Origin of the sequence: Massilia aurea, from assembly GCF_024753205.1 — a bacterium.
Taxonomy (GTDB): Bacteria; Pseudomonadota; Gammaproteobacteria; order Burkholderiales; family Burkholderiaceae_D; genus Telluria; species Telluria aurea.
This window is the reverse complement of sequence record NZ_JANUGZ010000006.1, coordinates 1-115,343: the sequence shown is the minus strand read 5'-3', so window position 1 is coordinate 115,343 and position 115,343 is coordinate 1. Positions and strand designations below refer to the sequence as shown.

At 64.9% G+C, this 115,343-nt stretch carries 93 protein-coding genes and 5 tRNA genes (1 of these 98 running past the window's edge); 50 read left to right on the top strand and 48 right to left on the bottom strand.

Going from position 1 to position 115,343, the window contains the following annotated elements:
- The 6 genes from NX775_RS22155 to NX775_RS22130 all read right to left on the bottom strand — a co-directional run.
- Positions 1 to 15, bottom strand: partial view of a glycosyltransferase family 32 protein gene (locus tag NX775_RS22155; protein WP_258837946.1) — the 5' end (the start) only. Its footprint begins 852 nt before the window's first position; the window shows 15 of its 867 coding nt (coding positions 1-15); its start codon is at positions 13 to 15; its stop codon lies beyond the left edge, outside the window.
- A 48-nt stretch (positions 16 to 63) separates the two neighbouring features.
- On the bottom strand, positions 64 to 945 hold the full coding sequence (locus NX775_RS22150; protein ID WP_258837945.1) for a beta-1,6-N-acetylglucosaminyltransferase: 882 nt from the start codon (positions 943 to 945) through the stop codon (positions 64 to 66).
- Between the two features lie 78 nt (positions 946 to 1,023).
- Entirely contained in the window at positions 1,024 to 2,055 is a 1,032-nt protein-coding gene (locus NX775_RS22145; RefSeq protein WP_258837944.1) for a glycosyltransferase family 4 protein, read from the bottom strand.
- A 41-nt stretch (positions 2,056 to 2,096) separates the two neighbouring features.
- The gene (locus NX775_RS22140) at positions 2,097 to 3,248 is read right to left on the bottom strand and encodes a WecB/TagA/CpsF family glycosyltransferase (RefSeq protein ID WP_258837943.1); all 1,152 of its coding nucleotides are present in this window, start codon (positions 3,246 to 3,248) and stop codon (positions 2,097 to 2,099) included.
- On the bottom strand, positions 3,235 to 4,371 hold the full coding sequence (locus NX775_RS22135; RefSeq protein ID WP_258837942.1) for a glycosyltransferase family 2 protein: 1,137 nt from the start codon (positions 4,369 to 4,371) through the stop codon (positions 3,235 to 3,237). The genes NX775_RS22140 and NX775_RS22135 overlap by 14 nt, the downstream gene beginning before the upstream one ends.
- A gap of 361 nt (positions 4,372 to 4,732) precedes the next feature.
- Entirely contained in the window at positions 4,733 to 6,130 is a 1,398-nt protein-coding gene (locus NX775_RS22130; RefSeq protein WP_258837941.1) for an Atrophin-1 multi-domain protein, read from the bottom strand.
- Positions 6,131 to 6,143: 13 nt separating this feature from the next.
- Here NX775_RS22130 and NX775_RS22125 point away from each other — a divergent pair, with 13 nt between their 5' ends.
- Complete coding sequence (locus NX775_RS22125; RefSeq protein WP_258837940.1) at positions 6,144 to 6,620, top strand: hypothetical protein; 477 nt, start codon at positions 6,144 to 6,146, stop codon at positions 6,618 to 6,620.
- 318 nt (positions 6,621 to 6,938) lie between these two features.
- Positions 6,939 to 7,703, top strand: coding sequence for a hypothetical protein (locus NX775_RS22120; RefSeq protein WP_258837939.1), 765 nt, complete (start codon positions 6,939 to 6,941; stop codon positions 7,701 to 7,703).
- A gap of 12 nt (positions 7,704 to 7,715) precedes the next feature.
- Here the strand turns inward: NX775_RS22120 and NX775_RS22115 are convergent, their stop codons facing one another.
- The 11 genes from NX775_RS22115 to wrbA all read right to left on the bottom strand — a co-directional run bounded on the left by NX775_RS22115 (position 7,716) and on the right by wrbA (position 21,973).
- Positions 7,716 to 9,299 carry an Atrophin-1 multi-domain protein gene (locus tag NX775_RS22115; protein WP_258837938.1) on the bottom strand — a complete coding sequence of 528 codons (1,584 nt, stop codon included), beginning with the start codon at positions 9,297 to 9,299 and terminating at the stop codon, positions 7,716 to 7,718.
- Between the two features lie 61 nt (positions 9,300 to 9,360).
- Complete coding sequence (locus tag NX775_RS22110) at positions 9,361 to 10,155, bottom strand: thymidylate synthase (RefSeq protein ID WP_258837937.1); 795 nt, start codon at positions 10,153 to 10,155, stop codon at positions 9,361 to 9,363.
- Positions 10,156 to 10,196: 41 nt separating this feature from the next.
- On the bottom strand, positions 10,197 to 11,330 hold the full coding sequence (locus NX775_RS22105; RefSeq protein ID WP_258837936.1) for a threonine aldolase family protein: 1,134 nt from the start codon (positions 11,328 to 11,330) through the stop codon (positions 10,197 to 10,199).
- Between the two features lie 92 nt (positions 11,331 to 11,422).
- On the bottom strand, positions 11,423 to 13,459 hold the full coding sequence (locus NX775_RS22100; RefSeq protein ID WP_258837935.1) for a methyl-accepting chemotaxis protein: 2,037 nt from the start codon (positions 13,457 to 13,459) through the stop codon (positions 11,423 to 11,425).
- A 175-nt stretch (positions 13,460 to 13,634) separates the two neighbouring features.
- Positions 13,635 to 15,464 (bottom strand): ABC transporter transmembrane domain-containing protein, encoded by a 1,830-nt coding sequence (locus NX775_RS22095; protein WP_258837934.1) that lies wholly within the window; start codon positions 15,462 to 15,464, stop codon positions 13,635 to 13,637.
- Positions 15,465 to 15,482: 18 nt separating this feature from the next.
- Positions 15,483 to 16,562, bottom strand: coding sequence for a lipocalin-like domain-containing protein (locus NX775_RS22090; RefSeq protein WP_258837933.1), 1,080 nt, complete (start codon positions 16,560 to 16,562; stop codon positions 15,483 to 15,485).
- A complete protein-coding gene (locus tag NX775_RS22085; protein WP_258837932.1) occupies positions 16,562 to 19,111 on the bottom strand; it encodes an FtsX-like permease family protein in 2,550 nt (849 codons plus the stop codon). Before NX775_RS22085 ends, NX775_RS22090 begins: the two co-directional genes overlap by 1 nt.
- On the bottom strand, positions 19,099 to 19,437 hold the full coding sequence (locus NX775_RS22080; protein WP_258837931.1) for a DUF4124 domain-containing protein: 339 nt from the start codon (positions 19,435 to 19,437) through the stop codon (positions 19,099 to 19,101). Before NX775_RS22080 ends, NX775_RS22085 begins: the two co-directional genes overlap by 13 nt.
- Positions 19,438 to 19,549: 112 nt before the next feature.
- Complete coding sequence (locus NX775_RS22075; RefSeq protein WP_258837930.1) at positions 19,550 to 20,971, bottom strand: FAD-binding oxidoreductase; 1,422 nt, start codon at positions 20,969 to 20,971, stop codon at positions 19,550 to 19,552.
- Positions 20,964 to 21,362 (bottom strand): DUF2069 domain-containing protein, encoded by a 399-nt coding sequence (locus NX775_RS22070; protein ID WP_183552018.1) that lies wholly within the window; start codon positions 21,360 to 21,362, stop codon positions 20,964 to 20,966. The genes NX775_RS22075 and NX775_RS22070 overlap by 8 nt, the downstream gene beginning before the upstream one ends.
- Entirely contained in the window at positions 21,362 to 21,973 is a 612-nt protein-coding gene (wrbA, locus tag NX775_RS22065; protein ID WP_183552021.1) for an NAD(P)H:quinone oxidoreductase, read from the bottom strand. The genes NX775_RS22070 and wrbA overlap by 1 nt, the downstream gene beginning before the upstream one ends.
- 78 nt (positions 21,974 to 22,051) lie before the next feature.
- On the opposite strand from wrbA, the gene NX775_RS22060 reads away from it, so the two are divergent.
- Complete coding sequence (locus NX775_RS22060) at positions 22,052 to 23,470, top strand: YihY family inner membrane protein (RefSeq protein ID WP_307732383.1); 1,419 nt, start codon at positions 22,052 to 22,054, stop codon at positions 23,468 to 23,470.
- Here the strand turns inward: NX775_RS22060 and NX775_RS22055 are convergent.
- Entirely contained in the window at positions 23,463 to 24,251 is a 789-nt protein-coding gene (locus NX775_RS22055; protein WP_258837929.1) for an alpha/beta fold hydrolase, read from the bottom strand. The two genes, NX775_RS22060 and NX775_RS22055, sit on opposite strands and share 8 nt — an antisense overlap.
- A gap of 201 nt (positions 24,252 to 24,452) precedes the next feature.
- Here NX775_RS22055 and NX775_RS22050 point away from each other — a divergent pair, with 201 nt between their 5' ends.
- Complete coding sequence (locus NX775_RS22050; RefSeq protein ID WP_258837928.1) at positions 24,453 to 24,905, top strand: CBS domain-containing protein; 453 nt, start codon at positions 24,453 to 24,455, stop codon at positions 24,903 to 24,905.
- Positions 24,906 to 24,917: 12 nt separating this feature from the next.
- On the opposite strand, the gene NX775_RS22045 is transcribed toward NX775_RS22050, so the two are convergent.
- On the bottom strand, positions 24,918 to 27,218 hold the full coding sequence (locus tag NX775_RS22045) for an EAL domain-containing protein (protein ID WP_370660612.1): 2,301 nt from the start codon (positions 27,216 to 27,218) through the stop codon (positions 24,918 to 24,920).
- Between the two features lie 216 nt (positions 27,219 to 27,434).
- On the opposite strand from NX775_RS22045, the gene aroC reads away from it, so the two are divergent.
- Complete coding sequence (gene aroC / locus NX775_RS22040) at positions 27,435 to 28,529, top strand: chorismate synthase (protein ID WP_183552025.1); 1,095 nt, start codon at positions 27,435 to 27,437, stop codon at positions 28,527 to 28,529.
- Positions 28,530 to 28,571: 42 nt separating this feature from the next.
- Here aroC and NX775_RS22035 read toward each other — a convergent pair whose 3' ends face one another.
- Together NX775_RS22035 and NX775_RS22030 are read right to left on the bottom strand one after the other, a co-directional pair.
- Positions 28,572 to 30,065 carry an HDOD domain-containing protein gene (locus NX775_RS22035; RefSeq protein WP_258837926.1) on the bottom strand — a complete coding sequence of 498 codons (1,494 nt, stop codon included), beginning with the start codon at positions 30,063 to 30,065 and terminating at the stop codon, positions 28,572 to 28,574.
- A complete protein-coding gene (locus NX775_RS22030; protein ID WP_258837925.1) occupies positions 30,062 to 31,798 on the bottom strand; it encodes a putative bifunctional diguanylate cyclase/phosphodiesterase in 1,737 nt (578 codons plus the stop codon). Before NX775_RS22030 ends, NX775_RS22035 begins: the two co-directional genes overlap by 4 nt.
- 509 nt (positions 31,799 to 32,307) lie before the next feature.
- Here NX775_RS22030 and upp point away from each other — a divergent pair.
- The 3 genes from upp to NX775_RS22015 all read left to right on the top strand — a co-directional run bounded on the left by upp (position 32,308) and on the right by NX775_RS22015 (position 33,860).
- Complete coding sequence (gene upp / locus NX775_RS22025; RefSeq protein ID WP_258837924.1) at positions 32,308 to 32,958, top strand: uracil phosphoribosyltransferase; 651 nt, start codon at positions 32,308 to 32,310, stop codon at positions 32,956 to 32,958.
- Between the two features lie 7 nt (positions 32,959 to 32,965).
- Positions 32,966 to 33,337, top strand: coding sequence for an Hpt domain-containing protein (locus tag NX775_RS22020; RefSeq protein WP_183552033.1), 372 nt, complete (start codon positions 32,966 to 32,968; stop codon positions 33,335 to 33,337).
- Positions 33,338 to 33,656: 319 nt separating this feature from the next.
- Complete coding sequence (locus NX775_RS22015) at positions 33,657 to 33,860, top strand: cold-shock protein (protein WP_137176112.1); 204 nt, start codon at positions 33,657 to 33,659, stop codon at positions 33,858 to 33,860.
- Positions 33,861 to 33,952: 92 nt separating this feature from the next.
- Here the strand turns inward: NX775_RS22015 and NX775_RS22010 are convergent, their stop codons facing one another.
- Positions 33,953 to 34,858, bottom strand: coding sequence for a LysR family transcriptional regulator (locus NX775_RS22010; protein ID WP_258837923.1), 906 nt, complete (start codon positions 34,856 to 34,858; stop codon positions 33,953 to 33,955).
- A 172-nt stretch (positions 34,859 to 35,030) separates the two neighbouring features.
- Here NX775_RS22010 and aceB point away from each other — a divergent pair, with 172 nt between their 5' ends.
- Positions 35,031 to 36,620 (top strand): malate synthase A, encoded by a 1,590-nt coding sequence (aceB, locus tag NX775_RS22005; protein ID WP_258837922.1) that lies wholly within the window; start codon positions 35,031 to 35,033, stop codon positions 36,618 to 36,620.
- 7 nt (positions 36,621 to 36,627) lie between these two features.
- On the opposite strand, the gene gloB is transcribed toward aceB, so the two are convergent.
- A complete protein-coding gene (gene gloB, locus NX775_RS22000) occupies positions 36,628 to 37,428 on the bottom strand; it encodes a hydroxyacylglutathione hydrolase (RefSeq protein ID WP_370660613.1) in 801 nt (266 codons plus the stop codon).
- Positions 37,429 to 37,454: 26 nt separating this feature from the next.
- On the opposite strand from gloB, the gene NX775_RS21995 reads away from it, so the two are divergent.
- The 6 genes from NX775_RS21995 (at position 37,455) to NX775_RS21970 (ending at position 42,118) form a co-directional block, all read left to right on the top strand.
- Positions 37,455 to 38,243 carry a class I SAM-dependent methyltransferase gene (locus NX775_RS21995; RefSeq protein WP_258837920.1) on the top strand — a complete coding sequence of 263 codons (789 nt, stop codon included), beginning with the start codon at positions 37,455 to 37,457 and terminating at the stop codon, positions 38,241 to 38,243.
- Between the two features lie 18 nt (positions 38,244 to 38,261).
- A complete protein-coding gene (gene rnhA / locus NX775_RS21990) occupies positions 38,262 to 38,738 on the top strand; it encodes a ribonuclease HI (RefSeq protein WP_258837919.1) in 477 nt (158 codons plus the stop codon).
- A gap of 79 nt (positions 38,739 to 38,817) precedes the next feature.
- Complete coding sequence (dnaQ, locus tag NX775_RS21985) at positions 38,818 to 39,519, top strand: DNA polymerase III subunit epsilon (RefSeq protein WP_258837918.1); 702 nt, start codon at positions 38,818 to 38,820, stop codon at positions 39,517 to 39,519.
- A 69-nt stretch (positions 39,520 to 39,588) separates the two neighbouring features.
- A tRNA-Val gene (locus NX775_RS21980) sits at positions 39,589 to 39,663 on the top strand.
- Between the two features lie 132 nt (positions 39,664 to 39,795).
- Positions 39,796 to 39,870, top strand: a tRNA-Val gene (locus tag NX775_RS21975).
- Positions 39,871 to 40,150: 280 nt separating this feature from the next.
- Positions 40,151 to 42,118: an MHYT domain-containing protein gene (locus tag NX775_RS21970; RefSeq protein WP_258837917.1), complete on the top strand. Its 1,968-nt coding sequence runs from the start codon at positions 40,151 to 40,153 to the stop codon at positions 42,116 to 42,118.
- A 37-nt stretch (positions 42,119 to 42,155) separates the two neighbouring features.
- On the opposite strand, the gene NX775_RS21965 is transcribed toward NX775_RS21970, so the two are convergent.
- Complete coding sequence (locus NX775_RS21965; RefSeq protein WP_258837916.1) at positions 42,156 to 44,129, bottom strand: GGDEF domain-containing protein; 1,974 nt, start codon at positions 44,127 to 44,129, stop codon at positions 42,156 to 42,158.
- A gap of 454 nt (positions 44,130 to 44,583) precedes the next feature.
- Here NX775_RS21965 and bcaP point away from each other — a divergent pair, with 454 nt between their 5' ends.
- The 4 genes from bcaP (at position 44,584) to cphA (NX775_RS21945) (ending at position 51,011) form a co-directional block, all read left to right on the top strand.
- Entirely contained in the window at positions 44,584 to 45,984 is a 1,401-nt protein-coding gene (bcaP, locus tag NX775_RS21960; RefSeq protein WP_343829570.1) for a branched-chain amino acid transporter BcaP, read from the top strand.
- Between the two features lie 101 nt (positions 45,985 to 46,085).
- Positions 46,086 to 46,700 (top strand): isochorismatase family protein, encoded by a 615-nt coding sequence (locus NX775_RS21955; RefSeq protein ID WP_258837915.1) that lies wholly within the window; start codon positions 46,086 to 46,088, stop codon positions 46,698 to 46,700.
- Positions 46,701 to 46,832: 132 nt separating this feature from the next.
- On the top strand, positions 46,833 to 48,287 hold the full coding sequence (locus NX775_RS21950) for an iron-containing redox enzyme family protein (RefSeq protein ID WP_258837914.1): 1,455 nt from the start codon (positions 46,833 to 46,835) through the stop codon (positions 48,285 to 48,287).
- Between the two features lie 90 nt (positions 48,288 to 48,377).
- Complete coding sequence (gene cphA, locus NX775_RS21945; protein WP_258837913.1) at positions 48,378 to 51,011, top strand: cyanophycin synthetase; 2,634 nt, start codon at positions 48,378 to 48,380, stop codon at positions 51,009 to 51,011.
- Between the two features lie 409 nt (positions 51,012 to 51,420).
- On the opposite strand, the gene cphA (NX775_RS21940) is transcribed toward cphA (NX775_RS21945), so the two are convergent.
- Genes cphA (NX775_RS21940) through NX775_RS21930 form a run of 3 tightly spaced genes read right to left on the bottom strand, consistent with a single transcriptional unit; the run spans position 51,421 to position 55,795 of the window.
- Complete coding sequence (cphA, locus tag NX775_RS21940) at positions 51,421 to 54,009, bottom strand: cyanophycin synthetase (protein ID WP_258837912.1); 2,589 nt, start codon at positions 54,007 to 54,009, stop codon at positions 51,421 to 51,423.
- Complete coding sequence (locus tag NX775_RS21935; protein WP_258837911.1) at positions 54,006 to 54,875, bottom strand: cyanophycinase; 870 nt, start codon at positions 54,873 to 54,875, stop codon at positions 54,006 to 54,008. Before NX775_RS21935 ends, cphA (NX775_RS21940) begins: the two co-directional genes overlap by 4 nt.
- A gap of 8 nt (positions 54,876 to 54,883) precedes the next feature.
- Positions 54,884 to 55,795 carry an isoaspartyl peptidase/L-asparaginase gene (locus tag NX775_RS21930; RefSeq protein WP_258837910.1) on the bottom strand — a complete coding sequence of 304 codons (912 nt, stop codon included), beginning with the start codon at positions 55,793 to 55,795 and terminating at the stop codon, positions 54,884 to 54,886.
- A gap of 203 nt (positions 55,796 to 55,998) precedes the next feature.
- Here NX775_RS21930 and NX775_RS21925 point away from each other — a divergent pair, with 203 nt between their 5' ends.
- The 4 genes from NX775_RS21925 (at position 55,999) to NX775_RS21910 (ending at position 61,002) form a co-directional block, all read left to right on the top strand.
- Positions 55,999 to 57,264, top strand: a complete 1,266-nt coding sequence (locus NX775_RS21925) for an Hsp70 family protein (RefSeq protein ID WP_258837909.1) — start codon at positions 55,999 to 56,001, stop codon at positions 57,262 to 57,264.
- Positions 57,265 to 57,303: 39 nt separating this feature from the next.
- Positions 57,304 to 57,963 carry a 3'-5' exonuclease gene (locus NX775_RS21920; protein WP_183553660.1) on the top strand — a complete coding sequence of 220 codons (660 nt, stop codon included), beginning with the start codon at positions 57,304 to 57,306 and terminating at the stop codon, positions 57,961 to 57,963.
- Positions 57,964 to 58,090: 127 nt separating this feature from the next.
- Positions 58,091 to 58,738, top strand: a complete 648-nt coding sequence (locus NX775_RS21915; protein WP_258837908.1) for a tetratricopeptide repeat protein — start codon at positions 58,091 to 58,093, stop codon at positions 58,736 to 58,738.
- Between the two features lie 92 nt (positions 58,739 to 58,830).
- Complete coding sequence (locus NX775_RS21910; RefSeq protein WP_258837907.1) at positions 58,831 to 61,002, top strand: prolyl oligopeptidase family serine peptidase; 2,172 nt, start codon at positions 58,831 to 58,833, stop codon at positions 61,000 to 61,002.
- 79 nt (positions 61,003 to 61,081) lie between these two features.
- Here NX775_RS21910 and NX775_RS21905 read toward each other — a convergent pair whose 3' ends face one another.
- The gene (locus tag NX775_RS21905; RefSeq protein ID WP_258837906.1) at positions 61,082 to 61,657 is read right to left on the bottom strand and encodes a helix-turn-helix domain-containing protein; all 576 of its coding nucleotides are present in this window, start codon (positions 61,655 to 61,657) and stop codon (positions 61,082 to 61,084) included.
- Between the two features lie 174 nt (positions 61,658 to 61,831).
- Between NX775_RS21905 and kbl the strand changes: the two genes are divergently transcribed.
- The 3 genes from kbl to NX775_RS21890 are packed head-to-tail and all read left to right on the top strand — an operon-like array spanning position 61,832 to position 65,445.
- Positions 61,832 to 63,037, top strand: a complete 1,206-nt coding sequence (kbl, locus tag NX775_RS21900; RefSeq protein WP_258837905.1) for a glycine C-acetyltransferase — start codon at positions 61,832 to 61,834, stop codon at positions 63,035 to 63,037.
- Positions 63,038 to 63,063: 26 nt separating this feature from the next.
- Entirely contained in the window at positions 63,064 to 64,026 is a 963-nt protein-coding gene (locus NX775_RS21895) for an NAD-dependent epimerase/dehydratase family protein (RefSeq protein WP_258837904.1), read from the top strand.
- Positions 64,027 to 64,062: 36 nt separating this feature from the next.
- Entirely contained in the window at positions 64,063 to 65,445 is a 1,383-nt protein-coding gene (locus tag NX775_RS21890) for an L-serine ammonia-lyase (RefSeq protein ID WP_258837903.1), read from the top strand.
- A 44-nt stretch (positions 65,446 to 65,489) separates the two neighbouring features.
- On the opposite strand, the gene NX775_RS21885 is transcribed toward NX775_RS21890, so the two are convergent.
- Positions 65,490 to 66,458 carry an IS1595 family transposase gene (locus tag NX775_RS21885; RefSeq protein WP_258837902.1) on the bottom strand — a complete coding sequence of 323 codons (969 nt, stop codon included), beginning with the start codon at positions 66,456 to 66,458 and terminating at the stop codon, positions 65,490 to 65,492.
- 224 nt (positions 66,459 to 66,682) lie between these two features.
- Between NX775_RS21885 and thrC the strand changes: the two genes are divergently transcribed.
- The 3 genes from thrC to moaD are packed head-to-tail and all read left to right on the top strand — an operon-like array spanning position 66,683 to position 69,684.
- Positions 66,683 to 68,158, top strand: coding sequence for a threonine synthase (gene thrC / locus NX775_RS21880; protein ID WP_258837901.1), 1,476 nt, complete (start codon positions 66,683 to 66,685; stop codon positions 68,156 to 68,158).
- 1 nt (position 68,159) lies between these two features.
- Positions 68,160 to 69,419: a molybdopterin molybdotransferase MoeA gene (locus tag NX775_RS21875; RefSeq protein ID WP_258837900.1), complete on the top strand. Its 1,260-nt coding sequence runs from the start codon at positions 68,160 to 68,162 to the stop codon at positions 69,417 to 69,419.
- A gap of 7 nt (positions 69,420 to 69,426) precedes the next feature.
- A complete protein-coding gene (moaD, locus tag NX775_RS21870; protein ID WP_258837899.1) occupies positions 69,427 to 69,684 on the top strand; it encodes a molybdopterin converting factor subunit 1 in 258 nt (85 codons plus the stop codon).
- Positions 69,685 to 69,730: 46 nt separating this feature from the next.
- On the opposite strand, the gene dctP is transcribed toward moaD, so the two are convergent.
- From dctP to NX775_RS21845, 5 genes are all read right to left on the bottom strand, one after another.
- Positions 69,731 to 70,771: a TRAP transporter substrate-binding protein DctP gene (gene dctP / locus NX775_RS21865; RefSeq protein ID WP_258837898.1), complete on the bottom strand. Its 1,041-nt coding sequence runs from the start codon at positions 70,769 to 70,771 to the stop codon at positions 69,731 to 69,733.
- 179 nt (positions 70,772 to 70,950) lie between these two features.
- Positions 70,951 to 71,175, bottom strand: a complete 225-nt coding sequence (locus tag NX775_RS21860; RefSeq protein ID WP_258837897.1) for a hypothetical protein — start codon at positions 71,173 to 71,175, stop codon at positions 70,951 to 70,953.
- Positions 71,176 to 71,188: 13 nt separating this feature from the next.
- Entirely contained in the window at positions 71,189 to 72,130 is a 942-nt protein-coding gene (locus tag NX775_RS21855) for an alpha/beta fold hydrolase (RefSeq protein WP_258837896.1), read from the bottom strand.
- Positions 72,127 to 72,330, bottom strand: a complete 204-nt coding sequence (locus tag NX775_RS21850; RefSeq protein WP_183552114.1) for a helix-turn-helix transcriptional regulator — start codon at positions 72,328 to 72,330, stop codon at positions 72,127 to 72,129. Before NX775_RS21850 ends, NX775_RS21855 begins: the two co-directional genes overlap by 4 nt.
- Positions 72,327 to 72,737: a hypothetical protein gene (locus NX775_RS21845; RefSeq protein WP_258837895.1), complete on the bottom strand. Its 411-nt coding sequence runs from the start codon at positions 72,735 to 72,737 to the stop codon at positions 72,327 to 72,329. Before NX775_RS21845 ends, NX775_RS21850 begins: the two co-directional genes overlap by 4 nt.
- Positions 72,738 to 72,873: 136 nt before the next feature.
- Here NX775_RS21845 and NX775_RS21840 point away from each other — a divergent pair, with 136 nt between their 5' ends.
- From NX775_RS21840 to NX775_RS21830, 3 genes are all read left to right on the top strand, one after another.
- Positions 72,874 to 74,130: a TIGR03862 family flavoprotein gene (locus tag NX775_RS21840; RefSeq protein WP_258837894.1), complete on the top strand. Its 1,257-nt coding sequence runs from the start codon at positions 72,874 to 72,876 to the stop codon at positions 74,128 to 74,130.
- Positions 74,131 to 74,204: 74 nt separating this feature from the next.
- A complete protein-coding gene (locus NX775_RS21835) occupies positions 74,205 to 75,395 on the top strand; it encodes a tetratricopeptide repeat protein (RefSeq protein WP_258837893.1) in 1,191 nt (396 codons plus the stop codon).
- Between the two features lie 52 nt (positions 75,396 to 75,447).
- Complete coding sequence (locus NX775_RS21830; protein WP_258837892.1) at positions 75,448 to 75,807, top strand: hypothetical protein; 360 nt, start codon at positions 75,448 to 75,450, stop codon at positions 75,805 to 75,807.
- A 3-nt stretch (positions 75,808 to 75,810) separates the two neighbouring features.
- Here the strand turns inward: NX775_RS21830 and arfB are convergent, their stop codons facing one another.
- A complete protein-coding gene (arfB, locus tag NX775_RS21825; protein ID WP_183552130.1) occupies positions 75,811 to 76,218 on the bottom strand; it encodes an alternative ribosome rescue aminoacyl-tRNA hydrolase ArfB in 408 nt (135 codons plus the stop codon).
- Positions 76,219 to 76,404: 186 nt separating this feature from the next.
- Here arfB and NX775_RS21820 point away from each other — a divergent pair, with 186 nt between their 5' ends.
- The gene (locus tag NX775_RS21820) at positions 76,405 to 77,622 is read left to right on the top strand and encodes a YeeE/YedE family protein (RefSeq protein ID WP_258837891.1); all 1,218 of its coding nucleotides are present in this window, start codon (positions 76,405 to 76,407) and stop codon (positions 77,620 to 77,622) included.
- Between the two features lie 185 nt (positions 77,623 to 77,807).
- Here the strand turns inward: NX775_RS21820 and NX775_RS21815 are convergent, their stop codons facing one another.
- The 6 genes from NX775_RS21815 to hpnC all read right to left on the bottom strand — a co-directional run bounded on the left by NX775_RS21815 (position 77,808) and on the right by hpnC (position 82,782).
- Positions 77,808 to 78,614 (bottom strand): GIN domain-containing protein, encoded by an 807-nt coding sequence (locus NX775_RS21815; RefSeq protein ID WP_258837890.1) that lies wholly within the window; start codon positions 78,612 to 78,614, stop codon positions 77,808 to 77,810.
- Positions 78,615 to 78,619: 5 nt separating this feature from the next.
- Positions 78,620 to 79,441: a DUF1700 domain-containing protein gene (locus NX775_RS21810; RefSeq protein WP_258837889.1), complete on the bottom strand. Its 822-nt coding sequence runs from the start codon at positions 79,439 to 79,441 to the stop codon at positions 78,620 to 78,622.
- 15 nt (positions 79,442 to 79,456) lie between these two features.
- Positions 79,457 to 79,606 carry a hypothetical protein gene (locus tag NX775_RS21805; protein ID WP_258837888.1) on the bottom strand — a complete coding sequence of 50 codons (150 nt, stop codon included), beginning with the start codon at positions 79,604 to 79,606 and terminating at the stop codon, positions 79,457 to 79,459.
- A 31-nt stretch (positions 79,607 to 79,637) separates the two neighbouring features.
- The gene (hpnE, locus tag NX775_RS21800; protein WP_258837887.1) at positions 79,638 to 81,047 is read right to left on the bottom strand and encodes a hydroxysqualene dehydroxylase HpnE; all 1,410 of its coding nucleotides are present in this window, start codon (positions 81,045 to 81,047) and stop codon (positions 79,638 to 79,640) included.
- Complete coding sequence (hpnD, locus tag NX775_RS21795) at positions 81,034 to 81,867, bottom strand: presqualene diphosphate synthase HpnD (RefSeq protein ID WP_258837886.1); 834 nt, start codon at positions 81,865 to 81,867, stop codon at positions 81,034 to 81,036. Before hpnD ends, hpnE begins: the two co-directional genes overlap by 14 nt.
- 105 nt (positions 81,868 to 81,972) lie before the next feature.
- On the bottom strand, positions 81,973 to 82,782 hold the full coding sequence (gene hpnC, locus NX775_RS21790) for a squalene synthase HpnC (RefSeq protein ID WP_258837885.1): 810 nt from the start codon (positions 82,780 to 82,782) through the stop codon (positions 81,973 to 81,975).
- A gap of 119 nt (positions 82,783 to 82,901) precedes the next feature.
- Between hpnC and NX775_RS21785 the strand changes: the two genes are divergently transcribed.
- From NX775_RS21785 to NX775_RS21725, 13 genes are all read left to right on the top strand, one after another.
- Entirely contained in the window at positions 82,902 to 84,071 is a 1,170-nt protein-coding gene (locus NX775_RS21785) for an efflux RND transporter periplasmic adaptor subunit (protein WP_258837884.1), read from the top strand.
- Positions 84,068 to 87,166 (top strand): efflux RND transporter permease subunit, encoded by a 3,099-nt coding sequence (locus NX775_RS21780; RefSeq protein WP_258837883.1) that lies wholly within the window; start codon positions 84,068 to 84,070, stop codon positions 87,164 to 87,166. Before NX775_RS21785 ends, NX775_RS21780 begins: the two co-directional genes overlap by 4 nt.
- A 158-nt stretch (positions 87,167 to 87,324) precedes the next feature.
- Positions 87,325 to 87,411, top strand: a tRNA-Leu gene (locus NX775_RS21775).
- Between the two features lie 31 nt (positions 87,412 to 87,442).
- Positions 87,443 to 88,783 (top strand): trigger factor, encoded by a 1,341-nt coding sequence (gene tig, locus NX775_RS21770; protein ID WP_258837882.1) that lies wholly within the window; start codon positions 87,443 to 87,445, stop codon positions 88,781 to 88,783.
- Positions 88,784 to 88,861: 78 nt separating this feature from the next.
- Entirely contained in the window at positions 88,862 to 89,479 is a 618-nt protein-coding gene (clpP, locus tag NX775_RS21765; protein ID WP_307732379.1) for an ATP-dependent Clp endopeptidase proteolytic subunit ClpP, read from the top strand.
- Positions 89,480 to 89,661: 182 nt separating this feature from the next.
- Positions 89,662 to 90,930 (top strand): ATP-dependent Clp protease ATP-binding subunit ClpX, encoded by a 1,269-nt coding sequence (gene clpX / locus NX775_RS21760; protein ID WP_183552143.1) that lies wholly within the window; start codon positions 89,662 to 89,664, stop codon positions 90,928 to 90,930.
- 268 nt (positions 90,931 to 91,198) lie between these two features.
- Positions 91,199 to 93,613, top strand: coding sequence for an endopeptidase La (gene lon, locus NX775_RS21755; RefSeq protein WP_258837881.1), 2,415 nt, complete (start codon positions 91,199 to 91,201; stop codon positions 93,611 to 93,613).
- Positions 93,614 to 93,819: 206 nt separating this feature from the next.
- On the top strand, positions 93,820 to 94,092 hold the full coding sequence (locus NX775_RS21750) for an HU family DNA-binding protein (RefSeq protein ID WP_183553666.1): 273 nt from the start codon (positions 93,820 to 93,822) through the stop codon (positions 94,090 to 94,092).
- A gap of 81 nt (positions 94,093 to 94,173) precedes the next feature.
- Positions 94,174 to 94,250, top strand: a tRNA-Asp gene (locus tag NX775_RS21745).
- 25 nt (positions 94,251 to 94,275) lie between these two features.
- A tRNA-Asp gene (locus NX775_RS21740) sits at positions 94,276 to 94,352 on the top strand.
- Between the two features lie 119 nt (positions 94,353 to 94,471).
- The gene (locus tag NX775_RS21735; RefSeq protein WP_258837880.1) at positions 94,472 to 96,391 is read left to right on the top strand and encodes a SurA N-terminal domain-containing protein; all 1,920 of its coding nucleotides are present in this window, start codon (positions 94,472 to 94,474) and stop codon (positions 96,389 to 96,391) included.
- Between the two features lie 141 nt (positions 96,392 to 96,532).
- Complete coding sequence (locus NX775_RS21730; protein WP_258837879.1) at positions 96,533 to 96,958, top strand: hypothetical protein; 426 nt, start codon at positions 96,533 to 96,535, stop codon at positions 96,956 to 96,958.
- Positions 96,841 to 98,199, top strand: coding sequence for a glycoside hydrolase family 3 C-terminal domain-containing protein (locus tag NX775_RS21725; RefSeq protein ID WP_258837878.1), 1,359 nt, complete (start codon positions 96,841 to 96,843; stop codon positions 98,197 to 98,199). The genes NX775_RS21730 and NX775_RS21725 overlap by 118 nt, the downstream gene beginning before the upstream one ends.
- A 2-nt stretch (positions 98,200 to 98,201) precedes the next feature.
- Here NX775_RS21725 and mnmH read toward each other — a convergent pair whose 3' ends face one another.
- Together mnmH and NX775_RS21715 are read right to left on the bottom strand one after the other, a co-directional pair.
- Positions 98,202 to 99,263, bottom strand: coding sequence for a tRNA 2-selenouridine(34) synthase MnmH (mnmH, locus tag NX775_RS21720; protein ID WP_258837877.1), 1,062 nt, complete (start codon positions 99,261 to 99,263; stop codon positions 98,202 to 98,204).
- Positions 99,260 to 99,916 (bottom strand): arylesterase, encoded by a 657-nt coding sequence (locus NX775_RS21715; RefSeq protein ID WP_183552154.1) that lies wholly within the window; start codon positions 99,914 to 99,916, stop codon positions 99,260 to 99,262. Before NX775_RS21715 ends, mnmH begins: the two co-directional genes overlap by 4 nt.
- 49 nt (positions 99,917 to 99,965) lie before the next feature.
- On the opposite strand from NX775_RS21715, the gene NX775_RS21710 reads away from it, so the two are divergent.
- Positions 99,966 to 100,643 carry an ABC transporter ATP-binding protein gene (locus tag NX775_RS21710; RefSeq protein WP_258837989.1) on the top strand — a complete coding sequence of 226 codons (678 nt, stop codon included), beginning with the start codon at positions 99,966 to 99,968 and terminating at the stop codon, positions 100,641 to 100,643.
- On the opposite strand, the gene NX775_RS21705 is transcribed toward NX775_RS21710, so the two are convergent.
- Positions 100,644 to 102,176 (bottom strand): NAD(P)H-hydrate dehydratase, encoded by a 1,533-nt coding sequence (locus NX775_RS21705; RefSeq protein WP_258837876.1) that lies wholly within the window; start codon positions 102,174 to 102,176, stop codon positions 100,644 to 100,646.
- 109 nt (positions 102,177 to 102,285) lie between these two features.
- Between NX775_RS21705 and NX775_RS21700 the strand changes: the two genes are divergently transcribed.
- Entirely contained in the window at positions 102,286 to 105,885 is a 3,600-nt protein-coding gene (locus tag NX775_RS21700) for a hydantoinase B/oxoprolinase family protein (protein ID WP_258837875.1), read from the top strand.
- 85 nt (positions 105,886 to 105,970) lie between these two features.
- Entirely contained in the window at positions 105,971 to 106,438 is a 468-nt protein-coding gene (locus tag NX775_RS21695; protein ID WP_258837874.1) for an FKBP-type peptidyl-prolyl cis-trans isomerase, read from the top strand.
- Here NX775_RS21695 and NX775_RS21690 read toward each other — a convergent pair.
- The 4 genes from NX775_RS21690 to NX775_RS21675 all read right to left on the bottom strand — a co-directional run bounded on the left by NX775_RS21690 (position 106,435) and on the right by NX775_RS21675 (position 110,703).
- Positions 106,435 to 107,403, bottom strand: coding sequence for a YdcF family protein (locus NX775_RS21690; protein ID WP_258837873.1), 969 nt, complete (start codon positions 107,401 to 107,403; stop codon positions 106,435 to 106,437). The genes NX775_RS21695 and NX775_RS21690 overlap by 4 nt on opposite strands.
- 81 nt (positions 107,404 to 107,484) lie before the next feature.
- Complete coding sequence (locus NX775_RS21685; RefSeq protein ID WP_258837872.1) at positions 107,485 to 107,724, bottom strand: hypothetical protein; 240 nt, start codon at positions 107,722 to 107,724, stop codon at positions 107,485 to 107,487.
- Positions 107,725 to 107,752: 28 nt separating this feature from the next.
- On the bottom strand, positions 107,753 to 109,060 hold the full coding sequence (locus NX775_RS21680) for a TonB family protein (RefSeq protein ID WP_258837871.1): 1,308 nt from the start codon (positions 109,058 to 109,060) through the stop codon (positions 107,753 to 107,755).
- 11 nt (positions 109,061 to 109,071) lie between these two features.
- A complete protein-coding gene (locus NX775_RS21675; RefSeq protein WP_258837870.1) occupies positions 109,072 to 110,703 on the bottom strand; it encodes a tetratricopeptide repeat-containing response regulator in 1,632 nt (543 codons plus the stop codon).
- A 225-nt stretch (positions 110,704 to 110,928) separates the two neighbouring features.
- On the opposite strand from NX775_RS21675, the gene purL reads away from it, so the two are divergent.
- Positions 110,929 to 114,960: a phosphoribosylformylglycinamidine synthase gene (gene purL, locus NX775_RS21670; protein ID WP_258837869.1), complete on the top strand. Its 4,032-nt coding sequence runs from the start codon at positions 110,929 to 110,931 to the stop codon at positions 114,958 to 114,960.
- Positions 114,961 to 115,343 lie beyond the last annotated feature (383 nt).

The following is a 115,343-nucleotide window of genomic DNA, read 5'->3' as shown; positions in this document are numbered from 1 at the left end:
GGTGCGGTTAGCCATAGCGTGCTTCGTGTTCAATAAATCTTCTCCTGATGCGGTCTGCTGCCTTCAGGCGCAGCCATCCATTGCCTGCAACAGCGCGGCGTCACTGTCGCTGAATTTGCGCGCGAACATCATCGGCCCACTGCCGTAGACATCGTCGGCGCCAAATTGCGGTTTGGTGCGGAAGTAGTCCACGTGTCGTGCAGACATATTGGCCGGGCTGGCGCCGCCTGCGCTCCAGTCGGTGTAGGTCAGATTGCGCCTGACGTTGGCCATCAGCGGTGAATTGCCCAGGATCGTATGCAGGAATGTTTCGTCCGCATATTGGGTCCCCTTGAAAAACCGCACCAGTGCCGGATGCCCGTCCGCGTAGTCGACGAGGTATTCGCACGCCGCCCGCGTGAGCGCCCACCAGGTCGACCCGCCATACGGTTTCAACGCTCCCAGCGCAGGCTGATAATCGCGTACGCGCGGGATGATGCGGGCTTTGAGCAAGACGCGCAGGGTCAGGCGGTGCAGGGGCGACAAGGTCGGGCGCAGCGTGTAGGTGGTCAGGCGCGCCAGTGGTTTGCCGGCTGCTGCAGAGGGCATTGGCACGAGATTGATGTATTCGGCGGCCGGCTGGTCGGCGAAGAACGCGTTGATGGATGCTGTTGGCCACAACGGATAATCCACGCCACTGAGCAGGACGAAACGTGTGAAGGGGCCCGCCGCCAGTGCGTTTTTCATCAACAGCAGAATCGCTTCCACCTGAGAGAAGTCGCCCCAGTGCACGGCAACTGGCGCCGGCAATAGCGTGACGTCATCCGCCTTCAGGTGTGCAAATGCACGCTGGTCGGCTTTTTTGTCGACGTGGATGAAGAACGCCGTTCCATCCGAGCGCAGGCGCGCGATCAACCGCTGCAAGTGTGCGGGGTTACCATGCGCCAGCAATAAATAAGCAATCAATTCGGTCTCCGTGTACACCACGATGAAATAGTCGTCCAGACGCGGACGCCGGCACGTTGTTCAACTTCCAGGGTCAAGTCAATCGCGGCGTGGCTGCCGACTGGCCAGTTGCGTCATCAACTCAGTCAGGCGCGCGGCGGCCGCCGGGAAGGTGAATTTGTCGAGCGACGCCTGGCGCGCATTGCGCGACAGCGCGCCCCGCAGTGCGGCGTCTTCCCAGACCGTGCGCAGTGCGTTCACCATGGCCGGTACATCGTTCGGTGGCACCAGCAAACCATCGACGCCGTCGACGACATAATCATTGGTGCCGGCGCAGTCAGTGGCCACCATGGGCACGCCGCGCATCATCGATTCGATCACCGTCACCTGGCCGGAGGGCGCATTCACGTCCGCGATCGGAATGACGTTGACGCGCGAGTGCAGCGCCAGCTGGTGGCATTGCGCCAGCGTCAGGTTGGAGCGAAAGCTCACGCAGGGCGGCGCCTGGATATGGGCGGTAGCGTGCGTCCCGGCGACGATGATCGTCTTGTAGCCCAGCTGCCCGGCGGCGTCGGCAAGCAGCGCGTAATCGCGGTTGGCCGTGCCCAGCGCAACGATATACGGGTCGTCAAGCTCGTCCGTCCAGATGGCGGTATCCGGCAATTCTGCGCTGAGCGGCACGAACACGAAGCGCTCGCGCGGCAGCTGCAGCCAATTGCTGTAGATGTCGATTTCGGCGCGCGAATGCACGACGAACAGGTCCACAGCCGGCAGGCAGAAGCGAGCCAGCTTGCCCTTGATCCCGCCATAAGGCTGGGCCAGGTTGAAGCACCACGCGATCAGCGGCACGTTCTTGCGGCCACTGAGCGTTTTGAGCAACGCGACAATGACGGCCAGCTGCGGAAATGCCGTGACGATGCCGGTCGGGTGCTTGCCGAACGTTTGCCTGAAACCCCGCCAGCCGTGGCGCAGGTAATCGAACCACTCGCGGCGCGACGACACGGCGCGCGAACGGTCGTGATCGTAATCGGCCGGCACCTGCCGGGTGCGGTGCAGGCGCGCGTCGATGAACGGCATCAACCAGCCAGGCCAGGTAGTCTTAACGAACGGCGACAATACGAGCCAATCCATGCTGCACGATCCAATCAAATGAAAACCAAGGGTTGCCGGTATCAGGCCACGGAACCAGGAAGGCCACGGAGCAGGAAGTCGACATTCTGCAGGCGCATCGTGCGGCGCAGCGAAGCGCTGCCAGCGTCCACGTTCAGGGCCATGCCTGTTCTGCTCTGATGCCCGTACAACAGCAGCAGCAGGCCAAGCGCAGCGCTGTCGAGGCTGCAATCTTCGCGCAACACGATATGCATCCGGCGTGGCTGCGCTGTAGCGCGCGCGAGGGTAGTGCGCAGTATGCCGAGCGCGGCGTCGCGCCAGGCGCCGCCCAGAGTCAGCGTGTACAACTGACCATCGTCGCTTTCCTGCAGGACAGGCGCAACGGTGGCCGCGCGCAGACGCCGCGCATCCAGTGCCGCTGGCAATGCGCGCGTGGTGAGCAGGCGCACGAGCGCCATGCCGTCGCTCCAGTAGCGCCGCCAGAGTGCGGGTTCTTCCTTGATGCGCCACAACCACTCCAGGCCCAGCCGGCCCACGAGCGAAGGAGCGCGGCTGACGGTGCCTGCGACAAAGTTGACCACCGCACCCAGATGACTGACGAGCGGCGTGTCCAGCGCGGCCAGATTGTGTTCGATCCACGCCTGACCGCGCTTGGCGCCCAGCGACACGACGAGCAGGTCGGCATGGCTGGCGTTGATGCGTTCGATGATGGCCGGCGTGCTCATGTCTTCGATCGTCCCGAAGCCTGGCGAATACGCGCCCACGCAGCGCATGCGGCCCTCACCGGCGTTGAGTACATCGGCTGCCTGCTGCGCGACGCCGTCCGGCCCACCGAAGAAAAACACACCCAGCGGCATGGCGCGCTGATCGCGCAGGCGTTCGAAGACGGTCGCCCCCGCAACGCGGTCCGTAAACGGCAATCCCAGCAACTTTGCCAGCCACACGACCGGCATGCCGTCCGCGAGCGACAGCGACGAGCGCAGCACCGAGTCGCGGAACACCGGATCTTGCTGGCTGGTGATCAAAAAGTTCAGATTGGGCGTCGAGAAAAAGCAGCGCTCGCCACTGCCAGCGCGCGCCAGCAGCAGATCCACGGTTTGCTGCATATCCAGCGCGTCGAACGGCAGGCCCAGCACGCAATACACGGGGCGCGTGAAGTCGGTGACGACAGGCGCACGGTCGTGCGGGGTCAGCACAAAATTATTCACTGTCACGTTTTGACCTCACCCATGAAACTTGACGACGGAACAGAAAGCGGAAATACAGCGGTATTTTCGCCAGAACATACACGACAGCCAGTGCCAGTTCTTTGCCGCTCAGCACCGTGCGGCCATGGCGCCACCACGACAGCAGGATCGCCACGCCAAGCGCGGCGCCTGCCAGCACGCCCAGCAGCAGCGGCGCTATCGATCCCCCGGCCAGGGCGAGCAGCAGGCTCAATCCCGTGATCGCGCAAACCAGCAGCACCAGCAGCGCCAGCGGCGGCACACACAGGTCGAGGCCGAACGCAAACAGGCTGGCACTGCGGCGGCGGATGGCGCCAAGCAGCGCAGCCGGGGCGGCGCTGGCAATGACGCTCAGATGACCGTGCTCCCAGCGCGTACGCTGGCTCTGTACGCCTTCGGCGCTGCTCGGGAAATGGCTGTATACCAGCGCGTGCGGACAGAACATCGGCGGGGTGCCGGCCAGCGCCAGGTCCAGTCCGAGCTTCATGTCTTCCACGATATGGCCGGTCGCGAGATTGGCACTGCGGATCGTTTGCCATGGAAACGCCATGCCGGTGCCCATCAACTGGCATGGCCAGCCGAGCCGGAACCAGCCCAGCGGTCGCACCTTGTTCTTCACCAGCCAGGCAAATTCGGCGATTTTTTTCAGCGGTCCGCTACCGGCCGGCGCGTGCATCAGGTACAGCGCCTGTACGGGCCGGCCATGGTGGGCGGCCAGCGTTGCCAGGCGCGCAATCGCGCCTTCGCCAACGATGCAGTCGGCGTCGACAATCACGACAACGTCCGGCGGCGCGTCGGCCAGGGCAGTCACGCCGAAGTCCAGGGCATAGCCCTTGCCGCGCAGTTGCGCGTGGCTGCGCTCGATGACCTGGGCGCCGGCCTGACGGGCCACCTCGGCAGTACCGTCGGAACAATTGTCGGCAACGACCAGGATGCGGTCTTTGGGGCTGAGCTGGTGTTGCAGGCTCGACAGGGTAGCGAGCAAGCCCGCTTCTTCATTGTGGGCGGGTATCAGGACTGCAACGCTGGGACGCGAGCCGGGCACGGATGCTGCGCTGCGCACGGGCCGCCAGGCCAGTACTGCCTGAGCCAGCAGGACTGTCACTGGCACCAATATGATGCACAGCAACATCAGCAAGGCGATCGAAAACGCATGAATCAAGGGAATGTTTTCCTAAAATGGATGGCCGTGGCCCACGAGGCTGGAAACGGTGGCTGCGACATCAACGCCGCCAGGCGGCCACACCCGCAACCGTGGGGCTGGACGCGCTATTTGCCGTTATTATGATCAACAGCAATATCATAAGCGAAATTTCAGATGCATGAATAGTAACGAACACACATTCCGCGTTATATCGGGGGCGTCAGCGCAGCCACGCGGCCCCGGCCTGCGGTGGGCATGTTGATCGATGACGGACATTGACGAAAAAAAGCCGCGCTATCAGCGCGGCTTGTGGGAGATAAATTTAGGGTCAGGTTGACGGAACCAGTTCAGCCTTGACAGTCGACGGACCATTGGTGCCGCTGGTCGCGATCAACACCATCGAGGCATTGGCCGGCCACAGGATGCGCACCGATTTTCCATCGACGAGGTCCCAGGTGTCGTGCGTGAACGTGTTGCCCGATTTGACCTGCAGTCGCAACCTCGCGCCGCCAGTAGCACGCACCGTGAAGTTGACATACGTGCCCGCTTCCGGCCTCGCCCATTTCACCGGGGTCAGACCAGTGTTATTGGCGTTCACGTAGACGGTTGACGTCGTCGTTGCGGCGAACGAGAAATTCTGCGCGATCGGATCATAGTCGCCCGTGCCCGTACCGGACTGCCTGTACCACCCGCCGCGCATCGAGAGGATGTTCATGCTCTGCTGCGTCGCGCTCCTTGCGGCCCTGATGTCGCCGTTGCCGTCGACCCAGGCTTGCGCCGAGGTCACCTGACGCAGGCTGGCGCGGATTTTGTCGAGCTGATCCGCAATCGAATTGTCCCAGCCTTTCGGCATCAGGTTGAAACCGGCATCGTTTTCGACATAGATCACGAATGGCGTGCCTGTATTCCGGTCGACGACGTAGGCGCCGTACAACTTGAGTGTTTCGACAATCTTCTTCAGGTCCGGGTTGACAATCGCACTGCTGTCGAAATTCGGTGGCAGCATCAGCAGGGAGCCCTGTGGAATCGTGCCGGTGTTGGCAGACGCCGAATTGTCCGCTGCCGTCGCAGGAAACACATAGGCGGGATTGCTGACGCCGTCGGCCAGGGCGTTGAACGTCAACGACATGGCGAGCGCATGAGGATAGGCGGCCAGGCCGTCCTTGATTTCATGCTTGCGGATCAGCCCTGCGGAAGCGGGGATACCGACTGCGCGTGCACCCTGGTAGTAGTGCGAAGGATCGCCCCAGCCAGTCCCGCCCAGTTTGCTCCAGGAGTACATCGCCGCAGTCCAGCGGCCATTCTGCTGCTTCAACTGCCAGAAGGAATGGACGATATTCGTGACCGGATCGACGATATCGGCGTGGCCATCGCTGCCGGATGCCGGCAACACGGTCGCCGGCCAGCGAGGCAATGTGATGACGCGCTTGGTGCCACTGTCAGGGTCAGCAACACCGACCGTATTGGTCTCGGTCGAGCCCGTCCCGACGACAGTCATCGGCGAGTCCGTCGCCGCGGCGAGGAAGACGCCCGTGGAGTAGGCGCCGGAGGCCACCGTCGGGAAATAGCTGGATTTCGGAATTTCCCACGTACCGAATACCGGATTGAGCGGGCGCGAATTCCACAGTGAATTTGCTGCATATGGACGCAGATATGTGCCAAAAACGCCATCCCGCGCACTCGACGAGGGCGCTTGTGCGGAGGAAGGCTCGGTCGCAGGCGCCACGGATGGACTCACCGTGGACGATGCGGGAGCGGTGACCGGCGATACCACCGGTTCGCTCACGGGCAGGCTGGCGCTGGCTGCTGGCGCGCTCCCGGCAGGCGCGGCTGTCGAGGAGCCACCAGTGTCGGTGACTGGCTTCGTCGCCGCAGCGACCGGCGTTGGGATGTTCGATACGCTTTGTGCTGCGGTGGCAGAGCCGCTGCCCGTACCGCCGCCGCCACAAGCCACCAGCGACGTGCAAATGAGTGTGGAGACGACCTTGACGGTCACCGTACGTGAAAAGAGTGTCATATGGGTATCTTCAATATCAGGGAGTATCGGATGCGGTATCAGGCTCTTCGCTCTCAGCCTGTTAGATGACACCAATATTACTGTAGGGAAAACAATTCCACACGGCAAAAAAGATTTTTATGAGAAATTATTGGGGATTTGCAACAGAAGATTGACCATATTGCTATGGGCATTAAGAAAGTATTACGGATCGATGTGATCGAATTGAAACGAGATGCCGCCGGGGCTTGTGTTTCTCATAAACGACTTTGCAAAGACGTCAGCACTGGCGATAACGAATGCAAGCGCGTTAATACGCAGCGTGGAATTGTAATGACAGACAATTTTATTTCAGCGCCTGGCGCGGGGGTGCCGGCAATACCGCCAAGATGCCAGAACGGCCATCATCAGACGCGGCAGGCCAATCATTGGTATTGCAATCCGCCAAAAACGTGCTGGCTGCGGCAAGCGTAACGCGCTAAGATGTAGAATTGACAACAAACTGGCAGGGCCGGATTGGCCTGAGCGTGAGGAAACCATGTCGCACCCGAAAAAACCCAATGTAATCCTGATGTCTGCAACGATCACGCCATCGAAAGACATGCCTGGTTCGACCCGGATGGATCCTGCCATCCGCATGAACGACTATATTGAAGCCCTTCGGTATTACGAAACGGTGGCGCCGCACGTCGCGGACCGGATCGTGTTTCTGGAAAACTCCGATACTGATTTGACCCCGCTGAAAAACGCATTACAGCGCAAGTCGCACAAGAACGTGGAGTTCATCAGTGTCAGTTCTGACTATCCGCCATCCAGAGGCAAGGGATATGGAGAATTCCGGATGTTTGATGAAGGCTTGCTCGCCAGTAACCTGATCAAGGCGGACGATCACGTATGGAAGGTCACCGGGCGATTGAAAATTTTGAATATCGAGCGATTGATCTGCTCGGCGCCAGCCGACTACGAAGTGTATTGCGACCTCAGGGATGTACCGCTGATTGGCGAGTCGTTGGGTGGTAATCTCTGGATGGAATTGCGGACCTTTGCATTCCGTCGCGATGCCTACGACCGGTATTTCCGCGGAGAGTTTGATAAATCATTTGTACTGGAAAAGAAATTCTTCCAAACCATGAAAGAAGAATTGCAAAAGCCCAATAAGCAGATCATTCCGCGTTTTCGGGTGCAGCCGGTGATCGATGGTTATTCCGGGTATTCCAACGCGAATTATCGCAGTGCCAGTTACAGGGCAAAAGAGAAACTGCGCATGGTCGCCCGCACCATCGCGCCGGGCTTATGGTTGTGATGGCGGCCGCTCTCAAGGCAGCCTGGTCAGCGACGCCTTGACGGACGACGCGCCGCTGGCGCCGCTGGTCGTGGTCAGGGTCAGCTTGGCGTCCGCAGGCCATACGAACCGCCGGGACTGCCCGTTCCCCAGGTCTTTGGTCTCCTCGGTCACGGCGCCATTGCTGCTGACCTTCAGGCGCAACGTGGCGCCGCCCGTCGCACTGACCGACAGCTCGACCTGAGCGCCTTCTGGCGGCTTCGCCCACGTGACGCGGGTGAGGCCCGCATTACTCCCATTGACATACACGGTCTTGCCGCTCGCCGGTTCGAACACGAGACGCTGTCCGGCAGTGTCGTAGGTGGCCGTGCCGGTGCCCGACTGGCGCGACCATGGGCCCCGCATCGACAGGATATTCATGTTCTGCTGCGCCTTGATCGCCGCATTGGCCGGGTTGCCGTTGCCATCGGTCCAACCCTGGACCGCCGTTACCTGGCGCAGGCTGGCGCGAATCTCGTCGAGCTGGCTGGCGATCCTGCCATCCCAGCCCGTGGGCATCAGGTTGAAGCCGGCATCGTTTTCAACATAGATCACGAACGGCGTGCCGGTGTTGTAATCGACGACATAGGCCCCGTACATTTTGAGCGTCTCGACGATCTTCTTCAGGTCGGGATTGGTGATCTCGCTGCTGTCGAAATTGCGTGGCAGCATGATCAGCGCGCCCTGAGGAATGGCGCCGGTATTCGCCGCTGCCGTGTTGTCGGCCGAGGTCGCGGGAAAGATGTACGCAGGGCTGGTGACCCCATTGGCCAGGCCATTCTTCGTCAGTGACATCGCCAGCGCATGCGGGTAGGCGGCCAGACCATCCTTGATTTCATGCTTGCGGATCAGGCCAGCCGACGCCGGAATGCCCACCGCCCGCGCGCCCTGGTAATAGTGCGCGGGATCGCCCCAGCCATTGCCGGACAGCTTGCTCCATGAATACAGCGCTGCCGTCCAGCGGCCATCCTTCTGCTTCAACTGCCAGAACGAGTGGATGGTCTGCGTCACCGGGTCAACGATGTCGGCATGGCCATCCGTGCCCGAGGCCGGCAACACGCCTGCAGGCCAGCGGGGCAGGGTGATGACGCGGTTGCCGCCATTGTCCGGGTCGGCAACCCCCACCGTGTGCGCATCGGTGGAGCCAGGCCCGACGATGGTCATGGGCTTGTCCGTCGTCGATGCAAGGAACACGCCGGTCGAATAGGCGCCCGACGCGACGGTAGGGAAGTAACTGGACCTGGGAATCACGAACGTGCCGAACGTCGGATTGACAGGCCGCGCATTCCACAAGGACGTGGCTGCGTAAGGGCGCAGATAACTGCCAAACGGCGCAGCGCTTGCACTCGTACCTGTGGATGCTTTTGCCGCGCTCGCGTGCGCCACGGTGGCGCCATGCACGGACGCCCCGATGGGGCCGGCTTTCCCCTGCACGGGCAGGTTGCCGCTTGCCGGCGCTGCATCGGACAGGCCGCCGTGCCCGCTGGTCGCGGGACCGGATACATCACAGGCGGTCAGCGCAGTACAGACCAGGGGAGCAAGCAAGCGCAGCATCAGCGCGTTCGGTGGAAATGTCATGGGGATCCCGTCAGGTTGTGGTGGCGGGCGCCATGGCGCCCGCCTGTCAGGCCGGTCGTCGTCAGACAGCGACCGGCGCCTTGATGCCAGGATGCGGGTCGTACCCGGTGATCTCGAAATCGTCGAAGCGGTAGTCGAACAGCGAGTCAGGTGTGCGCTTGATGACCAGTTGCGGCAACGAGCGCGTCTCGCGCGACAGTTGCAGGTCGACCTGCTCCATGTGGTTGGCGTACAGGTGGCAATCGCCGCCGGTCCAGATGAAGTCGCCGACTTCCAAGCCGGCCTGCTGCGCCATCATGTGGGTCAGGATCGCGTACGAGGCGATATTGAATGGCACGCCCAGGAAGATGTCGGCGCTGCGCTGATACAGCTGGCACGACAGCTTGCCGTCGGCCACGTAGAACTGGAACAGTGCATGGCAGGGCGGCAGCTTCATCGACGGCACGTCCGCCACGTTCCAGGCCGAGACGATCATGCGGCGCGAATCGGGCGTGGTGCGGATCTGCTCGAGCACCTGCGCGATCTGGTCGATGTGCTCGCCGGTGGGCGTGGGCCAGTTGCGCCACTGGTAACCGTACACAGGCCCCAGATTGCCGTCGGCGTCGGCCCATTCGTCCCAGATCGATACACCGTTTTCCTTCAGGTAGGCGATATTGGTCGAGCCCTGCAGAAACCAGATCAGTTCATGGATGATCGACTTCAGGTGCACTTTCTTGGTCGTCAGGAGCGGGAAGCCTTCCTGCAGATTGAAGCGCATCTGGTAGCCGAATACCGAGCGGGTGCCGGTGCCGGTGCGGTCGGTTTTGGTGGCGCCATGCTGCTGGACATGGCGCATGAAGTCGAGATATTGGCGCATTGCGGATTGTGTGATGAAGGAACTAACAACCCGTCATTCTATCATCCGGTGCAAACGGGGTCGCTCGGGGCGCCGTGGCCGGTAGCCGGTGGCGCGGCCAAGCGGTCGACAAAGCGCTGCAACGCCAGGCGCAGCGCGTCATCAGGCATCGCCAGCAGGTTGTCTCCCACGTAGATTTCGACGACGCTGGTGTCGGGCAGCGCGCCATGGGCGGCGCGGTTGTACATCCAGATACCATGCTCGGCCGCCAGCGCGTCGCGGATCGCCAGTGCGGCGTCGCGGGATACGGGCAGGTGCAGGTGCAGCATATTCGCCTGGGGCGCGGCCGGGTTCACGCGGATCGCCGGGTGCGCCCGCAGCGCGGCATACAAGTGCTGCGTGCGCCTGAAATAATCGGGCATGGCCGCCAGGCGCGCGTCGAAGTCCATCGCGGCCGCCACCACGTACGGCGAGCGGTGAATCACATTGCCGCCCTGGCGCCGGAACCATTCGGCGCAGCGCGCCACGAACTCGCTGCTGCCGGCCAGCATCGCGCCGCCCAGGCCACCCAGGCCCTTGTACAGCGACACATACACCGAATCGAAGCCGGCCGCGATCTGCGCCGGGCTGCGCCCGTAGCCGGCTGCCGCTTCCCACAGGCGCGCACCGTCCATGTGCAGGTGGATGCCCCGCTCACGGCAGCCGCGCTTGATCGCCTCGAGTTCGTCCCAGGGCGAGAGCTGCCCTCCAATCTCCCGCATCGGAATCTCGAGGCCCACGGCGCCCAGGCGGTCCGGCACGTCCAGCAGATCGGCGGCCGTCCATGGCCGGTGCCGGTCGCCCACGGGCAGCGCCTGGAAGTGGTCGAGTAACTGGTAGTTGGCGCGTTCGTGGACGAAGATATGCGAGGTCGGGTGCAGCGCCACCAGGCGGCTGGCGCGCTCGAGGCAGGCCAGGCGCAGCGCCGTCACCTGCGCCATCGTGCCGCTGACGCAGAACACGGCGGCCTCGAAGCCGAGCGTGGCCGCAACCTTGGCCTCAAACGATTGAATCAGGTCGCCATTGCCATACACGTCGTGGTCGATGTCGTGCTGCTCGCACCAGGCGGCCATCGCTGCGAAATGTTCGGCAGGAAGGCGCTGGCGATGGCCGGGGAAGATCGTGTGGCAGCGGCGCTGCAGGGCGGTTTCTGACAAGGGGCACTCCGAAGGAACAGGAACGCTACTCTACACCGCGCCGGGCCGGCACAGGAAGCGCCCGGCCGGATGGCCGGGCGCAGAATGGTCAATCAGCTGTGGGCCAGCGCCGGGCGGCGTGGCGTCGATGCAAGCGCATCGTGGCCGAGATTTGGGCCGTCTTCGGCCAGGCGGAAGCTGCGCACCGAGCGGGCGAGGGCGTCGGCCTGCTCGTGCATCGCCTGCGCCGCAGCGCTGGCTTCTTCGACCAGCGCGGCATTCTGCTGCGTGGTCGTGTCCATCTCGACGACGGCGCGGTTGATTTCCTCGATGCCCTGGGTCTGCTCCTGGCTGGCGTTGCTGATCTCGGCCATGATGGCGGTGACGCGCTGCACGCTCGTGAGCACTTCCTGCATCGTGGTGCCGGCTTGCGCCACCAGCGCGCTGCCGGCGCCCACTTCCTGGTTCGATGCGTCGATCAGGCCCTTGATTTCCTTGGCCGCTGCGGCCGAACGCTGGGCCAGGTTGCGCACTTCGGATGCCACGACCGCAAAACCGCGACCCTGTTCACCGGCGCGCGCTGCTTCGACGGCCGCATTCAGCGCCAGGATATTGGTCTGGAACGCGATGCCATCGATGACGCTCGTGATGTCCGAAATCTTGCGCGACGCAACCGTGATCGAATCCATGCGGGCGACCACTTGCGACACGGTGTCGCCGCCTTTCTGGGCCACGTTCGATGCGGTTTGGGCGAATTCATTGGCCTGGCGCGCATTGTCCGCGTTCTGGCGCACGGTCGTGGTCAGCTCGTCCATCGACGACGCGGTGGTGGCCAGGCTGGCCGCTTGCTCTTCGGTGCGGCTGCACAGGTCCAGGTTGCCGGTCGAAATTTGCTGCGAGGCGGCGGCAATGTGCTCGGCGCCGTCGCGTACCTCGCCGACCACGCCCGACAGGTTCTCGCCGATCTCGTTGATCGCGACCGTCAAACGACCGATTTCATCGTTGTTGCGCGGCGCGATCCGGGCGGTCAGGTCGCCGCCGGCAATGCGGCGTGCGATGTCTTCGACGGCGGCCAGGGGACGCGTCACGGTCGAACGCACCAGCAGGTAGAGCAGAGTGGCCAGCACGCCCAGCGCGCCCAGGCCCAGCAGGATGAAGCGGTTGCGCAGCTCCGTGGCGGCGGCCGTGATCTCGTCGATATAGGTGCCGCCGGCGATGACCCAGTTCCAGTCCTTCATATAGCTGTAGGCCGCGAATTTTTCGCGCGAGCCGCTTTCGCCCGGGTTTTGCCAGTCGTAGCGGACGGTGCCTTCCTTCTTCTCCAGCATTTCCTTGACGAACTCGTGACCGTTGGCCGACTTGCTGTCGAGGATATTCTTGCCTTCGCTCTTCGGATGCACGAGCAGGTCGCCGTAGGTCTTGCCAGGCGCTGCCGACAGCACGTAGAAGTAGCCGCTGTCGCCGACCTTGATCGCCTTGATGCGCTCCTTGAGGAACGCGATGTCCTGGCTGATGTTCACGCCCACGTACAGTGCGCCGACGACCTTGCCGGCAGCGTCGCGCACCGGCTCGTACTGCGTGATGAACTGCTTGCCGAACAGGGACGCCAGGCCGACATAGGTGCGGCCTGCGCGCAGCGCGGCGTAGGCCGGCGCGCTCTTGTCCAGGGCCGTACCGACGGCGCGATCGCCGTTTTCCTTCTTGACCGACGTGGTCACGCGCACGAAGTCGTCACCGGCGACGGCGAACACCGTGGCGTTGGCGCCGGTGCGTTCGGTGAAACCGTCGGGGACGGCGAAGTCCAGGTTCAGCGCCTTGCCATCCAGGCTCAGGGTGGGTACCTGGCGGCCGCCGATGTCCACAGTGGTTGCCTCGTCGAGCGCATACGCACCCGGCAGACCGGCACTGAAGATGCGGCCAAAGCTGACGGCCTGGCTCGAGACCGTCTTGTTGAACAGTTCGACCGTGTTGGCCACGCCTTTGAGCTCGCTCGTCACGCTCTCCATGGCGCGCTTTTCCAGCATGCTCGATGTGGACAGCGTGATTGTGCCAATCAGCACGGCGATGATGACCCCTGCCAGGGCGAAGGTGACGGCGCTGATCCGGGTGCCGACATTCCAGCTGGCTAAACTATATTTGTGGTTGCTCATGAAAGTCGAGTAATGATGGAGGGTATAACCCCGGATCATACGCGCCAACCTTTTCACAAGGCAACATTTAGTGAGTTTCGACAGTCTTTACGCTGTATCGATACAACGCCGCAACGCAATGTGACGAGAAGTCACGATTCGATCGCCAACACCCTTGCTATTTCTAACGCTGTGGTCACGCCGCCACGGGCGCATGCGCCTGAAACTGCAGCGCGGCCAGGTTGGCGTACACGCCGCGCAGCGCGACCAGTTCGTGGTGCGTGCCCATCTCGACGATTTTGCCGCCGTCGAGCACGACGATGCGGTCGGCGCGCTGCACGGTGGCCAGGCGATGGGCAATGATGATCGTGGTGCGCCCGATCATCGCGGCTTCGAGCGCCCGCTGCACGAGGCGCTCGGATTCGGCGTCGAGCGCACTGGTGGCCTCATCGAGCAGCAGCAGCGGTGGGTTCTTCAGCAGCGCGCGCGCGATGGCGATACGCTGGCGCTGGCCGCCCGACAGGCGCACGCCGCGCTCGCCCAGGAACGAGCGGTAGCCTTCCGGCAGGCGCTCGATGAATTCGTGCGCGGCGGCCATGCGCGCCGCGGCGATCACTTCGTCGTCGGTGGCGTCGGGGCGGCCGTAGCGGATGTTTTCCATCGCGTCGAGCGAGAACACGACCGTGTCCTGCGGCACGATGCCCACCGCACCCCGCAGCGTTTGCAGCGTCAGGTCGCGCACGTCGACGCCGTCCAGGCGGATGCTGCCCGATTGCGGATCGTAAAAACGCAGCAGCAGCTGGAACAGCGTGGTCTTGCCAGCGCCGGACGGGCCGACGACGGCCACCGTTTCGCCGGGCTGGATCTCGAGCGCCAGGTGCGACAGCGCCGCTTCCTGCAGGCGCGATGGGTAGGCGAAGGTGACATTGTCGAGCGTCACGCGCGCGCCATTGGCGGTACGCGCAGGCAGGGCAGCCGGGTGGGGCGGATCCTGAATGTCCGAGCGCGCGCCCAGCAGTTCGAGCAGGCGCTCGGTGGCGCCGGCGGCGCGCTGGGCGTCGCCCATCACTTCCGACAAGGCGCCGACCGAACCGGCGACGATGCCGGCGTACAGGATGAACTGCCCCAGCTCGCCGCCGGTCATGGTCCCGGCAATCACGGCGTGCGCGCCCAGCCACAGCACGAACACGATCGCCCCGAAGATCAGCACGATGGCCAGCAGCGTCAGTGTCGCGCGCGCGCGGATGCGGCGCATGGCGGTGGTGAACGCGCTTTCGACTTCGACGCCAAAGCGCCCGGCTTCGTAGCCTTCGCGCGTGAACGCCTGCACGGTGGGCATGGCGTTGAGGATTTCACCGGCGACGGCCGAGGCATCGGCGATGCGGTCCTGCGAATCGCGCGACAGCTTGCGCACGCGGCGGCCGAACAGCACGATCGGCAGCACGACCAGTACCAGCAGGCCAAGAATGATCGACGTCAGGCGCGGGCTGGTGATGAACAGCATGATCAGGCCACCGACGAACAGCAGCGTGTTGCGCAGCGCGAGCGAGATGCTGGTACCGACGATCGCCTGGATCAGCGTCGTGTCGGTGGTCAGGCGCGACAGGACTTCGCCGGTGCGCGTGGTCTCGAAGAACTCGGGACTCTGGCGCACCACGTGGCCGTACACCGCGCTGCGGATATCGGCCGTCACGCGCTCGCCGAGCCACGAGACCATGTAGAAGCGCGCAGCCGTGGCCACCGCCAGCACGGCGGCCACGCCGAACAGCGCCAGGAAGGTCGCGTTGACGTTCTCGATGCCGCGCGCGGTGGCCGAGGCGCCGAAGCCCAGATCGATCATCTGCTTGAAGGCAGCCGGAATGGCCAGCGTGGCGCCGGCCGCGAACAGCAGCGCGATGCCGGCCAGGATGAACTGGCGCCGGTAGGGCGCCATGAACGGGATCAAGCCCTTGAGGGTCGAGAGGCTGCTCTTGCTCGGGATGTCTGCGTCGGGGGAGGCGGTGGAGCTGGTGGTACGCGTCGTCATCGTGTCTTCGTGGGATTCTTATAATTTCATCGGCTGCACATAGCCGGTCATTTCGAGGTAGCCGCGGCCGACGCGTCGTCCGTTCTGCTGGATCGTGACTGCGCCTTCCCAGTACACGGCGCCCGTCGAGCGGCGCGAATCGAGTTCCTGGTCGTTCTGCAGCGGGACGATCTGCCATACCTGGTCGCCGGTGGTGATCGTGGTGGCGATCGGGTAGGTCGCCTGCGTGCGTGGGGACGTCCACAGCGTCTTCGGCGTGAACGTGATCTGCTCCGGCGCGTAATGCGTGACCTTGCCTGCCTTGTCGCGCCGCGTGGCGTGCGCCCATAGTTTACCACCTTGCTTGTCGCGGATCTGGAAAGCCATCAGCGCGCCGCCGTCGTCGAGGTTGGCGCCTACCCAGTTCCAGCCCACGGCGTCGGGTTGCAAGGCTTCGCTCGACCACTCGTGATCGAGCCAGGCGCTCCCGGTGACGGCCGTGGCGGCCATGCCGGCGCGGCCCACGCTGCCCGTGACGGCCAGTTGCGGTTCGCTGTAGTAGTAGCTGGCATGCTGCGCGCTCGGGCCCTTGCGCGAGTAGCCGCCCTGGCCCTGTGCCAGCACCGGTTGCGTGGGGCGCAGGCGCAGCTCCAGCGTCAGCTGGTTCGAGCGAATCGTCACGCGGTAGGTGCCGTCCTGGTCGCGCACCATGCGCCAGTCGTCCAGTTTCAAGTCGGTGTTGCCGGGGCGGGCCCAGGCCAGGCCGAAGCCTTCGCGCGCGCTGCGCTGGTCGTGCACGAGGCGCCCGACCGCCGGATCGGACAGCGCCGCATGGCCGATCACCAGCTGGCGCGGCGTGAAGTGGCTTGGATTGGCGCCGTCGACGCCCGTGCGGCTGCGAAAGAACGTGACCTGAAACCCCAGCGGGCGCTTGTCGGGCGTCTCGACCCAGCCCGTGACATACCACCATTCGGTGCGAAACTCGGGATGGGCGCCGTAGTCGCGTGGGAACGTCAGCGCCGCGCCGGGCGTGACGGGCGCAAACACGGGTGGTTCGGCGCGCGTTGGCAGCGCCAGCAACGTCAACAGCGACAGCAGTACACCCAGGATGAAACGCATTACCAATCCTCTCTGACAGCGCGCACCGGACCGCCCGACAAGGCCTGGCGGCCTGACACGAGCGCAGTGGCGACGGACGCGATCACCAGCACCGCGGCCACGCTGCCCAGCAGTGGCCAGGGCAGGTGCAGGCCCATGGTCCAGTGGAACGACTGCGGGTTGATCACGAATACCAGGATCAGGCTGATGGTCAGCCCGAGCACGAAACCGGCGATGACGCCCAGGCCGGTGAGCAGGCCGCCCTCAAAGGCGAGCAACTGCAGGACCTGGCGCCGCGTGACACCGACGTGGCGCAGCATACCGAATTCTCGCGCCCGTGCCAAAGTCTGGGCCGAAAAACTGGCGGCGATACCCGACAGTCCGATGGCGATCGCGATCGCCTCCAGTAAGTACGTGACGGCGAAACTGCGGTCGAAAATCTTCAGGCTCGCGGCGCGGATGTCGCCCGGGCGCATGAAAGTGAGCGCCGCGCCGAACGGCAGCGCGCGCAAACGGGTTTCCAGCGCCGCCGCGTCGATTCCGTCGCCGGTCCACAGCGCCGCGTCGGTGACATCGCCTTCGCCGGTCAGCTTGCGGTAGTCGGCCAGCTGGATGACGACCGAGCCGCTCTGGTTCGCGTAATCGCGCCAGGCGCCGGCCACAAAGAACGGCGTCTCGGCGCCTCCCAGCGGCAGGCGCAGCGTCTGGCCGACGCGCGCGCCATACAGATCCAGCAGCGCCTCGGACACCCAGGCCGGCCGCGCGCCGGCAGGAATCGGCGCGCTGGCGCCCACCAGATACAACAGGCGCGCCGGATCGCGCACGTCGATGTCGCGCGCGATGACGACGACCGGTGGCCGCTCGGGCGCCAGCGACACGCGCCGCGTGCGCAGGAACTGGATCTGCTGCACGCCAGGCAGCGCCGTCAAGGCGGCCTGCTGCGCCGGGCTCAGGTAACCGGTGCCGCCAGCATCGATCGTGCGCACATACAGGTCGGCCGGCAGGATGTGGCCCATCCAGTCATCGACCGAGACCCGGAAGCTCGACACCATGATCCCCATGGCCACCATCAGGCTGAAGCTGGCCAGGATGCCGCCCAGCGCAATCGAGGCCTGGCCCGGCGCATTGGCGAGCCGCCCCAGCGACAGCGCCAGCACGGGCAGCGGATGCCGCTTTTTTGCCAGCAGCGCTTCGAGCGCGCGGAACGTGACGGCGGCAAAGCGCGGCATCAGGCCGATGCCGCCCACGAGCAGCAGCGCAATCGCCAGGTAGCCAAACAGCGGCAGCTCGAACACGGGCGGCGCAAAGGCGAACAGCGCGGCGATCGCCAGACAGGCAAGCGACGGCCAGACGCGCGCCAGGCGCGACAGCGGCGCTTCGTCGGCGCCGGACTTGATCGCCACGGCCGGCCGGGCACGCGCCGCTTCCCATGCCGGCGCCAGGCAACCGAGCAAGGCGACACCGAGGCCCAGCGCGAAGAAGACGACGGCGGCGCCCGGCGTGAACGCGACCTGCGGGCGAATGCCGGGGAAATAGCCGGCGCCCAGGTCGCCGCCAAAGTAATGCAGCGCCGTGGCGGCCAGCGCGTAGCCGGCGCCGATGCCGAGCAAGCTGCCGGCCACGCCCAGGCTCGCGCCTTCGAGCAGCACCTGGCGCAGCAACTGGCCCCGTTCGAAGCCCAGCACGCGCAGCAGCGCGAACTGGCTGCGCCGGCGCATGACCGACAGCGCCTGGGTCGAGAACACGAGGAAGGCGCCGGTGAACAGCGCGACCAAAGCCAGCACCGTCAGATTGACGCGGTAGGCGCGGCTCATGTTCGACGTGCGGCTTTCCTGGTCGGCATCGTTCGGCTGGCCGACGGTAAATCGGCCCGGCCAGGTGCGCTCGAGATCGGCCGTCAGTGCGCGCTGGAACGCGGCGCGGTCGACACCGCTGCGCAGCTTGAGGTCCACGCGCGAGAGCTTGCCCACGCGTTCGAGGCGCCATTGCAGCGCGCCGATGTCCATCACGGCCAGGCGCTGGCCGCTGCGGGCCCGCTGCACGGGGCCGGCCACGCGCAGCGTGATGACGCCGGTGCCGGCGCGCAGATTGAGTGTGTCGCCGCGCCGCTTGCCCAGCCACGCTTCGGCGGCCGGGGACAGGAACAGCGCATCGTCGGCCAGCACGTCCAGCATGCGGCCGTTGCCCGGCACGCCGGTCAGGTCGGGCGAGATGAAGCCGGCGCGAAAGGCATCGATGCCGATGATGCGCAGCGGCGTGTCCTGGCCGGGCACGCCGGCCTGCACTTCGAGAATCGGCGCGGCCACCGCGACGTCCGGATGGCTGGCCAGCTGCGGGTACACCGCTTCGTCAAACAGCAGTTCGCGTCCCTGGACCTGGATGTCCGCCTGGCCCGACAGGCTCTTGACGGCGGCCGAGAATTCATTGAAGGCCGCGGCGTTGATCAGATGGATGGCAAAGCCCATCGACACGCCGACGGCGATCGCCGCAATCGCCACCAGCGCACGCACCGGGTGCGCACGCCACTCCCCGAGCAGCAGCCAGCGCGTGAGCCGGCTCAACCCGGGCATTCGACCGCCAGTGTTTCGGCCATGCGGCGCGCCTTGACGCGTGCGATGGCTTTCGCATCATCGCTGCTCTTCGCCAGGTCTTCACCGGCCCAGCGTGCTTGCAGGCGCAGCTTGTCGCAGCGCTTGCGCAAGGCCAGCGCGGCACGCCCGGCGCGCTCGAATTCATGCGCGTCATGTTCAGCCTGCGCGGCGCGTGTCCGGTCGATGGTCGCCAGTGCGGTGCGGGCGGCAGCGAGGCGCGCGGCCTGCACGGGATCGGGCTGCGGGGCGGGCGGGAGCGCGAGCGGCGCACCGGCGCCAGGACAGGGTCGGTCAGCGTAACTCACGTGCGTTCCCTCATGGCATTTGTAGACCGCGCCGGCCGTGGCCAGCCGGCACATGGCGCAGCACGTCGCGCACAATACAAAACACCACAGGCAACGCATGGCAGGCTCCCGGTCATAAGATTTTCCCGGGATTCATGATGCCCAGTGGGTCGAGCGCGGTTTTGATGGCACGCATCATGCCAAGTTCGACCGGCGACTTGGTGCGCGCCAGTTCGTCGCGTTTCAGCGCGCCGATGCCATGCTCGGCCGAGATCGAGCCGGCAAACGCGACCACCGCGTCGTGGACGATCCGGTTGACCGCATCCTGCTCCAGCAGGAACGCTTCGTGCGCGACACCCAGTGGCGGCGCGACGTTGTAGTGCAGGTTGCCGTCGCCCAGGTGGCCGAACGTGACCAGGACGCAGCCCGGGAACGCCCGGTCGAGCGCGGCGTCGGTGTGCGCGATGAAATCCGGAATCGTCGAGACCGGCAACGAGATATCGTGCTTGATGTTTTTGCCCGCAGCCGCCTGTGCCAATGGGATGTGCTCCCGCAGGCGCCACAGGCCCAGCGCTTGCTGGCTGGACGTGGCCACGACGGCGTCGCGTGCGATACCGTCTTCCAGCGCGGCGCCAATGCTTGATTCGAGCAGCGCCTGCGCATGCGCTTCGGATTCATTGCTCGACAATTCCACGAGCGCATACTGCGGATGGTGCGCGGCGAATGGCTGCGGCAGGGCAGGGAACTGTTGCGCGACCAGATCCATGCAGACGGCTGACATCAGCTCGAAGCCCGTCAGCGCGGCGCCGCAGCGCGCCTGCAGCAGATTCAGCAGTGCCAGCGCCTGGCGCGGCGAGTCCAGCGCGACAAGGGCCGTGAGCATGCCGCGCGGCGCCGGAAACAGTTTCAACACCGCGGCTGTGATGACGCCCAGCGTGCCTTCGGCGCCGATGAACAGGTCGCGCAGCGCGTAGCCCGTGTTGTCCTTGCGCAGGCCGCGCAGACCATCCCACACTTCGCCCTGGACGTTGACGACTTCAAGGCCCAGGCACAGGTCGCGCGTATTCCCGTAGCGCAGCACGGCGGTGCCGCCGGCATTGGTCGACAGGTTGCCGCCAATCGTGCATGACCCTTCGGCCGCCAGCGACAGCGGATACAGCATGCCAGCCGCTGCCGCCGCGGCCTGGATGTCGGCCAGAATGCAGCCGGCTTCGACCGTCATGGTACGGTTGGCCGGGTCGATCGCGCGGATGCGGTTCAGGCGGCGCAGCGACAGCACGATGGCGTCGCCGGACGTATCGGGCACGCTGCCCATCACCAGGCCCGTGCGGCCGCCTTGCGGGACGACGGGGACACCGGCGCCGGCGCACAGGCGCACGATTGCAGCGACCTGATCGGTGTCCAGCGGCAGCACGACAGCGCGTGCGCGGCCACTGTAGCGGCCGCGCCAGTCGGCCAGGTAGCCCGCCATGTCGGCCTGATCCGTGATGACATGGTCGACGCCCACGATAGAGCGCAGCCCTTGCAGGAAGGCGGCCGCTGACTGGTCAACCATGCGGGACTTTGACCTTGTCCAGCAATTCCTTGGCCATGCGCTGCGCTTCCTTCTTGAACGGGCGCAGGTACAGAAGGGCGCAGACGTAGAACACGACCACCAGCACGACTTCACCGATGGCCATCTGGCGCGACAGCGGGTTGGTATCGGCCCAGGCCCGCACGGCGCCTTCGGCAAAGTAGATCAGGATCAGCATCGACGACCATTGCAGCGTGTACAGGTCGCGCTTGATCACGCCGCGCAGTGGCAGCAGCAACGGCAGCGCTTTCAGTGCCAGCAGCCAGCTGCCCGGCTGCAGCGGTGCGACGAACGCTTCCCACGCCACCAGCCAGCCGATCAGCCAGACCAGGCTGAGTACCGCGCCGATATGAAAGACTCTGCCTTTGCCCATTATTGACCTTCGTGCAGTTTGAGCGCCGCGGTTGCCAGGCGGCGACCGAGCGCGATCGACAAGGCGCGCTCGTCCTCGGTGATGGCGCGTTTGCCATCGACGCCGGCCCAGTGGGTGGCGCCATACGGGCTGCCGCCACTGGCGGTGTTCATCAGTTCAGGGTGCGTGTACGGCAGGCCCATCACGAGCATGCCATGGTGCAGCAGGGGAATCATCATCGACAGCAGCGTTGCCTCTTGCCCGCCATGCAGGCTGCCGGTGGACGTGAACACGACGGCCGGCTTGCCCGACAGCGTGCCATTGACCCACTCGGCGGCGGTGCCGTCGAGGAAGTACTTCATGCTCGAGGCCATATTGCCAAAGCGCGTGGGCGAGCCCAGCGCGAGGCCCGCGCATTCGGCCAGGTCGGCCGCCTCGACATACGGCGCGCCATCCTCGGGGATCGACGGTGCAGTCGCTTCGGCCACCGATGACACGGCGGGCACGGTGCGCAGGCGCGCCTCGGCGCCGGGGACGCTGTCGACGCCCTGGGCGATCAGTTCTGCCAGCTTGCGCGTGGCGCCGTGGCGGGAGTAGTACAAAACCAGGATGCTCAAAGGGTTCGTGTTCATCCTTGGTATTATAGTGCGCTTTGTTGAAGTGACATGCCCGGGTTGACGCCCAATTCGTGGCCTGAATCGGGTATTTCCATGGCCATGCCGAACCAACCGCCGCAGCATCCTTCCCACACTGTTACCGACAGCGCCGACGGCAGTCTCGAACGTAGCCTGACGCGGGCCGAAGCCAAGGATCTGGTGCGCTTTGCGCTGCGCCGCCTGCGCGAAGAGCGCCTGCCGCAGGTTGCCGGCAGCCTGACGTTTACGACCACGCTGGCGCTGGTGCCGCTGCTCACGATCGTGCTGGCCATTTTCACGATGTTCCCGGCGTTCGGCCAGGTGCGCACGATGGTCGACGCCTGGTTCGTGCAGAACCTGATGCCGCCGGCCATTGCCAGCACGATCAGTGGAAACCTGACCCAGTTCGCCAGCAAGGCCAAGGGCCTGTCGGCGCTGGGCGCCGTGGCGCTGCTGTTTACGACGGCCGCGACCATGAGCCTGATCGAGCGGGTCTTCAACCAGATCTGGGGCGTGCGCCAGCCCCGTCCGTGGACCCAGCGCCTGCTGGTGTACTGGGCGTTGATCACGCTGGGTCCGATCCTGTTCGGCGCCTCGCTCAGTTTCACGTCGCAACTGGTTGACGTCACCGGCGGGCTGGAACGCGATGCCAGCGTGCTGGCCACGCTGGCCTTCACGCTGGCATCGATTGCCGCGACGACAGGTGGTTACACGCTGCTGTACGTGGCGGTGCCGAATCGCCACGTCGCCTGGCGCGACGCGTTCTGGGGCGCGCTCGCTGCCGCGATCGCGTTCGAAGTGGCCAAGCGCGTGTTTGGCCTCTTCATCCGCCAGTTTCCAACCTACGCCATCATCTATGGCGCGCTGGCCGCGCTGCCGTTGTTCCTGGTCTGGATCTATGTCACCTGGATGATCACGCTGGTGGGCGCCTTGTTGACGGCGGCGCTGCCGGTCGTCAAATACGAACGCTGGTGGTACCAGGCCGCGCCCGGTGGCGCCTTCGTCGACGCGATGTCGGTGCTGAAGGTCCTGCACGGTAGCGCCAAGCTCAGTGGCACGGCGCTCGTGTCCGGTAGCACCATCCGCCATCACACGCGTATCGGTTACAACGAACTGGCGCGCCTGCTGCACCGGATGGTGGCCGAAGGCTGGGTCGGGCGCGTGCACGACCAGGCGCCGGCAAAGATCAGCTGGCGCCACACCAAGCGCGCCAGCCAGGAGCACTGGGTGCTGCTGGCTGACCCGGATACGCTGCGCCTGGCCGACGTGTATCGCCTGTTCGTGTTCGACTTTGCGGTGGAGGAGGCCGTGCAGCGCGAGGAAGAGGCCAGCCCCGATACCGCCCTGTCGCTCGACACCGGCGCGCTGGCGCGCCGGGTCGAAGAGGCGGTCGAGGCCGGGCTGGGCGAAACCCTGCGTGAGCACTTCGGCGACACTGGCGATGCCGGGGACGCCGCCGCCGACGTCGACGCGGCTGCCGAGCCGGTCAGCTGATCAGTCGTTCAGCCTGCGCCAGCAGCGCGTTCGACACCGCCTCGGGCGCTTCCTGCATCATCGCGTGGCCCGTCTCGACCGTGACGATGGTTGCATGGGCGATCGCGTCGGTCAGCAACCCGGCCTTGCGCGGCGACGTCATCTTGTCCTGCGCTCCCTGCACGAACACGACCGGACAGGTGACTGTCGCGGCGGCCGTCATGCCGTTGGCGTACGCATTGCACGCGGCCAGATCGGTGTGCAGCAGTGGCTCACTGCTACCGGCTGCCAGTCGCTGCATCATGTCACGCGCGGCGTCGGCAACTGATGGGTCAGTCGCCGGCGCATGCGACCAGGCCACGACCATGTCGATGGCGGCGTGCTGATCTTCCAGGGTAGTAGCGAGCAGAGCGTCGGCCACCTTCATCGGGAACGTGGCGCCCAGCAAGGCCAGGCCGGCGACGCGCTGCGGCGCCCGGTACGCCGCTTCCAGCACGACCAGTGAACCCATGCTGTGCCCGGCGAGCAGCGCACGCTCGACGCCAGCCGCATCGAGCAGGGCGATCAGCCAGTCGGCCAGCGCCTCGACCGAGCGCAATGCCGGCCCGCTGCTGAGTCCATGGCCCGGCAGGTCGGGCGCCAGCACGGCAAAGCCGCGCGCGGCCAGCGCCCGGCTTTGCTGCGTCCACACCGCGTGGTCGTTCAGGGCGCCGTGCACCAGCACGACCGTGGGCAGCGCCGGGTCGAACGGGTTGTCGCCGGTATGGCAAAAGGCGATATGCCCGTCGATCGTGAGTTGCATGTCAGATAGCCTGTCTGGATGGAAGAGCGCCATCCTAGCAGCGTTGGCCGTTTGCGCAATCTGCACTGCACCATTCTGCGGCCGTGCCCGCACCTTGAGGTGGCGCAATGCTGGATTTTTTACCGGGCATAGGCTACAGTCGGCGTTATGCCTTATACAAATTTATCCAACAGCAGTATTGACCGCGCGGGGGTGGCCAGCATGAAAGTTTCGGAAATCCTGCAAGTGAAGGGCAATATCCTGTACACCGTGACGCCTGACCAGCCCCTGGTCGAGGCCGTAACCACGATGTCCGAGAACGATATCGGCTCACTCGTCGTCATGGAATACGGCGATCTGGTGGGCATGCTGACGTTCCGCGAAGTGCTCAAGACGCTGCACGCCAATGGCGGCGCGGTGGGCGCCGGCACGGTGCGTCGTCACATGGGCGACAGCCCGATCACCGTCACGCCGGAGACTGAAGTCAACGAGGTACGCCGCATCATGCTGGAAAAGCATGCGCGCTACCTGCCCGTGATGGATGCACGCACGCTGCTGGGCGTGATCTCGTTCTACGACGTGGCGCGCGCCGTGCTGGAAGCGCAAAGTTTTGAGAACCGCATGCTCAAGGCCTATATCCGCGACTGGCCAGCCGAGCAGAACGCGCCGGACTGACCATGTCACCGGTCACGCCGCGCGCGTGACCGGTCTGTCGGCCAGCCAGGCCAGCAGGTTTTCTGGCGACAGCGGCCGCGAATACAGGTAGCCCTGGGCCAGCGGACAACCGAGTTCGCGCAGGATCTGCGCCTGGCGCTCGTCTTCCACCCCTTCTGCAATCACCGACAAGCCCAGGTTGCGGCCCAGCTGCACCACCATCTGCGCGATGCTGCTGCCGCGCGCCGAGCCGGTAATCTCGGTGACGAACGTGCGGTCGATCTTGAGCCGGTCCACCTGCAGCCGCTGCAGGTGCGACAGCGATGAAAACCCGGTGCCGAAATCGTCGATCGCGATCGACACGCCGGTGCGCTTGACGTGCGCGAGTTTTTCGACGAGCGCGGCCGGCTCTTCCATGGCCATCGATTCCGTGATCTCCAGTTCGATGAAGTCGGGCGGTGCGCCCGTATCGGCAAGCGCGCGGCGCAGCATGTCGAGAAAGTGCGGATGCCGCAGCTGTACCTGCGAGACATTGACCGACATGGTAAATGCCGTGTGGCCGGCGGCGCGCAGGCGCAGCAGCTCCGCGCAGGCTTCGCGCAGCACCCATTCGCCGATCTCCACGATCAGGCCCGAGTATTCGGCAATCGGGATGAAGCGGTCGGGTGGGACCAGCTTGCCATCCTGCTGGCGCCAGCGCAGCAGCGCTTCGGCGCCGATGGCGCGGTTGGTGGTCAGGTCGATCTGCGGCTGGTAATCCAGGAACAGTTCGCCGCGCTGGAAGCCGCTGCGCAGCGCATGCATCATGCGCACCCGCTCGCGAATCTCGACGCCCATGCTGCGCGAAAAATAACAATGGCCGGCGCGCTGCTGCAGCTTGGCGCGCTTGAGTGCGATGTCGCCGTCCTTGAGGGCATCGGCGCCGCTGCCATCGTGCTCGCGGAGGCAAACGAGACCGAGCGTGGACGACACCTGGACGTCCTGGCCATCGATGTGGAATGCGTCGAGAAACAACGTCTGCAGCGCGGCCGGCTGGACCAGCTCGGCACCGCCCAGCACGCAAAAGATGTCGCCGCCGATGCGGCCGATATGCAGCGTCGGTGCGAGACCGGGCGCGACTGGGGACGCCAGGCGCGTGCACAGGCGCCTGGCGACGGCGGCCAGCAGCAGGTCGCCGAAGCGGTGCCCGAGTGCGTCATTGGTTTCGGCGAAGTGGTCGATGTCGACCAGCGCCAGCACGGCGTCGTTGTCGGCGCCCGTGGCCAGCGTGGCGTCGATCAGCTCGATCATGCGCGTGCGGTTGGGCAGGCCGGTGAGCGGATCGTGGAACGCCGACTTGTTCAGGTCGGTGACCAGTTCGCAATTGTCCAGGCTGACAGCCACCATGCCGCAAAAGACCTTCAGCAGGCGCGTCTCGACGTCGCTGATCGGGCGTTCGAGCGGCATGCAGGCCACGAAATCGCGTCCGGCCTTGCCGGGGAAGAACAAGGTCAGCATGCCGTCGTCGGTCGTGCAGCCGCGCTGCACGAGCGTGCGCTCGGCGGCCAGTGCGAGCCGGGTCACGTGCGGATCGTCGTATTGGGCGCCGAGCTCGCAGCCGTCGAGGTCACGGCTGTCGCCGCAGGCGGCCACCACGCACAGCGCGCCGACTGCGCCAGTGCCATCGCTGAACTCCCGCGTGCAGAGCACGCCGTCGACCGGCTGCCCGACCAGTCCGGCGGCCTGGGCCAGGATCCCATATGCCACGTCACGCACGCCGTGAAGGGCCAGCAGCTGCGCGCAGGCAGCGACAATGTGCTCCATCCCGACCCGGTTGGCTTCGAGCGCGCAGAGTTGCTCGTACGAGCGGATGGCAGCTGCCACTGCCGTATAGAGCTTGGTGCGGGTCAGTTCGGACTTGGTGCGGTAATCGTTGATGTCATAGCCGCGGATCGCCTCCATTTCGGGCGCATAGCCAGGCTGGCCGGTACGCAGGATGATGCGCACGTCATGCAGGTCCAGCTCTTCGCGAATGCGGCGCACCAGTTGCAGGCCGGCGTCGGCGCGCTCCATCACGACGTCCAGCAGAATCACGGCAATATCGTTTTCCCGGCCCAGCAGCGCAAACGCCTCGGCGGCCGAGTAGGCGTGCAGGAACGCCAGCGGCCGCCCCTGCATGACGACATTATCCAGTGCGAAGGTGGTCGTCGAATGGACATCGGCATCGTCGTCGACGACCAGGATGCGCCACGGTGGCCGTGTAGTGACGGTTGCATCGACTTCGTCGGCAAATACGAGGTCATCCGTCATGGGGTCATCCTGCAGTGGGTCGGCGGGCGGCGTCGAAGCTGGCATGTGCTACGTCTCCAGGGAGGCTTGGCATGTATACGTCAAGTATATAGGCATTTGTAAATAGGAAAGGAAACCAGCAGTTATTCAACAGAGAATATATCTTGTTAAATATAGCCTGATAGAAACATTTTGGCGAGGGTCGATTGCAGATTGTCGGTTTCTGCTTGCCGGATGGCCTGTTAGAATGCCTTTTCGATCAAACCGCACCCCTTCATATCCATGTCCGGCAATACATTTGGCAAGCTGTTTTCCGTTACCACTTTCGGCGAGTCGCACGGTCCCGCGATCGGTTGCGTCATCGATGGCTGCCCACCCGGCATGGCGCTGACCGAAGCCGATATCCAGGCCGACCTCGACCGTCGCAAGCCGGGCACGTCGCGCCACGTCACGCAGCGCCAGGAGCCCGACCGGGTCGAGATCTTGTCCGGCGTCTACCAGGGCGTCACGACCGGCACGCCGATCGCGCTGCTGATCCGCAACGAAGACCAGCGCAGCAAGGATTACGGCAATATCGCCGAGAGTTTCCGGCCCGGGCACGCCGACTATACGTACTGGCACAAATATGGCGTGCGCGATCCGCGCGGGGGCGGGCGTTCATCGGCGCGCCTGACGGCGCCGGTGGTGGGCGCGGGCGCCGTCGCCAGAAAATGGTTGCGCGAGCAGTACGGCACCGAGTTCCTGGGCTGCATGCGCGCGCTGGGCGATATCGACGTGCCATTTGACGGCTGGGAGCACGTGCACGCCAATCCGTTCTTTGCCGCCACGGGCGACGCCGCGCTGCTGGCGCGCATGGAAGATGCAATGGATCAGTTGCGCCGCGATGGCGACTCGATCGGCGCGCGCATCGACGTCATCGCACGTGGCGTGCCGGTGGGCTGGGGCCAGCCGATCTACGACAAGCTCGACGCCGACATCGCCTACGCGATGATGGGTATCAATGCCGTCAAGGGCGTGGAAATCGGCGCCGGCTTTGCCTCGGTCGCGCAGCGAGGTTCCGAGCATGGCGACGAGCTGACGCAAGAAGGGTTTGTCGGCAACCATGCCGGCGGGGTGCTGGGCGGGATCTCAACGGGGCAGGACATCACGGTGTCGCTGGCGATCAAGCCGACCTCGTCGATCCGCGTGCCACGCCGCTCGATCGACAAGGAAGGCAATCCGGCGCTGGTGGAAACCTTCGGGCGCCACGACCCGTGCGTGGGCATCCGCGCAACGCCGATTGCCGAAGCGATGCTGGCGCTGGTGCTGATCGATCACGCCTTGATGCACCGCGCGCAGTGCGGTGACGTGAAGGTCGCCACGCCCCGCCTGACGTAACCGTCCGCAGCCGGGATGGCCAGCACGGCCAACCCCGTTTGCTCAGGCGCGCGTTGCGCTCGCGTCGAGCTGGTGGCGCCGCTCCACCGTGCGCACGACCAGCGTGCGCAGGTCGTTGAGCAGCGCAAACTCCGTCTGGCTCAGGATCACCTGTGGATAGGTGCCATCCCAGTCGCCATAAATGAAGCCGGCCGGCTGGCCGTGTGCGCACAGCGGAATCACGATGAAGCAGCGCGCCTCTGACAGCGTGTCCTTCCACCAGTCCGGCAGCTTGGCCGCGAACTTGGCGTCGTGCGCATTCTCGATGAAAATCACGCGGTCGCTCGCCAGCGCCGCGTGGAACACGTTTGCTTCGTAGGCGTCGTCGAAGGTCAGATCGGGCTGCAGCGCCTTGGCATTCTCGCCCAGCGCCAAACGCGCCGCGTAGCGTCCCTCGCGCCGGTTGCGCAGGAAGGCAAACGAGCGGGTGAACGACAGCCCCTCGTGCATCGTTTCCAGCGCCAGCGACATCATCTGGCCGGCGGTGGCGTCCGGGCCCGCGTCGCGCATGTCGGCCACGCCGCCCATCAGGATCTGGTTGCCGGCGATGCGCTCGCGCGTGGCCGCGGCCAGGCGCGCACGTTTCTCGGCCGGCCGGGCCAGCGGCGCGATCGACAGATCGGCTGCCGCCTCGATCCGGGCCCGGTCGATCGAGGCCAGGATGCCGGCCGGCGAGATGCCCAGCATCGGCGCGAACTGCTCGGCCAGTTCGGCCACCTTGTCGGCGCCGGCCGCGTCGTCCGCCCACAATGCATCGGCGGCGCGGGTGGACATCGTGCCCAGCGCCGCCAGCCAGTCATCGTGCTCGAAGCCTTCGCCCCGTTCGCCCGGTTCGACGCGGCGCATGCCGGCCACCAGGTTGCCGGGTAGGCCCCAGTGGGCGGCGGTGGCGCGGCCCAGTTCCTCGAGATGCAGGCCGAGCACGTCATGGGCCGCCGCCGTGTCGTCGCCGCCCGCCGCCCCGGCCTGGATCAGGGCCCAGCGTTCGGGCATGTAGAACGTGATCATCATGCGGCCCAGCGAGTGCAGGATCGAGCACACCACGGCTTCTTCGGGATTGCGCACCTGGGCGCCAGTGGCCAGTTGCTGCGCCACCATCCCGGCCAGCACGGCTTTTTCCATCTCGATGTGCGCGATCTCGGTGTCGGGCGTGCTGCGCCCGAGCTCTTCAATCAGTTTCAGCCCCAGCGCCAGGTGGCCGATGCTTTCGGTGCCCAGCACCAGCACGGCCCGGGAAATCGTGTTGACGTGCTGGCCGAACGCTGCGTACATGCTGCTGTTGGCCAGGCGCAGGACCTTCTGGGTCAGCACGGGGTCGGACAACACGGTCTGCGTCATCGAGAAGTCGCGCTCGTCCTCGCCGCGCATCGACGCCAGGATGGCATTGATGGCCTTGGTAAAGCCGGGCATGTCACCCTGGCGGCGAATGCGTTCCCACAGCAGGGCGAGAGTGGCTTGCGCTTTCGCCGAGCGCGTGGTGGTGGTTGGTGTGGTCATGGTTTCCCTGTCCGGGTGTCGGCCGGCAGAAGAGCGGTATAAAGGTTTTCCTTGAGGGCCGTAACGGCCACGTTGGCAGGCATCGGCTTGCCCGTCAGGTAACCCTGGACATAGTGGCAACCCTGTTCGTCCAGCCAGGCCAGTTGGTCTTCGGTTTCGACGCCTTCGGCCACGACGGCCAGGCTCAGGTGGCGGGCCAGGTCGAGCACGACCTTGCAGATGGCTGCGTCCTTGTGCGCGCCGGGCAGGTCCTTGACGAATGCGCGGTCGATCTTGAGGACCGAAATCGGGAAGCGTTTCAGGTAGGCCAGCGACGAGTAGCCGGTGCCGAAATCGTCGATCGCGATGCGCACGTTGCGCTCGACCATTTTTTCCATGACGGCTTCGGCATGGGTCGGATCGACCATCAGCGTGCCCTCGGTGATTTCCAGCACCAGCTGGTGACCCTGGGCTCCGGACATTGTCAGCGCGTCGTCGAGCTCTGACAGAAACCGGTCGCTGCGGAACTGGCGCGGGCTGATGTTGACCGAGATATACAGCTCGCGGCCCGCCACTTCCTGGAACTGGCGGATCTGCATGCAGGCCGCCTTCAGCGCCCAGGCGCCCAGCAGGTTGATCAGGCCATTGTTTTCGGCAATCGGGATGAAGCGCACCGGCGGCACCATGCCAAGCGTCGGGTGCTTCCAGCGCATCAGCGTCTCGAAGCCTTCGATGACCTTCGTGCGGGCGTCGACGATCGGCTGGTAGTAGAGCAGGAACTCGCCTTCGCGCACGGCCTTGAACATGGCCGCCTCGAGCGAGATGTCATGCTCGGGCGGGCCCTGGTCGCGCGGGCTGTAGAGCACCACACGGCCCTTGCCGGTCTCCTTCGCGCGCGACAGCGCGGCGTCGGCCAGCGTCACCAGGCGTACTTCGTCTTCGGCATGGTCCGGATACACGGTCACGCCAATCGACGCGCCCAGGTAGATCGTGTGGCCACCCGTCTCGAACGGCGACTGCAGCGTGGCCATCAGACGCCCGGTGACGAGCTTGATCTGGGCCTCGCTGAAGGTGCCTGGTAACACGGCGACGAATTCGTCGCCACCGACGCGCGCCAGCGTATCGCTGTCGCGCAAGACCCGGCGCAGGCGTGTGGCGGCCATCTGCAGCACGGCGTCGCCCAGCGGGTGACCCAGGCCGTCGTTGACCTTCTTGAACCCGTCCATCCCGACTGCGACAACCGAAAAACCCTGGCCCGACCGGCGTGCGTTCGAAATCACGACGCGGATGCGGTCGGCCAGCAGCAGCCGGTTCGGCAATTCGGTCAGCGCATCGTGGGTCGCCATGTGACGCAGCCGCTCTTCGGTCGCGTGCTGCGCCGACATGTCGCGGCCGATCACGAGGATTTGCGCATCGTCGCCCGTGGTCAACTGGGCAATGCGCAGTTCGAACCAGATGTCACGCTCGCCACTGCGAAAACGTGCCTCGACCAGCGCTGCTTCCTGCGCGGTCGCGGCGCTGTCCAGTGCGTGGCGCAAGGCTGCCTGGTCGACGTCGTGCACCAGTGAAACCAATGAGCAGCCCGGCATATAACCGTGCAGGCGCTGGGCACGGGTGCCTGCAGCCCGGATCGTCCCGCAGGGCGCGACCCGGAACACGGCGTCACCCGCGCTTTCCAGCAGGCCGTCGAGCAGCATCGCAGGCGGCAGGTGCGCCGTCGGCGAATGGGGCGCTGCGGAAGGAGGGGTCAGCATGGTCGGTCAGGGTTCTCGTTTCGCGGCATGTTCAAACCATGCCGGTGTCATCTTGTTATCCGTGCCGGGCAACAAACCAGGAACGAGTCTATCACTGAAAAATTCCATACTGCATCACAATGAGCAACGTACGGTGCGTTTACCCCGTGGCTGCAATGATCGGGTGGGCGCACCGCGCGAGCAGCCGCCAACGCCGCCCATTGTGGGCGGTCAGCACTGTATTGTCGCTGATTATTGCTGAGTAGAAAATGTTTATCGCGCAATTCAGTGCTTTAATGCAACCAGATTTGTGTCATCTTGACACATTCGCGGGCTTGACCCGGTTGCATGGGTCATCCAGTGAGCGCAACATGGACGCAGGACCGTTGACGGGCAGGGCGCAGCAGACGGTCGGCCACCGCGCTCTGCTAGCGTCGACCCGGAATTATTTCGGCCAGAGCCGGGACAAACCACGTTGTGCCTGTGATAATGCTGGCTTACAAGCTTCATCGACTGCGTCGAACCCCGCCATGAACCAAGATCCGCGCTTCCCGAACCTCTTCATCCTGAACCACCCGCTGATCCTGCACAAGCTGTCGCACATGCGCGAGCACGACACGTCGACGCGCACGTTCCGCGAGCTGCTGCGCGAGATCACGCTGCTGATGGGGTACGAGATCACGCGCGACCTGCCGCTGACGACGCGCCAGATTCGCACGCCGCTGGTGACCATCGATGCGCCAGTGATCGCTGGCAAGAAGCTGGCCGTGGTGCCGATCCTGCGCGCCGGTATCGGCATGAGCGATGGCCTGCTGGAGCTGGTGCCATCGGCGCGCGTCGGACACATCGGCGTGTTCCGCGATCCTGAGACGCATGAGCCGGTCGAGTACATGGTCCGCTTGCCGGACACGACCGATCGCACCTTCATCCTGTGCGATCCGATGATTGCCACTGGCAACTCGGCGGTGCACGCAATCGACGTGCTGAAAAAGCGCGGCGTGCCGGACGAGCAGATCCTGTTCCTGGCGCTGGTTGCCGCGCCCGAAGGGATCCAGGTGGTGCAGGACGCGCATCCGGACGTCAAGGTCTACGTCGCCTCGCTCGACTCGCACCTGAACGAACACGCCTACATCATCCCGGGCCTGGGCGATGCGGGCGACCGTATCTTCGGCACCAAGTAAGGCCGGCATGACCATGACGCAGCCGGCTGACCAGCAATTCTTCGCCCGCCTGGCCGAACTGAACGACAAGTTCGCGGCGCGCCTGCCATCCACGTTCGGGCGCCTGGCGCAGTTGTCGCAAGAGCTCGCACCGGCCGGTGCGCCCGGGTTCGACCCGGCGGGGCCGGCCGGTGAGCTGCAGGCGATGCTTCACACGCTGGCCGGTTCAGCGGCGACCTTCGGGTTTCGCGGCCTGGGCCATCATGCGCGCCTGCTCGAACAGCGGCTGCGCGTGCTGCGTGCGTTCGACGCCGTCGCCGCGGGCGAGTGGCAAGCCTGGCGCGCCGAGCTCGACGACTATATTGCCGCTGCGCTGCGCGACCCCAAGGCACTGACCTGAACTACCGGCAGCGCAAGCCGCGCGCGCAATTGTCGAGCACACCGGAATTTGATCAAGCGCAAACAAATTAACCGTCCTTGCCTCTATTCTTTGCTGCATACCGAATTAAAAAATCCCGCTGTCGTATTTATTGGCATCAGGAATCGTAGGGCTACTTACGTATTTTTATTCAACGAACAGGGCATGCGCGAGAAATATTCGGTATAATGTGGGATCGTTGGGTTCGAGGTAGTAGTGCAGTCTGTCTGTCATTTCTTTCTTGCTTCTTCAAACGATCTAAAACGGGCGCAAGCCCAACTAACCGAAATAGGAAATTGTAATGGCAACTGGCATCGTTAAATGGTTCAATGACTCGAAGGGCTTCGGCTTCATCACCCCTGATGAAGGCGGCGAAGATCTGTTCGCGCACTTCTCGGCTATCCAGAGCAACGGCTTCAAGTCGCTGCAGGAAAACCAGCGCGTCTCGTTCGACGTGACCACCGGCCCTAAGGGCAAGCAAGCCTCGAACATCCAGCCTCTGTAATCGCCTAACAGGCGTTGCGAGACCAAAATCCCCGGAACTGCCGGGGATTTTTTTCGTCTGTACCTTTCGTGTTGTTGCCTGGGGGCCGCGCGTCAGCGTTGACGCCAGTAGTCGGGGGCTGCGTAGCTGCGGCGCAGGAAGTCGACAAAGGCACGGATGCGCAGCGGCAGATGGCGGCGCTGCGCGAACACGGCATGGATGTCGTTACCGGGCGCCGCGAAGGCGTCCAGCACCGTGCACAGTTCGCCACTGGCGATCTGCTCGCCCACTTCCCACATCGAGCGCCACGCCAGGCCCTTGCCGGCCAGCGCCCACGCGTGCAGCACGGCGCCGTCGTTGCACACCATATTCCCGCTGACTTTGTGCGTGACAGGTTGGCCGTTCTCGAGAAAGGTCCAGCCGCGCTGGCTGCCTTCGCTGCTCATTGCTAGGCAATTATGGCGCGCCAGGTCCGCTGGTGTACGTGGCGTCCCGTGGCGCTTCAGGTAAGCGGGCGCGGCAACCAGCACGCGCCCGTTGTCGGCCAGTTTCACGCCCACCAGGTTCGAGTCGCCCAGGCGGGCGATCCGGATGGCGACGTCGACGCCATCGCCGATCAGGTCGATGACGCGGTCGTTCAGATTCAGGTTGACCGTCACGTCGCGGTGCTCGGCCAGGAACGAGGGCAGCAGCGGCGCCACGTGCTGGCGGCCAAAGCCGGCCGGGGCCGACACCGTCAGGTGGCCCGACGCCCGACCGCTGCGCTCCGAGATCGCCGATTCCGCCTCGTTGACCTCGGCCAGAATGCGCTGGCAATCCTCGAGAAACGCCACGCCTTCGTCGGTCAGCACGAGCTTGCGCGTCGTCCGGCGCAGCAGTTTCACGCCCAGTCGCGCCTCCAGCGCGTCCAGTCGGCGGCCAATCATCGCCGGTGCGATGCCCTCGGCGCGCGCTGCACCCGACAGGCTGCCGCGCGCCACGACCTCCACAAAGGTTGCCATCTGGGTGAACTTGCTCATGCAAACGATCCGGTTGCGCAGATTGATTTAATACAAAAACACACAGATGAAGTGCGTATTTGTCTCGTTTAGCGTTACGCGGGTGAATATACTGGATGCCAACAGGAACGCCAAGCAGGGCCCGTCCCGGCGCAGCGTCGCACGTGATTTTCATTCATCTTCAGGAGTCGATATGTCCCTCAGCATCCCCCAAGGCATGGAAATTTCCGGCGCGATTCAGCCGGCCTACGAGCAGATCCTGACGCCCGATGCGCTGGCGCTGGTGGCCACGCTGACGCGCGCATTCGAGCCGCGGCGCCAGGCCTTGCTGGCCGCACGCGCCGAACGGGCAGCGCGCCTGGATGCCGGCGAGCGCCCGGATTTCCTGCCCGAGACCGCCTCGGTACGGGCCGGCGACTGGCGCATCGCGCCGATCCCCGCTGCGCTGCATTGCCGCCGTGTCGAGATCACTGGCCCGGTCGAGCGCAAGATGGTCATCAACGCGCTGAACTCGGGCGCCGACAGCTACATGACCGACTTCGAGGATTCGAACACGCCCAACTGGGATAACCAGATCAGCGGCCAGATCAATCTGTTCGATGCGATCCGCAAGACCATTTCGCTCGAACAAAACGGCAAGTCGTACAGGCTCAATGACAAGGTGGCCACGCTGCTGGTGCGCCCGCGCGGCTGGCATCTGGATGAAAAACACGTACTCGTCGACGGCAAGCGCGTCTCGGGCGGCATCTTCGACTTCGCGCTGTTCATGGTCCATAACGCAAAAGAACTGCTGGCACGGGGCGCCGGGCCGTATTTCTACCTGCCCAAACTCGAGTCGCACCTGGAAGCGCGGCTGTGGAACGACATCTTCGTGATGACGCAGGATCTGCTCGGCATCCCGCAGGGCACGATCAAGGCGACGGTGCTGATCGAGACCATCCTGGCTGCGTTCGAGATGGACGAAATCCTGTACGAGCTGCGCGAGCACAGCGCGGGCCTGAACGCAGGCCGCTGGGATTACATTTTCTCGTGCATCAAGAAGTTCAAGCGCGACAGCGATTTCTGCCTGGCCGACCGTGCCAAAGTGACGATGACGGCGCCGTTCATGCGCGCCTATGCGCTGCTGCTGCTCAAGACCTGCCACGCACGGGGCGCGCCGGCCATCGGCGGCATGGCCGCACTGATTCCGATCAAGAACGATCCGGAGAAAAACGAGATCGCGATGGGCGGCGTGCGCAACGACAAGGCCCGCGATGCGACCGATGGCTATGACGGCGGCTGGGTCGCGCATCCGGGGCTGGTGGGTCTGGCGATGGAAGAATTCACCAAGGTGCTGGGCGAGCGGCCGAACCAGTTCGACAAGCAGCGGCCCGATGTCGTCGTGACCGCCGCGCAATTGCTCGACTTTAAGCCGGAAGCGCCGATCACCGAAGCGGGCTTGCGCTACAACATCAACGTCGGCATCCACTATCTGGGCGCCTGGCTGGCTGGCAATGGCTGCGTTCCCATCCACAATCTGATGGAAGACGCCGCGACGGCCGAAATCAGTCGCTCGCAGGTGTGGCAGTGGATCCGGTCAGCCAAGGGCGTGCTGGAAGACGGCCGCAAGGTCACGGCCGAGATGGTGCGGGCGATGATTCCCGAAGAGCTGGAAAAAGTGAAGCAGGTGGCGGCCGATGGGACGCACGCGAGCTACGAACGCGCCGCCACCATCTTTGAAGAAATGTCGACGGCGAATGCATTCGCGGAATTTTTGACGCTGCCGCTGTACGAAGAAATCTGACGCCGCGTCAGAACGTATTCTTCCACTCCCGCAGCGCCGTGAAGACCTCGAGCGGCGCTGCCCCTTCAGCCACACGCCCGGCAGCCACCAGGCTGCGCACGATCGGCGCACTCGTCGTGCGCAGGAACGGGTTGGTGGCTTTTTCCAAAGCGATCGTTGAAGGGATGGTCGGCTGGCCGGCGGCGCGGCTGGCCCCGTCGGCCTCCAAGCGCGCAGCCAGTGCCGTATTGGCGCCATCGACCGCCTGCGCAAACGCCAGGTTCGACATCGTGTATTCGTGCGCGCAGTACACCAGCGTCTCATCCGGCAACTGCGCAAGTTGCGTCAGCGACGCATCCATCTGTGCCGGTGTGCCTTCGAACAGGCGGCCGCAGCCGGCGCCAAACAGCGTGTCGCCGCAGAACAGCCAGTGTGCATCCGCATCGCGCCGCACATAGGCAATGTGTCCGAGGGTGTGACCCGGCACGTCCAGCACGTCGAGCGCGAGATCGATGCCCGGCACGGTGATCCGATCGCCCTGCACCAACGGATGCGTCACCAGATCGATCCCATCGTGCTGCGGGCCGAACACCGGCACATCCCATTCGGCCAGCAGGGCGGGCACGCCACCGATATGGTCAGCATGATGATGGGTGAGTAGAATGGCAGTCAGGCGCAGGTCGTGCGCGGCCAGTGCCGCGCGTACCGGTGCTGCGTCGCCCGGATCGACGATGGCCGCATGCGTGCCGTCGTGAACCAGCCAGAGGTAATTGTCTTTGAAGGCCGGCACTGTCAGTACCGACAGGGCCGGCTGCCGTGGAGGTGTCATGGTCATGTGTATGGTCAAGAGGTGGCATGGATAGCGCTGCCGAGAAATCCATTATAGCGCTCGACAACTGGCTGCAATCGCCAGCCGGCGCGTACGTGCGCGCGTTCGAGCAGGCCTGCCTCGAAGAATTGACGGCGGATATTTTTGGCTACAACGCGCTGCAGATCGGCGTCCCGCAGCTCGGTGCGCTGGCCGCCAGCCGCATGCCCAACCGGTGGCAGGTTGCCACGCGCACGTCGAATGCCGACGAGCTCGCGTTCGCGTCAAACGGCCGCCAGATTGCCGCCGCGGCCGATTTCACCGAGCTGCCGTTTGCGTCGAGCAGCATCGACCTGGTCGTGCTGCCGCACGTGCTCGAGTTCACCGCCGAGCCGCACCAAGTCTTGCGCGAAGTCGAGCGCATCCTGATCCCGGAAGGGCAGGTGATCATCTGCGGCTTCAATCCGGCCAGCCTGTGGGGCATGCGCCAGGGGATCGGGCGGGTCACGCGCAATGGCTATTTGCCGGACACGGGCGAATTCATTTCTATGCCGCGCCTGAAAGACTGGCTAAAATTGCTCAACCTGAGCGCCACGCGCAGCCACTTCGGCTGTTACGCGCCACCTTGCCGTACCGCCCATTGGCTCAGCCGCTTTGCGATGATGGAATCGGCCGGCGGGCGCTGGTGGCCGTATCTTGGCGCCGTCTACGTCGTGCATGCGATCAAGCGCGTCAAGGGAATGCATCTGATCGGCCCCGCATGGAACAAGAAAACCAGCAAGCGACCGGCGGCAGTGCCGGCGGCGAACCGCATTGAACGAATTGAAAGTGAATAGCAGGGCATGAGCGAAACAATGGACGACGCAAAAAGCGCAACAAACAACGACGTCAACCCGACCCGGGTCGAGATTTTCAGCGACGGCGCCTGCAAGGGCAATCCGGGCACGGGCGGCTGGGGCGCGCTCCTGGTGTCGAACGGGCACGAAAAGGAAATCTTCGGCGGCGAACCCAACACCACCAACAACCGCATGGAATTGCGCGCCGTGATCGAGGCGCTGGGCGTGCTGAACCGGCCATGCGAAGTCGTGCTGCATACCGACAGCCAGTACGTCCAGAAAGGCATCTCTGAGTGGATCCACGGCTGGAAGGCGCGTGGCTGGAAGACAGCTGCGAAAGAGCCCGTCAAAAACGAAGACCTGTGGAAGGCCCTCGACCTGGCCCAGCAGCAGCACGCCGTCGAATGGCGCTGGGTGCGCGGCCACAATGGCCATCCGGGCAACGAGCGGGCCGACGTGCTGGCCAACAAGGGCGCCGCATCGGTACGCCGGTGATCAGTCCGGAGTCCCGCTCTGCGCAGCACGCCGCCGCAGTTGTTATACTGCGCCCGCACCCACTTTGAAGAATTGCACCATGCGTCAGATCGTTCTCGATACCGAAACCACAGGCCTGAACCCCCGCACCGGCGACCGCGTCATCGAAGTCGGCTGCGTTGAAATTTTCAACCGCAAGCTGACCGGCAATAACTACCACTGCTACATCAATCCCGAACGCGAGTCGGACGAGGGCGCGCTGGCCGTGCACGGCCTGACCACCGAGTTCCTGAGCGACAAACCGAAGTTCCACGAGATCGCGCACGAACTGCGCGACTTCATCCAGGGCGCCCAGGTCATCATTCATAACGCGCCGTTCGACCTGGGTTTCCTGAACGCCGAATTCACGCGCATGGGCCTGCCGCCGTTCGTCCAGTATTGCGACGGCGTCATCGACACGCTGGTGCAGGCGAAAGAGCTGCATCCCGGCAAGCGCAACTCGCTTGACGCGCTGTGCGACCGCTACGACATCTCGAACGCGCACCGCAAGCTGCACGGCGCACTGCTCGACTCGGAGTTGCTGGCCGATGTGTACCTGGCGATGACGCGTGGCCAGAATTCGCTGACCATGGATGTCGAAGAAGAAACCACCAACGACGGTGAAGCGCTCGAGATCGTGCCGCTGGGCGAGATCATCGTCGTGGCGGCCAGCAGCGATGAACTGGCCGAGCACGATACGGTTCTGGCTGGCCTGGACAAAAGTGTGAAGGGCAACTGCGTCTGGCGGACCTATGCGGCCTGATGATGTGCGCTGATTACGCGGCGCAGGGGTGACGCCAAGAAAATTTTGTGCCATAATATGCCTCGCTTCGGGAGGTTAGCTCAGGGGTAGAGCACTGCATTCACACTGCAGGGGTCGCAAGTTCGAAACTTGCACTTCCCACCAAGAATTTTCAAGGCCAGCAACCATGCTGGCCTTTTTCGTTTCTGCGCTGGTTGTTACGGTGCGCTGTTCGGACGCACGCAGTCGATTGCCATTTGGCATAATTTATCGGCTGTGGCATAATACGGCCTCGCTGGGAGGTTAGCTCAGGGGTAGAGCACTGCATTCACACTGCAGGGGTCGCAAGTTCGAAACTTGCACTTCCCACCAACGAATATGGTTGACCAAAAAAAGGCTTGCACATCACTGTGCAAGCCTTTTTTGCATTGTGCCTTTCCCTTTGCGCCGGCCCGCCCGCCAGCCCGCCAACTGTCAGGCATCTTTTTGACACGAGTAATTGTCAAAAAAACGCGGTCAAACAGGTCACAAGACGACCTGAATTCAACCGCGCCCGTGGTTTCGCCCTGTACACTTGTCGGGTAACCACGCGGCATACACTGTGCCTTCAGGCACGCGCCGGCATCTGAAACATTCAAGTAACGAAGCTTTCATGGTAAATGGGCATTACCAACCCTTGCTGGTCGTCGTCTCGATTCTGGTCGGCATACTGGCGTCGTACACCGCACTGAGTCTGGCTATGCGCGTCAGGCAGGCGCAGCGGCGTGCTCGGTATGTCTGGGTGGCCGGCGGGGCCATGGCCATGGGCAGCGGCATCTGGGCCATGCACTTCGTCGGGATGCAGGCATTTCGCCTGCCGCTGCCGATCGGCTACGACACCACGACGACCTTCGTCTCGTGGCTGTTGCCAGTGGTGGCATCCGGCCTCGCGCTCTGGCAACTGCGATACCGCACGGTGCGCCCGCGGCATCTTGTCGCCAGTGCGCTGCTGATGGGCCTTGCCATCAATGCCATGCACTACACCGGCATGGCCAGCATGCAGATGCATCCTGCGATCAACTATTCGCCGTGGCTGTTCGGACTGTCGGTCGCGATCGCGATCGGCGCGTCCGCGCTGGCGCTGCAGATCGGCATGCGCATGCAGGAGGGCGGGCGTTTGCATCGCACGCGGCAACTGGCGGCCAGCGTCGTCATGGGCGGCGCGATCGCCGGCATGCACTACACCGGCATGGCTGCCGCGCACTTCGCGCCGGGCAGTGTCTGCGGCGCGGCGCTGGTGGGCGTCGACCAGGATTACCTGGCGGCGCTGGTAACGATCACGACGGTGGCGCTATTGAGCATCACGCTGCTGGCCACGATTTTCGATGCGCGCCTGGAGGAGCGCAACCAGACGATCGCCGCCTCGCTCGTCGCCGCAGCCGAGCGTCAGAAGCTGTTCCTGATCGAGCAGCAGGCGCGGCTCGACGCAGAAAACGTCAGCCAGATGAAGGATGATTTCCTGGCCACGCTGTCGCACGAGCTGCGCACGCCGCTCAACGCCATGCTCGGCTGGTCGCAATTGTTGCTGCAGGGCGGGCGCGATGACGCGTCGCTCAAGCGCGGCCTCAGCACAATCGAGCGCAACGCGCGTGCGCAGTCCGAACTCATCGAAGACATGCTCGACATGAGCCGCCTGCTGGCCGGCAAGGTACGCATCGATAATGTGCCACTGTCGCCCCCGGACTTCATCAACGCTGCGCTCGACACGACGCGGCCGGCAGCCCTGGCGCGCCAGGTGACGCTGCTCGCCGATCTCGACGCCGGGGACGGGCGCATCCTCGGCGACAGCGGCCGCATGCAGCAGGTGATGGTGAACCTGCTGTCCAATGCCATCAAGTTCAGCGAGCCGGGCGGTGTCGTGACCGTCACGCTGCGCACCCTCGGGGACGCCAGCGTGATCACCGTGGAGGATACCGGCGCCGGCATCCCGGCCGCGTTTTTGCCATTCGTGTTCGACCGCTTCCGCCAGGCCGATGGATCGTCGTCACGGCGTCATGGTGGCCTGGGCCTGGGACTGGCCATTGCGCGCCAGCTGATCGACTTGCAGGACGGCGCGCTGAGCGTAACCAGCGCGGGCGAAGGGCAGGGGGCAGCCTTCACGCTGCGCATGCCGCTGGCAAGCGGTTGCGCGCCGGCGTCCGCGGTAGCAGCCCCTGCGCCAGGCTTGCCGCTGACGGCGCTGGCACTGCAGGGCCTGACGGTGCTGGTGATCGACGACGCGCTCGACTCGCTCGAACTGGTGCAGGCGGTGCTGGCGCCCAGTCAGGCAAGGATCCTGACCGCCACTGGCGCCCAGGAAGCCCTGCACCTGATCGCGCTGCACCGGCCCGACCTGATCATCAGCGACATCGGCATGCCGGTCATCGACGGGTTCGATTTCATCCGCAAAGTGCGCGCCTTGCCGGACCGCCTGATCGCCAGCGTGCCGGTGATCGCGCTGACGGCGTTTTCGCGCAAGGAAGACGAGCAGAAAGTGCTGGCAGCGGGGTTCGATGAATTTCTCGCCAAGCCGCTGGTGCCGGCAGCGCTGCTGCAGACCGTGGCGGCCGTCAACGCGCGCCGCACGCCGCTGCCGGTCTAGGTCCAGGTCCAGGTCCAGGTCTAGTCCAGGTATACCTTCAGGCAGCCACGCCCGGCAACACCAGGTCGAGTTGCAGCGCGCCTTCCGGCCGCCGCAGGCCCGCCACGATATACGCGCGGTTGCGGCCCGCTTCCTTGCCCTTGTACATGGCGCGATCGGCCAGGGCAATGGCTTGCTGCCAATCCATCGACGGCGCCGGCGCCTCGTCTTCACCGATGGCAAACGGCAGCGCCACGGCGCCGGCCGTGGCGCTGATCGCCAGCAGTGTGCCGTCCGCCAGCAGGATCGGGGCACTCGCCAGCGCGTCGAGGATGCGCTGCACCAACAGCGGCCGCTGCGCCGCCGTGACGCCCTGCGAATACACGAGGAATTCTTCGCCGCCCCAGCGCAGCACCATGTCCGACTCGCGCAGCGTAGCGCGCAGGCGCTTGCCCACTTCGACCAGCACGGCGTCGCCGGCGGCGTGACCATAGTCGTCGTTGATGCGCTTGAAATGGTCGATGTCGAGCAGCGTGAAGCAATCCGCGGCGTCCGGCTGCGGCGCCGCTTCGCCGGTACGGCTGCGCATGCGGTCCTGGAACGAGCGCCGGTTGTGCAGCCCGGTCAGCGGGTCATGCGCCGAATGGTGGGCCAGTTCGGCGTTCAGTTCCGACAGGCGCTGGCCGGTGCGTTCCGATTTGCGGTACAGCCACAGCACGCCCGAACACAGCAGCAGCGCCAGCGCGGTCCCCAGCGAGGCGGCCGTCTGGATCAGTGTGCGGTGACGCAGTTCGGCATCCTTCGCGGTGTTTTCCAGGCGCAGACTGTCGATCTGGGCAACGCGCTCGCGCGATTTAAATTGTTCCTGCAGCGCCGAGATCGCCTTGTTGCGGTCATTCACGGCCAGTTGCTGCATGACGGCGTCGCGCTCGCGCAGCGTGGCAAGGGCCTCCTGGAAACGGCCGGCCCGCTCCAGCGCCTGGCTTTTTTCGGCCAGCAGGCGCCCCAGCGTGGACAGGGCGCCGGCGCGGCGCATCGCGGCGCTGACCTCGTCGACCAGGCGCATGCCTTCCTGATAGCGGCGCTGGCCGAACAGCGCAAAGCCCAGGTTCGCGGTCGCCATCTGCAGGCTGATCCTGTCTTCGCTGTCTTTGGCAGGGATCAAGGCGGCGCGCGCGGCCGTTTCAGCCTCGGCGTAGCGGCCCAGTTTGAGATAGGCGTTGGCCATATTGCCCAACACATTAGCCTGGACCGACAGCAGTTGATGCGTTTGCGCCAGCCCGAGCGCCCGCTCGAGCGCCACCAGGCCGGCATCGGGCTGGTCTTGCGTGATCAGCGCGCGGCCTTCAAAAAACGACGCCGCCGCATCCAGCCGCGGCGGCAGGTTGGTCTTGCTGGCCCGCACTTCGCGCAGCGTCTCGAGCGCGCGCACGGGATCGCGCGCATTGACGTACATGCGCGCCATGGCCAGCAGGATGTCGGCTTTGCGCGGGCTCCACAGGTCGGGATGGTTGTTGACCAGTTCGAGCGCGGGCAAAAAGCGCTGCAGCGCGCGATCGTACTGGCCGACGGCGCTGAAGGCGGCGCCCTGGAGTGCATCGAACCCGGCCTTGAATTCCAGACTGTCGAGATCACGGTAGCGGGCGCCCAGCGTTTCCAGCAAGGCCAGCGCAGCGGCGGGATCATTGTTTTCAATCAGGCGATATACGCGGCCCAGGCTGGCCAGTGCCAGGTTGCGCGGATCGTGCGCAGTCGTGGCCAACTTGATGATCTGTTCGTTGGTCTCGTACGCCTCGCGGTAATTGCCGCCATCGACCTGCACCCGGCGAAGCAGGAACAGGTAACGGATTCGCACCGCATAGGGCGCGCCGGCGATCAGTGCCGGGCCTTCCTGCACCAGGAGGGTGCGGGCCTGCGCATGATGTTGTTCCGCGATGATGGCAATGTCGTCGAGGCGCGACGCCGGGTGCGGTGCTGCCAGTGCGCCGCCAAACACTACTGTGAAGCCGCAGGCCACCAATGCGCGGCGCATTCCATGCCGCAGTTCGGGCCACCCCGACGCGTGCGCGGGCAGTCCGGTAATCAAGTGTCCTGGGGTGACATTCATGGCGGGGGAACAGCGGTGTCCAAACAGCGGGAGGCGGCCCATGCGAGCTGGGGCGGTGACTACCGCCCATTATCGAATGTTGCACCTGGGAAATCAAGAACGCTCGACGCCAGCGCGCTGTTTACGCAACGCTCCTTTGGATTTGCCAGCAGGCACGTAAATTGCACTTGTTTCCGCAGATTGCTTTGATTCGAGACAACATTCTGGTTATATTGGCACACCTGCAAAAAAGCTGGAGATGACAGGTACAAGCAGCAGCGGTTTCAAGGTCAGGCAAGCCGGCCCACCAGGCAGGATCCCGGGAGTGTGCCCGCCCATCAGGCAGGCGCAGGAATGACAAGACGCGGGACCACACCATTATTTGATTGGAGAACACGTAGTGAGTATTTTTAGAACCAAGAATCTGGATGCGATGATCGCCGCAAGCGCCAAGCCGGGCGGCCTCAAGAAAGTGCTCGGCCCGACCGACCTGATCCTGCTCGGCATCGGCGCCATCGTCGGCACCGGTATCTTCGTGCTGACCGGTACCGGCGCCGTCACGGCCGGCCCCGGCCTGTCGCTGTCGTTCGTCATCGCGGCCATGGCGTGCTGCTTCGCCGCGCTGTGCTACGCCGAATTCGCCTCGACCGTCCCGGTCGCTGGTTCCATCTATACCTACAGCTACGCTACGCTGGGCGAATTCGTCGCCTGGATGATCGGCTGGGACTTGCTGCTCGAATACGGCCTGGCTACTTCGACCGTTGCGGTCGGCTGGTCGGGTTATTTCCAGTCGCTGCTGTCAGGCTTCGGCCTGGTGCTGCCTGACGCGCTGACCGCCGCCCCCGGCGCGCGCCCTGGCGTCGAGACCCTGTTCAACCTGCCAGCGTTCCTGATCATGATGGCCATCACGTTCCTGCTGTCGCTCGGCATGCGCGAGTCGGCCCGTCTGAACAACGTGATGGTGATCATCAAGATCAGCGTCGTGCTGCTGTTCATCGCAGTCGGTGTGGGCCACGTCAAGCCGGAGAACTGGCAGCCGTACATGCCATACGGCATGACGGGCGTGATGAGCGCCGCCGCCCTGGTGTTCTTTGCCTTCATCGGCTTCGACGCCGTCACGTCGGCCGCCGAAGAAGTCAAGAATCCGGCACGCGACCTGCCGATCGGCATCATCGGTTCGCTGATCATCTGCACCATCCTGTATGTCGTGGTCGCTGCGATCATGACCGGCATCGTGCCGCACATGGACTTCAAGGGCGTCGACCATCCGGTGTCGCTGGCGCTGCAAGTGGCCGGTGAAGACTGGGTCGCGGGCTTCGTCGATCTGGCCGCGATCCTGGGCATGAGCACCGTGATGCTGGTGATGGCCTACGGCCAGACCCGCATCCTGTTCGCGATGTCGCGTGACGGCCTGATGCCGGCGCGCCTGTCGAAGGTGCACCCGAAATACGGTACGCCATTCTTCGCGACCTGGCTGGTGGGCATCATCTTTGGCCTCATCGCTGCCGTGGTGCCACTGACGGTGCTGGCCGAGCTGGTTAATATCGGCACGCTGGCCGCGTTCACGCTGGTCTCGATCGCCGTGATCGTGCTGCGCAAGAAGCGGCCTGACCTGCCACGTGCATTCCGCTGTCCGGCCGTCCCGCTGATCCCGATCCTGGCGATCATCTTCTGCCTGGTGCTGATGTCGTTCCTGAGCTGGCATACCTGGGTCGCGTTCGCGATCTGGCTGAGCATCGGCGCGGTTGTGTACTTCGGCTATGCACGCAAGCACTCGCTGCTGAACAATACGCCGCAGTAACCTGCATGTGTTGCGCCCCTGCCAGCGCGGGGGCTTCATGGTAGGCTCTCGTTGGCGACGCTGTCATGGCGTCATGTGAACGAACAGCAAAGGAAACAACCATGAGTGCCATCGTGCTGGGTGGGGGCGACGCCCTCCTGATCGTCGACCCGCAGGTCGACTTCCTCCCCGGCGGCAGCCTGGGCGTCCCGCAAGGCGACGCCGTGCTGGCTCCGATCAATCGCCTGATCGACCTGTACCGCACGCATGCGTTGCCGGTCTACGTGTCGCGCGACTGGCATCCCGCATTGCATTGTTCGTTTGCCGACCAGGGCGGGCCGTGGCCCGTGCACTGCGTCGCGGGCAGCGATGGCGCGCGCTTCGCCGACGCGCTGCAGCTCGATGACGCCGTGGTGGTCTCCAAGGCCACCACAGTCGAGGTCGATGCCTATTCGGCATTCAATGGTACTGGCCTGGCAGAGACGTTGCGCGAGCGCGGCATCCGGCGCCTGACTGTGTGCGGCCTGGCAACGGATTATTGCGTGCTTAATACGGTGGTCGATGGGTTGGCGGCGGGGTTCGAGGTGCTGCTCGCGACGGAAGCAATACGCGCCGTGGGCGTCAATACGGGTGATGGTGAGCGTGCGCTTGTGCGCATGCTCGATGCCGGGGCAATGCCGGTACAGCTATCAAACAGTGGCTTGGTTGCAGAGCGGGCGCTGGGCGCAGCAGCGTAATGACCTGCGTCACTCGATAATATTTTTGTAATCCCTATCTTACAGGCCGACAGCACGCCTACCGATTCTCTCGACATGCCTGAGCACGGATAATGCGGTACCGTCCATAGAACGCATTTCAAGAATCGAGACATGAGCCCAATGCTGTTAGCCGACGCGCCAGGCGTCCAGAGTGCCCCGCTGCCTACCGGCCAGGGTGCCAGGAATCTGTACTTCTCGCTGTATGCCGACCCGGCAGCGCAGCCTGCTGCCGCCAAGTCGTTCATCGACGACCAGCTCGCGCTCGCACGCGAGCTGCCGGTCGACCTGCCATCGAATATGAATGACCTGCAAGCGTGGATCGAAGAGCGCGCCGACGTCGTCGGGCAGGAATACCGCGAATACCTGGCTGCGCGCAAGAATGGCGCGCCGCGCCGTTACTTCAGCACCCGCGCCCATGCGCTGTACTTCATCAAGGGCGTGGCCCCGACCAAGCTGGTCGATGGTGCCTGGCTGTATGGCCTGGTGCGCCAGTGGGATGATGTCGCCTTCCACCCGCTGATCAAGACCTACCTCGAAGAGCTGGGCGATGGCTTGCCGGACAAGAACCACGTCACGCTGTACCGCAAGCTGCTGGCCACGCACGGCTGCGACAGCTGGGCAGGCCTGAGCGATAGCCACTTCCTGCAGGGCGCACTGCAACTGGCGCTGGGTCATAACGCCGAACATTACCTGCCGGAGATCATCGGCTACAACCTCGGCTACGAGCAGTTGCCGCTGCACCTGTTGATCACGTCCTACGAGCTCAACGAGCTGGGCATCGATCCATATTACTTCACGCTGCACGTCACGGTGGATAATGCTGGCAGCGGCCACGCCCGCAAGGCCGTGCAATCGGTCCACGACCTGATGCCGCGTGTGGGCGACCGCGATGCCTTCTGGCAGCGCGTCGTCAATGGCTACCGCCTCAACGAGCTGGGCGCGAGCACCACGTCGGTGATCGGCGAGTTCGATCTGCAGGAAGAACTGGTCAGCATCATGGCCGCGAAAAGCGTCGTCGGCAAGAACATGCACTCGGACTACTGCCGTGTGGCCGGGCGTTCGGTCAACGACTGGCTGGCCGAGCCAGCGCAGGTTCCGGCATTCCTGGCTGCGCTCGAAGAAGCTGGCTGGATCAAGCGCGGTGAATCGGTCGAGCACAGCCGCTTCTGGCGCCTCGTCGAAGGCGAGCGCGCCGAGATGTTCGGTGTCTTCAATGCCTACGAATTGCAAGTGCTGCGTGACTGGATCACGAGCCACCCGGACGGCGGGCAAGCTGCCGGCCCGCGCGTGCTGACCGCCCGCGCCCGCCAGCGCACGCTCGACCAGCATGGCCTGGGCACCGAGCGCGGGACGGCATTCCCGGTGCGTGGCCTGATCCGTCGCCACACGGGGGCCGACGCGCAAGATACAGGTAACGAGTTGCGCGTGCTGGAACAGCAAGTGGCGGCGAGCAGCGGCAAGCAGGAAGCCATGGCACTGCTGTCGCGCCTGCTGTCGCCGGAAGTGCACCACACCACGGTGGGCCTGATGGCCACCCGGATGTACACGCAACTGTTCGACGCCTGAGGCGTCCGCACAGTGCGCAAAGCGGCCGGTACACGTAGAGAGCGTGTGCCGGCCGTCGCTTCATCAACACGATAACAAGGGAACACCAACGTGCAAATCCTGGAACAACGCTTTCTGCGCGGACCGAACGTCCACGCCGATTCACCCTGCCTGCTGTCCGTCCTCGATCTGGAAGACCTGTACGGCCTCTCGACGCGGGATATCCCTGGCTTCAACGATGCGCTGCTGGACCTGCTGCCGGCACTGCGCGGCGAGCGCCTGTCCGATGGCGCCACGGGCGGCTTCGCGCAGCGACTGGCGGCCGGCACCTACCTGGGCCGCGTGATCGAAACCGTCGCCCTCGAGCTGCAGTCACTGGCCGGCGCACCCGCAACCTTTGGCCGTACGCGCCCTGTGAATGGTCATCCGGGCCAGTTCCGCGTGGTCGTTGCGTACACCTGCGAAAAGCTGGCCGAGCCGGCATTGGACCTGGCGGTGGGCCTGGTGACGGCGCTGGCGCGCGGCGAAGCGTTCGCACTCGAGCCGCGTCTGGAAGAACTGCGCGGCATCGCCGGGCGCTATGCGATCGGCACCAGCACGGCGGCTGTGTTAGCGGCAGCGCACGAGCGGGGTATCCCAACCCAGCGTATCACCGAAGAAGCGAACCTGTTCCTGCTCGGTTGGGGCGTGCGGCAAAAGCGCCTGCAAGCGACGACGACGGGCGAAACCAGCTTCATCGCAGTCAAGATCGCCAGCGACAAGCAGTTGACGAAAGCATTGTTGAAGGAAGCCGGCGTGCCGGTGCCCGAGGGCGACGTGGTCACCACCGTCGAAGCGGCGCAGCGCGTGGCGCGGCGCCTGGCGGTGCCGGTCACGCTCAAGCCGCTCGACGGCAATCAGGGCAAGGGCGTCACGGTGGCCTGCGCGACGCCGGACGATGTAGCGCTGGCCTTCGAATTTGCCCGTGGCTTCGGCCGGCGCGTGATCGTCGAACGCCATGTCGAAGGACGCGACTACCGCGTGCTCGTGGCCTGCGGCCGTGTTGCCGCCGCCTCGTGCCGCCGCCCGGCGCACGTTGTCGGCGACGGCAACCTGACGGTGCGCCAGCTGGTCGAGATCGAAAACGCGAACCCGGCGCGCGGCGCGGGTCATGCGACCATCCTGACCCGCATCACGCTCGATGAACACGCAAACGACATGCTGGCGCGCCAGGGTTTTGACGTGGACAGCGTGCTGCCGGTGGGCGTCACGGCCGAACTGCGCGGCAATGCGAACCTGTCGACCGGCGGCACCGCCGAAGACGTGACCGACCAGTTGCCGGAATCGACGCGCCTGCTGTGCGTGCGGGCCGCCGCCAAGATCGGCCTGGACGTGGCCGGCATCGACATCGTCTGCAAGGACATCGCGCAGCCGCTCGCAGCGCAGCGGGGCGCCGTCATCGAAGTGAACGCCGCGCCGGGCATCCGCATGCACCAGTACCCGAGCGCCGGTGAGCCGCGCGATGCCGGCGACGCCATCGTCGAAGGCTTGATGGGCAATACGGACGGGCGCATTCCCGTCATCGCGCTGACCGGCACCAACGGCAAGACCACCACCACCTTGCTGGTCGCGCACGCGGCGCGCATGGCAGGCAAGGTGACGGGCGTGACGACGACCGAGGGCGTCTTCATCGACGGCAAGCAGGTCGTCAAGGGCGATTGCACCGGCTACTGGTCGGCGCGCACGGTGCTGGGCGCACCGGAAGTCGAGGTCGCCGTGCTGGAAACGGCGCGTGGCGGCATCCTCAAACGGGGCCTCGCGTTCGATCGCTGCGACGTCGCGATCGTGCTGAACATCGCGGCCGATCATCTTGGCCTGGATGGCGTCGACACGGTCGAAGATCTGGCGCAGGTGAAGGCTGTCGTGGCGCAGTCGGCCTCGAAAGCGGTCGTGCTCAACGCGGAAGACGCGCTGTGCGTGCAGATGGCGCGCCGCGTCAAGCCGGGCGCCGAAGTGCTGTTCTTCTCGATGGATCCGGAAAGCCCGGTGATGCTCAAGCACCTGGAAGACGGCGGGCGTGGCGCCTATCTGCAGGATGGCGCCGTGGTGCTGGCCGACGGCCACAGCCAGCAAGCCGTGCTGCGGGTGGAAAGCATGCCGATCTCGTTCGGCGGGCTGGCACGCTTCAATATCGCCAATGCACTGGCGGCCGCCGCCGGCCTGATGGCCGCCAACTTCAACCATCTGCACATCGCTGCGGGCCTGTCGACGTTCGTCTCGAACGGCCGCACGAACCCGCTGCGCACGAATATGTTCGATGTGCGCGGCGTGACGGTCATCGTCGACTACGCGCACAACCCGGCTGCCTACGCCGCCATGGCCGACATGGCGCGCGGCATGCTGCCCGGTCAATTGATCGGCATCGTGACGGCGCCCGGCGACCGCCGCGACACCGACCTGGAACAGGTTGGCCGCGTCTGCGGCGAGCGTTTCGACGAGCTGGTGGTCTACGAATCGCAAAGCCGCGGCCGCGAACCGGGCGAAGCGGTCGACCTGATCCTGTCTGGCGCCGAAGAAGTGGTGGGCATCAGCGACACGCTGCACCGCGAGCTCGACGTCGGCAACGCCATCCGTCTGGGCCTCGACCTGTGCAACCCGGGCGACGTCCTGATCTTCGCCTGCGGCTCCTCCCTGCAAGTGTTCATCGACGCCATCCGCGTCACCGACCCCGAAAGCGCCGCCCTGATCGCCGCCCAAACCGCCTAACCCAAAGATCCCGAACAATTAGGGTCAGAGTAGAATTATTGAGCAATTGCTCCAGATTTAAACGGACTCAGCTAATCGAGTCCGTCCAATCTGGAAAAGTTATCAAACAATTCGACACTGACCCTAATTGTTCAGTTTCTAATGGCAAATCTGCGGCAAACGATTTAATTAGGGTCAGAGTCGAATTGTTGAGCAATTTCTCCCAAATTTAGCAGTCTCATCTTATGCAGGCTTGCTGATTCGAAAAAGTTGTCAAACAATTCGACACTGACCCTAATTGTTCAGTTTCTTTAGTTAGGGTCCTAGTGCAATGTTTAATTGGGGTCAGTGTCGAATTATTGGGTAATTGATTCGGAGCACTGACGGTGCGTAAAAAAACGGCCCTTTTGGGGCCGTTTGTCGTTGGGGCTCAGATTGCGGCGGCCTCGATTTTGTTCGCCAGGTCCGGACGGGTGGGGCGGAGGGCTTCCGTGAGTTCGGAGATGGATGAGCCGCACCCGAAGACCAGGACGTCGCCCGGGACGCAGCGTGCCAGGCCCAGGCGGATGGCGCAGTGGACGTCATGCTCGATCTGCAGGTGGCCTGGCACAATCTTTGCCAGCTGGGCGCCGCGGGCGATGAGTCTTGCGGATTCACCCGCGGCGCGGCCACGCGCTTCGCTGTCGTAGACGACCAGTTCGTCGAAGCCGGCGGCGCAGGTGCGGCCGATGTCGATCAGGTCGGCGTCGCGGCGGTCGCCCGGGGCGGCTACGACGCCGACCAGGCGACCGGCCGTCATGGCGCGCGCCATCTCGGCCAGCGCGGCGTAGGCGGCGCAGTTGTGGGCGTAGTCGACGACGACGGTCACGCCATCGACATCGTACAGGTTCGAGCGCAGCGGATTGTGCTTGTTGTCCGATACAAAGCCGCGCAAGCCGGCGGCGATGTCGCGGTTGCTGAAGCCGCTGGCCATCAGCGCTGCCGCTGCCGCCATCGCGTTGGCGATGTTGTAGCGCGCACGACCTCCCAGTGACACGGGCATGTCGCGCACATCGAGCAAAGCCTCGTGCCTCACGCCCCCGGCCAGTACGATCGTCGAATCCTGCAGGTAGACGCCGCGGCCACCGTGTTCGATGTGCGGCACCAGGACCTGGTCTTCGGCGTCGAGCGCGAAATAGATAATCTCGACGCCGTCGGCCAGCGTGTCCGCCATCTTCACGCAATACGCGTCTTCGGCATTGAGCACCACCGCGCGCGTCGCCCTGGCCGCGACGACCGCCTTGACCCTGGCCAGATCCTCGATCGTGTCGATGCCATCCAGTCCCAGATGATCGGCCGAGACATTCAGCACCACCGCCACGTCGCAATGATCGTACGCCAGGCCCCGTTTGAGGATGCCGCCGCGCGCCGTTTCCAGCACGGCGAAGTCTACCTCGGGCGAACCCAGCACGCTGCGCGCCGAATGGTAGCCGGTGCAGTCGCCTTCATACGCCAGCTGCCCGTCCAGGTACACACCGCTGGTCGTCGTGACGCCGGTGCGCAGGCCGGCCAGGCGCACCACGTGCTCGATCAGCAGGCTCGTGGTGGTCTTGCCATTGGTGCCCGTCACCGCGACCACGGGAATGCGGCCGTCGTCGTCGCCGAACAGGGCACGGGCGATGGCGTCACCCGCATCGCGCGGCGCGCCGCGGCTCGGATACTGGTGCATCCGGATCCCCGGCGCGGCATTGACCTCGATGACGCCCCCGCGCTGATCGCGCAAGGGCAGGGCGATGTCGTCGCAGATGATGTCGATGCCAGCGATGTCCAGGCCGATCGTGCGTGCGGCGCGGATGCAGATGTCGCGCGTTTCTTCCGGCAGCAGATCGGTCACGTCTTCGGCGGTGCCGCCAGTGGACAGGTTGGCGTTGCCCCGCAGGTCGGCGCCGATGCCGGCCGTGAGCACCGTATCGAGCTCGTAGCCCTGGCTGGCCAGCGTCTCGAGCGCCAGTGCGTCGAGCGGAATCTTGGTCAGGATGTTCGTGTGCCCGTCGCCCCGTGCCGGGTTGCGGTTTTCAAGTTCAACCAGCTCGCGGATCGTCGAGTGGCTATCGCCCGTCACGCCAGGCGGGCGCCGCCACGATGCCGCGGCGATGCGGCCGCCCGTGACCAGCACGCGGTAGTCGCGTCCACGCAGGTACTGTTCGACGATTACGCGGCGACCGTGCCGCCGCGCGTGCTCGAATGCCCGTTCGACGCTGTCAGGCGTCGCGCAATCGACCGTCACGCCCTTGCCCTGATTCGCGTCCAGTGGCTTGACCACCACTGCGCAGCCCAGGCGCCGTGCGACGCGCTGAGCCGCCACGCTGGTCGTCACGACCTCGCCACGCGGCACCGGCACGCCGGCCTGGGCGAGCAGGGTCTTGGTCAGGTGCTTGTCGCTGGCGATGCTCACCGCGATCGAGTTGGTGGCGCCGGTGATCGTCGCCTGCAAGCGTTTCTGGCGGCTGCCCCAGCCCAGCTGGAACAGATTCGCGTCGTCCGTCAGCCGGCGCGATGGAATGCCGCGCCGGTGCGCCGCATCGAGCACGGCGCCGGTACTGGTGCCGATCGCATGCTCTAGAGCGATCTCGCGCAGCGCCGCAACGGTAGCATCGAGATCGAACGCTTCATCGCGCGTCAGCGCGGTCAGCAGCTTGACGCCGGCCCGCAGCGCTTCGCTCGCCACCTGCTCGACGCCGTAACCGCACACGATGCGCCGGCGCTGTTCATGCCCCGTGACCGCCAGCGTCGCACCTTGCACACCGGTCGCACCCGCGAGGCGCTGCAGTTCCATGATCACGGGTTCGAGCGCGTCGACAGGCAGCGCATCGTCAGACAGCCGCACGGCCGCTGCCGCGGGCAGCTCCGGCATCAGCGCCAGCAGGCGCGCACCGAAGCCACGTCCCTTGGTATTCAGATTGTCGACCACCGCCATCAGGCACGGCGTCTCGGCATACAGGTTCGGGCCCCGCAGCAGGCGCTTTTCGATCACTTTCATGAGAGAGGCGTGCGCTTCGTGACGATCTGCAGGAAGTCCAGCAGCGACGCAGGAATGCGCCTGCCCACCTGTTCATCGCCAATCGGCAGTGAATACTTGGCGCCAGCGGGCAGCAGGTGCAGGCGCACGTCGATCAGTTCCGGGATGGCCCGGTCCTTGATCTCGGCCACGTTGCTGCTCATCGACCGGCCGTCGACGACAGTCACCGCGCCTTCGCCCAGCACCTCGATGCCCACGCCGCGCTCGATCACGAGCGCCGTGTCTTCATCGATGCCGATGCCTTGCAGGTACGGGTTCTGCGCGACGATCGACAGCAGGCGCGACAGACGCTGACGCTCCGAGAAATGCTGGTCGACGACCACGCGGTGCAAAAAGCCCAGGCCCGCGCCCAGACTGACCGAGCCTTTTTCGGGCAGCAAGTCGGTGCGGCCCTGCGCGAGCATGTGGCCCGACATCGCCGATGCACCGGCGCTGGTGCCGCCAATGGTCGCGCCGCGCACCTTCAGCGCGGCGTGCATTTCGGCGTCCAGCGCCGTGCCGCCGATCAGCGCGAGGAGGCGCTTCTGGTCGCCGCCCGTCATGAAGATGCCATCGGCTTCGGCGACCTGGCGCACGAAGTTTTCGTCGTTGGCGTCGTCGCGGCTCGTGATTTCGAGGTGGCTGTGGCGCGTTACGCCCAGTGCGCCGAAGGCATCATCGTAGATGTGCCACATCTCGTCGGCGATCTGGCTGGCGGCCGTGATCACGACGATGCGCGCGTCGGGGCCGCCGGCCAGTTCGATAAAGCGCGACAGGATCTGCATGTCGTGCTGGCGGTCTTCATGGCCGCCGATGATGACGAGGTGGCCGTTGCGCGGTGCGTTCATTTCCTGGTTCATCGTTGTACCATTTTCGAAGTGGGCATATCACTGTTGCTGAAAGCGCCGGCGTCCGTGCGGCTCACCGCAATCAGGCCGACCTTGATGTCCGGGGTGAATAAAGCGACGCCGCGCTGCAGCGCATCGGTCAGCGGGATGCCATCGGCAATCCAGCCGTACACGGTGCGCGCCAGCAGATGGCGCACGATCTGTTCACCGATGCCGGTGGCAGCGACGGCGCCTTCCGGGCCGGCAAAAAAGCCGCTGCCGATGATCGGCGCGTCACCAACGCGGCCCAGCAGGGCCGGCGCCGAGCCGCCGCTCGAACAGGCCACGGCAAAGTGGCCATCGGCGCCGCGCACGACGGCGCCAACGGTGTCGCAGGCCACGCCTTCGGGCAAGCGCACCGGCGTATTGTAATTCCAGTAGTGGTCGATCAGGTCGCGGTCCAGGCCCGGCATCACCGGCATCGAACCGGCCAGTTGCGCGAGCAGCTTGCGGTGCGCCGTGCGCTGGCGTTCCGTCACCGGAGCGGCGTCCGGCATGCCGATCGTGCGCGCGAAGCGGCTGGCGCCTTCGCCGACGAGCAGCCAGTGCGGCGTGTCGGCCACCGCGCGCGCCAGGCGCACCGGGTTCTTCACCGACTGCACGCAGGCGACAGCGCCAAGGCGGCCGCGCGTGTCCATGATCGCCGCGTCCATTTCAACCGTGGCGCCATCCAGGCCCAGCACCGAGCCGCTGCCGGCATTGAAGCGGCCATCGTCTTCCATCGTGGTCACGGCGCCGATGGCGGCGCCGAGTGCGTCGCCATTGATTTCCAGTTGCGCCAGGGCGCGGCGCGCGGCGAGCACGCAACCGTCTTCATGGTCGCGCGACGTGCCGGCGCCGCCATGAACAACGACGGCGCCAGCGTGGGGGGTATTGCTCATGCGGTCAATCTTTCTGCTTTATTGTTGTCGTGGCCAGCGTACAGCACCGGCAGTGCATTGCCCGGCGATTATCCGGTGTTCACCAACCACACCATATCGGTACGCCTGCCGCCTCCCTGTAAGAGCTTGCTTACAGCGGGAAGCGGGGGAGCGATACTCGACGGAATCTGTTACCATACCGCCCCTTCAAGATAAAGGTTCCTATGGTGCACGCTTGCGGCGTTGACTTCGGCACGTCAAATTCCACGGTCGGCTGGTATCGGCCCGGCATGATGCAATCCGCCCCGACGGCGCTGTTGACCCTCGAGGACGGCAAGCCCACGCTGCCGTCGGTGGTGTTTTTCAACGCCGACGACGACCGCGTCAGCTATGGCCGCGCCGCGCTTGCCGAATATCTCGAAGGCTACGAAGGCCGCCTGATGCGCTCGCTGAAAAGCCTGCTGGGCACGAGCCTGATCGATGGCCAGACCGAGGTCGCGGGCCGTTCCGTGTCGTTCCGTTCGCTGCTGGCCCAGTTCATCGGGGAGGTCAAGCACCGCGCCGAAACACAGGCCGGCCAGCCGTTCCAGAGCGCCGTGTTCGGGCGCCCCGTGTTCTTCATCGACGACGATGCCCAGGCCGACCAGCTGGCCGAGGATACGCTGCTCGACGTGGCGCGCTCGGTTGGCTTTCGCGACATCGGCTTCCAGTACGAGCCAATCGCCGCCGCCTTCGATTACGAATCGCGCATCGACCGCGAAGAACTGGTCCTGATCGCCGACATCGGCGGCGGTACGTCCGACTTTTCGCTGGTGCGCCTGGGCCCCGAGCGCGCCGGCCGGCCCGACCGCCGCGACGATATCCTGGCCAACGGCGGCGTGCACATCGGCGGCACCGATTTCGACAAGTACCTGAGCCTGGCGAGCGTCATGCCGTTGCTCGGCTACGGCAGCAAATTGCGCTCGGGCGCCGAGATCCCGTCGAGCTACTACTTCAATCTGGCCACCTGGCACACGATCAACCAGGCCTATACGCGAAAGAGCGTGACGCAACTGGCCGACCTGGCGCGCGACGCGGCCGAACCGGCCCGCATCGCGCGTCTGCAGAATCTGATCGACGACCGCGCCGGCCACTGGCTGGCGATGCAGGTCGAGGGCGCCAAGATTGCGCTGTCCGATGCCGACATGGTCAATCTGCAGCTCGATCGCCTGTCGCCACCCGAGTCGCTGGACATCGCGCGCGCGCAGTTCGAAGCGGCGATCGCGCAGCTGGTCGAGCAGGTCGCCACGACCGTCGGCAAGCTGTTCGCCGATGCCGGCGTCAGGCCGGCCGATGTCGACACGGTCTTTTTCACGGGTGGTTCGAGCGGCGTGGGCTTGCTGCGCGCGCGGATTGGTGCGATGGTGCCGGATGCGCGCCGCGTCGAGGGCGACCTGTTCGGCAGCATCGGCACCGGCCTGGCGCTCGACGCGCTACGCAAGTTCGGCTGACACCCCGCTGGAAAAGCACACAAAGGAGCAAGGATGAGTATGTACGACCGACCGCTGGTGATGCTCGACTTCGAGACCACCGGCCTGTCGCCCGACATGGGCGACCGCATCACGGAAGTGGCGGCGCTGCGCATCGTTGGCGGCGAAGTGACCGAGCGTTATGTCTCGCTTGTCAATTGCGGCGTGCGCGTGCCGTCGTTCATCACGGCCCTGACCGGCATCACGCAACAGATGGTCGACAGTGCGCCGCCTTCGCACCAGGTCGTGCCTGAGCTGCTCGACTTCATCGGCGGCGACGTGCTGTCGGCGCACAACGCCAGCTTCGACGAAAAGTTTTTGAAGGCCGAAGGCGCGCGCCTGGGCCGCACGACGCAGCACGTGGGCCTCGTGTGCTCGCTGAAACTGTCGCGCCGTCTGTTCCCGGGCCTGGTCAGCTACAAGCTGGGCCAGCTGTCGAGCCAGCTTGGCATTCCCTTTGTCGGCACGGCCCACCGGGCCGAGGCCGACGCCCAGGTCGCTGCTGACGTGCTGCTGCATGCCGCGCGGCATCTCGGCCGCACCTGCGGCATCGAGCGCGTCGAGCCGAGTCTGCTGGTGTCGATCAACAAGGTTGCTGCCGCCAAAATCCCGGTATTTCTGGAAAAATATGCGGCCACCGTGCGCGAACGCCGGATGGCTGCCGAGGCGCATTGCAGCTAATCTCAGCTGATTTCGCCTGACGCCTGATTGTGCGCTCGCAAACCGCGTAGCCCCGATCTACTTAAACTTTTGGCAATGGAATCGGCTGCGCCTGCGGCCGTTCGCACGACTTGCCGAAAGGATCTGGATGAGCTCCGACCATGCCGCCCGCGCCGGCGCCGCGACGTTCTCCTGGTATCACCGCGCTGCCTGGCAAGGCAACCCGTACGCCCAGTTCAACCTGGCCCAGCTCTACCTGCGCGGCCACGGCGTCGAGCGCGACGACGCGCAGGCCGTCGTCTGGCTGGCGCGCGCCGCCTCGCACGGCCTGGCCTATGCGCAGAACCATCTCGGCGCCTTGCACTACAGCGGCCGGGGCGTGCCGCCCGACCACGCGCTCGCTGCGTGCTGGTTCCGCCGCGCCGCGCAGCAGGGCGATCGCTCGGCGCAATACAATCTCGGCCTGCTGTACCGCAAGGGCCGTGGCGTGACGCTGTCGCATCCCACTGCAATGAGCTGGTTTTACCGTGCGGCCGAGCAGGGCATGGCGCGCGCGCAGGCGCAGCTGGCGCACGGCTATCTGCACGGGCTGGGCGTCACGGTCAGCCATCCGCTGGCGATGGCGTGGTACCGCAAGGCCGCCTTGCAGGGGCACGTGGCCGCGCAGGTCCAGCTGGCGCATATGTACGCGCGCGGTCTGGGCGTGGCGGCCAGCAGTGCGCGCGCCCTGTACTGGTACCGCCATGCGGCGGGCGCCGGCAATCTCTCGGCCAAGCGCGCCCTTGGCCTGATGTAGCCGTCGCGGCGGGCGGTTTGCACTGTTGTCGTTTCGCGCTATGATGCCCTGCGGCCACAAGCCGACCTCATCATTCACAGACCGAGAACAACATGCACATGAAACTTGCCACGCTTGCCGCCGTGTTGGCCACGACCTTCAGCGCCAATCCGGCGCTCGCACAAAGCTGTTCCACCAAAGGCACCGGGCCGACCTATCCGGTGACGAAGAAAGTCGACCAGACGGACAATTACCACGGCACCGTCGTCGCCGATCCGTACCGCTGGCTCGAAGACGCCAACAGCGCCGAAACGAAGATGTGGGTCGACGCCCAGAACAAGGTTACCCAGGCCTACCTGGCCGCAATCCCGCAACGCGAAGCGATCCGCCAGCGCCTGACGCAGTTGTGGAACTACGAGCGTTACAGCGTGCCGGGCAAGGAAGGTGGCCGCTACTTCTATACGCGCAACGATGGCCTGCAGAACCAGGCGGTCCTGTACACTCTGAAAAACCTGAATGACGAGCCGCGCCTGCTGCTCGACCCGAACAAGCTGGCCGCCGACGGCACTGTGGCCCTGGCCGGCACCGAAGTGAGCCCCGACGGCAAGCTGCTGGCGTACAGCATCGCCGCGTCGGGCTCGGACTGGAACGAGATCAAGCTGCGCGACATCGAGACCGGCAAGGACCTGCCGGATCACATCAAGTGGGTCAAGTTCTCGAGCACCGCCTGGACCAAGGATGGCAAGGGCTTCTTCTACAGCCGCTACGACGAGCCGAAGGAAGCGACCAAGCTGGCCGACGTCAATTACTTCCAGAAGCTGTACTACCACCGCGTCGGCACGCCGCAAAGCGCCGACACGCTGGTGTATGACCGCGCCGACCAGAAGGAATGGGGCTTCGGCGGCCGGACCACGGACGACGGCCGTTACCTGATCATCACCACCACCAAGGGCACGGCGCCGAAGTACCGCGTGTCGTACAAGGACCTGTCGAAGCCGGACGCGAAAGTGGTCGACCTGATCGACAACTTCGACGCCGGCTACGACTTCATCGACAACGTCGGCAGCGTGTTCTATTTCAGCACCGACCGCAAGGCGCCCAAGAAGCGCATCATCGCGATCGACGTGAGCAAACCGGCGGAGGCCAACTGGAAAGAGGTCGTTGCCGAAAGCGCCGACACGCTGGCTGGCGCCGACATCGTCAACAACCAGCTGGTGCTCGAATACCTGAAGGATGCCCGCAGCGTCGTGCGTGTGGTGTCGCTCGACGGCAAGCCGGTGCGCGAGATCGCATTGCCGGGGATCGGTACCGTTGCCGGCCTGTCGGGCAAGCGCGGCGACACCGAGACCTTCTATTCCTATACCAGCTTTACCAGCCCGACCACGATCTACCGCCTGAACATGACGACGGGTCAGAGCACCGTGTTCCGCCAGCCGAAGGTCGCGTTCAACCCGGCCGACTATGAAACGCGTCAGCAGTTCTACACGAGCCGCGACGGCACCAAGGTCCCGATGTTCATCGTGTCGAAGAAGGGCCTGAAGATGAATGGCCAGAACCCGACCTACCTGTACGGCTATGGCGGCTTCAATATCTCGCTCACGCCTGCCTTCTCGCCGGCCAATCTGGCATGGATGGAAATGGGCGGCGTGTATGTGGTCGCCAATCTGCGCGGCGGCGGCGAATACGGCGAAGCCTGGCACCAGGCCGGCACCAAGCTGCAAAAGCAGAACGTGTTCGACGACTTCATCGGCGCGGCCGAGTGGCTGGTGGAGAACAAGGTCACGTCGCCGCAGAAGCTGGCCATTGGCGGCGGCAGCAACGGGGGCCTCCTGGTCGGCGCAGCCACGACGCAGCGCCCGGACCTGTTCGCGGCCGCGATTCCGTCGGTGGGCGTGATGGACATGCTGCGCTTCCACAAGTTCACGATCGGCTGGGCCTGGACCTCGGATTACGGTTCGTCCGAGAACCCGGACGAATTCAAGGCGCTGGTCAAGTATTCGCCGCTGCACAACCTGAAGGCTGGCACCTGCTATCCGGCCACGATGGTCACGACGGCCGACCACGATGACCGCGTGGTCCCGGCGCACAGCTTCAAGTACGCCGCCGCTGCCCAGGCGGCGCAGGCCGGCAGCGCGCCGATCCTGATCCGCATCGACACCAAGGCGGGTCACGGTGCGGGCAAGCCGACGAGCAAGCAGATCGAGGAAGTGGCGGACCGCTGGGGCTTCCTGTCGCGCGAGCTGCACATGAATGACGCCGCCGTGACGGCCGCCGGCGCCAAGTAACAACAGGCGCATGCAAACATGGCCGCCGGAGCGATCCGGCGGCCATGTTGTTTTGTGTGTCTGTCGCTTGGTGTTTCTACTAACGGTGCACGACCACCAGCACCGCCTTGGCCTCGGTCTTGCCCGTATTGCGGATCACGTGATTCTGGTCGGCCGGGTAGCGCGCCGTCGCGCCGTGGCGCACCTTTTTCTTTTCAAGCCCCACTTCCAGCTCCACGGTCCCCGTGATCACTGTCAGGTGTTCGCCCGTGCCGGGATCATGCGCCTGCGATGCCAGTTCGCCACCGGGCGCCAGCGTCAGCTCATACCATTCATACTTGCCGGCCAAATCCATCGGGCCGAGGATGCGCAGCGAATAGCCGGCGTGCGCGCCCGGCAGCGTGGGGATTTCGTGCGCGTCCACCAGCCGGATGAGTTCCGTCGGACGCACGTCGGACGACAGCAGTTCGCTGATCTGCACGCCCAGTGCATTGGCCAGGCGCCAGGTGATGGCGATGGTGGGGTTGGCTTTTTCGCGTTCGATCTGCGACAGCATCGATTTCGAGACGCCGGCAATGCGCGACAGGTCTTCGAGCGTCAGGCCACGGGCCAGGCGCAGGCGTTGCAGTGTGGCGCCGACTTCGGGTGGCGCGTTGTTGGTTGAAATTGTATTCATTGCCGCATAAGGTGTTGAGGACCGGCTTGCCAAGTCCATTGGGCGCGGGTAATATCCACTATATTGAATCTTTGTTCGATATACAGGATAAGTCTTCTACATCGAACAAACCCACGGTACAGCATCCGCCAACTGCCGGTCAAGCCGGACCATCCACGGAACAGGAAAAACACCATGAGCGACCAGACTTTCTACAGCGGCCTGCAGCAAAAACTCGACACCTTGCGTAGCGATGGCTTGTTCAAGCCAGAACGCGTGCTGGCTTCGCGCCAGGGCGCTGAAGTGGTCGCGCAAGATGGCCGCACCCTGATCAATATGTGCGCCAACAACTATCTGGGCCTGGCGGGCGATCCGGAAACCCAGCAAGCCGCCGCCGCCGCGCTTGAAAAGTACGGCTACGGCCTGTCGTCGGTGCGCTTCATCTGCGGCACGCAAACCGTGCACAAGGAGCTGGAAGCGGCGCTGTCGACATTTCTGGGCACCGAAGACACGATCCTGTACGCCGCCGCGTTCGACGCTAATGGCGGCGTGTTCGAGCCGCTGTTCGACGAGAACGACGCGATCATCTCGGACGCGCTGAACCACGCGTCGATCATCGACGGCGTGCGTCTGTGCAAGGCGGCGCGCTACCGCTATGCCAACAACGACATGGCGGATCTCGAAAAGCAGCTAATCGCGGCCACCGAAGCGGGCAAGCGCCACAAGATCATCGTCACCGACGGCGTGTTCTCGATGGACGGCACGATTGCCCAGCTGGACAAGATCGTCGCACTGGCCGAGCAGTACGGCGCGCTGACGATGATCGACGAGTGCCATGCATCGGGCTTCATGGGCGCGACCGGCCGCGGCACGCACGAACACTGCGGCGTGATCGGCAAGATCGACATCATCACCGGCACGCTGGGCAAGGCCCTGGGCGGCGCGATGGGCGGTTTCACGTCGGGCAAGAAGGAAGTGATCGAAACGCTGCGCCAGAAATCGCGCCCGTACCTGTTCTCGAACACGCTGGCACCGATGATTGCCGGCGCATCGCTCGCGGTGCTTGAGCGCATCTCGAAGTCGACCGAACTGCGCGACCGCCTGATGGAGAACACCGCGTACTTCCGCGCCGAGATCGAGCGCATTGGTTTTACCATCAAGCCGGGCACGCACCCGGTGGTGCCGGTGATGCTGTTCGACGCACCGGTCGCGCAGAAATTCGCCGCGCGCATGTTCGAACTGGGCGTGCTGCTGTCGGGCTTCTTCTATCCGGTGGTGCCGATGGGCCAGGCGCGCGTGCGTGTGCAGCTGTCGGCAGCGCACACCCGTGAACAGCTGGACATCGTGCTCAAGGCATTCGAACAAGCCGGCCGCGAGCTGGGCATTATCAAGCAACAATAATAAATAAACACGCAAGGAATCACAGCATGGAACGCATCCTCATCATCGGCGCCAACGGCCAGATCGGCAGTGAACTGGTCAGCGCGCTGGCCGAGCGCCACGGCGCGCAGAACGTCATCGCGTCGGACATCGGCGAGACCAACCTGTACGGCGCCGCGCGCTACACCCGCCTGAACGTGCTGGACAACGACGCGCTGGCAAGCCTGATCGCCGACGAAGACATCACCCAGGTCTACCAGCTGGCTGCCATGCTGTCGGCCACTGGCGAAAAAGCGCCACTGAAGGCCTGGAGCCTGAACATGGACGGCCTGCTCAACATCCTCGAGATCGCGCGCGAACGGGGCGACGCCGGCAAGCCACTGAAAGTCTTCTGGCCATCGTCGATCGCCGCCTTCGGCCCGAACACGCCGGGCGAACAGACGCCGCAATTCACGATCATGGACCCGACCACGATCTACGGCATCAGCAAGCTGGCCGGCGAGCGCCTGTGCGAGTACTATCACAGCAAGTATGGCGTGGACGTGCGCAGCATCCGCTATCCCGGCATCATCAGCTACAAGTCGCCACCGGGCGGCGGCACCACCGACTACGCGATCGCGATCTTCCACGCGGCGCTGCGCGGCGAGACCTACGAATGCTTCCTCGGCCCCGAGACCACGCTGCCGATGATTTACATGCCCGACGCGATCCGCGCCACCATCAAGCTGATGGAAGTGCCCGCTGAACAGGTCGCGATCCGTTCGTCGTACAACGTGGCCGGAGTCTCGTTCAACCCGCGCGAACTGGCCGCCGCCATTCAAAAGGCGCGCCCTGATTTCGGCATCGCCTACGCCCCGGACAGCCGCCAGCAGATCGCCGATTCGTGGCCGAAAAGCCTGGACGACAGCCGCGCGACCGCGGACTGGGGCTGGCAATCGCGCATCGGCATCGATGAAATGGTCGACTCGATGCTGGCCAATATCGATGTCGGCATCAAGGCAGCAGCGTAAGACCTCGCCTTAAAATAAAAAAGCAGGAGACACAAGATGGACATGAGCGTGTTTGATTTGTTCAAGATCGGCATCGGCCCGTCGAGTTCCCACACGGTGGGTCCGATGGTCGCGGCGCGCCGCTTTCTGCTGGAGATCGGCATGCTGGACGAAGCGGTCGGCGTCGAGGCGCACCTGTACGGTTCGCTGGCGCTGACGGGTGTCGGCCATGCGACCGACAAGGCGGTGATCCTGGGCCTGATGGGCGAGACGCCGCAGGAGCTCGATCCAGCGTCGGTCGACGACAAGCTCGACCTCGCCGCGCTCGATGGACAGATCGCACTGCTGGGCATCAAGACCGTGCCGTTCGACGCCCGTGTCCACTTGGTGTGGCACAAGGCCTCGACGCTGCCCGAACACCCGAACGGCATGCGATTCGTGCTGCAGCTGCGTGACGGCAGCATCATCGAGCGCATCTATTACTCGGTCGGCGGCGGCTTCATCACCGCAGCCGGTGAAGCGCAGGCGCGCACCGTGGAACCGGTCGGCACGCCGGTGCCGTTCCCGTTCGACACGATGGTCCAGCTGCTCGAGCATGGCCGCACGCACGGCCTGACGATCCCGCACATGCTGCGCGCGAACGAGCGCGTGCGCATGAGCGACGCCGATCTGGATGCGGGCCTGGATCGCCTGTGGCGCGTGATGCGCGACTGTATCTGCCAGGGCCTGAAGACGGAAGGGCGCCTGCCGGGCGGCCTGAACGTGCGCCGCCGCGCGGCAGCCCTGTGGAAGCAGGCGCAGGAAACCCAGCCCCAGAACGCCTTGCCGCACGACGCCGTGCAGCAGGTCAGCTTGTACGCGATGGCCGTCAACGAAGAAAACGCCGCCGGTGGCCGCGTCGTCACGGCGCCGACCAACGGCGCCGCCGGCATCATCCCGGCCGTGCTGCGCTACTACGCCGAAGACTGCCGCCCGATCGATCCGCAGCGCGGCGTGCGCGACTTTTTGCTTACGTCTGCGGCGATTGGCATGCTGTGCAAGAAGAACGCATCGATCTCGGGCGCCGAAGTGGGCTGCCAGGGCGAGGTCGGCGTGGCGTGCGCGATGGCCGCTGCCGGCTTGGTCGCCGCACTGGGCGGCACCAACGAGCAAATCGAGAACGCGGCCGAAATCGGCATCGAACACCATCTGGGCATGACGTGCGATCCGATCGGTGGCCTGGTGCAGATCCCGTGCATCGAGCGCAACGGCATGGGCGCGATCAAGGCGATCACGGCGGCCTCGCTGGCGCTCAAGGGCGACGGCGTGCACTTCGTGAGCCTGGACAGCGTGATCGAAACGATGCGCCAGACTGGCGCGGACATGCAGGTCAAGTACAAGGAAACGTCGCTGGGCGGCCTGGCGATCCACGTCGTGACGGTGAATCACGCCGCCTGCTGAGCTTATTGCTGATTCAGGCAAGTTCGGCAATGGCGCAGTCAGCATTACGTATTGATGACTCTGATTGCGATGTGCAGCAATTGTTCTGGTGAACGTACTCTCTCGCCATCCAGAGCCCAGCGCCAACCCAGATAGTTGGCGAGATAGCGCGACGCCACACCGCGAAAGCCCCGCAACCAATCCTTGAAGCGCTGATGATAGGCATTCACGTTTTGCACGTGAATGGCCAGGCTGCCCAGGCGACTGGCCCGTACGCCCGCACGCAGATTGACGGTCTCATGCGTGATCCCGTGCTTGCGTGCAAAAGCCCTGTAGGCCAAATGGCTATCGCTGACCAGAAAGGACTGGGGATCGAGTCTGGGCAGCAAGTCGCGTTCGAGCTGCGCGGCTGTCAATGCGCCGCGGCCCGTGACGGCATCGACCGTGCCTCCGTTGCGGTCACGCGCCACCAGAATGCAGTCGAGTTCTCCGGAAATGCCGGGCCTGGCGGCGCGGCCACCCCGCCGCCGCGCGGGCCGGTCGAGCGCGCGCGAACCTTTCTGGGATTCGAGCAGAAAGGTTTCATCGGCTTCGACGATGCCATTCAGGGTCGTCGGCCGGTCGAGCTTGATCCAATGCAGGAAGCGGTGGCGCCAGCGGAACGCCGTGTTGCGGTGCACGCCAACCAGGTCTCCCGCCTTGCGTACAGGCAGTGAATCGAGCAGAACTTGTGAATAGGCGAGCCACTTGGCCTTGTGCCTGAGCCTCGCCAGAGGCGTGCCGGTGAGGTCATTGAAGGTGCGTCCGCAATCGCAGCAGCGGAAGCGTTGCAGGTCGTTGGCGAACCCGTGCCGGTTACAGCGCACGCTGCCACAGCGAGGGCAACAGCGGCCCGGCGACCTGGCGTGCGCGATGAGTGCGACGACCTGGCCGAGCCCGTCGGCAGGATGCAAGGCATCCAGCACCTGCCGGCGCTGCGGGACGTTCAGCAATGGCAAGTTGGCGAACCAACGCGTGAAACGGGGTGCTTTCATGCTCGACTCCTGGCGCTGACGACAGGGGTTGGACCACAAAAGTGCTCATCAGTTCACAGCTCGGCACTATTTAACGTTGACTGCGCCTCGGCAATCGTTGGGCGGCCAGGGCAGCGGCCGCCCAATTTTATTGGGTGACATGACTTTTTTGCAGCACAGCATACAATTTCTCTGGCTCCCACTATAATTGACGATCCACCCGAGCCAACTGGATCTACAACCGTATGCACTATGTGTCCACCCGCGCGACGAGCGCGTCCGCAGCACGCAATCCCGAGAACTTCTGTGACATCCTGCTCGGCGGCCTCGCCCCGGACGGCGGCCTGTACCTGCCAGCCGAGTACCCACAGGTCACGAGCGCCGAGCTTGACACATGGCGCACGCTGTCGTACGCCGACCTGGCCTTCGAGATCCTGCGCAAGTTTGCCACCGACATTCCAGATGCCGACCTCAAGGCCATCACGACGCGCACCTATACGCCCGCCGTGTACTGCAACGCGCGTGCCGGCGAGTCCGCCGCCGAGATCACCCCGCTGCGCGTGCTGGAAGACGGCCGCAATGGCAAGCTGATCCTGCAGGCGCTGTCAAATGGGCCGACGCTGGCGTTCAAGGACATGGCGATGCAGTTGCTCGGCAACCTGTTCGAGTATGCGCTGGCCAAGCACAGCGATGAACTGAACATCTTTGGCGCGACCTCGGGCGACACCGGCAGCGCCGCCGAATACGCGATGCGCGGCAAGAAGGGCGTGCGCGTGTTCATGCTGTCGCCGCACGGGCGCATGAGCGCATTCCAGACCGCGCAGATGTTCAGCCTGCAAGATCCGAACATCTTCAATATCGCCGTCAAGGGCAACTTCGACGATTGCCAGGACCTGGTCAAGGCCGTGTCGAACGACCTGACGTTCAAGGCGCGCCAGAAGATCGGCACCGTCAATTCGATCAACTGGGCACGCGTCGTGGCGCAGGTGGTGTACTACTTCCGCGGCTACCTGGCCGCGACGACGAGCAACGACCAGAAGGTCTCGTTCACCGTCCCGTCGGGTAACTTTGGCAATATCTGCGCCGGCCACATCGCCCGCATGATGGGCCTGCCGATCGACAAGCTGGTGGCCGCTACCAACGAGAACGATGTACTCGACGAATTCTTCCGAACAGGCGTGTACCGCGTGCGCAAGGCGGCCGAGACGTTCCACACGAGCAGCCCGTCAATGGATATCTCGAAGGCATCGAACTTCGAGCGCTTCGTGTATGACCTGGTCGGGCGCGACGCCGAGCGTACGCACGCGCTGTTCCGCAAGGTCGACACGCATGGCGGCTTCGACCTGTCCGGCAAGCCGGGCAGCGATGGCGACGAATTCAAGCAGGTGGCGCGCTTCGGCTTCGCTTCTGGCCGCTCGACGCACAACGACCGCCTCGACACGATCCGCGATGTGGCCGACGATTACGACATCACCATCGACACCCACACCGCCGACGGCATCAAGGTCGCGCGCGAGCACATGGCGCCGCGCGTGCCGATGATCGTGCTCGAGACGGCGCTGGCCGCCAAGTTCAACGAGACGATCCTCGAAGCGCTGGGCACCGATGCCGAGCGTCCGGCCGGTTTCGACGACATCGAGGCGCTGCCGCAGCGCTACGTCGTGATGCCTGCCGATGTCGCGCAAATGAAGGCGTATATCGCCGACCACACGGGGTTGTAGCATGAACGCACCAGGACAACGACCGCCCATGCTGACGGTGCGCGAGGCGCTGGACGTGCTGCTCGCCGCCGCGCGCCCCGTGACGGACATCGAAACGATCCCCACGCTGGACGCCAATGGCCGCGTGCTGGCGGACGACCAGCTGGCCACCATCGACGTGCCATCGGCCGACAATACGCAGATGGATGGCTACGCTGTGCGCGCCGCCGACTGCGCGAGCGGCGAGGCGACGCTGCGCGTGGCCCAGCGCATCCCGGCCGGCCACGTCGGCCAGCCACTCGAACCCGGTACAGCAGCGCGCATCTTCACCGGCGCGCTGATTCCGCCGGGCGCCGATGCGGTCGTCATGCAGGAGCAGTGCGAGGCCGCGGGCGAGAACGTCACCGTGCGCCACGCGCCCGTCGACGGTGAGTGGATTCGCCGCAAGGGTGAAGATATCGGCGCCGGCAGCGTGATCCTGACCGCCGGCACCCGCTTGCGCAGCCAGGAGCTGGGCTTGGCGGCCTCGGTCGGCCTGGCCACGCTGCCCGTGCACCGGCGCCTGCGCGTGGCCGTGTTCTTCACCGGCGACGAACTGGCGATGCCGGGCGAGGTGGCGGCGCAGGATCTGGCGCCCGGCGCGATCTACAACTCGAACCGCTTCACGCTGCGCGCGCTGCTGGAAAACTTCGGCTGCGAGATCACCGACTTCGGCATCGTGCCCGACACGCTGGCCGCGACGCGCGCCACCTTGCGCGACGCTGCGCAGGCGCACGACCTGATCATCACGTCGGGCGGTGTGTCGGTGGGCGAAGAAGACCATATCAAGCCGGCCGTCGAGGCGGAAGGGCGCCTGTCGATGTGGCAGATCGCCGTCAAGCCGGGTAAACCGCTGGCGTTTGGTGAGGTGCGCCGTGAGGTCGAGGCCAACGCCGCTGACGCGTTCTTCCTTGGCCTGCCAGGCAATCCGGTGTCGAGCTTCGTCACCTTCCTGCTGTTCGTGCGGCCGTTCCTGTTGCGCCTGCAGGGCGTGCGTGGTCCGGTCGAGCCGCGCAGCTATCTGGTGCGCGCCGATTTCGACCTGCCCAAGGGCGACCGCCGCAACGAATTCCTGCGTGCGCGCTTCAATGCAGGCGGTGGTCTCGAACTGTTTGCGAATCAGGGTTCCGGCGTGCTGACGTCGACCGTGTGGGGCGATGGCCTCATCGACAACCCGCCGGGCAATGCGATTGCCGCGGGCGACCTGGTGCGCTTCATCCCGTTCGCCGAACTCCAGCATTAGGATAGTCATGAAGATCAACGTGAAGTATTTTGCCGCGCTGCGCGAAGCAGTCGGTACGGGGCACGAGCAACTGGACCTGCCCCCAGACGTGGCGACCGTGGGCGCCGTGCGCGAATTGCTGCGCGCGCGCGGTGGCGTCTGGGCCGAGGCGCTGGCGCCCGAGCGGGCAGTACGCATGGCCCATCAGCAAGTGATGTGCGACGGCGCCACACCCGTGGCAGCTGGCGCCGAAGTGGCGTTCTTCCCGCCCGTGACGGGCGGTTAGGTAAGGCTTTTCCCGCCCGTGACGGGCGGGAAAAGCCAGCGCCTGGCTAGATCGCGGCGATCGACTGCTCGGCCAGCGCCATCAGTTTGGCGCAATTGCTGTTGCGGGCCGCGAAATCCTTCCACGCCGTATTGCGGGCGACTTCCTGCCAGCCGCGCAGCGCGTCGGGATTCAGGTCGACCACGCGCGCGCCAACGCCGCGGTAGACGGTCGCAACCTCGGCATCGTCCATGCGCGCCGAATTCATCGCGAACTTTTCCAGATCGGCACCCACCGTCATCACCGCCTGCTGCTGCGCCTTGGTCAGGCGCTCGAACACGGTGCGCGACATCAGTAGCGGCTCGAACATGAACCAGTACGAACCGGCGCGCGCCGTCGTCAGCGAACGGGCGGTTTCTTGCAGGCGGAACGAGATCAGCGACGTCGATGACGTGAGCGCCGCATCGAGGGCGCCGCTGCGCAGGGCGTTGTAGATTTCATTGGATGGCATGTTGACGACCGTGGCGCCGGCGTTTTGCAGCAGCATGTCCATCTCGCGCGAGCCGCCGCGTACTTTCAGGCCGCGCGCGTCGTCCGGGGTGATGATCGGGTCGCCCCGCGACGCGACGCCGCCGGCTTGCCAGATCCAGCTGACGATGACCAGGCCCTGCTCGCCAAGGATGCGTGATAGTTCACGCCCGACTGGTGCATTGCGCCACCCGTAGCCCTGTTCGTACGACGTGACCAGTGCCGGCATCAGGCCGATATTGGCTTCCGGCGCCTCGGCGCCCGCGTACGACAGCGGCACCAGTGCCATGTCGAGTTTGCCGCTACGCAGCGCGCCGAACTGGGCGGCCGGCTGCATCATGGTCGAGTCCGGATAGATCGAGAACTTCACGCCGCCACGCGTACGCTTTTCGACTTCGGAAGCGAACATGCGGCACAGGCGGTCGCGGAAGTCGCCCTGCGCGATGCTGCCGCCGGGGAACTGGTGCGAGATCTTGAGATTGTTTGGCTGGGCCCACGCCGAGCTCATCCAGAGCGGGCTGGTGGCGAGCGCACCGAGTACTGTCCTGCGCGTAGCGAACGATTCGATTTCTACCGACATATACATCCTCCAAGATGTTGTAACGGACTGCCGGGCGAATCGTGGCGTGCCTCGTCGGTGCGGGCGTCATCGTTCGCAGCTGGCCACGACAAGAATATGCCTGCTGCGCGGCATGTCAAGCAGAATATTGCAGATCTGACAAACCGAACATGCTGGAGGAATAGCGTGGCCGGTGGCGATCAATGCGCCTGCTCATCCTTGCAGACGGCGCAGGCGATTCCGCGGCTGGCCTGGCGCCAGCGCGAGCCGACAAAGATCGCCGCGGCCGCGGCCGACCAGCCCAGAGTCGCGGGCCAGGTGGCGGCCAGGCTGTCGCCGCGCATCAGGTCGACGGCGGCGAGCAGCAGGAACATGGTGCCGGCGGCCAGCAGGAACTGGCCGATCCAATAGGTGACAGGGCGCATGAAAAACTCCTTATCAACGACGGTCGAAAAAGCGGCGCAGGATGCCGGCCAGGACCAGCGGCTGGTCGATCATCAGGAAGTGCCGGGACGGCGCGATTGGTACCACCTCGACCGAGGGAATGCCCTCGACCAGGCTGCGGTAATGCGCGACCTTGTCGTCGGCCGTCATCGTGTCCTGCGCCCCATCGTACTGGTAAAACGGCGCCACCACCAGCACCGGCGCGGTGATTTTTTCGAGGCCCGGGCGCAGGTCGAGCGCCAGTGCATCGGCCACGTAGGCGCCGACGGCGGCGCGGTCGCTGCGCAGCAGCAGCGGCGTAATGTCGTCGGCCTTGCCGATGTCGAGCACGCCCTGGCCGCGCATGTACTGGCGCTGCTGGGCGGCCCAGGCGTTGGGGTCGTTGACGGCCATCGTGTCGCGCACCCGCTGCGCTGCTTGCGGGCGCTGTGCGGGCGGCATGTTTTCAGTGCCGGGGAACACCGGCAAGCCGTCGAGCGCCACGACGCCGCCGATGCCGTTGCCTAAATCCTGCGCGACGGCGTAGGCGAGCGTGCCGCCCAGGCTGTGACCCACGAGGATTGGCTTGTTCAGCTTGCGCTGCGCGATCAAGCCCCCCAGCGCGGCGCGGGCGCCTTCAAAGGGTTCGCCAGTTGGGGCCGGGCGGCCATCGAAGCCGGGCAGCGTCACGACATACAGCGTGAACTCATCCTTGAACTGGCGGATCACGTCCTGCCACACCCACGGGCCACTGGCCAGGCCAGGAATCAGGATCACCGGGCGGCCCTTGCTGCCATGGCGCTCGACCAGCAGCGTGCCGGATTCGAACGTTTCGGCCGGCTTGATGCTGGCGGCAAAGCGGTTCGCGCTCTGGGTTGCCGGGGCCGCAGACTGTGCTTGGGCGGCGGCAAAGGGGGCGGCGCCAAGCGCCAGGGTCAACAACAGTGCAGCTTTCATGCGGTCTCCTGATCAGGTGTGAAGATGGCTTCGACCGGCAGGCCGAACAGCCGGGAAATGGCAAAGGCAAGTGGCAGGCTGGGATCGTAACGGCCCGTTTCGATCGCGTTGACGCTCTGGCGCGAGACGTCCAGGCGCTCAGCCAGGTCGGCCTGGCTCCAGCCCTGTGTGGCGCGCAGTTCGCGGATACGGTTTTTCATCGCGTCTGCAGCTTCTCGTGCACCGAGCGTACCAGGCAGACGAGCATGGTCGCGCCGCACAGCACCATCCAGACCGAGAACATCGACATGCGCGGATAGCCGGCGGTCTCGAGGAACCCGTAGCTGAAGGTGAGCCCGGCGGTCAGCCCGGCGGCCAGCGCGAACGATTCCAGCAAAAACCTGCGCAGGTATTCGTCGACCCGGCCCAGATGGCGCGCGATGGCCCACAGCGCCAGGCAAAAGCCGAGCATCGGCGATAGCAGCACCAGGATGCGCAGCAGGCCGTCGTCCATTGGCCTGCCGAAGCGGATGGAGGCCATCAGCAGCACAGCATAGACCAGGAACGCGCCGGCCATCTCGCGCAGGTACGCCGTGTGAACCCGCTTCTCGTGCTTGCTCGCAGCCATCTGGTGCCTCTCGTGGTTAGTAAAGGATGCTTTACATCGTAGGCCCGTTATTTTGTGATGTCAAGCATCCTTTACATGATTTTCTGGGGTCCGAAACCGACTACAATGCGGGTCCCGCTTTTTCTCGCTCATCATCATGACCCAGCCCGCCAATCCTGCCGTTTCGCCCCGTGTCGTCGTGATCGGCGGCGGTCCTGCGGGCCTGATGGCGGCCGAAACGCTGGCGGCAGCGGGCGTGCAGGTCGACGTTTATGACGCGATGGCCAGCGTCGGGCGCAAGTTCCTGCTGGCTGGGAAGGGCGGCATGAACATCACACACTCCGAACCGTATGCCGACTTCGTGGGGCGCTACCGCAACCGCCAGGTGCACGTGAATGGCTGGCTTGAAGCGTTCGATGCCGACGCCGTGCGCGCCTGGATCCACGACCTTGGCATCGAGACCTTCGTCGGCACGTCGGGCCGCGTGTTCCCGCTCGAGATGAAGGCCGCGCCGCTGTTGCGCGCGTGGCTGCATCGCCTGAAGGAAAGCGGCGTGCGCTTCCACATGCGCCATCGCTGGCTCGGCTGGCAGGATGGTCAGCTGCGCTTTGCCACGCCGGATGGCGAACGGCTGGTCGAGGCCGACGCGACGATCCTGGCGCTGGGCGGCGCGAGCTGGGCGCGCCTGGGTTCGGACGGCGCATGGGTGCCGCTGCTGCGCGAGCGCGGTGTCGAGGTGGCGCCGCTGGTGCCGGCCAACTGCGGGTTCGACACCGGCTGGAGCGCACATTTCAGCAGCCGCTATGCTGGCGCGCCGCTGTTGACGGTGGCGGCCGGCGTGCGTGGTGCGGACGGCGCCATCGCCTGGCGCAAGGGCCAGTTTGTCGTCACGGAGGGCGGCGTCGAAGGCAGTCTGGTGTACGCGTTGTCGGCACCGCTACGCGACGAGATTGCGCGCGATGGCAAGGCCACGCTGTGGCTCGACCTGGCGCCGGATCACAGTGCGCAGCGGGTGTTCGATGAGGTCACGCGCGGGCGGGGTTCGCGCTCGATGTCGAGCCACCTGCAAAGCCGGCTCGGGATCAAGGGCGTCAAGGCGGGTCTGTTGCACGAGTGCCTGTCGAAGGCGGATTACGCCGATCCGGCGCGGCTGGCCGCTGCGATCAAGGCGCTGCCGGTGACGCTGCTGCGCCCGCGCCCGATCGACGAGGCGATCAGCAGCGCGGGTGGCGTGCAATTCGATGCGATGGACGGGGCCAGCACCATGCTGCGCGCGCTGCCCGGCGTTTTCGTCGCCGGCGAAATGGTGGACTGGGAAGCGCCCACCGGCGGCTACCTGCTGACTGCCTGCTTTGCCAGCGGACGCGCGGCGGGGCGGGACGTGCTGGCCTGGCTGGATGCTGCGCAGCGGTGACATTCCGTGAATTAGTCGGCTCGCGTGCTTGGTAAGATAAGCGCTTCATCAGCGTTCCGCGCCACGGCCCCTTCATGACTTCTCTTCGCGTACTGACGCTCGCAACTCTTCTCGCCGTTGTGCATGTCGCCGGCGCCCCGAGCGCCCATGCAGACGTCGGCTGTGGCCAGCCGTGCCGTGGCCTGGTGCTCGAAGCACAGGCGCTGGAGGGGCGCGCCCGCTACCAGGAAGCGCTGACGAAGTACAAGGCGGCCGAACAGGCCGATCCGAATGCGTCGATCCCCCTGTCGCTGGCGGCTGGTCTGGTGCTGAAACTCTCGACGGTGGCGCCGCAGGACAAGGCGCCGCAGCTGCGCGACATGGCGCGCGCGCTGGCCGAGCGGGCAACGCTGCTGGCAGCCGACGATCCGGTTGCGCAGGAAGTCTTGCGCATGCTGGACGATCCGGCGCCACCGCCGCTGCATCCGCCCAACGCCAGTGCCGCGAAGCTGATGGCCGAAGGCGAGGCGGCGTTCGCGCGCCAGGACATCAAGGCCGCGCTGGCAAAGTACGAGGCGACGATGCTGGCCGATCCGCAGTATTCCAGCGCCTGGGTCGCTGCGGGCAACTGTCATTATGTGCAACGGGACTGGAAGGGCGCCGAGGCGCTGTTTCGCCAGGCGACCCTCATCGAGCCGCACAATTCGCAGGCATGGCGCTATTTGTCCGATGCGCTGTTCTACCAGGACAAACGGGGCGCGGCCGAGGCGATGCTGTACAAGGCCATCGAGGCCGATCCGTCGCAGCGGCCCAACTGGAGCAAGCTGGCCAGGTATCGGGCTGGCGCCGGCTTGCCACTGAAGGCGCTGGGCCTGCGCCGCGGCGTGCGCGTGGCGGAAAACGCGGACGGCAAATACGTGATCAGTCTCGATTCGAAAACGGATGCCGAGAAGACGCCCGATCACGCGTTCCGGCTGGCGCTGGGCATGACGGAAGTAGCGCTGCGCACCGGCGACAAGGACAATCGCAAGTCGGCGTTCGAGATCGAGCTCGAAACGTGGCGCCAGGCCTTGAAGATCGCCGACGAGGCCGAGGCCAATAGCGGCGCAGGCATGCTTGATCCGGGCCTGCTGCAGGTGCGGGCGCTGGCGCGCGAAGGGCAGCTCGAACCGGCGATCCTGCTGCTGATGTTCAGACAGGCGTACCGGCCGGCGCTGGGGGCGTGGATGGCCGCGAATCCGGGTGGGGTCAAGTATTTCATCGACCGCTATGGCGTGATGCCTTGATGATCCTGCAGCCGGGCGCTGGCATCCCGGGCCGGCGAGTATAGTCGACGCCATGCCTTCTTCTTCCCGTTATCCGAACACACCGGACGGCCGCTACTTTGTCGTCAAGGGGCGCCTCTGGCGCAGCAGCAATCCGCATCTGGCGCCGGACGAGCGGCAGCAGTTGGTGAATCGGCTGATGGATGCACGGCGGCAGGTCGGAGCAGCGCTCAAGGCGAACGATGAGGCGGCCGAGCGCGCGGCCCGCGCCGGGGTCGACGAGGCCAAGCGAGCGTTGGGAGAGCGGGGGCCGGTCTGGTGGACCGATGGCGCGCCGGATTACAACCGGCGCATGGCGGTCAATACGCCGTATGCGGCGTGGTATGCGGCGCTGGACGGCGTCGAGTCCGGGACTTTGGACGCTCCCGCGTGACGTTCAGTCAGTAACCTTGCCCCGCAGCGCCTTCGTCTGGCTGCTGCGCGTCTTGCCATCGAGACGCCGCAGTTGCGAGCCGCGTGTCGGCCGGGTCGGGCGGCGGGTGACCGGCACGATCGCTGCCTTGTCGACCAGCTCCTGCAGACGCCGCAACGCGTCTTCCTTGTTCTGTTCCAGGCTGCGCGACTGTTGCGCCTTCAAAACCAGCACGCCTTCATGCGAGATGCGCGTGTCACGTAGCGCCAGCAGCCGCTCCTTGACCGCTTGTGGCAGCGATGATGCCGGGATGTCGAAGCGCGCATGCACGGCGCACGAGACCTTGTTGACGTTCTGCCCGCCCGGGCCCTGAGCCCGGATCGCGCTGAATTCGACCTCGGCTGGATTGACATGTGGAGTGAGTGCGGCCATCTTGGTTCTGGTTTAGTCCTGGTTGCATGATGCGCCGTGCAGGTTCGCAGCAGCTGGCACATTGTAAGCGCTGGCGTGCTGGCCTGCTGTTTGCGGTGTCTGCGACGCGCAAACTGGCGGGTTGCCTGCAATGATTGTCAAAAGCGACGACAATACCGGCCTACTTTCATTTGCACGGTCCCTGTCATGTCCAATTCTTCCACTCTGTCGATGGCGCCCCGCGTCGACCTCAATGTGCGCCCGCTTGGCGTGGCGTTGTTCCTGCTCGTGCTTGGCGCGTGGTATCTCGCGCAGGCGGTAAGCGGTCGCCAGTCGGCGCTATACATCGTCGGCGCGCTGCTCGGCGTGGCGCTGTACCACGCGGCATTCGGCTTCACGTCGGCCTGGCGCGTGTTCATCGCCGACGGCCGCGGCGCCGGCCTGCGCGCGCAGATGGTCATGCTGGCCGTCGGCGTGGCACTGTTCTTCCCGGCGCTGGCCGCCGGCACGCTGTTCGGCACCCCGGTCACGGGCCTGGTGCAGCCGGCCGGCACGTCGGTGATCTTCGGCGCGTTCATTTTCGGCATCGGCATGCAGCTGGGCGGCGGTTGCGCCTCCGGCACCCTGTACACGGTCGGTGGCGGCAGCACGCGCATGATCGTCACGCTGCTGTTCTTCATCGTCGGCTCATTGATCGGCACAGCGCACATGCCGTTCTGGACCTCGATGCCGCAACTGGCCCCGCTGTCGGCCGTCAAGGAACTGGGCCTGGCGCCGGCGCTGGCACTGAACTGGGGCATCTTCGCGCTGATCGCGTTCATCACGATCGTCGTCGAAAAGCGCCGCCACGGTAAGCTGGTGCCGGCCCACGTGCAGCCGCCGCATCGCTCGCCTTGGCTGCATGGCCCGTGGCCGCTGCTGGCCGGCGCGCTCGCGCTGGTGGTGCTCAACTTCGCGACGCTGGCGCTGTCAGGTCGTCCGTGGGGCGTGACGTCGGCGTTCGCACTGTGGGGCGCGAAAGCGGCCGCTGTGATGGGCATCGACACGGCCAGCTGGGCGTACTGGTCCACGAAAGCCAATGCCGCCGCACTGGCCTCGCCAATCTCGCAGGACGTGACGTCGGTGATGGACATCGGTATCGTGCTGGGCGCGATGCTGGCAGCGGCGCTGGCCGGCCGCTACGCGCCAGTCTGGCGCCTGCCAATGCGCTCGCTGATCGCCGCCATCGTCGGCGGCCTGCTGCTGGGCTACGGCGCCCGCCTGGCCTACGGCTGCAATATCGGCGCGTATTTCAGCGGCATCCTGTCGGGCAGCCTGCACGGCTGGCTATGGCTGGTCGTCGCCTTCATCGGCAACGTCGTCGGCACCCGCCTGCGCCCCTTCTTCGGCCTCGAAGTCGAGCGCATGAAACCCACCGCCTGCTAAGCAAAAAGTAGGGTCAGTGTCGATTTATTAGCCAATTGATTAACTGAAGTTGTCAAACAATTCGACTCTGACCCTAATTATCCAAAAGACAATTGCCCAACAATTGGGGTCAGAGTCGAATTATTGAGCAACTGATTTACTGAAGTTGTCAAACAATTCGACACTGACCCTATTTGTATGGGGGGTTATTCTTCGTAGGTGACGCTGCCGCTGCCTGTGCGGCTGGTGCTGCGTTCGGCGGGGTTGCCGTAGACTTCGACGTCGCCGCTGCCGCTCAGGGTGATGCGGATGGTGTCGCGGGCCTGGACGACGCTGTCGCCGGAGCCGGTCTGGCTCAGCGTGACTTCGCTGGCGCGCAGGTGTTCGGCGTCGAGGCGGCCCGAGCCTGTTGTGTCGGCTTCCAGCGCGCGGGTGGTACCTGAGACCGTGATGCTGCCGGAGCCCATCAGGCGGGTTTCGACGCGGTCCATGGCGGCGCCGCCATTCACGTCGAGGTCGCCGCTGCCCGTCAGGCCGACCGTGGCGTCGCGGTAGCGGCCATTGAAGCGCACGCTGCCGGAGCCGTTGAGCTGGACGGCGATGGCGTCGCCCGAAAAGCCGTTGATCGTGCTGTCTCCGCTGCCTTCGATCGTTACCGATGTCAGTACCGGCAGCACCAGTTCGACCACCAGCGGCTCGCGGTGGCGCAGCACCATGCCGCGGATGCCGATGCGCAGGATCTTGCCGTCGCCCGTGACCTCGACGTTGCCCAGCATGCGCTGCTCGCCGCTCACCCGGAGCATCGGCGTGGCGCCATAGCGCAGGTTCAGGTCGATGGGGCCGTCGAGTTCGACGATCTCGACGCCGGCCGGCACCGGGCGCGTATCCTGCGCGACGGCGCGGCCTTCGGCGGCGCTGACCGTGCCGCTGGCCTTGAGCATGCTGTAGCTGAGCGCCACGAGCACGGCTGCCAGCAGCAGCAGGCTGAAACCCACTTTCATCAATGAGCGCATGACGGCTATCCCTTCAACAACGACATGTTCATGTTCACGTAGCGGCGGATGCCGGCGATCGTGTATTTGCTGAACACCAGCGACAGCAGGAACAGCGCGATGCCGCCGAGGATCAGCCCGCACCCGAGCACTACCTGCGTCGTGCGCGAATCGGGATCGAGGTCGGTCGTGATCTGGATGCGGCGTTCGGCCACGGCTTCGGCGCCGCGCAGCACGCGCGAACGCTGATGCCGATTCTCGCTGTCGGTGGCCGATCCGCCATCGCCGGCTTCCGGTCGCAGATCCGGGCGCAGCATCGGCTCTTCATACACCTGGATCCCACGCTCGCCGATCGACACCCGGGTCTGCGTTTCGCTCGCGCCGTCGTCGTTCGTCATCTCCAGACGGCTCAGCGGGGCACTCAGCACCAGCTCGTTCGAGCCAGCCAGGCCGCTGGCGGTCACCGCAATCCCCGACACATAGACGCCAAACGCCGACATGTACAGCGCCATCAGCAACGACGCAAACACCGCGGCCGGAATCAGCATGAACAGGTTGAACACCAGCAGGCCAAAGCCCGACACGACGGTGCGCGCCACGGAGCTCGCCGGGGACGCCGGCTTGTGCGCCAGCTGCGCGAAATGGGCGTTGGTGCGCAGCGTCAGCGCGACGTCGCGCGGGTCACCGAGTTCCTTGGCCACATCCTGTTCGGATCGTCCGACTGCTGCGCCATCGACGAAGCGCTGCTCGTACCACGCGAGCGTCTTGGCCTGCACGTCGGGCGGCAGCCCCATCAACGCGCGCTTGAGCGCGTCGAGGTAGTCGAGCTTGGAGAAAAAGTACGCCATACGATACGCGCCGGCCTAGTGATGACCGAGGACCGGCATCGCACCGATCGCGCTGGCGGTGCCGTGCGCGGCGCCGCCGATCAGTTCCGGCATGACGAGTACGAGCGTGCTGGCCGCCACGAGAAGCAGCAGGGCGACCGTTCGCAGTCCGAGTCGGGGTGTCATGGTGGTGTCCATCAGGCGTGTTTCGATGGTGTTACTGTACGGCGCTGACCGACGATGCACCATCACCGTGCGACAGGCTGCGCTTTTCGCGGGGCAGGGCGCCGTAGGCGAGGATGGCCGTCGCTGCCGCCTGGCCGCTGCGCACCGCCGTCTCCAGCGTCGCCGGGTAGTCGCTGGCCGTGTAGTCACCGGCCAGCACCACGCCCGGGAGTGGCGTGACGTTGGCTGGCCGGACCAGGCCGGGCGCGCAGGTAAATGTGGCCCGTTTTTCCGTGATCAGCTGGGTCCAGACCGGCGTGGCCAGTTCGGGCCGGCCAAAGTCGTGCGCCAGTTGCGCCGCGATGGCGCCCGCGAGCGCCTCGCGCGGCAGCGCTGCAGCCTCGGCGGCGGCGCTGACCACGACGGCAAACACGCCATCCTGGCCAGGATCAAGCTGGGCACGGTCGAACACGAACTGGCCCCAGCGGCCCGCCTGCGGATCGTCCAGCAGCGCGTAAAACGGCAGCTCCAGGCGCGTGCCCGCTGCATATTGCAGATAGCAGGTCGCGATCGGCTCGTACGTGAAACCATCGAGTTGCGCGCTCAGTGCGGCGCAGTCGGCAAACGGCGCCAGCAGCGTGGCGCTGGTGGTCGCCGGCGTGGCCAGCACCACGGCATCAACCTGCTCGTCGCCGGCGCCCGTCGTCAGGCACCAGCCAGCGCTATCCACGTTGCGCGCGATCGCGGCAACCTTGACGCCAGCGCGCACCGCATGGCCTTCACGCGCCAGCCAGGCACCGGCAGGCTCCGGAAACAGCGCGCCCATCGCCACGCGCGGCAGCAGCATGTCCGAGGCCGCGCGCCGGCTGGCGCCCAGGCTGTCGCGCAGCACGGCCAAAAACACATTGGCCGACGCGCGCTCGGGCGGCGTATTGAGCGCCGCGATGCACAGCGGGCGCCACATCAGTGTGGTGAGTCGCTCGGTCTGGTCGAAGCGTTCGAGCAGTTCGGCCACCGTGCAATCGACGTCCAGCGCCCAGCCCATCCAGCGCCCCGCGCTGTTGAAGCGGGCCAGCGCGAGCTTGTCGGCGCGGGCCAGGCCCTTCGCGCGCAGCAGCGCGAACGCCAGATGCAGCGGCGCTGGCAGGCGCGGTGCGACGAAATCCATGCCGGCGCCACCGGGCGGATAGCGCATTTGCACCGGCAGGCGCAGCAGCGCCGCATCGGGATTGACGCCCACCTGGCGCAGCATGCGCAGCGATTCGGCGTACGCACCCAGCAGGATGTGCTGGCCGTTGTCCAGCGCCAGGCCGCGTACGTCGACGCCGCGGGCGCGCCCACCAAGGGTGCGCGCCGCTTCGAACAGGATGACGTCCGCGCCCTTGCGCGCCAGCGTCACTGCTGCCGCGCAGCCGGCCCAGCCCGCGCCGACGACTGCAACGCGCAGCCTAGGTGCGGACATACGTCTTCCACGCCAGCCACAGCTTGCGTAGCGGCGTGAGCGAGATGCGCTGGTTCAGCACATGGTAGCCGTCGCGCTGGATTTCATCGAGCAGCGTGCGGTAGATCGACGCCATCATGAGGCCCGGACGCTGGGCGCGCCGGTCTTCCTTTGGCAGCAGGGCCAGCGCTTCGTCATAGATGGCTTGCGCGCGCTTGGCCTGGAACGCCATCAGTGCTTCGAATTTCTCGCTGTGCTGGAGCTTGAGCAGGTCGTTTGCCGTCACGCCGAACTGCTGAAGTTCGTTCACCGGCAGATAGATACGGCCCTTGCGCGCGTCGTCACCCACATCGCGGATGATGTTCGTCAGCTGGAACGCGAGGCCCAGTTTTTCGGCATATGCCAGCGTTTGCGGATTGGTGTAGCCGAAAATGCTGGCCGACAGGATGCCCACGACGCCCGCCACGTGCCAGCAATAGCGCTGCAGGCCCGGGTAATCGAGGTAGCGGCTCTGGTCGAGGTCCATCTCCATGCCGTTGACGATCGCCTGCAGGTGTTGCTCTTCCAGCTTGTAGACGGCGATATGGGGCTGCAGCGCCAGCATCACCGGGTGCGTCGGGGTGCCCGCATACATTTTCGAGACCTCGGTGCGCCACCACGCCAGCTTGATGCGGGCGACCGAACCGTCGGTGGCTTCGTCGACCGTGTCGTCCACCTCGCGGCAAAAGGCATACAACGCCGTGATCGCGCGCCGGCGTTCGGGCGGCAAAAACAGGAAGCTGTAGTAGAAACTGGAGCCGCTTTGAACGGTCTTTTGCTGGCAGTATTCGTCTGGAGACATGAAAATCGTCGTGGAGTGCTGGTTGGGCGGCTGCGGCACGGCTGTGCCGTCAGGCGAGCATTCTAGCAGGGTAGACAGCGCTGCCGGCGATGTGCGCCGTGACTTTTACATGCGCAGCGCGCCCCAGCCGACGGCGACCCAGTCCGCGGTGCCCAAGGTCGGGCGGCGCCGGTACACGTCGTAACCTGCGCGCTCGATCCGGTCGAGGATGCGCAGGCCACCCTGGACGATCATGCGCAGCTCCCAGCCGATGCGGCCCGGCAGCCGCCTGGCCAGTGGCGCACCCGACAGCATCAGCGCGCGGGCGCGCTCGACCTCGAAGCGCATCAGGGCCTGGAACGGCGCATCCACGATGCCCGCCTTCAGGGCCGTTTCGCTGACTTTGAAGCGCGCGAGGTCTTCCAGCGGCAGGTAGATCCGGCCCTTGGTCAGGTCGATTGCGACATCCTGAATGAAATTGATCAGTTGCAGCGCGCTGCAAATGGCATCAGAGTCGCGCAGATTGACCGCGTCATCGGCCTCGTACAGGGCCAGCATCAGGCGCCCGACCGGATTCGCCGAGCGGCGGCAATAGTCGAGCAGGCTCGCGTATTCCTGGTAGCGCGGCGTCACGACATCCTGCCGGAACGCCGACAGCAGGTCGCGCATGGGCTCGACCGACAGCCGGTACTGCGCCACGACATGGGCCAGCCGCGCGAACATCGGCTCATCGGGAACGCTGCCAGCCTCGATGCGGTCCAACTGCTGGTCATAGGCTTGCAGCGCCGCCAGCCGTTCACCGGGCGCGGCGTCGCCTTCGTCGGCCAGGTCGTCGGCACTGCGCGCAAAGGCGTAGATTGCCTCGACCGCCGGCACCAGGCGGCGTGGCATCAGAATCGACGCAACAGGAAAGTTCTCGTAGTGATCAACAGCCATGTTTAGAGGGAAGACGCTAAAGTCGTCACATTGTCTATTTGCATGATTATAATTGCTGAATTACAAACTGGCGCCAACGCAGCACTCCACGCGCCGCCAGCTTCGGCTTGAGACGCCGCATGCCCAGTCAAAGGATCACCACCGTGTTTGTCCGATTTTCTTCCCCAACCTTGCGGGCGGCCGTGCTCGCCTTCTGCGCTGCCGGCGCCCTGGCCGCGTGCTCCAAGCCGGCGCCGCCGGTCGAAGATATCCGTCCGGTGCGGGTGATCCAGCTGGTGGCGGATGCGGGCGCCGAGCGGTCGCAGTTTTCAGGCGACGTGCGGCCGCGTTACGAGTCGCAGCTGGGCTTTCGGGTCGGCGGCAAGATCATCGAACGCAAGGTGGACGTGGGCGCGACCGTCAAGCGCGGCACGGTGCTGATGCGGCTCGACCCGCAAGACATCCGGCTGGCCGAAACCCAGGCGCGCGCCACGCTGCGCGCCGCCGAAACCGAGCGCGAACTGGCTGCCGCTGACTACCAGCGGCACGTCAATCTGCGCTCCCAGAATTTCGTCAGCCAGGCCGTGCTCGACGCGAAGCAAAGCGCGCTCAAGGCCGCCCAGGCCAATGTCGATGCGGCGCAGGCTGGCTTGCGCGGCCAGTCGAACCAGGCCGATTACACGACCCTCGTCGCCGACGTCGATGGCGTCGTCACGGCCATTGATGCCGAAGTGGGGCAGGTCGTCCAGGCTGGCACGCCGGTGGTGCGCGTGGCCCGCACTGCAGAAAAGGAAGTCGTGATCGGCATCCCCGAAAACAAGGTGGACGGATTGCGCCAGTCGGCCGACGTGGTCGTGCGCCTGTGGGCCGATGCAGAGCAGACCATCCCGGGCAAGATCCGCGAAATTGCACCGATGGCCGACGCCGCGACCCGCACCTATACCGTGAAAGTTGCGCTACCCGCCCGCGCCGATGCGCGCCTGGGGATGAGCGCGACGGTGGAGCTGGCCACGGGCGCGGCGACCACCGGCGGCCTGCGCGTGCCGTTGAGCGCGCTGGTCAACAACAAGGGCGCGAGCAGCGTCTGGGTCGTCGACAACGGCGCCGTCAAGCTCGTGCCGGTGCAGGTGGCCGGCCAGGTCGACAACGACGTGCTGGTCTCCGGCGCCGTGCGCGCCGGACAGAACGTGGTCACGGCCGGCGTGAACCTGCTCAAGCCTGGCCAGAAGGTGCGCATCCTTACCGCCGATGTCGCGCGCCGGGCGGACGCTGAAGCGGCCATGACGGCCAACGGCGGGGCCGCACGATGAAGGGCTTCAACCTGTCGCGCTGGGCGCTGGAGCACATCCCGCTCACGCGCTTTTTGATCGCTGCCTGCCTGCTGTTCGGCATCCTGAGCTACTTCGAACTGGGCCAGGACGAAGACCCGCCATTCACCTTCCGCGCGATGGTCGTGCGCGCCGTGTGGCCGGGCGCCACGGCGCTGCAGATGGCCGAGCAGGTCACCGACCCACTCGAGCGCAAGCTGCAGGAGACACCGTACGTCAACACGATCCGCAGCTTTTCCAAGCCGGGCGAAACCACGATCCTGATCGAGCTGCGTGAATCGACGCCGCCCAAGGAAACGACGGCCGCCTGGTATCAGGTGCGCAAGAAAATCGGCGACATCACTGCCACGCTGCCGCAGGGCGTGATCGGCCCGTTCTTCAATGACGAATTCGGCGACACCTACGGGTCGATCTTCGCGTTGTCGGGCGATGGCTTCACCTATGGCGAAATGCGCGACTACGCCGACTTCGTGCGCCAGCAGCTGCTGCGCGTGCCGCTGGTGGCCAAGGTCGAGCAGTTCGGCGTGGAGAACGAAAAAGTGTATATCGAGTTCTCCAGCAAGAAATTCGCCCAGCTCGGGGTGCCGTTCGAGCAGATCGTGAACCAGATCGCCACGCAGAACGCGGTCGAGGCCAGCGGCGTGCTGGTCACGCCCACGGACAATCTGTCGGTGCGCGTGACGGGCGCGCTCGGCACGCTCGACCAGATCGAGGCGCTGCAGCTGCGCGCCGGCGGCACCACGTTCCGCCTCGGCGACTTTGCCACCGTCAAGCGCGGCTACCAGGATCCGCCGGCCGACAAGATGCGCTTCAACGGCAAGGAAGTCATCGGCCTGGGCGTGTCGATGGAAAAGGGCGGCAATATCATCACGATGGGCAAGGGGCTGGCCGAGACGGTGGCCCGCATCCGCGCGCAACTGCCGGTCGGGATCGAGCTCGAGCGGGTGGCCGACCAGCCGCAGGCCGTCAAGGAATCGGTCGGTGAATTCGTCAAGGTGCTGATCGAGGCGGTCGTGATCGTGCTGGTCGTGTCGTTCCTGGCCTTGGGCCTTCACACCAAGCCCAAGTGGCGCATCGATATCTACCCGGGCCTGGTGGTGGCGCTGTCGATCCCGCTGGTGCTGGCCATCACGTTCCTGGCCATGCGCATGCTCGATATCTCGCTGCACAAGATTTCGCTGGGCGCGCTGATCATCGCGCTGGGTCTGCTGGTGGACGACGCCATCATCGCCGTCGAAATGATGGTGCGCAAAATGGAAGAGGGCCTGTCGCGCTTTGAGGCCGCCACCTTTGCCTACACGTCGACGGCAATGCCGATGCTGACCGGGACCCTGATCACGGCGGCAGGCTTCCTGCCGATTGGCCTGGCCGAATCGGCCGCCGGCGAGTACACGTTCACGATGTTCTCGGTCAATGGGCTGGCGCTGCTGATTTCGTGGGTGGTGGCGGTGATGTTCACGCCCTACATCGGCTTCATGCTGCTCAAGGTCAAGCCGCACGCCCATGGCGAGAGTGGCCACGACGTGTTCGACTCGCCGGCCTACCGGCGCTTCCGGCGCATCGTGACCTGGTGCGTCGAGTGGCGCAAGACCACCATCGCGCTGACGCTCGCCGTGTTCGCGCTGGGTATCTTCGGCTTCAAATTCATCGAGAAGCAGTTCTTCCCGGATTCGAGCCGACCCGAATTGATGGTCGAACTGTGGTCGCCCGAGGGCACGAGCTTTGCCGCCAACGAGGCGACCGTCAAGCGCTTCGAAGCGTTTCTGGCGCAGCAGCAGGGTGTGCGCAGTGTGACGAGCTATGTCGGCACCGGCAGCCCGCGCTTCTATCTGCCGCTGGACCAGATCTTCCCGCAGTCGAACGTCTCGCAGGTGGTCGTGCTGCCTGTCGATACCAAGGCGCGCGACGCGCTGCGCCTGAAGATCGTCGACATCTTCAAGCATGATTTTCCCGAAGTGCGCGGCCGCGTCAGGCTGCTGGCCAATGGCCCGCCGGTGCCGTACCCGGTGCAGTTCCAGGTATTGGGGCCGGACATCGGCGTCGTGCGCGGGATCGCCGACCAGGTCAGGGCGACGCTGCTGGCCAATCCGAACACGCTGGGCGTGAACGACAACTGGAACGAATCGATCAAGGTGCTGCGTCTTGACCTGGATCAGGACAAGCTGCGCGCGCTGGGTGTGACGTCGCAGGCCGTGCGGCGCGCGGTCAACACGACGCTCACCGGTACGGCGGTCGGGCAGTTGCGCGAATCGAACCGCCTGATCGACATGGTCGTGCGCCAGCCACTGGAAGAGCGCTCGACCATCACGCGCCTGTCCGAAACGCTGGTACCGACCACCGGCGGGCAGGCAGTGACGATTGGCCAGGTGGCACGCGTGCGCTTCGTCTGGGAGCCGGGCGTCGTCTGGCGTGAGGGCCGCGAGTGGGCCATCATGGTTCAGGCCGACGTGGTCGACGGTATCCAGGGGCCGACCGTGACGGCGCAAGTCGACAAGCAATTGACCGAGCTGCGCGCGAAGCTGCCGGCCGGCTATCGCCTGACAATCGAAGGCGCCGCCGCCGACAGCTCGGAAGCCGAGGCGTCCATCGCAGCCAATGTCCCGCTGGTGCTGTTCATCGTGTTTGCGCTGCTGATGCTGCAATTGCACAGCTTCTCGCGCTCGCTGCTCGTGTTTTTGACCGGCCCGCTGGGCGTGGCGGGCGCTGCGATGGCGCTGCTGATCCTCGACCGGCCGTTCGGCTTTGTCGCGAATCTGGGCGTGATTGCGCTGTTCGGCATGATCATCCGCAACTCGGTGATCCTGGTCGACCAGATCGAGCAGGACATTGCCACCGGCAGCCATCCGTGGGATGCGATCATCGAAGCGGCCGTGCGCCGCTGCCGGCCGATCCTGCTGACGGCCGCTGCGGCGGCGCTGGCGATGATCCCGTTGTCGCGCTCGACGTTCTGGGGCCCGATGGCGGTGGCCATCATGGGCGGCCTGATGGTGGCAACGGCATTGACGCTGTTATTCCTGCCGGCCTTGTATGCAGCGTGGTTCCGCGTCAAAAAGCCGGCAGGGGCGGGCGGCAAATGAATGCACGTACCCCCGCACTGGAAAAAATGATGCCCAATAGTGTCAGAAATTCCAGTAAAATAATCGATTGAAGTTGTAGCCCCTAAACAATGGAGTGCAGGGCGGCCGGGATCTACTGTCGGGCGCCCTTTGTTTTTGAGGCGATATTGCAATCCTGAGCGAGGATGGCGAAATTGGTAGACGCACCAGGTTTAGGTCCTGACGCCAGCAATGGTGTGGGGGTTCGAGTCCCCCTCCTCGCACCACGAATAATTATTTTTTTGGACGATTTTTACAATGGCAACTGCAGTCGAAACCCTGGGTAAACTCGAACGTCGCTTGACGATCTCTTTTCCGGTCGCTGACGTCCGCACTGAAGTCGAGAAGCGCCTGAAACAGCAGGCCAAGACCGCCAAGGCGCCTGGCTTCCGTCCGGGCAAAGTGCCGCTCAAGATGGTCGCTGCCCAGTACGGCTACCAGATCGAATCGGACGTGCTCAACGACAAAGTTGGCCGCGCATTCAACGAAGCCGCTGTCGCCAACGAACTGCGCGTTGCCGGTTTCCCGAAAATCGAGCCAAAAGACGACGCCCCTGAAGGCGTCCTCGAATTCAACGCCACCTTCGAAGTCTATCCGGAAGTTGTCATTGGCGACCTGGCAGCCGTTGAAGTCGAAACCGTCGTGACCGAAGTCTCCGACACCGAAATCGACAAGACCATCGACATCCTGCGCAAGCAGCGTGTGCACTACCACACCAAGGGCGAGCAGGGCGAACACGGTACCGGCGGCGAGCCAGTCGCAGCCGAGGGTGACCGCGTCACCGTCGACTTCGTCGGCACGCTGGACGGCGTCGAATTCGACGGCGGCAAGGCTGAAGATTACGCGTTCGTGCTGGGCGAAGGCCGCATGCTGCCTGAGTTCGAAGCCGCAACGATCGGCCTGAAAGTCGGCGAAGCCAAGACCTTCCCACTGGCGTTCCCAGAGGACTACCATGGCAAGGATGTGGCCGGCAAGACCGCCGAGTTCACCATCACGCTCAAAGCACTCGAGTGGGCGCACATGCCTGCCGTCGACACCGAATTCGCCCAGTCGCTGGGAATCGAAGATGGCTCGATCGAGAAAATGCGCGAAGACATCAAGGTGAACCTGGAGCGCGAAGTGCGCGCCCGCGTCAAGGCCCGCAACAAGGAAGCCGTGATGGATGCACTGGTCAAGGCTACCGAGCTGGACGTGCCGACCGTGATGGTCGAGCAGGATTCGGAGCGTCTGGCCGAAATGACCCGCCAGGACATGGCACAGCGCGGCATGGACGTCGCCAAGCTGCCGTTCCCGTCCGAGATGTTCAAGGACAAGGCCGAGCGCCGCGTGCGCCTGGGTCTGATCCTGTCGCAACTGGTTGCTGACAACGATCTGCAAGCCACGCAAGACCAGGTGAAAGCCCAGATCGAAGATTTCTCGCAGAGCTACGAAGACCCGAAAGAAGTCCTGAAGTACTACTTCAGCGATCGCCGTCGTCTGGGTGAAGTCGAAGCCCTTGTATTGGAAGAAAACGTCGTCAACTACGTACTTGGCAAGGCCAAGGTCTCGAACAAGACCGTCGCTTTCGATGAACTGATGGGCAGCGTCCCACAGGCTTAAGAAAAGCAGGCCGGCCCCTCGAGGCCGGCTTTTTTCAATGGCCCATTTGACCAACCCCTAACAAGGAACGAGACAGGTATGATGCACAATCCAGCACTGGATACACAGGCACTCGGCTTGGTGCCGATGGTCGTCGAGCAAAGTGGTCGCGGCGAACGCGCCTACGACATTTACTCGCGCCTCTTGAAAGAACGCGTGATTTTCCTGGTCGGTCCCGTCAACGACCAGATGGCCAACCTGATCGTCGCCCAGATGCTGTTCCTGGAAAGCGAAAATCCTGACAAGGATATCTCGCTCTACATCAACTCGCCGGGTGGCTCGGTCTCGGCCGGCCTCGCGATCCTCGACACGATGAACTTCATCAAGCCCGACGTTTCGACGCTGTGCACGGGTCTGGCGGCCTCGATGGGCGCCTTCCTGCTGGCAGCCGGCGCCAAGGGCAAGCGTTTCTCGCTGCCGAACTCGCGCGTCATGATTCACCAGCCATCGGGCGGTTCACAGGGCATGGCCTCGGATATCGAAATCCAGGCCAAGGAAATCCTGTACCTGCGCGAGCGCCTGGCCCGTATCATGTCCGATAACACCGGCCAGAGCATCGAACAGATCCACCGTGACACCGACCGTGACCGTTTCATGTCGGCCGAAGAGTCGGTCGAATATGGGCTGATCGACAAGGTCCTCACGCACCGCGGTTAAGAAATTGCCCGAGCATCCAGCGTGATGTTGGAAAAAAACGCCCGGACGCGAACACGTTCGGGCGTTTGTTTTTTATTTCGGGTAGCATGTTCGCATGCGCGCCAGTTGCGCCCTTGGATTCGCCCTTGTTGCGTTTCCGGTTAAGCGTTATATTCATAGCAATTCAATAGAGTCCTGCCCCCATGTCAGAGAAAAAATCCTCCAGCGGCGAAAAACTGTTGTACTGCTCGTTCTGTGGAAAGAGCCAGCACGAAGTCAAGAAGCTGATCGCAGGACCGTCAGTGTTCATCTGCGATGAATGCATCGACTTGTGCAACGACATCATCCGCGATGAAACTTCGAACGTTGAAACGGTCACGGGCGCCAAGTCCGACCTGCCGACGCCCCTTGAAATCACCGAACTGCTTGACCAATATGTGATCGGTCAGCAAACGGCCAAGCGCATCCTGTCGGTGGCGGTGTACAACCACTACAAGCGCCTCAAGCACCTGGGCAAGAAAGACGAAGTCGAACTGGCCAAGAGCAACATCCTGCTGGTCGGTCCGACCGGCTCCGGCAAGACGCTGCTGGCCCAGACGCTCGCACGCATGCTGAACGTGCCGTTCGTGATCGCCGATGCGACCACGCTGACCGAAGCCGGCTACGTTGGCGAAGACGTCGAGAACATCATCCAGAAGCTGCTGCAGAGCTGCAACTATGAAGTTGAAAAGGCGCAGCGCGGCATCGTCTACATCGATGAGATCGACAAGATTTCGCGCAAGTCCGACAACCCGTCGATCACGCGCGACGTGTCGGGCGAGGGCGTGCAGCAGGCGCTGCTCAAGCTGATCGAAGGCACGATGGCCTCGGTGCCGCCGCAGGGCGGGCGCAAGCACCCGAACCAGGACTTCGTCCAGATTGACACGACCAACATCATGTTCATCTGCGGCGGTGCGTTCGACGGCCTGGCCAAGGTGATCCAGAACCGTTCGGTCAAGAGCGGCATTGGTTTTGGCGCCACGGTCAAGAGTCTCGATTCCGGCTACAACGCCGAGATCCTGCTCGAAGCCGAACCCGAAGACCTGATCAAGTTCGGTCTGATCCCCGAGCTGGTCGGCCGTCTGCCGGTGGTGGCTGCCTTGTCCGAGCTTACCGAAGAAGCGCTGATCCAGATTCTGATCGAGCCGAAGAATGCGCTCATCAAGCAATATTCGAAATTGCTGGAAATGGAAGGCGCCGAGCTGGAGATTCGTCCGGCAGCGCTGCATGCGATTGCAAAGAAAGCACTGGCCCGTAAAACCGGCGCACGTGGCTTGCGTTCGATTCTCGAACATGCGCTGCTTGATGTAATGTATGAATTGCCAGGCCAGTCGAATGTTGTGAAAGTCGTGATCGATGAAAATACGATCACGAACGGCGCGAAACCTTTGCTGATTTACAGCGAAACGGCAAAAGCTTCGGGAGAAAACTGAAAAAATCCGGGCGCAAGCGACAAATTGCTTGCCGCACGGATTCAACTCGGTACAATCAATCTCAATAAGAGATCCCGGCTTCATTCGAAAAGCCACTCGCGGTACGCCGTGCGGTGGCTTTTTCATTTTCCGAGAGTCTTTTATTGGAACGGCTATATGCTCTGACAAGTATGTTTTCTTTTACTTACAGAATATATTTTTGCCGGACGGTCTTGTGTTTTGGCTGTCCAGTGCCCAAGTTCAGAACACGCTTTTTATAAGGTATGCCATGACAACTTCGAAATTAACCGAGCAAACGACGCTGCCACTTCTGCCGTTGCGCGATGTGGTTGTGTTCCCGCATATGGTGATACCTCTGTTCGTTGGCCGCCCTAAATCGATCAAGGCTCTGGAAGCCGCGATGGAGCAGGGCAAAAGCATCATGCTGGCCGCCCAGAAGGCTGCCGCCAAGGACGAACCGTCCGCCGCAGACATCTACGAGATCGGCTGCGTCGCCAATATTCTGCAGATGCTGAAACTGCCCGACGGTACCGTCAAGGTCCTGGTCGAGGGTTCGCAGCGCGCGCGCATCGATACGATCAATGACGGCGCCACGCACTTCACGGCGCAACTGACGCCGGTTGAATCGGAAATCGGCGACGACTCCGAAGTCGAGGCCATGCGCCGCGCGATCGTGCAGCAGTTCGACCAGTACGTCAAACTCAACAAAAAGATTCCACCAGAAATCCTGGCCTCGCTCGCCGGCATCGATGACGCAGGCCGCCTGGCCGATACCGTCGCTGCGCACCTGCCGCTCAAGCTCGAGCAAAAGCAAGTGATCCTGGAAATCTTCAACGTCGCCAAGCGCCTCGAGCACCTGCTCGGCCAGCTAGAAGGCGAGCTGGACATCCTGCAGGTCGAGAAGCGTATCCGTGGCCGCGTCAAGCGCCAGATGGAAAAGTCGCAGCGCGAGTACTACCTGAACGAGCAGGTCAAGGCGATTCAGAAAGAGCTGGGCGAGGGCGAAGAGGGTGCCGACATCGAGGAACTCGAAAAGAAAGTCGTCGCCGCCAAGATGCCGAAAGAAGCCATGGAAAAAGCCCAGGCCGAAATTCGCAAGCTCAAGCTGATGTCGCCGATGTCGGCCGAAGCCACCGTCGTGCGCAACTACATCGATACGCTGGTGTCCCTGCCATGGCGCAAGAAGTCGAAGGTCGCGATCGATCTGGCCAGCGCTGAAGCCGTCCTTGAACAGGATCACTATGGCCTGGACAAGATCAAGGAACGCATCCTGGAATACCTCGCAGTGCAACAGCGCGTCGACAAGCTGAAAGCGCCGATCCTGTGCTTCGTCGGTCCTCCAGGCGTCGGCAAGACGTCGCTTGGCCAGTCCATCGCCCGCGCAACGAACCGCAAGTTCGTGCGCATGGCCCTGGGTGGCGTGCGTGATGAAGCCGAGATCCGTGGTCACCGCCGCACGTATATCGGCTCGATGCCGGGCAAGGTGCTGCAATCGCTGGCGAAAGTCGGCGTGCGCAACCCGCTGTTCCTGCTCGACGAGATCGACAAGATGGGCGCCGATTTCCGTGGCGATCCGTCGTCGGCCCTGCTCGAGGTGCTGGACCCGGAACAGAACCACACGTTCTCGGACCATTACCTGGAAGTGGACTTCGACCTGTCGGACGTGATGTTCGTGGCGACCTCGAACTCGTACAACATTCCGCCAGCGCTACTGGACCGTATGGAAGTCATTCGTCTGTCGGGTTATACCGAAGACGAAAAGACCAGTATCGCGCTGCGCTACCTGTTGCCGAAGCAGTTGAAGAACAACGGCCTGAAGGAAGAGGAAATCAAGGTCGAAGAGACCGCGATCCGCGACATCATCCGTTACTACACCCGCGAAGCCGGCGTACGTTCGCTCGAGCGCGAAGTGTCGAAAATCTGCCGCAAGGTCGTCAAGATGCTGCTGCTGAAAAAGCCGGGCACCGGTGTCGACAAGCGCGTCATCGTCAACGGCAAGAACCTGGACAAGTTCCTGGGCGTGCGCCGCTATGACTTCGGCGTGGCCGAGAAAGACAATCAGGTCGGCCAGGTGGTCGGTCTGGCGTGGACCGAAGTCGGTGGCGATCTGCTGACGATCGAAGCCGTCAACGTGCCGGGCAAGGGCGCCATCATCCGCACCGGTACGCTGGGCGACGTGATGAAGGAATCGATCGAGGCTGCCCGCACGGTGGTGCGTAGCCGCGCCGCACGTCTCGGTATCAAGAACGAGGCGTTCGAGAAAGCCGACATCCACATCCACGTGCCGGAAGGCGCGACGCCGAAGGATGGTCCGTCGGCCGGTATCGGCATGACAACGGCGCTGGTCTCGGCCTTCACCGGCATCCCGGTGCGCGCCGATGTGGCGATGACTGGCGAGATCACGCTGCGCGGTGAAGTCCTGCCGATCGGTGGCCTGAAAGAAAAGCTGCTGGCGGCGCATCGCGGTGGCATCAAGACGGTGTTGATCCCGGAGCAGAACGTGAAGGACCTGGCCGAAATTCCGGACAACGTCAAGAACAAGCTCGAGATCGTGCCGGTGCGCTGGATCGAGAAAGTGCTGGAGATCGCACTGGAGCGTCAGCCGCAGCCGTTGGTGGAAGATCCTGCGGTGGCCGTCGCGCCAGCGCCGGTGGAAGCCAAGCCTGAAGTGGTCAAGCACTAAATCGTATCGAGCTTCTTGCAGTTTCCTGAAACAGGCGCCCGTGTGGCGCCTGTTTTTTTGGGCTGTCGCCATGGCGCGTCTTATGCCACAGATGAACCTGCATTGACGCGGCCTCGCTTGACAGCGCCATGTTGCCCTTGTTTAATACGGCCTGCACTTTTGCAGCAGCGGCGCGTGTGCGTCATGAACGGGAAACGAGGGAACGAGTGAACAAGGCAGAACTGATCGAAGAAATCGCGAAGTCCGCGGACATTACCAAGGCATCGGCAGCGCGTGCCCTCGACGCCGTCATCGACGCCGTGACCGAGACCCTGAAAAAGAATGACAGCGTTACCCTGGTTGGCTTTGGCACGTTCACGGTCGGCGAGCGCGCCGCACGCACTGGCCGCGATCCGCGCACCAAGGAGCCCATTAAAATCAAGGCCGCACGCGTCCCGAAATTTAAGGCTGGTAAAGCGCTGAAAGATGCTGTAAACTAATGCCTTCTTCGCGGTGACAAGCGAAGGAAAGCAACAGGGGTTGTTGTGTAGTCCCTGATGTTCGTTGGTGTGTTTTTTGCTGGAGCGGTAGTTCAGTTGGTTAGAATACCGGCCTGTCACGCCGGGGGTCGCGGGTTCGAGTCCCGTCCGCTCCGCCACAAAAAACGCACAGACACCATGTCTGGAGCGGTAGTTCAGTTGGTTAGAATACCGGCCTGTCACGCCGGGGGTCGCGGGTTCGAGTCCCGTCCGCTCCGCCAGAATTGCGTAAAATAGGGGTGGCTCGCAGAGCCGCCTCATGATGAGAAGAGGCGAACGCGAGTTCGCCTTTTTTTTTAACTTGTGCTGTTATTGCATTCTCAACCTTGAATGGCTGACCATGTTTGAATTTATTCGGAACAACAAGCGTTGGATGTACGGGATCCTGCTTCTTTTGATCGTCCCATCGTTCGTGTTTGTCGGTTTGGAGAGTTACCAGAGCAACGATGCCGGCACCCACGTCGCCACCGTTGGCGGCGAAAAGATTTCGCGTCAGGAATGGGAAGATGCGCAGCGTCGCCAGATCGACCAGGCACGCCAGATGATGGGCGCACAGTTCGACCAGAAGATGTTCGAGACGGCCGAAGCGAAGAAAACGATTCTCAACAATCTGGTCGGCGAACGCGCCATCAGCACCGAGATCGCCCGCTCGCACATGAACGTCAGCGATGCAACGCTGCAAAAGACCATCATGGAGATCCAGCAGTTCCGCCAGCCGGACGGTGGCTTCGACATGGAAGGCTACAAGGCCGCCCTGGCAGCGCAAGGCATGACGCCGGCGATGTTCGACCAGCGCCTGCGCCGCGATCTCACCGTGCAGCAACTGACCGGTTCGATCCAGGCCACGGCATTCGCACCACGCAGCGTCGCAACGCGCCTGTCGAACATCAACGATCAGGAGCGTGAGGTGCAGGAGATCGTGTTCCCGATCGCGACCTATCTGCCACAGGTCAAGGTTACCGATGCGATGGTCAAGGCGTACTACGACAAGAACGCAACGCTGTTCCAGATTCCGGAGCAGGTTAAGGCCGAATACGTCGTCTTTAACGCTGCCACCGTCGAAAATCAGGTGCAGGTGTCGGACGCCGAAATCAGCGACTTCTATAACAAGAACCTCAAGAACTACACGACGCCCGAGCAGCGCAGCGCCAGCCATATCCTGATCACGGTGGCCAAGGATGCAAAGCCAGCCGACCAGGCTGCGGCCAAGACGAAAGCGGAAGCCGTGCTGGCGCAAGTGCGCGCGGCGCCGGCCAATTTCGCCGCGATTGCCAAGGCCAATTCGCAAGACCCGGGTTCGGCCCAGGCTGGCGGCGATCTGGGCGTGGTCGAGAAGGGCTTGTTCGTCAAGTCGGTCGAAGATTCGATCTATGCGTTGAAAGAGGGCGAAACGAGCGGCCTGGTGCAGTCGGAATTCGGCTGGCACATCATCAAGCTGAACTCGATCAAGCCGGCGACGCAAAAGTCGCTCGACACAGCGCGTGAACAGATTGCAGGCGACCTCAAGAAGCAAAAAATGGCCTCCAAGTACACCGAGCTGGCTGGCGTGTTCACCGAGACCGCGTATGACCAGTCCGACAGCCTGAAGCCGGTGGCCGACAAGCTCAAGCTGCAGATTCAGACCGTCGACAACCTCACTCGTACGCCGAATCCGGCGCTGGGCGATGCACCGTTCAACAACGCCAAGTTCCTGACTGCGCTGTTTGGTAACGACGCGCTGAAGAACAAGCGCAATACCGAAGCAGTGGAAGTCGCGCCAAGCGTACTGGTGGCAGGTCGCGTGGTTGAACTGCGTCCGGCAGCCAAGCGTCCGCTGGCCGAGGTCGAGGCGCAGATTCGTCAGCGCGTAACGATCGAAGAAGCGGTGCGCCTGGCACGCCAGGCCGGCGAAGCCAAGCTGGCGGCAGCCAAAGCAGCGGGCGACGCAACCGGTTTCGGCGCACCAGTGGTGGTTTCGCGCACCACGAAGCCGACGATCAACCAGCCCGGTGCCATTGCCGTGCTCAAGGCTGATGCGACCAAGCTGCCGGCGTATGTCGGTGTCGATGTGCCGGGCCAGGGTTACGCGGTCTACCGCATCAACAAGGTCTCGCAGCCGGCGCAACCCGATGCGGCGCGCCGCAAGCAGGAAGCCGACCAGATCGGCAACATGATGGGCCAGCAGCAGATGGTCGATTATGTCGAAGCGCTGAAGGTCAAGGCAAAGGCCAAGGTGACGGCTACGCCGTCGCAGCTGGGCACGAATACCGACGCGCAGTAAGTCGTCGCCCCTTCGCTCCTGATTGAAAAAGCCCGGCCGCGCAAGCAGCCGGGCTTTTTGCGATGTGCTTAACCGACCCGGCGCACGGTATCTGTAACACTGGACGGATCAGCTACTCTCACTCATGAAGGGACTGTTCCAATGACTACTGCCACCACGAGCCGTCAGCGCGCCCAGGACCTGGTTGCGCGCATGACCGAGGACGAGAAGTTCGCCTGGCTGTCCGGCCCGATGGCTATTCCTCTGACGGACGAGCTCAAAGCGCAGCGCGCCATCGGTTCGGCGGCGTTCTATCCTGGCATCCCGCGCCTGGGCATCCCTGCCATGCAGCAGGCCGACGCCAGTCTCGGGACCAGCAATATCGGCGGCGTGCGCCCGGGTGACCATGCGACGGGCCTGCCCAGCTCGCTGCTACTGGGCGCGACCTTCAACCGCCAGCAGGGCTGGACGTGCAATCGGGCGCCAATCTCGACGATGCGCATTACTTCGGTCAGGCGCTGCGTGATGCGGTGCGCGACGGCCAGGTGCCGCAGGCGCGCATCGACGATATGGTGGCGCGCATCCTGACGGGCCTGATCGACGTCGGTGCACTCGACGCAGAGTCGATTGACGACCACGCGCAGCTGATCGACTTCAGCCACCACAAACTGATTGCGCAGCGGCAGGCCGAAGAAGGCATCGTGCTGCTCACGAACCGGAACGCGACGCTGCCGCTGCCGCAGCGCCTGGCCCGGTTGCTGGTCGTCGGCGAGCATGCCGACCATGGCGTGCTGTGTGGCGGTGGTTCGTCGGCCGTGACGCCCATCGGCAGCCTGCAACTGCCCGGCACCAGCATCATGGGGATGGACGTGGCCAAGATCGTCCAGCCGTCGTCGCTCGTTACTGCGATCAAAGAGGAAAGCGCCGCACGCGACGTCGTGTTCGTCGACGGCGCGGATCGCCAGCAGGTACTGGACGAAGCGCGCAAGGCCGATGCGGTGATCGTGTTTGCGCAGGAGTGGCGCTCGGAAGGCCTCGACGCCGTGGGCCTCGCGCTGCCCGACGACCAGGATGCGCTGATCGAGGCCATCGCCGGCGTCAACCCGGCGACGATTGTCGTCATCCAGTCGGGCGGCCCCGTCACGATGCCGTGGCGGGACAGCGTGGCCGCAATCCTGGCGGCCTGGTACCCGGGATCGGGCGGCGGGCCGGCCGTGGCGGGCGTGCTGTTCGGGCGCGTGAATCCATCGGGCCGGTTACCTGTGACGTTCCCGGCCAGCGAGGCGCAGTTGCCGCGCCCCGCGCAGATCGATCCGGAGACCACGACGTCGAATCCCGCCACGCCGCGCCAGGGCGGCATCATCGCGCTTGACTACGATATCGACGGGTCGGATGTCGGCTACCGCTGGTTCGCGCGCGAAGGCCACGAGCCGCTGTTCCCGTTCGGGTTCGGCTTGTCGTACACGACGTTTGCACTGAGCGGTCTGCACGTGAATGTCGACGGGCGTTACACCGCGAGCGTTGCGGTGGCCAATACCGGCGCGCGCACGGGTGCGGTAGTGGTGCAGATCTATGTCGCCAAACCCGGCGCCGACGGCTTCGTCAAGCGCCTGGCCGGGTTCACCAAAACGCTGCTGGCAGCTGGGGGGCGCGCCAGCGTCGAGATCGACCTCGAGCCACGCATCGTTGCACGCTACCGTGTGGGCGGCAACGCGCCGGGCTTCGTCATCGAGCCCGGCGTCTACCATGTGTGGGCGGCGCAGCACGCCGGCGACGACGCGCTCTGGCAGGATGTCGCGATCGACGAGGCGCGCCGCATCGCCCCGTAGCCTCATGCCGGCGCGTCGTGCAGGTGCCGTGCCGCTGCCAGAAAATCGCTGGCGCCGATGTCGGCCAGTTCCACCACCTGCGCCTGCGGATACTGGACGAAGTTGCGGTCGATCGAGCGCAGGTAGGCCGGGTCGTAGTGCTGCACCAGCAGCTCGTCGACCAGCGCCGGCAGCGCGCCGCCTTGCGCCATCGCCTGCCAGTCGGCGATCTTCGCGCGGCCATGCACCAGTGTCAGGTGCGTCAGCTGATCGGCCAGCACCGACGGATCGGCGCAGAAGTGCTGGTAGTCTTCCATCAGCAGGCGCACGCGCGCGGGGCGCGCCAGTTGCAGGTCGATGCAGGGCGCCGCGCGCATGCGCGTCATCACGGCATCCGGCACGCGCAGGTTGCCGACCTTCTTGCTTTCGGCCTCTACGAATACGGGACGGGCCAGGTCGAAGCTGCGCAGCCTGGCCAGCACCAGCGTCTCGAACATCTTCTGGCTTGGCTGTGGTTCGTTCGGCAAGTGGCCCAGCACCGAACCGCGGTGCGCGGCCAGTTGTTCCAGGTCGAGCACCTGCGCGCCGATGCCGTCGAGCGTTTCGAGCAGGCGGCTTTTGCCGCTGCCGGTCGGGCCGCAGACGACGCGGAAATCGACGGCAGGCGGCTCGGCCAGCGCCGCACTGACCCAGGCCCGATAGTTCTTGTAGCCGCCCTCGAGCTGCGCCACCGGCCAGCCGATGCGCGCCATGATCAGCGCCATGGCCCCACTGCGGTTGCCGCCGCGCCAGCAGTACACCAGCGGGCGCCAGTCGCGCGGCTTGTCGTGAAACAGCGTGTCGATGTGGCGCGCGATATTGCGCGCGATGATCGGCGCGCCGGCCTTCTTGGCGTCGAATGCGCTGGTCTGCTTGTACAGCGTGCCGATCAGGATGCGCTCGTCATTGTTCAGGACCGGACAGTTGATCGCGCCGGGGATATGGTCGAGTGCGAATTCGGCTTCGCTGCGCACGTCGATGATGGCGTCGAATTCAGCGAGGCGCGGGAGCAGGGCGTCGAACCCTGCGACTTCCGGGTACTTCATGGTTGCTTCACCATTTTCTCGAACGTCGGCCAGATATTGTTCAGGATGATGGGATGCGCCTGCGCGGTCGGATGCAGGCGGTCTTGCTGGAACAGGGCCGGTTTGTCGGCCACGCCCTCGAGCATGAACGGCACCAGCGGCGACTTCGTCGACGTCGCCACGGTCTGGAACATGCCGAAGAAGCGCTCGGTGTAGGCGCGCCCGTAGTTCGGCGGCATGCGCATGCCCACCAGCAGCACGCGTGCTTTCTGCGCCTGCGCTGCAGCGATCATCGCGCGCAGGTTCGCCTCGGCCGACGGCACGGGCAAGCCGCGCAGGCCGTCGTTGGCGCCCAGTTCGATCACGACCAGGTCCGGCTTGTGTTGGCCCAGCAGGGCGGGCAGGCGCGCCTTGCCGCCGCTGGTGGTCTCGCCGCTGATGCTGGCGTTGACGACCCTGGCGTCGATTTTTTCGCTCTTCATTTTTTGTTCGAGCAGCGCGACCCAGCCGGCGCCACGGGCGATGCCGTATTCGGCCGACAGGCTGTCGCCCACCACGAGGACGGTTTTTGGTGCAGAATAAGCGTTCGCCGTCGCTGCCAGGGACAGACTCAACCCCAGTGCAGCGCCGACAATTAATTTACCAAGAACTGCGTTCTTAAGAAAAGCAAGCATGCGTGATCATCCCGAGGCATTCAAAAATGACGTCACTGACGTCGGTGTAATGACAGGCCGGCCGCCCGCGATTGAAGTCAGCGGCTTGTCGAAGAAGGTCGCAGACGCCAGCGGCGAGCTGACCATCCTGCAAGAGATTGATTTTACCGTGCAACCGGCAGAGACGCTCGCGCTCGTCGGCGCTTCCGGCTCGGGCAAGTCGACGCTGCTTGGGCTGCTGGCAGGCCTGGACACGCCATCGTCCGGCACCGTGCGCCTGGATGGCACCGATATCTTCGCGCTCGATGAAGACGGTCGCGCGGCGTTTCGCAAGGCCAAGCTGGGCTTCGTGTTCCAGTCGTTCCAGCTGCTCACGCACCTGAACGCGCTCGAGAACGTGATGCTGCCGCTCGAATTGCGGGGCGAATCCGGTGCACGCGAGAAGGCTGCCGACATGCTGGGCCGCGTCGGTCTGGGCAGCCGCCTGAATCACTATCCCAAGTTTCTGTCGGGTGGTGAGCAGCAGCGCGTCGCACTGGCGCGTGCATTCGTTACGCAGCCGCCGCTGCTGTTTGCCGACGAGCCCACCGGCAGCCTCGATGCGGCCACTGGCGAATCGATCATCGGGCTGATGTTCGAACTCAATCGCGAGCGCGGCTCGACGCTGGTGCTGGTCACGCACGATCCTGGCATGGCCGCGCGTTGCGGCCGGACGATCACGATCGCCGCCGGCCGCCTCATTGGCTGATTAATTCTCCGCCTGGGCGGCAGCGCGCACCTGCGCGTTGAGTACCTTGCGCACGGCCGCCGGCAGCTCACCCGCGGTCAGGCCGATCGGCCCCACGCCATCTTCCACCAGCGCGTCGGCCGCTGCGCCATGCAGCCACGCCGCCGCCGCTGCGGCTTCCTTGCCCGGCCAGCCTTGCGCCAGCAGCGCGCCGCAGATCCCCGCCAGTACGTCGCCACTGCCTGCCGTGGCCAGACCCGCGTTGCCCGTCGGGTTGATCAAGACCGCGCCGTCGGGTCCTGCGATCACGGTGCCCGACCCCTTGAGAATCACGACTGCATGCATGCGCTGCGCCAGTTCGCGGGCGCTGGCCAGGCGGTCGGCTTGCACCACCGACACTGTCATGCCCAGCATGCGCGCCGCTTCCAGCGGATGCGGCGTGAGCACGCTTGGGGCACTCCGCTGCGCCAGGCGCGCCTGCAGATCGGGACTGGCGCCGACCAGGTTCAGCGCGTCGGCGTCGAGCACCAGCGGGCAGTCGCTGTCGAGCGCCTTGGCCACCAGCCGCATCGCATCGACCGAGTCGCCCATGCCCGGCCCGAGCACCAGCGTGCGGCCAAACAGATCCAGGTCGTCGGCCGCGCGGAACATGATTTCGGGCTGGCTGCTGTCGTAGCCGGGCGGCGTGTTCAGCGCCGCGACATACACGCGCCCCGCGCCGGCATACAGCGCACCGCGCGCGGCCAGCACCGGTGCACCGGCCATGCCATGTGCGCCACCGATCACGGCGACGTCACCGAAGCTGCCCTTGTGCGAGTTCTGGCGGCGTGCCGTGAAGCAGTGTGCAAAGGCCGGCAACCCGTTCATCGCTGCCGTCGTGGGCGTGGCTGCAGCATCCACGCCGAGCGTGTCCACGCGCACGAGGCCTGCGTGATCGCGCCCGTCGGCCGTGTGCAGGCCCGGCTTGTCGGCGATGAACGTGATCGTGTGCGTGGCGCGCACCGCGATGCCGTCCGGGCCGATGACGGCGCCCGTGTCGGCATCCAGACCACTCGGCACGTCCAGCGCCAGGACCGGGCAGCGCACGGCATCCAGGCCCGCGACCACGTCGCGGTACTCGCCGCTGAGCGCGCGCGTCAGGCCGATCCCGAACAAGCCGTCAACGACAAGCGCCCACTGGCCATCGGGCGGCAGCATGTCGAGCCAGCCGACGGTGCCCGAACGCGCACGTTCGTAGGCGGCGGCGGTTTCGCTCGAGGCGTCGTCGTTGCCGTCGCCCGGCAAGTGCAGCACGGTGGCGTTGACGCCGGCTTCGGCCAGGTTCGCCGCTACCTCGAGTGCATCGCCGCCATTGTTGCCGGGGCCGGCGAGTACCAGCACCGGTGCGCCACGCAGGTCGTCCGGAGATGCACCCGCTGATGCGCGCAATAACTCGAGCGCATAATCGGCGGCGGCCTTGCCTGCGCGGGTCATCAGGGTGCCCGGCGCCAGCGTGCTGCTGGCCGCTTGTTCGATGGAGCGCAGCTGCGCGACTGTGTAGAGAGGGTATGCCATGGTCGTTTGCGTGAATGAGAATGCGACCATTGTCGTGCATTCGCGCCAACGTTGGCGCGCCGTCCGCACTACAATGGCTCCCATCATCTGGTCAGCACAGGGAGTGGGTATGGATTGGCAGTTCTGGATCGACCGTGGCGGCACATTCACCGATATCGTGGGGCGTCGCCCGGATGGGCAACTCGTCACGCACAAGCTCCTGTCCGAGCACCCCGAACAGTACCGCGACGCGGCGGTTGCCGGCATCCGTCACCTGCTGGGCGTCGCCGCGGGCGCGCCGCTGCCAGCGGCCGGCATCGAGGCGGTCAAGATGGGAACGACCGTGGCCACCAATGCGCTGCTCGAGCGCAAGGGCGAGCCGACCGTCCTGGCGATCACGCGCGGTTACCGCGACGCGCTGCGCATCGCCTACCAGAACCGGCCCCGCCTGTTCGACCGCCACATCGTGCTGCCCGAGCTGCTGTACGCGCAGGTGATCGAGATCGATGAGCGCGTTGGCGCGCACGGCGACGTCGTGCAGCCGCTCGATGAAGCGGCCACCCGCGCCAGCCTGCAGGCGGCGTTCGACGCCGGCCTGCGCTCGCTGGCCATCGTCTTCATGCACGGCTACCGGTACACGGCGCACGAAGCGGCGGTGGCCCGCATCGCGCGTGCGATCGGCTTCACGCAGGTGTCGGTCTCGCACGAAGTGAGCCCGATGATGAAACTCGTCGCGCGCGGCGACACGACAGTCGTCGACGCCTACCTGTCGCCAATCCTGCGCCGCTACGTCGACCAGGTGGCCGACGAACTGCCTGGCGTGAACCTGCAGTTCATGCAGTCCAATGGCGGCCTGACCGATGCACGCGCATTCCAGGGCAAGGACAGCATCCTGTCCGGTCCCGCCGGCGGCATCGTCGGCATGGTGCGCGCGAGCCGGCAGGCCGGCTTCGAGCGCGTGATCGGCTTCGACATGGGCGGCACGTCCACCGACGTGTCGCACTTCGCGGGCGAGTTCGAGCGCGTGTTCGAGACCCAGGTTGCCGGCGTGCGCATGCGCGCGCCGATGATGAGCATCCACACCGTGGCCGCCGGCGGCGGTTCGATCCTGCACTTCGACGGCAGCCGCTATCGCGTGGGGCCGGACAGCGCCGGCGCCAACCCCGGCCCGGCCAGCTACCGGCGCGGCGGCCCGCTCGCGGTCACCGACTGCAACGTCATGCTCGGCAAGGTACAGGCCGATTATTTCCCGCGCCTCTTTGGCGCGCGCGGCGATGAAGCGCTGGACGTGGCCACCGTGCGCCGCCGTTTCGACGCGCTCGCGGACGAGATTGGCGTCGCGACGGGTGAACGGCCCGCACCGGAAGCCGTGGCCGAAGGCTTCATCGCGATCGCGGTGGGCAATATGGCCAACGCGATCAAGCAGATCTCGGTGCAGCGCGGCCATGACGTCACCGACTACGTGCTGACCAGCTTCGGCGGCGCCGGCGGCCAGCATGCGTGTCTTGTCGCCGATGCCCTCGGCATGCAGACGGTGTTCATCCACTCGCTGGCCGGCGTGCTGTCGGCCTATGGCATGGGCCTGGCCGACCAGAGCGCGATGCGCGAACAGGCCGTCGAAGAACGCCTGGCCGATGCGGTACTGCCGGCGCTGGCCGAGCGTCTCGGCGTGCTGGGTGAGGCCGCACGCGCGCAGTTGCATGCGCAGGGCGTGGCGCCCGAGCGGATCACGCTCGTGGAACGCGTGCACCTGCGCTATGAAGGCACCGACTCGGCGCTGGTGGTGCTTGCGGGCGACATGGCAGCGATGACGGCGCAGTTTGAACAAGCCTACAAACGCCGCTACTCGTTCCTGATGCCGGCACGCGCGCTGATCGTCGAAACCGTGTCGGTCGAGGCCATCGGCCAGTCCGATGCGCCGCCGGAGCAGGTGGTGGCGACGACCACCCCAAGCGGCGAAGCGGCCCCGCAGGACACCCTGCGCATGTACAGTGCGGGCCGCTGGCACGACACCGGTGTCTACGCGCGCGGCGCCCTGCTGCCGGGGCACGCGGTGCGCGGCCCGGCGATCATCGCCGAAGACAATGCGACCACGGTCGTCGAGCCGGGCTGGGAAGCGCGCGTGACGCCGTATGGCCACCTGGTGCTGCAGCGCGTGGAAGCCTTGCCCGAACGCCGCGCGATCGGCACCACGGCCGATCCGGTGATGCTCGAGATCTTCAACAACCTGTTCATGTCGATTGCCGAGCAGATGGGCCTGCGCCTGCAGAACACGGCGCACTCGGTCAACATCAAGGAACGCCTGGACTTCAGCTGCGCGATCTTCGACCAGGACGGCAATCTGGTGGCCAACGCACCGCACATGCCGGTGCACCTGGGCTCGATGGGCGAGAGCATCAAGACCGTGATGCGCGAGAACGCCGGTCGCATGCATGCGGGCGACGTCTACATCCTGAACGATCCGTACAACGGCGGCACGCACCTGCCCGACGTGACGGTGATCTCGCCCGTGTTCGACGAGGCCGGCGCCGAGATCCTGTTCTACGTCGGCTCGCGCGGCCACCACGCCGACATCGGCGGCACCACGCCCGGCTCGATGCCGCCCGACTCGAGCCACATCGAGCAGGAGGGCGTCCTGATCGACAATTTCAAGTTGATCGACGGGCAGGACGGCGTGCTGCGTGAAGACGCAGCGCGCGCGCTGCTGGTGGGTGCGCGCTTCCCGGCGCGCAATCCCGACCAGAACCTGGCGGATCTGCGCGCGCAGGTGGCCGCGAACCAGAAAGGCGTCGAAGAGCTGCACAAGATGGTCGCGCACTTTGGCCTGGACGTCGTGCGCGCCTACATGGGCCACGTGCAGGACAATGCCGAGGAAGCAGTGCGGCGCGTGATCTCGGCGCTCAAGGACGGCAGCTTCCACTACCAGCTCGATAACGGCGCGCACATCGATGTCGCGATTCGCGTGGACGCTGCCGCGCGCAGTGCGGAGATCGACTTCACGGGCACATCGGGTCAGCTGCCGAACAACTTCAATGCGCCGTCGGCCGTGTGCATGGCGGCCGTGCTGTACGTGTTTCGCACGCTGGTCGACGATGAGATTCCGCTGAACGCCGGCTGTCTCAAGCCCCTCAAGGTGATCATTCCGCCTGGCTCGATGCTCAATCCGCACTATCCGGCATCGGTCGTGTCGGGCAATGTCGAAACCTCGACCTGCATCACCAATGCGCTATATGGCGCGCTGGGCGTGATGGCGGCGGCGCAGGGCACCATGAACAACTTCACGTTCGGCAATGACCGCTACCAATATTACGAGACCATCTCGGGCGGCTCCGGCGCGGGCGACGGTTTCGACGGCACCGACGTGGTCCAGACCAATATGACCAACTCGCGCCTGACCGATCCCGAAATCCTCGAATTCCGCTTCCCCGTGCGGCTTGAGCATTATGAGATTCGTCTGAATTCGGGCGGGGCGGGGCGCTGGCATGGCGGAAATGGCGGCGTGCGCCGCGTACGCTTTTTAGAGCCGATGACGGCGGCGATCCTGTCGAACAACCGGATTCACGCGCCGTTCGGCATGGCCGGTGGCGGGGACGCAGAGCGTGGCCGGAACAGCGTTGAACGCGCCGACGGCCGCATCGAGCAGGTGGGGCATATCGGCAAGATCGACATGGCCGCGGGCGACGTGTTCGTCATCGAGACGCCCGGCGGCGGCGGCTACGGCACGCCGTAGGATGGGGCGGCATATTGTGGCGGGACCGATCGCCCTGTATGCTGCACCAGCACCGATTTTCACCCCAACTACTACGAGAGAAACCATGAAACGTGTACTGACCTGCTCCGCCCTGGTAGCGGCAATGCTGCTGACGGTCACCGCCTGCAAGCGCGCCGAAGCACCGGCCACCCCTGCGGCTGCCAGCGCTGACAGCACTGCCACTGCGCCGGCCGCCGCCTCGCAACAGATCGACACCGTCGTCGGCACCGGCAAGGAAGCCACTGCCGGCGCGACCGCTGTCGTCAACTACACCGGCTGGCTGTACGAGCCGGCGGCGCCGCAGCAGCGCGGCAAGGAGTTCGATTCGTCGATCGGCCGCGAGCCGTTCAAGTTCCAGCTCGGCGCCGGCCAGGTCATCAAGGGATGGGATGTGGGCGTGCAGGGCATGAAAGTCGGTGGCAAGCGCACGCTGATCGTGCCGGCCGACATGGGCTATGGCGCCGGCGGCGCGGGTCCGATCCCGCCAAACGCCACGCTGGTGTTCGAGGTCGAACTGCTCGACGTGCTTTAATTCACTGCCGGCGCCGGTGCCTGCGCCGGCGCCGGTGCTTTGTCGGGCGCCGGTGTTTTTTCGGGTGCCGGTGCTGTCTGTAGCACCGGTGCTGTCCGCAGCGCTGGTGCTGGTGTCAACGGCGGCGCCACGGTCGTCTTGCGCGGCGGACTTGCTACCGCATCCTGCTTGGCTCCCGGTGCTTCGCGATCCCGGATCCGGTACCAGGCAAGGCCCAGCAGCTCATAGGTTGCATACCACGAGCGCCGCATGCCTTCCGCGCTTGGCAGCCACGCGTCGAATCCGTAATTCGGGTTGTAGACGAACATCGTCGGCGCCTCGACCACCTCGAGGCCCTCGCGCTCGAACACATTGCGCGCGCGGTGCATGTGCATCGCATCGGTCACGAGCAAAATCCGTTTGATCCCCGCCGGGCGCAGCAGCACATTGCTGTAGATGGCATTCTCGCCCGTGTCGCGCGAGCGCCGCTCGATCCACTTGACCGGCACCCCGAAATCCTCGCGCAGCGCCCTGGCCATGGCGTCGGCCTTGGTGTACCCCATGTCGATCTGGGCAGGATCGACGCCGCTGCCGCCATTGCCACCCGTGACCAGAATGGGCAGGCCAGTGCGCCGCTGCAGGTGCGCGCCGTAGCGCAGGCGCGCCAGTGCGGTGTGGTCGGGGATGTCGCGGTTGTCGTATTCGCCCGCGCTGCGCAATCGGCCCGCTGCCAGCACGACGATGGCCTGGGCGCCGGCGCTTTCCGGCCGGGCCAGTGGCTTGGTCAGCTGCTCCAGCGGTCCGACCAGGAAGCTCGATCCCGCATTGCTCGACATGAAAGTCAGCAGGGCGAGCCCGGTGCCGGCGATGATGCGCCCGGCCCTGGGCCGGAAACGCCACAGCAATAAACCCAGCGCGATGATCAAAAACAGGCTGGTGGGAGGCAGGAAAAGGTTGCGGGGAAGGGCGTTAATTAGGTCGAGCAAAATGGAATGCGAACGGGCCGCTGTAGTAACAATGACATCGACAGTAGACCGTAACTTGTGCAGTGCGTCAAGTTTGCGGGCCTAGACGCGATAGCCGGCGTTGAGCACGTACAGTTCGAGAGGCATGGCAACGATGGCCAGCAGCATGGGCAGCATCCACAGCAGTTTCCGACTCCGGCTCACGCGCGGTTGCCGTTCTAGATGTGCGCGATACGCCCGATAACCGGCATACGCGCCCAGCGGTGGCAGGATGAAGATCGGGATGGCGAGCCAGAAGGTCAGGGCCGACAGCAGCGTCAGAGCGAGAGAGAGCAATGCCATGGTAGGTGATCGTGGTCCGGTTGCAGGATCATTCGAAGCGCGGCTGCAGTGCGGGGTCGGTGCTGCACCAGCGTTGTCGCTGTGCCCAATGCGGCGGATGGCTGTCCCGGGGATCGGCCACCAGCACCGCAGGCCGCAATTGCACATATCTGAGCACGGCGTCGCAGTTGCGCTGCGCGGCGGCGTGCTGGTACAGGGCGACCGCCAGCGCTTCTTCGCCGCGCTGCTCCAGCAGCAGCCCATACCGGTAGAACGCCGTCGCGTGGCGCGCTCCCATGGCGCGCTCGTACAGGAGCGCCGCCTCATCGTCAGCCTGCGGCTGCGCGCGCAGCGTATCGAGCAGGGCGCCGAGGGCAGTCTCGGCCCGCCCGTCGCTACGGCCCAGTGCCTTGCGGTACAGCGCTGCTGCCTCGACGTCGTCCTGCGCATTGCCGAGGCCCAGCTCGTACGTGCGGCCCAGCAGGTACAACCCGGATGGGTCATCCTGCGCCGCAGCGCGCGCCAGCCAGCCGGCAGCGGTATGGCGTTCATCGTCGTTGACTGCACTGCGCATCAGCATAGTGCCGAGTCGTACCTGGGCGTCAGGAAGGCCGCCATCGGCAGCTTGCGTCAGCCAGTACGTGGCCAGTTCGGGGTCGAGGTCGTTGCCCAGGCCATGCTGGTAGCTCCAGGCCAGGTTGGCCTGGGCCCAGCCATGCCCCTGTGCGGCCGCCTGTGCGTACCACCAGGTTGCCTTCTGCCGATCGCGCGGTACGCCAGCGCCGCGCAGGGACAGGACGCCCAGATTGTTCTGTGCATGGGCATTGCCGGCCCGCGCCGCCCTTTCGTACCAGAGCGCGGCTTGTACAAGATCGGTCTTGACGTGGGTACCGCGCTCGTACCAGGTGCCGAGCCGGTTCTGGGCAGCCGGATCGCCGCCGCTCGCCTGCGCCTTAGTGGCCGCCAGCAGCGACGCGTCGGGCGCGGCGAATGTGCCGTTGTATGACCATTTGAATTGCGTCTTGAGCCAGCCGCCCGGCGCGTCGCCCGTGGACACCACCGCGTGATAGGTGCAACCGCGCGTGCTGTCGAGCGCAGCCTCGTCCAGGTCGGCCCGGCCCGCAGAACCGGTCACGCGCGCGTCGAGGAGATAGCCTTGTTCGTGGATGCGTAATTCGAGCGTGGTGGTGCCGCTGGCGTGCTGGGCCAGCGCGGCAGCGGGCCAGACGGGGCGCTGGCAGGCGTACAAATCGTACTTGAGTGCCGACTGCGCGTCCGCGGCGCGTGCCGTGCCGGTTCCGATGACGGCAGTCGCGCCGATGGCAACGTACAGCAGTACGGCTTGCATGCGGGTCATGAGCACGTCGTTCAGCCGGCCGCGATACCGTACTTGCGCCGCGCCGCCTGGTATTCCTCGGTCAGCGTCGCCAGCCGTGGATGCTGCGCATCCTGGGCCCGGATGCCGTCCAGCAGACCGGCGGCGGTCTGGCCCAGCGGATGGTCCCAGCCCAGTTCGTTAATTTGGCGCAGGATGCCGCCAGCGGTGGCGGCCATCACCTGCAGATTGCGCGGCGCCAGGTGCAGCGCTTCGCGCAGCGTCTGGACCGCGCCGCGCACGTCGCCCATATTGCGTTTTTCATCGGCCACGCCCAGCAGGATATGCGCCTGCGCCTTGAGCTGCTGGTCCATGTTGTCCAGCAGGTCGGTGCGGCCGGCGTTCACGAACACCGTCATCGCCTGGTCGGGCGAGACGCCGCTGCTGGCGTCGTTCACCACGGTCAGCATCACGCCGGCGGCCTGCTCGTCGAGCCGGTGCGCCAGACAGGCGCGCGCCAGTTCGAGTTTCAGGCTGGAAGACAGCGCATTGTTGGCGCGCACCGCCGACACGGCGTTCTGCAGGCCGGCCACGGCGGCGCCGCTGTTGCCGGTCTTGTCGTGCAGGAGCGCGTTGGCATAGGCGTGGCAGGCATCGTAGCCCGGGGCCGCGCGCAGCGTGCGTTCCAGGTCGCGGATTGCGCCGCTGGCCTGCAGCAGGTCGCCGCGCGCCACCAGCGTCTTGACGAGGCTGACGTGGTCTTCGGGATCGCGAAACGCCGAGTAGCGCGCCTTGCCCACGACCTGGCGGAACGACGTCTCGGCCACGGCCATGTCGCCGGTGGCCAGTGCGAGCTCGCCCAGCTTGCGCAGGCGCCCCACGACGTGCGGCGAGATGGCCACTGCATCGGCCAGCACGGTCTGGGCCAGTGCCGGCTCGCCGTCTGCTTCAAGGCAGCGCGCGAGCAGGTCGTAGCCGGCCATCAGGCGCGGGTTGGTCGCCAGCAGTTCTTCGAGGATCGCGCGGGCGTCATCACCCTGGCCCAGCGCGAGCAGCGTGCGCGCCAGGCCCAGCGCCGCCCAGCCCAGCGGGCGTTCGGCCAGCACGTCGCGGTAGACGGCGGCAGCCTCGGCGTGTTCGCCCAGCGTCGTGTGCAGTTCGGCGCGCACGCGTGCGAGGTCGGCCGCGAAGCGCGGCTGCGCCTGGGCGCCGTTGGCGCACGCAAGGATCGCCTCGCGCAGCCTGCCTTGCGCGGCCAGCTGCCAGGCCGGGAGCAGGGCGCCGCGCCGATCAAGGGCGCGCTTGATGCGCGTGCTGATCAAGTCCACCGTGAATGGCTTGAGCAGGTAATCGGTGGGAGCCAGTTCGGCGGCGCTGACGACCTTGTCGCGCTCGGCCTCGGAGGTGAGCATGATGAAAATGGTCGACGGCGTAATCAGGCGATGCTGGCGCAGGTCTTCCAGCAGTTGCTGGCCGTCCTGGCCTTCGCCCGCGCCGCTGGCCAGGTCGTATTCGCACAGGATGATGTCGAACGCGCGCTGCTGCAGCTGGCGGATCGCCGTGTTGGCATTGACCGCGTGTTCGATCTTCGTGATGCCGGCCAGGCCCAGCATGTTTTGCAGGCTGGTGCGCATGCCCGGATTGGGATCGACCACCAGCACCGCCAGGTTCGCGTTTTCTTGCATCGTCGCTCTCGTCTGCTCTGGCCGCGTACGCCGGACGGCGCACATCGCAAGATTGTCCACCGTTAAGATACCGGCAAGTGCCGAATCGATCAAGGAAACCGACTCGCTGCGTGCGCGGGGTGGCTGTCGGTCGTCGATGGCGGCCCGGCCAGAGGGGCGAGGCTGTATAATACCGGCCTATCTTCCACCCTAGCAGCGACGCTGCATCAACCGACTGTCCAAGCCATGTTGATTCTGCCGGGTTCCAATGCCCTGTCCGCCTTCCGTAGCCAACGCCTCCTGAGCCAACTGCAAGCTGTCGCCCCGTCGATCGCCGCCGTCCAGGGCCGTTTCTACCATTTCATCGACACCAGCGCGCCTTTGTCCATCGACGATACGTCGCGCCTGTCGGCCATGCTCACCTATGGCGAGCCTGCGCCGGAGACCCTGTACGAAGGCGTGACCGAAGCATTCTTCGTCATCCCGCGCCTGGGCACCATTTCACCGTGGGCCTCGAAAGCGACCGATATCGCGCGCAACTGCGGCATGGGCCATGTCCACCGTATCGAGCGCGGCATCGGCTATACCGTCGTGCTCAAGACCGGCATCCTGGGCAGCAGCTTCGGCGCGCCCAAGAAGCTGGCGGACGACGAGCTGCAGGCGGTCATCGGCCTGCTGCACGACCGCATGACCGATACCGTCCTGCGCAACGCCGACGACGCGCAGCACCTGTTCAATGAACTCGAAGGCAAGCAGCTCGAGAGCATCGACGTGCTGGGTCTTGGCCGCGCCGCACTGGTGCGCGCCAACACCGAACTCGGTCTGGCGATGTCGGACGACGAAGTCGATTACCTGAACGACGCGTTCACGAAAGCGCAGCGCAACCCGACCGACGTCGAGCTGATGATGTTCGCCCAGGCGAACTCGGAGCACTGCCGCCACAAGATCTTCAATGCCGATTGGGTCATCGACGGCGAGAAGCAGAGCATCTCGCTGTTCGGCATGATCAAGAACACGCACCAGCTGAACCCGCGCGGCACCGTCGTTGCCTACAGCGACAACTCGTCGATCATCGAAGGCGCGACCGTGACCCGGTTCTTCCCGCGCGACGGTGAAGAGTACGGCCCGTCGACGGAGCTCGTGCACACCCTGATGAAGGTCGAAACGCACAATCACCCGACCGCGATCTCGCCATTCCCGGGCGCCTCGACCGGCGCCGGCGGCGAAATCCGCGACGAAGGCGCAACGGGCCGCGGTGCCAAGCCGAAGGCGGGCCTGGCCGGCTTCACGGTCTCGAACCTGGTAATCCCTGACGCCGTGCGGCCGTGGGAAAACGCGTCGGACGTGACGAGCCAGGTGCGCTCGGATGCGCTGTATGGCAAGCCGGAACGCATCGCCTCGCCACTGCAGATCATGATTGAAGGCCCGATCGGCGGCGCCGCATTCAGTAATGAATTCGGCCGGCCGGTCCTGGGCGGCTACTTCCGTACCTACGAACAAAACGTCGGCGCAGCCGGCGCGGTCTACGGCTATCACAAGCCGATCATGATCGCCGGCGGCATCGGCAGCATCTCGGCCGCGCACACGCACAAAGATGAAATCCCGGTCGGCAGCCTGCTGATCCAGCTGGGCGGCCCTGGCATGCGCATCGGCATGGGCGGCAGCGCCGCGTCGTCGATGGCCACCGGCACCAACACGGCCGACCTGGACTTCGACTCGGTCCAGCGCGGCAACCCGGAGATGGAGCGCCGCGCACAGGAAGTGATCAACGGCTGCTGGCAGCTGGGCGCGCACAATCCGATCATCTCGATCCACGACGTGGGCGCGGGCGGCTTGTCCAATGCGTTCCCCGAAATCGTCAACGACGCCAAGCGCGGTGCGATCTTCAATTTGCGCAAGGTGCCGCTCGAAGAAAGCGGCCTGGCGCCGAAAGAAATCTGGTCGAATGAATCGCAGGAGCGCTACGTGCTCGCGATCGCCCCCGAGAGCCTGGCGAAGTTCGCCGCGCTGTGCGAGCGTGAGCGCTGCCCGTTTGCCGTCGTCGGCACCGCGACCGAAGAGCGTCAACTGCGCCTGCTCGACGAAGAGCAGGCCGGTGGCCCGAATGCGTCACCGGTCGACATGCCAATGGACGTCCTGCTCGGCAAACCGCCGAAGATGACGCGCGACGTGCAGCATGTGCAGAACACGTTCCCGCCAGTGGACCTGACGGGCATCGAGCTGGTCGAAGCGGCGCGCCGCGTGCTGCAGAATCCAACCGTGGGCGACAAATCGTTCCTGATCACGATCGGCGACCGCACGGTTGGCGGCATGACGGTGCGCGACCAGATGGTCGGCCCGTGGCAGGTGCCGGTGGCCGATTGCGCCGTCACGGCAATGGCGTACGACGGCTTCCTCGGTGAAGCGATGGCAATGGGCGAGCGCACGCCGCTGGCCGTCATCGATGCCGCTGCGTCGGGCCGGATGGCCGTGGCCGAGTCGATCATGAATATCGCGGCCGCCGCGATCGACGACATCTCGGACATCAAGCTGTCGGCCAACTGGATGGCGGCCTGCGGCCAGCCGGGCCAGGACGCTGCACTGTTCGACACCGTGAAAGCCGTCGGCATGGAACTGTGCCCGGCGCTGGGCGTGTCGATCCCGGTCGGCAAGGATTCGCTGTCGATGCGCACGACCTGGAACGACGAAGGCGCCGCCAAGGCCGTGATCTCGCCGGTATCGCTGATCGTCTCGGCGTTCGCGCCGGTGGCCGACATCCGCCGCTCGCTGACGCCGCAACTGCGGACCGATGCGGGCGAGACCGCCCTGATCCTGGTCGACCTGGGCCGTGGCAAGAACCGCCTGGGCGCGTCGATCCTGGCGCAAGTCACGCAGCAACTGGGTGACTCGGTGCCGGACGTCGATTCGCCGGACGACCTGAAAGCGCTGTTCGGCGCGATCCAGGCGCTGAACAAGGATGGCAAGCTGCTGGCTTACCACGACCGTTCGGACGGCGGCCTGTTCGCGACGCTGGCCGAAATGGCCTTCGCTGGCCGCACCGGCGTGTCGGTCAACCTCGACATCCTGACGATGGAGAGCGGGCACGGCGCCGACTGGGGCGATGCCAAGAACTGGGCTGGCCAGGTAGCCGAGCGCCGCAACGAAATGACGCTGCGCGCGCTGTTCAGCGAAGAACTGGGCGCCGTATTCCAGGTACGCACGGACGACAAGACGGCCGTCATGAACGTGCTGCGCGAAGCGAACCTGGGCGCCTGCAGCCATATCATCGGCAAGCTCAATGACCGCGGCGCCATCGAATTTACGCGCGACGCGAAAGTCATCTACAACGAAAAGCGCAGCAGCCTGCACCGCCTGTGGAGCGAGACCAGTTGGCGCATCGCGCGCCTGCGCGACAATCCGGAGTGCGCGGACGCCGAATACGACCGCCTGCTCGACGAGCACGATATCGGCATGACGCCGAAGATCAGCTTCAACCTGGACGAGGATGTCGCTGCACCGTTCATCGCAACCGGCAAGCGTCCGCGCGTGGCGATCCTGCGCGAGCAGGGCGTCAACTCGCACATCGAGACTGCGTGGGTCATGCATCAGGCGGGCTTCGCGGCCATCGACGTGCACATGAGCGACCTGATTGCCGGGCGCGCCAAACTGGACGACTTCCATGGCGTGATCGCTGTGGGCGGCTTCTCGTACGGTGACGTGCTGGGCGCTGGCGAAGGCTGGGCCAAGACCATCCTGTTCAACCCGCAGCTGTCGGATCAGTTCGCCCGCTTCTTCGCGCGCCAGGACACCTTCGGCCTGGGCGTCTGCAACGGCTGCCAGATGATGAGCAACCTGAAATCGATCATCCCGGGTGCACAGGCATGGCCGAAGTTCACGCGCAACAAGTCGGAGCAATTCGAAGCGCGCTTCGGCATGGTCGAAGTGCTGGACTCGCCATCGATCTTCTTCCGGGGCATGGCCGGCACGCACGCGCCAATCGCCATCGCGCACGGCGAAGGCTTCGCCGACTTCTCGCTGACGGGCGACTACGACGCATCGATCAAGGCGATGCGCTTCGTCGACAACCGCGGCCAGGCCACCGAGACGTACCCGTTCAACCCGAACGGCTCGCCGGGCGGACTGACGTCGGTGACGACGGCCGACGGGCGCTTCACGGTCCTGATGCCGCACGCCGAGCGCGTGTTCCGCGCCTCGGTGCATTCGTGGGCGCCGGAATCCTGGGGTGACGAGTCGCCATGGATGCGGATGTTCCGCAACGCGCGCAAGTGGGTTGGCTGATCGGTTGACTGACATGAAAAACGCCTCTTCGGAGGCGTTTTTTTTCGTCCTGTAGCACAGCCGGGGTCAGGTCTGACATTCGGACACGACCTCAGCTTTAACCACTTACAATGATGGCTTATTCAGATCCGACATGGGCGATGCCAGCTAAGCCGGACCGGTTGACTGTCGAGATCGCGTCCAATTGTCAGACCTGACCCCAGCTTTGTTAAGTTGAATGTCGAGGTCGTGTCCGAATGTCAGACCTGTCCCCGGTTTTTTGCTTCCAATGATGGCTTGTTTAGATTCGACATGGGCGATGCCAGCGAAGCCGGACTGGTTGACTGTCGAGATCGTGTCCAATTGTCAGACCTGACCCCGGCTTTGGTAAGTTGAATGTCGAG

Bases quoted from the DNA above. Each gene is read 5' to 3' on its own strand.
- upp (WP_258837924.1), top strand. From the start codon at position 32,308: ATGAACCAAGATCCGCGCTTCCCGAACCTCTTCATCCTGAACCACCCG.
- NX775_RS21850 (WP_183552114.1), bottom strand. From the start codon at position 72,330: ATGAAAAACCGTATCCGCGAACTGCGCGCCACACAGGGCTGGAGCCAG.
- NX775_RS22030 (WP_258837925.1), bottom strand. From the start codon at position 31,798: ATGCTGACCCCTCCTTCCGCAGCGCCCCATTCGCCGACGGCGCACCTG.
- NX775_RS22010 (WP_258837923.1), bottom strand. From the start codon at position 34,858: ATGAGCAAGTTCACCCAGATGGCAACCTTTGTGGAGGTCGTGGCGCGC.
- wrbA (WP_183552021.1), bottom strand. From the start codon at position 21,973: ATGAACACGAACCCTTTGAGCATCCTGGTTTTGTACTACTCCCGCCAC.
- NX775_RS21895 (WP_258837904.1), top strand. From the start codon at position 63,064: ATGGAACGCATCCTCATCATCGGCGCCAACGGCCAGATCGGCAGTGAA.
- NX775_RS21695 (WP_258837874.1), top strand. From the start codon at position 105,971: ATGAAACGTGTACTGACCTGCTCCGCCCTGGTAGCGGCAATGCTGCTG.
- NX775_RS21735 (WP_258837880.1), top strand. From the start codon at position 94,472: ATGTTTGAATTTATTCGGAACAACAAGCGTTGGATGTACGGGATCCTG.
- purL (WP_258837869.1), top strand. From the start codon at position 110,929: ATGTTGATTCTGCCGGGTTCCAATGCCCTGTCCGCCTTCCGTAGCCAA.
- NX775_RS21935 (WP_258837911.1), bottom strand. From the start codon at position 54,875: ATGAACGCACCGCGCAACGGCCACCTCGTCATCATCGGCGGCCATGAA.
- dctP (WP_258837898.1), bottom strand. From the start codon at position 70,771: ATGTCGGTAGAAATCGAATCGTTCGCTACGCGCAGGACAGTACTCGGT.
- NX775_RS21915 (WP_258837908.1), top strand. From the start codon at position 58,091: ATGAGCTCCGACCATGCCGCCCGCGCCGGCGCCGCGACGTTCTCCTGG.
- NX775_RS22075 (WP_258837930.1), bottom strand. From the start codon at position 20,971: ATGGTTGACCAGTCAGCGGCCGCCTTCCTGCAAGGGCTGCGCTCTATC.
- NX775_RS21910 (WP_258837907.1), top strand. From the start codon at position 58,831: ATGCACATGAAACTTGCCACGCTTGCCGCCGTGTTGGCCACGACCTTC.
- NX775_RS21920 (WP_183553660.1), top strand. From the start codon at position 57,304: ATGTACGACCGACCGCTGGTGATGCTCGACTTCGAGACCACCGGCCTG.
- NX775_RS21845 (WP_258837895.1), bottom strand. From the start codon at position 72,737: ATGGCTGCGAGCAAGCACGAGAAGCGGGTTCACACGGCGTACCTGCGC.
- NX775_RS21710 (WP_258837989.1), top strand. From the start codon at position 99,966: ATGACAGGCCGGCCGCCCGCGATTGAAGTCAGCGGCTTGTCGAAGAAG.
- NX775_RS21820 (WP_258837891.1), top strand. From the start codon at position 76,405: ATGTCCAATTCTTCCACTCTGTCGATGGCGCCCCGCGTCGACCTCAAT.
- NX775_RS21970 (WP_258837917.1), top strand. From the start codon at position 40,151: ATGGTAAATGGGCATTACCAACCCTTGCTGGTCGTCGTCTCGATTCTG.
- NX775_RS21930 (WP_258837910.1), bottom strand. From the start codon at position 55,795: ATGAGCAATACCCCCCACGCTGGCGCCGTCGTTGTTCATGGCGGCGCC.
- NX775_RS21810 (WP_258837889.1), bottom strand. From the start codon at position 79,441: ATGGCGTACTTTTTCTCCAAGCTCGACTACCTCGACGCGCTCAAGCGC.
- NX775_RS21715 (WP_183552154.1), bottom strand. From the start codon at position 99,916: ATGCTTGCTTTTCTTAAGAACGCAGTTCTTGGTAAATTAATTGTCGGC.
- NX775_RS21875 (WP_258837900.1), top strand. From the start codon at position 68,160: ATGAACGCACCAGGACAACGACCGCCCATGCTGACGGTGCGCGAGGCG.
- aroC (WP_183552025.1), top strand. From the start codon at position 27,435: ATGTCCGGCAATACATTTGGCAAGCTGTTTTCCGTTACCACTTTCGGC.
- NX775_RS22070 (WP_183552018.1), bottom strand. From the start codon at position 21,362: ATGGGCAAAGGCAGAGTCTTTCATATCGGCGCGGTACTCAGCCTGGTC.
- NX775_RS22045 (WP_370660612.1), bottom strand. From the start codon at position 27,218: ATGCCAGCTTCGACGCCGCCCGCCGACCCACTGCAGGATGACCCCATG.
- NX775_RS22055 (WP_258837929.1), bottom strand. From the start codon at position 24,251: ATGCAACTCACGATCGACGGGCATATCGCCTTTTGCCATACCGGCGAC.
- NX775_RS22100 (WP_258837935.1), bottom strand. From the start codon at position 13,459: ATGAGCAACCACAAATATAGTTTAGCCAGCTGGAATGTCGGCACCCGG.
- NX775_RS21805 (WP_258837888.1), bottom strand. From the start codon at position 79,606: ATGACACCCCGACTCGGACTGCGAACGGTCGCCCTGCTGCTTCTCGTG.
- NX775_RS21965 (WP_258837916.1), bottom strand. From the start codon at position 44,129: ATGCGCCGCGCATTGGTGGCCTGCGGCTTCACAGTAGTGTTTGGCGGC.
- NX775_RS21830 (WP_258837892.1), top strand. From the start codon at position 75,448: ATGCCTTCTTCTTCCCGTTATCCGAACACACCGGACGGCCGCTACTTT.
- NX775_RS21885 (WP_258837902.1), bottom strand. From the start codon at position 66,458: ATGAAAGCACCCCGTTTCACGCGTTGGTTCGCCAACTTGCCATTGCTG.
- NX775_RS21675 (WP_258837870.1), bottom strand. From the start codon at position 110,703: ATGCAAGAAAACGCGAACCTGGCGGTGCTGGTGGTCGATCCCAATCCG.
- NX775_RS21955 (WP_258837915.1), top strand. From the start codon at position 46,086: ATGAGTGCCATCGTGCTGGGTGGGGGCGACGCCCTCCTGATCGTCGAC.
- moaD (WP_258837899.1), top strand. From the start codon at position 69,427: ATGAAGATCAACGTGAAGTATTTTGCCGCGCTGCGCGAAGCAGTCGGT.
- arfB (WP_183552130.1), bottom strand. From the start codon at position 76,218: ATGGCCGCACTCACTCCACATGTCAATCCAGCCGAGGTCGAATTCAGC.
- NX775_RS22060 (WP_307732383.1), top strand. From the start codon at position 22,052: ATGGCCATGCCGAACCAACCGCCGCAGCATCCTTCCCACACTGTTACC.
- NX775_RS22115 (WP_258837938.1), bottom strand. From the start codon at position 9,299: ATGACATTTCCACCGAACGCGCTGATGCTGCGCTTGCTTGCTCCCCTG.
- NX775_RS21700 (WP_258837875.1), top strand. From the start codon at position 102,286: ATGGATTGGCAGTTCTGGATCGACCGTGGCGGCACATTCACCGATATC.
- hpnC (WP_258837885.1), bottom strand. From the start codon at position 82,782: ATGGCTGTTGATCACTACGAGAACTTTCCTGTTGCGTCGATTCTGATG.
- NX775_RS21840 (WP_258837894.1), top strand. From the start codon at position 72,874: ATGACCCAGCCCGCCAATCCTGCCGTTTCGCCCCGTGTCGTCGTGATC.
- NX775_RS22085 (WP_258837932.1), bottom strand. From the start codon at position 19,111: ATGCCCGGGTTGAGCCGGCTCACGCGCTGGCTGCTGCTCGGGGAGTGG.
- NX775_RS21780 (WP_258837883.1), top strand. From the start codon at position 84,068: ATGAAGGGCTTCAACCTGTCGCGCTGGGCGCTGGAGCACATCCCGCTC.
- tig (WP_258837882.1), top strand. From the start codon at position 87,443: ATGGCAACTGCAGTCGAAACCCTGGGTAAACTCGAACGTCGCTTGACG.
- clpP (WP_307732379.1), top strand. From the start codon at position 88,862: ATGATGCACAATCCAGCACTGGATACACAGGCACTCGGCTTGGTGCCG.
- NX775_RS22050 (WP_258837928.1), top strand. From the start codon at position 24,453: ATGAAAGTTTCGGAAATCCTGCAAGTGAAGGGCAATATCCTGTACACC.
- NX775_RS21905 (WP_258837906.1), bottom strand. From the start codon at position 61,657: ATGAATACAATTTCAACCAACAACGCGCCACCCGAAGTCGGCGCCACA.
- NX775_RS21685 (WP_258837872.1), bottom strand. From the start codon at position 107,724: ATGGCATTGCTCTCTCTCGCTCTGACGCTGCTGTCGGCCCTGACCTTC.
- NX775_RS21995 (WP_258837920.1), top strand. From the start codon at position 37,455: ATGGATAGCGCTGCCGAGAAATCCATTATAGCGCTCGACAACTGGCTG.
- NX775_RS21860 (WP_258837897.1), bottom strand. From the start codon at position 71,175: ATGCGCCCTGTCACCTATTGGATCGGCCAGTTCCTGCTGGCCGCCGGC.
- dnaQ (WP_258837918.1), top strand. From the start codon at position 38,818: ATGCGTCAGATCGTTCTCGATACCGAAACCACAGGCCTGAACCCCCGC.
- hpnD (WP_258837886.1), bottom strand. From the start codon at position 81,867: ATGTCTCCAGACGAATACTGCCAGCAAAAGACCGTTCAAAGCGGCTCC.
- NX775_RS22015 (WP_137176112.1), top strand. From the start codon at position 33,657: ATGGCAACTGGCATCGTTAAATGGTTCAATGACTCGAAGGGCTTCGGC.
- kbl (WP_258837905.1), top strand. From the start codon at position 61,832: ATGAGCGACCAGACTTTCTACAGCGGCCTGCAGCAAAAACTCGACACC.
- NX775_RS21815 (WP_258837890.1), bottom strand. From the start codon at position 78,614: ATGCGCTCATTGATGAAAGTGGGTTTCAGCCTGCTGCTGCTGGCAGCC.
- NX775_RS21785 (WP_258837884.1), top strand. From the start codon at position 82,902: ATGCCCAGTCAAAGGATCACCACCGTGTTTGTCCGATTTTCTTCCCCA.
- NX775_RS22090 (WP_258837933.1), bottom strand. From the start codon at position 16,562: ATGCGTTTCATCCTGGGTGTACTGCTGTCGCTGTTGACGTTGCTGGCG.
- thrC (WP_258837901.1), top strand. From the start codon at position 66,683: ATGCACTATGTGTCCACCCGCGCGACGAGCGCGTCCGCAGCACGCAAT.
- NX775_RS22120 (WP_258837939.1), top strand. From the start codon at position 6,939: ATGTCGCACCCGAAAAAACCCAATGTAATCCTGATGTCTGCAACGATC.
- clpX (WP_183552143.1), top strand. From the start codon at position 89,662: ATGTCAGAGAAAAAATCCTCCAGCGGCGAAAAACTGTTGTACTGCTCG.
- NX775_RS22020 (WP_183552033.1), top strand. From the start codon at position 32,966: ATGACCATGACGCAGCCGGCTGACCAGCAATTCTTCGCCCGCCTGGCC.
- NX775_RS22035 (WP_258837926.1), bottom strand. From the start codon at position 30,065: ATGACCACACCAACCACCACCACGCGCTCGGCGAAAGCGCAAGCCACT.
- lon (WP_258837881.1), top strand. From the start codon at position 91,199: ATGACAACTTCGAAATTAACCGAGCAAACGACGCTGCCACTTCTGCCG.
- hpnE (WP_258837887.1), bottom strand. From the start codon at position 81,047: ATGTCCGCACCTAGGCTGCGCGTTGCAGTCGTCGGCGCGGGCTGGGCC.
- rnhA (WP_258837919.1), top strand. From the start codon at position 38,262: ATGGACGACGCAAAAAGCGCAACAAACAACGACGTCAACCCGACCCGG.
- NX775_RS21855 (WP_258837896.1), bottom strand. From the start codon at position 72,130: ATGAAAGCTGCACTGTTGTTGACCCTGGCGCTTGGCGCCGCCCCCTTT.
- NX775_RS21890 (WP_258837903.1), top strand. From the start codon at position 64,063: ATGGACATGAGCGTGTTTGATTTGTTCAAGATCGGCATCGGCCCGTCG.
- mnmH (WP_258837877.1), bottom strand. From the start codon at position 99,263: ATGAAGTACCCGGAAGTCGCAGGGTTCGACGCCCTGCTCCCGCGCCTC.
- NX775_RS21925 (WP_258837909.1), top strand. From the start codon at position 55,999: ATGGTGCACGCTTGCGGCGTTGACTTCGGCACGTCAAATTCCACGGTC.
- NX775_RS21705 (WP_258837876.1), bottom strand. From the start codon at position 102,176: ATGGCATACCCTCTCTACACAGTCGCGCAGCTGCGCTCCATCGAACAA.
- cphA (WP_258837912.1), bottom strand. From the start codon at position 54,009: ATGAAAGTGATCGAAAAGCGCCTGCTGCGGGGCCCGAACCTGTATGCC.
- NX775_RS22110 (WP_258837937.1), bottom strand. From the start codon at position 10,155: ATGCGCCAATATCTCGACTTCATGCGCCATGTCCAGCAGCATGGCGCC.
- NX775_RS21680 (WP_258837871.1), bottom strand. From the start codon at position 109,060: ATGACCCGCATGCAAGCCGTACTGCTGTACGTTGCCATCGGCGCGACT.
- NX775_RS22095 (WP_258837934.1), bottom strand. From the start codon at position 15,464: ATGACGACGCGTACCACCAGCTCCACCGCCTCCCCCGACGCAGACATC.
- NX775_RS21950 (WP_258837914.1), top strand. From the start codon at position 46,833: ATGAGCCCAATGCTGTTAGCCGACGCGCCAGGCGTCCAGAGTGCCCCG.
- NX775_RS22145 (WP_258837944.1), bottom strand. From the start codon at position 2,055: ATGGATTGGCTCGTATTGTCGCCGTTCGTTAAGACTACCTGGCCTGGC.
- gloB (WP_370660613.1), bottom strand. From the start codon at position 37,428: ATGACACCTCCACGGCAGCCGGCCCTGTCGGTACTGACAGTGCCGGCC.
- NX775_RS21730 (WP_258837879.1), top strand. From the start codon at position 96,533: ATGACTACTGCCACCACGAGCCGTCAGCGCGCCCAGGACCTGGTTGCG.
- NX775_RS21835 (WP_258837893.1), top strand. From the start codon at position 74,205: ATGACTTCTCTTCGCGTACTGACGCTCGCAACTCTTCTCGCCGTTGTG.
- aceB (WP_258837922.1), top strand. From the start codon at position 35,031: ATGTCCCTCAGCATCCCCCAAGGCATGGAAATTTCCGGCGCGATTCAG.